This window comes from Melissococcus plutonius ATCC 35311 (genome assembly GCF_000270185.1).
In the GTDB taxonomy this organism is placed as follows: Bacteria; Bacillota; Bacilli; order Lactobacillales; family Enterococcaceae; genus Melissococcus; species Melissococcus plutonius.
In genome coordinates, this window is record NC_015516.1 from 929,386 (window position 1) to 1,044,728 (window position 115,343).

The window sequence follows — 115,343 nt, forward strand, 5'->3', positions numbered from 1 at the left end:
CTTAATTAAAGTTAACCAAATCGGTACTTTAACAGAAACTTTTGAAGCGATTGAAATGGCAAAAGAAGCTGGTTATACAGCAATTGTTTCTCATCGTTCTGGTGAAACAGAAGATTCAACAATTGCTGATATCGCTGTAGCAACAAATGCTGGCCAAATCAAAACGGGTTCCCTTTCACGTACCGACCGTATTGCAAAATACAATCAATTATTACGTATCGAAGACCAATTAGGCGAAGTTGCTGGATATAAAGGTTTGAAATCTTTCTATAACTTAAAAAATAAATAGTCACTGTTTAAATAAAGCTTAAAGGAACAGTTAATTGTTGATCAACTCTTCTGATACTCGGACGCAAAGTAGCAAGGAATAGCCTTGCTACTTTTTTTATTTAAAAAATTAAGAAGAAATTATAAATCTTAGCTATATTAAAAAGAAAAGTAGAGAAATAAAATTAAATTCCAATGATTTATTTTACTAATTTATTAAAGCCAGGAATGACTAAGGGAAATCAATATTTAACTAGTACTATCATTCAATTATTTATTATTACTCAAATAAACAATAAGTAAAAAATAGGTTTTTGATTTTTACTTTTCTATTTAAATGAAAGGAAATCTCTCTATTGTTATACATAAATGCTCTCTTTATTACTAGAATATGTAAATGAGACTAGAATAAAAAATGATACTACTTACAACCAATATAGAAAACGTTAAAATTTTTATATCCTGCATTGAATGTAGAGTATTTTTAGTAAAAATAAATTAATTATTGAAAGTAAACCAAGCATGGTTAGTTTGATTAAGCATAGAATAATTTTATAATTAGAATAATAATGAAAATATAATAATAAAAAATTCAATAAAACAATGAAATAAAAACAATAATAATTATCATTGCTAAAAATGAACAAATAAAAATTTATTCCTAGCTTATTCTTTGTAATTGTAATATAAAAATAAACAGTTTCCTTTTTTATTTTTGTTTATCTTAAGAATCCATTATAATTATTCTATAAAATCAATAGCTGATCTTTGTTAAAGAATAAAAGACCAGTTATTTGAGCCATTCATTACTATTTGAACCAAAATAGTTATGTTCATTATATTTATTGATTATTTATATATTAAAAATAAAAAATTTAATGTTGATCAATGATAACTAAATCTTCAGGAGAATTATTCAAGTCTTTAATAGTAATAACAATAATTTTGTTATTAGAAAATCTGCTATATTTTATAGCACAACTATATTGTTATTATTATCTGGTTCACTGAATCTTGTAAAAAAACCATTATAGATTGAAATAAGAAAATGGAGGATTATAGAATGAATGAAAAAACATTAATAAAAAATGATTACAAAAAATATTATGGAAAAATGATTGATGTTTATTATAGTAAAGATATTTGTAAACATGTAGGTAATTGTATTAAAGGAGATCCTAATATATTCACAGTGAACCGTCGACCCTGGATCATTCCTGATAATGCAATGCCTGATAAGGTAGAAAGAGTGGTGAATACATGTCCAACTGGAGCTTTAAAATTTATTAGGAGAGAAGATGAAAATAAAAATGAAAATTGAAGAAGAAAATTTACGTTTTGTACTATTAGATGGTGAAAAAGAAGCTGGAGAAATGTCGTGGTCAGAAGCAGGAGATGAATTGATGATCATCGACCATACTTTTGTTGATGATGCTTACAGGGGGAAAGGCTATGCTGAAGATTTAATTTATTGTGGCGTAAAAAAAGCTCGTGAGGAAAATAAGAAAATATTGCCACTTTGTCCTTTTGCTAGCAAGGAATTTCAAAATAAATCTCAGTATTCAGACGTATTGGCAAAAATGGATTAAATTCATACTGGCTCTTTGGCTGTGATTATGATTTTGATAAGAGAGCAAGTTGAGATTAAGTTATGGAGTACTCAATTTTAATTGGGTACTTTTTTTATAGTCCTGTATAGGGAATACTAAATGATACTCTGTTTCTGTTCAGTTTGATTAGAAGCATAATATAAGCCTAGAAAAAAACCGATAAATTGTAGGTTCCCGTATAAGAAATTGATTTCTTATTGAATTATTTTATTTTTATCATTATCCATCTAGATAAAATATCGATAAATTTTTTGCTATTAACTATTATGAATAGTTGATATTCATAAAATTTTAATCAAATAGAAGTCTCATTTGTATAATGTGAACAATTGATTTAAAATTCATTATTTACATACAAATAAATGCTAAAAAATTAGACTACTTGCTATTCATGGTTATTTTTCATATACTATTGATCTGGGTTGAATATGGGAAATATTTAATAAAAAGGGAAAAAATTATTCATGATCTGCTTTTCACTTTAATTTTTAAAACGAAAAATTAATGATAAAAATCAACGTAGGTTAGAATATTTAGATGGTTATATGGAAAAATAGAATCTTGAAAATCTCTCTATAGGAAAGAATATGAAGGACGTACATTCGATGAATTTTTTGTAAAATGATAAAAAATGGTTGGCTTACAAATATTTAATATGTACCTTTTGAGAAAGGTTTATTGATCGTTCATCTGTGAAATCAACACAAATAAGCTGATTTTTAACTATAGTTCTATGAGAATTCTTATCGTATACTTTAATAGTATTGAAAGCGTGAACAGTTAGTGAGTTTAAATGTTACCATAAGAAAGGAAAATGAATTATGAATTTAAAGAAAATTCGTCTTGCTGTTGGAATTCTAAGTATGAATCTGTTATTGATGTCTGGTTCAACAGTCGGCGCGGCAATTGCAGCAATTGCAAAATCTTTTCCCAAAGAATCAATTTCTAAGGTTCAAATGGTGAGTTCGATTTCTCAGTTGGGACAGTTAGTTGCAACTTTGTTGTTTACTTGGTTAACTCATAAATTAACTAGAAAGAATATTGGAATATTAGCTGTACTTATTGTAGCAGCTAGTGGCTTATTGCCAGCCTTTTATCATAGCAGTTTAAATATTATTTTAGCTTGTATGGTTACCCTAGGTTTTGGAGTAGGATTGATTAGTAATGTCAGCCCAGTTCTTTTACAAGAACATTTTGAAGGTGAAGATCGTGCAGCTGTCATGGGATGGGCGGTTGGTTTTAATACAATCGGTATGATAGGAATCACATTGATTGGTGGTATCCTAGGAAGTGTTCACTGGGAAAATCTATTCTTTGTATACGTCATTGCTTTGCTTGTATTTTTGGCTTTCTTTTTTATGGTACCTCAAGATGTTCGTATAAAAAATACGGATGAAGAGAATAAAGCATCTACCAGCTTTTTGCAAACAATCAAAGGATTAAGTAAATATGTTTATATTATGTTAGTTATTACTTTTATTACTTCGCTCGCTGTCATGATTTTCATGTCAAATCAATCGATATTATTGGCAAGTAAAGGATATGGAACAGCCTATACAGCATCTGTTACAGCTATTGGAAATATCGGTGGTATCTTGGCTGCTTTTGGTTTGAAATACATTCGAAAAATAACAAAAACGAATACAATGGCTTGGGGATTCATCGCTTTTGTTCTATCTTATGTATGCATTGTTTTCTTTGCAAATTTCCCTATGCACATTCTTGGTAATATGTTCTCAGGAATTGGGATTGTAATGGTAAATGCAACTATTCCGTTTGAATTATCTATTTTAGCTGATAAAAAAATAATTTCCGCTAGCTATTGCAATGAATACATTTATGTCCTCTGTGGCAGGTATGATTGCACCAATGATTTTAGCAGCCATTAACATTGCTCCAGGTTCATCTTCTTATATAGCAGGTATTATTCTTTGCCTAGCAACGGCAGTTCTATTATTTATCAGTCGACTAGGATCAAGAATTGAAAAGCAACATCAAGCAGCAATGGCTCAAACAGAATAGAAGAAAAGTTATCTACATAGACAATAAACATTCATACATAAAAAAATGGTTTACCTGAAATACATGTTTACATTTCAGGTAAATCTTTTTTTATGTATGTATAAAAGAATAAGATAACGTAGTTTCATATTCATTGGTTATTTTATATTTTCACTAAATAAAACTATAAAAGGATTGCTCGTCATCGATAATTGATAATCAATTTAAAATAGTTTGTTTTTTTGTGATAAACTGGTGGTAGAGTATCATGAAAATAAAAATTTTGCGAACAAGAATTTAGTGTTCAATTTTTGCAGCCATAATAGTTATATTTTGTAAAATATGTTTTAAAACGAACGAAACAGAAAATAAAAACTTTTAGGAAAAAACGAATTATTTTTTGATAAAAAGATAAGATAAATATCTTCATTTTTAAATTTAATGAAATGTTTTAGAGGAGAAAAGAATGAATTATATTATTGGAATAGATATTGGAACAACAAGTACTAAGGCTGTATTATATAACGAAAAAGGTAGGGTAATTGAATCCACGCATGTTGGTTATCCATTATATCAGGAAACAGAAGACATGGCAGAACAAGATGTGGAGGAAGTATTTGAAGCTGTAATTCACACGTTAAAACATATCATAAGACAATCTAAAATTGAAGTTTCAAAAATTTCTGGTGTTTCATTTTCTGCAGCAATGCATAGTCTTATTTTGGTAGATGAAAAGGTAAAACCATTGACTCGTTTAATTACTTGGGCTGACAATCGTGCAGCTAAATACAGTGAGCGGTTAAAAGAAAATAAACAAGGAAAAAAGTTATATGAAAAAACTGGAACACCCATTCATCCTATGACACCTCTTTCCAAATTGATCTGGTTACGTAATGAGGAAGCAGAGATTTTTAAACAAGCCAGTTATTTTATTGGTATTAAGGAATATATTTTTTATCGATTATTTGGTGAGCTGAAGATAGATCAATCGATTGCCTCAGCAACTGGGTTATATAATATTTTTACTCATACATGGGAACCAGAAGCTTTAAAGCTTGCTGGAATTACTGTTGATCAATTGTCTGAGATAGTGTCAACAAGCTATCAATTTTGCGACTTAAATCAATCCTATGCTGATATGATTGGTTTGCCTAAGGAAACTATTTTCATTATTGGTGCCAGCGATGGTGTTTTATCTAATTTAGGTGTTAATGCGATGGAAAAAGATGTTTTAGCTGTGACGATTGGAACAAGTGCAGCGGTTCGAACAGTGATAAAGGAACCAATTATTGATACTAAAAAACGATTATTCTGCTATGTTTTAGATGAGGAATATTATGTGTTAGGTGGTCCAGTCAATAATGGTGGTATTATATTAGAATGGATTCGTGATCAATTATTCACTTCAGAAAAAGAAACCGCAAAACAACTGGGCATTGACAGTTATGATTTATTGACACAAATTGCTGAAAGAATTCCTGCTGGATCTGATGGGTTACTATTTTTACCTTATCTAGGTGGTGAACGAGCACCTATTTGGGATGCTAATGCTCGAGGAACCTATTTTGGATTAAATCATTATCATACACGTGCACACATGTTACGTTCTGTGCTTGAAGGGATTATTTTTAATTTGTATCTAGTCTTAATAGCTTTAGAAGAAGTCATTCCATCAGTAAAATCAATACAGGCAACGGGTGGATTTGCTCGTTCGGAATTATGGTGTCAAATGCTTGCTGATATTTTTGAGAAAAAAGTAAATATTCCTAAAAGTTTTGAGAGTTCATGTCTAGGTGCAGCAATCTTAGGTCTAAGATCTTTGAAAATTATTGATGATTTAAAAGAGGTTGAAAAAATGATAGGTGTAACTCATGACTATTTACCCCAAAAAGATACATTTAATGCTTATCAATCTTTACTGCCTATTTTTATGCGATTAACTCACCAATTACAGGAAGAATATAGAGAAATTGCTGAATATCAAAGAAATAGTCGTAATGAATAGCTGATTTTTAAATTAATTTTTGAATTTAAGGGATGAGAAAAAATAATATTTGCCATTGATAAATTAAAGATTAGCTAATAGATCAGTATAAATGTATGAACGTAGAGGCGTAGGAATTTAGCTCCTACGCCTCAGTTGTTTTGTTAATCAATCTCAGGTTATTTTATCAAATGAATGAAACCCACCAAATAAAACGAATGAATTAAAGAGTTTGTTGATCATCAATAATAATTGCTTGTTAGCTGATTAATGACTTGTTTCATCAGATAAGATACCTATTCGTTAACGCTATCTAATCATAATAAGAGAAATGGATTGATTCAGTTATGTTTTGTAATTGAATTAGTATGGACCTTTTCTGTTTGAATTAATTTATCAATTGAAACAGTTTCAAGAGGTAATAAACGATTAAACTCATCATAAAAACTATGAAACAAATGAGAACAAGCATAATATTGTTGAATGACTTTCTTTTTATTCAATGTATCATCTGAAAAAGTGAAAAAATTATTTAGTAATTCTAAAGGTTCTTGCCAAGATTGTAATTGTTCTGAGTAATTTTTAATATTCAGAATTTCTTGATAAGGAACAGCTTTTAGATTTTGTGGCTCTTTTTTCATCTCTTACATTCCTTTCCTCATTATCTGTAAGCATCTTAAAATAGTTTAATGCAGTTCTATGTGTAAAATATATATTTCTTTATACATTTACTATAAAAACAGAAAAAATGAAAAACGAAATTGGTAGCGATAAGTCAGCCAATCTCGTTCAAATGCCTAATAATGAAGTCAAGGTTCTCCCATATACGAAATAATTGTGTTTTTCTAATTGAGGGACTAGAAATTTAGACAAAAATCTTGTACAATGAAGAAGCTAGTACTTCTGTGCTAGTAGGCAACTTGTATAGATAGTGACTGCTGACTATACAGGGCTTCGTAGTCTGGTTGGCGCCAAATTACGGAGTGCCTTTTTTTATTGTCTATCCATTTACAAAAAATACTTGTCAAGTAGGTGAGATAAACATGTAAATGGAATAGTTGGTACGTTTTTCATACTGCTGTGATTTTTATGGTAATTAATCCTCCTTTCAGTTTGTTAAAAAAACCAACAGTAGGATAGAAAAAAACGATATCTGGCATGATACCGATATCGTTAACAATAGGCTAATAAAAAGAGGATTCTGTTAACCTATTATCCTTTAAACGAAAAAATGAAGGAAAATTTCGTTAGAGAAATAGGATATTCTCAACTAGCACTATTGGCAACTTGTATTATCAGTGACTGCTGTTTATACAATTCCTAATTGTCCGATTGGCGTCGGACAAACAGGTGCCAATTTATTTTATTGTAAAAATAGTAAAGAAGAGCCAAACTTTACTATTTTATTTCTACTCTACCTCCCTAGTATAAACAAAAGCCTATTTATTCGCAATATAAAATTAAAAGAATTTTTTATTCGTTTAAAATAGATTTTTAGAACACGTTGTAATGATTCAAATCAATAACTATGTTTATCATTAATAAAAATTAAAATAAGTTTATAATTTATACGGATATTTAATAAGAAATAAGTGAAAAAATAAAAAGGCATCTTTGTAATTTATTGATTACATAGATGCCTTTAACTAAAATGGAAATAGCAGAGAAAATACATTAGGAAGTTTGTCACTCCTTGATGAGTTGTTTAAATTGGGCAATAGCTTGTTCAATCGTAGCACCAGTTGCTTTTTTATGTTGATTTTTTGGATCAATTGCCATAAAAACATTATTTTTAGTGTCCAGTGCAATTTTATATTGAACATTATTTTTTTTGTTATAAGTCATAGTTATTTACTCCTTTCTTTAAAGCATTGAAAGGCAACAATATAACGATATAAATAACGAAATTCCGTTTATAACTATACCATTAAAGGCAATCAAGAGCAAATACAACACATTTAATTAATAAAAAATTTAATTTTTACATGACATATTTCATAATATATCCTAAAAATAGAAATTATTTTTAAATTTTACTTTTACAAACAACTACGATGAATAAACAAATTTTAAAAAATCAATTGCTTTACCAATTATAAACAGTCATCTCTAAATTGATAAAATTTTTAATTAACATTTTTTTAGGTATCTTCCTATTGAAAGTGATATAGAAATTAGGTATAATAGTAACAAATAATCAAGTTAATCATTTTCATAATCGATAATTTACTTCATAGGGGAGTAATCGGCAGTTTAACACTGTGACAACATCACCATCACTGAAAGAAATTTCTGGTGTTGCCTTAAACGATGAGACTTATGGATGTACTGTTTAGGTGCATACATAGGTCTCTTTTTTTTCTTATTTATTTAATTATCGGTAAAATAAAGAAAAGGTTGGCAAGAGGGAGGAACAAGGAACATGAAGGATGGAATAAATCAGCAATCTGCATTTTACTCTATGTCTGAAGAGAAAGTATTTGAAAAAATGCAGACAAATTTAGCAGGATTAACGAGGCATGAAGCCAGTGAACGACTTGAAAATTATGGAAAAAACAATTTGAAAAAAAAGAAAAAATCATCTATTTTAATGAAATTTATTGAACAATTCAAAGATTTTATGATTCTTATTTTATTAGTAGCAGCTATTATCTCAGCTTTTCTTTCAAATGATATCATTGCTTCAATCATTATTGTATGTGTTGTAATTGTTAATGCTATTTTTGGTGTTATTCAAGAAGCGAAAGCTGAACAGGCAATTGAAGCGTTACAAGAAATGGCTACACCCAATGCCAATGTTCGTCGAGATGACCATATTATTACGATAAAAAGTGATGAATTGGTACCTGGAGACATCGTTTTATTAGAAGCAGGGGATGTTGTACCTGCTGACTTGCGCTTAATAGAAGTAGCTGGTCTAAAAATTGAAGAATCATCATTAACGGGTGAATCTGTGCCAGTAGAAAAAAATTCCGATACGATGATTGAAAATACAGAAACGATTAGCCTGTGGGATCGTCATAATATGGCTTATGCTAATAGTAATGTAACTTATGGAAGAGGAGTAGGTGTGGTTGTTGAAACAGGAATGAATACAGAAGTAGGAAAAATTGCTGGTATGTTAACAAATACTCAGGAAATAGAAACACCATTAAAACGCAATCTCAATCAACTTGGTAAGGTATTAACTGGGGCTATTTTAGTTATTGCTGTTTTAATGTTTGTGATTGGATTACTAAATGGTCGCTCATGGCTGGACATGCTATTGACTTCAATTTCTTTAGCGGTGGCAGCGATTCCAGAAGGACTCCCAGCAATAGTTACAGTTATTCTAGCTTTAGGTACACAAAAAATGGCAAAGAAAAATGCAATTGTACGTAAATTACCAGCTGTTGAAACGTTAGGAAGTACAAATATTATTTGTTCAGATAAAACAGGTACCTTAACGTTAAATCAAATGACGGTAGAACAGCTTTATACTTATAACAAACTACAACCTGCCAAAGAACCTATTTCATCGAATAGTATGCTTCTAACCATTATGATTTATAATAATGATACAAAAATTTCTCAGGAAGGAACTTTAATCGGTGATCCAACCGAGACAGCTTTAATCCAGTTTGGCATTGATCATCAGATTTTAATTGAAGAAAAATTAATAGAAGCACCAAGAATTGCTGAAATCCCCTTTGATTCTGAAAGAAAGCTGATGACCACCATTCATGAAACAAAAAATAAAGGCTATCTAGTGACAGTAAAAGGTGCTCCGGATGAATTACTAAAACGTTGTAAACAAACAGAAGAGAATGATCAATTTACCATTTTAGACCAAATAAAACAAGTAAATATCCTAGAAAGTAATAAAAAAATGGCAAAACAGGCATTACGTGTATTAGGAATGGCATATAAGTACGTAGAAACATTACCAACGGAACTTGTTTCAGAGTTAGTTGAGCAAGATTTAATTTTTGCAGGGTTAGTGGGTATGATTGATCCAGAACGCAAAGAAGCGGCTGAAGCAGTGGCCACAGCTAAAGCAGCTGGTATTCGGCCAATTATGATTACTGGTGATCATAAAGATACGGCTGAAGCTATTGCCATTCGTTTAGGAATCACACCAGATAATGATGAAAACCGGTCTGTGATTACAGGAAGTGAATTAGAAGCCTTACCCAATGAAGAATATGAAAAGAAAGTAGAGCAGTACTCCGTTTATGCCCGGGTTTCTCCAGAGCATAAAGTTAAAATAGTACGAGCTTGGCAAAAAAAGGAAAAAGTGGTTGCTATGACTGGTGATGGTGTAAATGATGCACCGGCATTAAAAACAGCTGATATTGGTATTGGTATGGGTATTACAGGAACCGAAGTTTCCAAAGGAGCTTCTGATATGATTTTAGCTGATGATAATTTTTCAACAATCATTTCAGCAATTAAAGAAGGTCGAAAAATTTTCGCAAATATTCAAAAAACCATTCAATATTTACTTTCTGCCAATTTGGGAGAAGTCCTTACTTTATTTATTGCTACTATGTTGAATTGGGATACGTTATTACCTATTCACTTATTGTGGATAAATTTAGTCACAGATACTTTTCCAGCAATTGCTTTAGGAGTTGAACCAGTGGAAGAAGGAATAATGCAACATGCACCACGTGGAAAGAAATCTAGCTTTTTTTCAAATGGTGTCTTTTCAAGCGTCCTTTATCAAGGGATTATTCAAAGTATACTTACTTTGTTCGTTTATCAAATCGCTATTTTATTACCAGCACATACGGCAGAGAATATGCCCAGCTTATCACACCATGCGTTATATCATTTGCAGCATGCTGATGCATTAACTATGACTTTTGCAACCTTGGGGTTAATTCAATTATTCCATGCCTTTAACGTAAAATCGATTCATCAATCCTTATTTAGTGTAGGTTTATTTAGAAAAAAAACGTTTAATTGGGCTATCTTAATTTCATTTTTATTATTAGGTACAACGATTGTGATTCCTGGGTTTAATGATTTATTTAGTGTAACACAGTTGGATCTATATCAGTGGGGAATTGTATTAAGTACCTCTTTCGCAATTATTCCAATTGTTGAAATAACAAAGTTTTTCCAACGAAAGTTAAAGAAATAAAAAATTATAATTTCTTTTTAATTTCTTATAGACAGAATTTAAGTTATAGTGTACTATAGGTATATACCAACAACAACCTTTTTATTTTTCAATTTACTCTGAATAGGGTAAATACTCCTTTTCCACCGGTAATTGATACCGGTGGTTTTTTTGTTTTATGATAAAATTTCTTTTTGACATAGCAGGTTATTTTAAATAAAAAACAAAATATAAAAAATGAAAAAAACGGCAAGAGTTATTTTCAATGAAAAGTAGTAATGACAATATTCAATTAAATATGTGATGGAAAAATAATAGATTATTGAACTACCTATTTTATTTGATAGTAATATTTTTATTTATATGATATAAAAAAGTAAGGAAAAATCAGCTAACTTGATCTAATTTTAATTAATGAACATACAATGAATTTATTTTTGTTCGTTTAGATTTTTTAAATATAAAATGCTCACTCAATTTTAAAATTTAAAATTGAATGAGCATTTGTCTCAAAGGAGATATAAATAATAGTTTATTTAAAATAGACACAGACGCACTCAGGAACATAGACATCTTTTTGAATCATTTTTAGTAATCCTGTTTGAGTATCTCGCTCGTAAAGTGTCAGATTGTCTGAATTTTGGTTAGCAGCTACAATAAATTTTTCAGATGGATCAAGATTGAAATCACGGGGGAAATCTCCCTCAGTGCTTATTAATTGTTTACGTTTTAATCTTTTACCTTCTTGTGAAGTTTCAAAGATGGCAATCGTATTATGTCCACGATTTGAAGCATATACATATTGACCATCTGAAGATATACGGATGGCTGCACCACTATTAAATCCATCAAAATTTTCAGGAATAGTGCTTACTTTTGTCAAACGTTGAAACTCGCCATTTGTTTTATCGTAACTTAAAACAGAAATAGAACTGTCTAGTTCACCAATCAGATATGCAATTTGCTGGTTTGGATGAAAAACAATATGACGAGGACCACATCCGGGTTCAGCTAAGTATTGAGCAACCTCGATTAATTTACCTGTTCGGTCAACATCATAAGTATATACTCGATCTGTACCTAAATCACAAACTACCAAGCGGTTATCAGGTGTTAGATTAGTATAATGAACATGTGGTTTATCTTGATTTTTATGTGGACCTGTGGTTTCTTTATGTACAACTCGATCAGTACTTTTTAGCTGTCCATTTGGTAAAATTTGAAATACATAAACAATTCCTTCATGATAACTGGCACTATAAATTAATTGTCTCTTTTCATCTACAGAAACATAGCAAGGTGGTGCACCAATTTCAGTTACCTTGTTTAAAAGGTCATACTGATCATCAATCGATTTATAGGCTGCTACGCCACCTTCTTCTCCAACAAGAGTAACCGTATAAAGTTCTCCCTTTTTATCTAGGGTCAGGTAGGTAGGACTACTTTCATTGATAATTAAAGAAGTACTTGCTAATGCCTTCTTTTCTGTATCTAAAACGGTTTGATAAATTCCTTTACTTTCACGCCTTGTATAAGTTCCCAATAATAATTGTTCTAGCATAATTTGCCTCCCTCTCTTTCTTTATTGCTATCCATTGTTTCATTTATTTTTCTATATAGTAGTATACCATAGCTTGTTTTTAATGAATAAAATTTTACACATAGAAAGTTCGCATTTTTAATTGATTTATGCTATTATAAAGGAAGGCTGTCGATGCAGTTATTTTCGTTTTAAAGGGGTGGCGTACATGTATGAGAACACAAATAATGGTGGAACAGTCAACTGCTCTTTTTGTGGCAAGACACAAGAAGAGGTAAAAAAAATTGTTGCCGGTCCAGGCGTCTATATTTGTAATGAATGCATAGATTTATGTAAAGAGATAATCAATGAAGAATTTTATGATGAAGCTGTGCGTGAATTGACAGATATTCCTAAACCCCAAGAAATCTTGGATGCTTTAAATGAATATGTTATTAGTCAGGACAGCGCAAAGAAAACTTTATCTGTGGCTGTATATAATCATTATAAACGAGTAAACCATATAGAAGAAGATAGTGCAGAAAATGTTGAATTACAAAAAAGTAATATTTGTTTAATTGGTCCTACCGGATCAGGAAAAACATTTTTAGCTCAAACACTTGCTAAAACACTGAATGTACCATTTGCTATCGCTGATGCAACTAGTTTAACAGAAGCTGGTTATGTTGGTGAAGATGTTGAAAATATTTTATTAAAATTATTACAAGCAGCTGATTTTAACGTTGAACGTGCAGAAAAGGGAATCATTTATATTGATGAAATTGATAAAATTGCTCGTAAAAGTGAAAATGTTTCGATTACTCGTGATGTTTCAGGTGAAGGTGTACAACAAGCCTTGCTTAAAATTTTAGAAGGAACTGTTGCTAGTGTTCCCCCTCAAGGTGGACGTAAACATCCCCATCAAGAATTCATTCAAATAGATACAACAAATATTTTGTTTATTGTTGGTGGTGCATTTGATGGCATCGATACAATTGTCAAGAATCGTTTGGGAGAAAAAACAATTGGTTTTGGCCAAAATAGTGTTGTCTTTAATGAAGAAAAAAGTGTCATGCAGCATATTATACCAGAAGATCTTTTAAAATTTGGTCTTATTCCTGAATTTATTGGTCGTTTACCTGTCATGGCTGCATTAGAAAAATTAACAACAGAAGATCTAGTTCGTATTTTAACTGTGCCGAAAAATGCATTAGTTAAACAATATCAAAAACTGTTGTCTTTAGATGATACAGAATTAGAATTTGAACCGGAAGCATTAAGGGTCATTGCGAATAAGGCCATTGAACGAAATACTGGTGCACGTGGATTACGTTCAATTATTGAAGATATCATGATGGATGTTATGTTTGAAATACCTTCAAATGAAACAATTAAAAAAGTGGTCATTACAAAAGCGGCAGCTGAAGCAACAGATAAACCTGTGATTAGTTACAATAAGAAAGATCAAAAAGCAGGTTAATAAATTAATAGATTTTTAATCATAAAAAGACTAGTTAGGTTTAGCTATCGTAATAGCTATTTAATCAGGAAGACACTTTGATTGGATACTATTATCCAACTTAGCTAGTTTTGATTTTTACAAATCTAGTAAGTGAGGAAGTCAAAATGAAAGTACATAATGCTGAAATTGTGATTAGTGCTGTATCTCCTCTTCAATATCCAGAAAGAGAATTGCCTGAAATTGCATTGGCTGGACGTTCAAATGTTGGGAAATCATCATTTATTAATACATTGATTAATCGTAAAAACTTAGCACGCACTTCTGGCAAACCTGGAAAAACACAAACATTAAATTTTTATTTAATTGAAGATTCACTTTACTTTGTTGATGTACCAGGATATGGATATGCGAAGGTTTCAAAAACAGAACGAGCAAAATGGGGAAAAATGATTGAAACTTATATCACTTCAAGAAATCAACTTGAGGCAGTAGTTTCATTGGTAGATTTTAGACATCCGCCAACAGTAGAAGACAAACAAATGTATGATTTTTTAAAATATTATGAAATTCCAGTAATTTTGGTGGCAACAAAAGTAGATAAGATTCCTTCCAGTAAATGGAATAAACATGAAAATATAATCAAAAAAACGTTAAATTTTGATTCTCAAGATAAATTTATTTTATTTTCATCGGTTACTAAAAAAGGTAAGGAAGAGGCCTGGCAAGCGATTGAAACCTTTCTTTAAACATTAAAATAGACTATCTAAATATAGAGTTAACAGTTAGATCATTAATTTTTATGATTCATTTTCTTTAATAAGATAGGCAGTTGTAAAGAAGACAAAATTTTAACATACAAAATTGAATCCTTCTATCCATTTTTATTGATATCATTGAAATGGATATTTTGAAAAATTGCTCAGTAGTTAAATAAGAGCAAATAAAAAAGACTGAGCCAGTTATTTTGTCTCAGTCTCTTTCTTTTCTTTTTGATTTTTCTTATTCTTTTCCTTCTCTTTTTCTGCTTTTGATTCTTCAGGTAAAACAGATAAAGAATCAAAAAGTTTCTCTAAACTATCTGAACGTTCAAATTTTAATCCCATAAATTATTTTCGCCTCCATTTTTTAACAAGTGTATCATGGAATAATTTTTTTGTATAGGCAGTGACCAAATTTTAAATTTGCTATATTAAATTGTGCATTGAAACAATCGTGTCACCCATTTATTTTTTAATCAGTTAAACATCAAATAATCAAGAGGGAGTTGCCATGAAAAAGTTATTAATTCATTTGATCCATTTTTATCAACGATATATCTCACCAGGAATTCCTCCTAGATGTCGTTATTATCCCACCTGTTCTCAATATATGATTGATGCAATTAATATTCATGGCTGGATTAAAGGAACAATTATGGGAGTTGCCAGAATTTTTTGTTGTCATCCATTTGTAAAAGGTGGGATTGATTATGTGCCAAAAAAATTTACTATTAGAAGAAATATTGATGAAGGAAGAAATGAATCGTATAATAAAAGTAAATGATGAAAAATTGTTTTGAATGGGGGAAATAGATATGGCAATTTTAGCATTTGATTTCGGTGGATCTTCAGTAAAATATGGACTATGGAATGGTAGAGAAATCTTAAATCAAGGAAAATTTGAAACACCTGATAATTGGGAAACCATGAAAGCAAAACTTTTCGAGGTTTTTGAACAACATTCAGAGGGAATAGAAGGAATTGCGTTTAGTGTACCTGGAATAGTGGAAAATAAAGAACGAAAGATATTAGGTATATCTGCTATTCCCTATATTCATCAAGTAAATTTCTTTGATGATTTGGAAACGCTTTTTAAATTGCCAATTAGTGTGGAAAATGATGCGAATTGTGCTGGAATTGCTGAGTTATCTAAAGGTGTAGCAGTTGGAAAAAGTGAAGTAGTATTTGTGGTTATTGGGACTGGTATTGGTGGAGCTGTTTTTCATAATGGACAACTATATAGAGGAGCTCATCATTATTGTGGTGAATTTGGGTTGAACTATCTTGATGGTGAAAAGACATTTAGTGAAATAGGAACGGTTGTAAATATGGTTCAACGATATTGCCAAAAAAAGGGATTAAGGGGACAAGCATTATCTGGTGAAGAAGTGTTTTTATTAGCAGAACAAGGGGATGTATTAGCCCAAGAAGAAGTAGAAAATTTTTATAACTATCTATCAAAGGGATTATGTTCTATTCAATTTACCTTAGATCCAGAACTTATCGTTCTAGGTGGAGGTGTCTCGATAAAAGAGGGATTAATAGAGGAGATTAATCAGCGCATTATGAAAAAAATGGGTCAGTCAAACTTAGACATCTTTATGCCAGAAATTGTAGCTTCAAAATTTGGAAATAATGCAAATTTGATTGGTGCTGTTTCAAATTTTTTAATGAAAGTTAATCGTGAATAATCAATAAGACTATCTGATAAGTTAAAACTCCTTGACCATTGAAATCATTCAATGATCAAGGAGTTTTTATAGTAACTTAATAAATTTATTAAGAAAAACCAAGAAAAAAATTTAGATGATTAATTGGTTTCGATTTTTTTTAAAGTAGAAAGAAATATTTCAATTTCTGATAGAGTTGTTTTTTTACCAAAAGAAATCCGAATAAAACGTTGTGCTTTTTCTGTTGTAAAGTTTAAAGCGATTAAAGCTGGATCGATCATCCCACCTGTGTGACAAGAAGAGCTCGTTGAGATATAAATTCCTTGTTCAGATAACTCTTCCATAATAGAATCACCAAATTTTTTTGGAGAAAATAAACCTATAATACCAAAATAAGTCGTATAGGTAGAAAAATTTTCCCAATTAGGTAATTTTTTAAAATAAATTGGTTTAGTTCATCTACCTGTCTAGCAAAGGCAGCTTGATGTTGTATTGCTTCATATGTTGCAGTAGTAAAACTTGCAATACTTGGTAGGTCAATTGTTCCTGCGCGGAATCCTTGTTCATGCACTGTTCCTTTAATAATAGGTGTAAAGGAAATTTCTGGATTTAAATATAATAAACCACAGCCTTTGGGTCCACCGATTTTATGAGAAGCACTACTCCAAGAAGTAACATTTTTTGGTAAAGGGAATTTTCCAAAACTTTGCACACAATCACAATGAAATAACCCACCTTTTTCACGAACATAAGAAGAAAGTTCCTCAATATTTTGAATAATGCCAGTAATAGAATTTATTTGTTGGACCACAACTAATCCCGTTCGTTCAGTCCATGAAGAAGCCAAACTTTTAATCGTTACTTGACCATTTTCTAGTGGAAGTATTGTTAGTTCAATCTCTGGCTGACTGGCAAAAAAGTTTAGAATGCTAGAATGTTCTAATGGACTAACTAGAACCTGTTTTTTATCAGCAGGTAAATAATTTAAACTAAGTTGTAAAGCTAAATGATTACTTTCTGTTCCGCCTGAAGTGAATAGCAAACTTGTAGCTGGTAAAGCCAATAGTTGACTTAGTTGCCCTCTGCAATAATCTAGCAAACTTTGTGCTTTTTGTCCGGCAATATGGCCGCTGTTTGCATTGCCAAAATACTCTGTTGCAGTCTCAATGTAGACCTTTTTTGCTTCATCGGTCATAGGAACGGTAGCTGCATAATCCAAATAGATCATATAGAAAAATCTCCTTTATGTGTCTTGCTATATATGGTAGAATAAACTGTAATTGGTGTCAAGACACATTGGATAGTGAGGGATCTCCTTTTATATGAATAAGGTCATTATTATTGGTTCGGGTTTAGCGGCCTGTCAGACAGCTAGATTATTACAAAATTCTGTGGATGTTAGTATCTACACTAAGGGAACACGAGATGAATGTAACTCCATGTTAGCACAGGGAGGAATTGCTACTGCATTGTCAAAAGAAGACACATGGCAATCACATTATCAGGATACATTGAATGCAGGTGTACAACATAACAATCAAACAGCTACAAAAATTCTAGTTAAAGAAGGAATCAAGGAAATAAATGAATTATTAGCAGAAGGTATGATTTTCGATCATGATTCACAGGGAAATTTGTGCTTTGGGTTAGAGGGTGCACATACTTTACCACGTATTTTGCATTGCCATGGCGACCAAACAGGAAAATACTTAACATCATTTGTACAAAAACAATTGAATCAAGTAGACTGGCAAGAAAATTGTATGGTTGTTGATCTTTTAACCGATCAATTTGGTTGTTATGGCATTCGTTATATAGATAAAAATAATCAATTAAATGAAGCACTTGCAGATTTTGTTGTGCTTGCAACAGGAGGAGTAGGTGGTTTATATCCACTTTCAAGCAATAACCATACTATTACAAGTGATGGGTTAGCAATGGCTACCCGTGCACAGGCAAAATTATCAGACATGGAATTTATTCAATTTCATCCAACTTTACTAACTAAAAATGGTAGATGTTATGGATTAGTTTCAGAAGCTGTGCGTGGGGCAGGTGCTATATTAGTGGATGAAAAAGGACATCATTTGTTAACTGATTATCCCTTAAAAGACTTGTCGCCTCGTGATATTGTTGCAAGAGAATTGACAAAGGCTTATGAAGAAGGACATCAAGTATATCTAGATATTTCGATGATTGATTCCTTTGAATTAAAATTTCCACAAATTACAAAAAATTTAATTCAACAAAATATTCCCTTTACAAAAACTAAAAAAATTCCTGTTAGACCAGGTGTTCATTTTATAATGGGTGGCGTTCAAACAAATTATTTTGGAGAAACTACTGTGAATCATCTTTATGCAGTTGGCGAAATAGCTTGTACAGGCGTTCATGGTGCGAATCGTTTAGCAAGCAATTCCTTATTAGAATGTTTGGTTTTTGGTCGACGTGTGGCTTCTCAAATTCTTATGGAAAAAGGCGTGATAGATAAGAATAAAAAAAGCAATCTCCAAACAGAAAGAATAAATGAATTTTCAATACCAGAAAGGCAAAAATTACAACAAGAGGCCTGGAAATGGATTGGAGTTGAGCGTACAAAGGTGGGTATGCAACATCTATTGAATTGGTTAGAACAATATAACTATCATGTTTTACCGAGGGATCTTACATGTGAACAAATAGAAACAGCAAATCTCTGCTTAACGGCTGAAATCATCACTAAAGCAGCATTAAATCGAACAATTAGTTTAGGTGCACATGCTAGAAAGGATTAAAAATTAGAAATGAATTATTTACAATTAAAAAAAGCATTGAGCGATTTTCTGAATGAGGATATTGGTCGAGGAGACCAAAGTGTTGCAACTATTTTTTCTCAAACAGATATTAGTGAAGGAGAATTTCTACTTAAAGAAGATGGTGTAATTTGTGGTTTATTTTTAGCTCCTATGATCTATCATTTATTAGGAGAAGAGGGAGCTGTTCATTTTGAAGTATTGGTTTCAGAGGGAAGCTTTCAAAAAAAGGAACGATTATTGCCCGAGTCTGTGGACCTACTCAAATTTTATTAACTGCTGAACGCTTAATTTTAAATTTATGGCAACGGATGGGTGGAATTGCTCAAGCAACGAGACAGGCAATAGAAACATTGGATGATAAAACAATTCGAATCTGTGATACTCGTAAAACAGCTCCTGGACTAAGACAATTTGACAAGTATGCAGTCAAACAGGGTGGAGGATTTAACCATCGAATGGGACTGGATGACTGTATTATGCTAAAAGACAATCATATTGCCTTTTCAGGCGGAATTACTAAAGCAATAGAGAAAGTACGTAAAAATTGTGAACATACTATAAAAATCGAAGTAGAAATTGAAACTCTGGATCAATTTAAAGAGGCAGTTGCTGCCCGGGCAGATATTATTATGCTTGATAATCGGACCCCTGAAGAAGTTTGTGAATATTTGAATTATAATCAAGGAATAATGACAGAGGTTTCTGGAGGTATTCAATTAGATAATTTAGCAGCTTATAGAGGATATGGTGCTGATTACCTTTCTTTAGGCTATTTAACCCATTCTGTGAAAGCTTTAGATATTAGTTTTAATAGTTTGGAAGGAAAAAAGTATGAATATTTTAAATACATTTAAGCAGCAACAAATCCCATCTAGTTATTTAGAAGAAAATGATGAAACATTAAAAAAATTAATTTTGTCAGCAAAAAAACAGCTAGGTGATCAACTGTTAATTCTTGCCCACCATTATCAAAAAGATGAGGTGGTTGATCTAGCAGACGAAATAGGAGATTCTTTACAACTCGCACAAATAGCCAATAAAAATCAGTCGGCTAAGTATATTGTTTTTTGTGGGGTTCATTTTATGGCTGAAACAGCAGATATGTTGACTCGAAAAAGTCAAAAAGTAATTTTGCCAGACTTAAATGCAGGTTGTTCAATGGCAGATATGGCCAACCCTTATCAATTACAGAGGGCCTGGGAAGCTTTACAACAGAAATATCCAGATGAAATTCTTCCCATTACTTATATTAATTCGAGTGCAGCAATTAAGGCTTTTGTTGGTAAAAATGGAGGTTTAATTGTTACTTCAAGTAATGCAGAAAAAATCATTAGCTGGGCTTTTACACAGAAAAAAAGAATTTTCTTTTTGCCAGATCAACACTTAGGTAGAAATACTGCTTTTCATATGGGCATTCCACTTTCAGACATGGCGCTTTGGGATCCAGTAACCAATCAACTAAAAGGCGATCTAAAAAGAGATATACAGGTTATTTTATGGAACGGTTGGTGTTCTGTTCATCAACAATTTACCTTGGAGCAAATCAATGCATTACGAGAAAAAGATTCAACAATCAAAATTGTTGTTCATCCAGAATGTTCACATGAAATTGTTGAGGCAGAAGATGCCTATGGGTCAACCAATAAAATTTTACAAATCGTTCAAAGTTCACCTGTTGATACTCATTGGGCTATTGGAACAGATAATAATTTAGTGAGTAGAATGAAAAAAGCATTACCACAAAAAATTTCTTTTCTTAATCCTAATTCATGTCCTTGTATGACAATGAATCGAATAAAATTACCAAATTTGGCTTGGTGTGTCAATGAATTAGCACAGAAGAAAGAAAATAATATTATTTGTGTTGATGAAGAAACAACGAATGCTTCTTTGGCCGCTTTAGATAAAATGTTTTCTTGTCATTAAATAGATATTTATGAAACATAATAATGAAATATTAAAATTGAAAATAGTAACTATTCATTATTTTAGATATATTTTTGTTGATTACTGTTTTTATAGCATGGTTAGCGTAGATGATTAAATCATTGTATCGACTTAGGTAAATGCGTCTTTTTTATACTAGAAAAATCTAGATATCTATAAATTCAAATATAGAACGAATAACAATAACACTAGCGTATAATTTTGTTGTTGAATCTATCTATTCATGCTATCATAATTTTTCGGAGGGAAGAATATGTCAAAAAAAATAAAGATATTGAAATTCGGATAGAAGAAGGAAAAATCATACGCAATAATCAACAATACCCAGTGAATAAATTGTTTATTGGAAAAAAAGAAATTGGGCAAACGGTTCAACTGACACCAAATAAAATAGCAGTAGAATTAGATGGAAAACAAGAATTAATGACAAAAACAATCAATGAAGCATTCGAATATATTATCCGTCAATGGAACCTTAATAATTAAAATTGCTAATTTTTAAATTTTATGCTTGCATTTTTTTGTAAAATTGTGTATATTAATTAAGTCAGGTTGTTAGTTAACTGATGGAGGAGTAGCGAAGTGGCTAAACGCGGTGGACTGTAAATCCATTCCTTTTGGTTCAGTGGTTCGAATCCACTCTCCTCCATTTAATTATGGGGTATAGCCAAGCGGTAAGGCAACGGACTTTGACTCCGTCATGCGTTGGTTCGAATCCAGCTACCCCAGTCTTTTCGAAAGTAATAGGATTACTATTTTAAAAAATAGTAATCCTATTTTTTATATTACATCCAACTATTTTTAAATTTTTGTTATATCTTTAACAATTGACAAATATATTACTAACCAGTTATGATAAAATGAAAAAAAAATAGAAAAAGAGGCGAAGAACAATGAGCTTAAAAGAAAAAATTACTGATACAACAGAAAGATTGTATGATTTAGCAAATAATGGCAGGTATCATGTAGAAGTAAATATGTTTCCAAGAAAAAAAGACACCAATAAGAAAATTGGAATTCATGCTGTTTCTACTAGAAATACTTCTCATAATAAAAAATGGCGCGCAAAGAATTAAATAAATAGTATCAAATAAAAATCAAAGATTGGCCCATTCGTTTAAAGAAGTTGCTTTTCATTCTATAAAGCTTTATTTTTTAAAATTCTTTAACTAGTATAGCCAATCTTTTTTTATTGTTCAATTTTAATACCTAGAACGGTTAAATGACTATTTGAAACTAGTTTAATAACTAGTTGTGCTAAATGATTCGCTGTCATATCTGTGTTACTAGTAATCCACCAATGCAGTGTACCAATAAAGATAGAAGTGATATATTCAATAATAAAATCAATAGGAACTTCGATATCATTTTCTGTAATTTTTAATTTAGCAAAAATATTGGAATACTTCTCAGAAAGAATTTTTGCTAGACGCTTACGTAGTAATTCATTTGTGTTGCTCTCCATAACAGTTAAAAAGAATTGTTTGTTTTCATAAATATCAATATAGCCACGTGTCAGTAGAGATTCTATGTATTTTATTCTAATACAATTATCTTGAACAAAATTATCTGAATCTAAAACAGAAATACACACATTAACAGCAAAATCAAAAACATATTCAAATAGATTTTGTTTATCTTTGAAATGAGCATAAAAAGTTGTTCTATTAATCATCGCTTCATTAGCAATGTCTTGAACAGTCACTGCATGATATCCTTTTTCATTAACCAATTTAAAAAATGCATCAATAATCATTTTTTGTGTTCGTCTAACACGCAAATCTTTTTTCTTTTCCAAGTGAATTTTCCTTCCCCATTAAACAACATAATTAAAAAAATTGTTGTTTATCTTACGAATTCAACAATTTTGCTTATTGCTTTTTGTTTATAATCTTTCTAAAATATACGTATGTATTATAGCAGACAACCTGTTTATTAATCAACAGATTGTTTGTTAAATGGGTTTTGAAGGGAGTTAGACTGGTGCTAAAAGTTGGAATAGATGTTGGTTCAACAACAGTCAAGATGGTCATTTTAAATGAAAAAAATACATTAATTTTTTCTAATTATGAACGTCATTATTCAGATATAAAAGAAGCAACAAAGAAAGTATTGCAACAAGGTATGACATACATTGGCAAAAAGGTTCCGATTAAAATAGCTATTACTGGTTCAGGTGGTATAGGTTTGGCAGATGTTTTACATATTCCTTTTGTTCAGGAAGTAATTGCTTGTACGAAAACAATTGAAGAATTAATTTCTGAGACTGACGTTGCCATCGAATTAGGTGGTGAGGATGCAAAAATTACCTTTTTTGATGGAGCTTTAGACCAACGAATGAATGGTAGTTGTGCCGGTGGAACGGGTGCGTTTATAGATCAAATGGCAACTTTATTAAAAACAGATGCTCATGGATTGAATGAACTGGCTAAAGATTATCAAACAATTTATCCAATTGCTTCAAGATGTGGTGTATTTGCTAAAACAGATGTACAGCCATTACTTAATGAAGGCGCTGAAAAAGCAGATATTGCTGCTAGTATTTTACAAGCAGTTGTGAATCAAACAATTACTGGTTTAGCATCTGGTAGAAAGATTCATGGCAAAATTGCCTTTCTTGGTGGACCACTATCTTTTATGTCCGAACTTAGAAAAAGATTTATAGAAACTTTAGCTATTCAGCCATATAATATAATTTTTCCCGATAATTCACAATTATTTGTGGCTATAGGTGCTGCTATGTATGCAGATGAAGAAGTTGAAGAAACATTTTTAGAAAAAATGATGGCTATTCTGATGCAGGATAATTTAACGCAATTAAAAGCTAGTGAAACCCTAGCTCCTTTATTTAACGATCAAGAAGAATTAGAGGCATTTAGAAAGCGACATAATCAAGCAATAATCAATCATAAATGTTTTTCTGATCATCATGTTGTAACATTTTTGGGGATTGATGCTGGTTCAACAACTATGAAAGTTACGCTCATTGATGAAGAAGGAAATCTTTTATTCACATTTTACGGAAACAATGATGGACAACCATTAGAAAAAGCAAGGACAGTATTGGAAGATCTATATAAACAGATGCCCCAGGATGTTTTTATTGGTAAGGCAGCTATTACTGGTTATGGAGAAGGATTAATCAAAAATGCATTAAAAGTTGATATTGGCGAAGTAGAAACTGTTGCTCATTATAAAGCAGCAGATTATTTTCAACCAGGCGTTGATTTTATTCTTGATATTGGTGGTCAGGATATGAAAGCCATGACGATTAAGAATGGTATCTTGTCTTCTATCCAGTTAAATGAAGCCTGTTCTTCAGGATGTGGTTCCTTTATAGAAACATTTGCCGAATCCTTAAATTATAATGTTAAAGATTTTGCATTGAAAGCTTTAACTTCTAAGGCACCTGCTGATCTTGGTTCACGTTGTACGGTCTTTATGAATTCTAAGGTCAAGCAAGTACAAAAAGAAGGAGCAAAAGTGGCCGACATTTCTGCCGGTCTTTCCTACTCAGTCATAAAAAATGCGATGTATAAAGTTATAAAGGTTAGGAATGCGAAAGATTTAGGAACAAAAATTGTTTGTCAGGGTGGAACATTTTACAATGAATCTGTGTTACGAGCTTTTGAATTAATTAGTGGTAGAGAAGTAATCAGACCACCTATTGCAGGTTTAATGGGTGCATATGGAGCTGCCTTGATTGCGCTTGAAGAATATGAATTGGGGGATGTAACAACCCTATTGCCACTTGATCAGTTGCAGGCTTTTAAAACTAAAAAGGAATTTACCCATTGTGGGCTTTGTGAAAATAATTGTTTATTAACTATGACTATTTTCTCTGATGGACGTCAATTTATTACAAGAAATCGATGTGAACGTGGTGCAAAAATCAAGATAAAAAAGACAGATCGTCGAATAAATTTAGTTGATTATAAATATCGTAAACTTTTTAACTATCATCCTCTAAAAGAACAGGAGGCTACTCGGGGAAAAATTGGGCTTCCACGTGCTTTAAATCTATTTGAAAATTATCCGTTATGGTTTACTTTTTTTACAGAATTGGGCTTTAGAGTAGAACTATCACAACGTTCTTCTAAGGAATTATATGAAAATGGAATAGAAACGATTCCAAGTGATACGATATGTTATCCGGCTAAAATTACTCATGGACATATTCAGGATCTAATTCATTCAGGAATAAATCGAATTTTTTATCCAGGTGTGATTTTTGAACGTGAAGAAGGAAAAACAGATAACCATTATAATTGTCCAATTGTTCAAAGTTATCCAGATGTCATTAAAAACAACATAGATGAAATTCGTTTTGGCCAGGTAGATTATTATGACCCATATATCAATTTAGGAAATGAAGAATCAGTTGTTAAGGTTTTGACAGAAACATTTAAAGATTTAGGAATCACTCAAGCTGAAATTGCTACAGCTTTACATCATGGTTATGAAGAATTAGAAAGTTTCAAAGCAGATATTCGTAAAAAAGGTGAAGATACACTATTAAAAATGAACCAAAATGGAGAAAAAGGTATTGTTCTTGCTGGTAGACCTTATCATTTAGATCCTGAAATTAATCATGGAATTGCTGAGATGATTATACAGGAAGGATTCCATGTTTTAACTGAAGATAGTATTGCTCATTTAGGTGACGTAGAGAAGTTGAGAGTAGTAAATCAATGGATTTACCATTCTCGTCTATATGCAGCAGCAAATGTAGTAGCAAAAATGAAAAATCTTGAACTTGTTCAACTAAACTCATTTGGATGTGGAATTGATGCTGTAACAACAGATCAAGTAGAAGAAATAATGGCAAAACAGGGTAAAATCTATACTGTTTTAAAGATTGATGAAGGTTCAAATTTAGGAGCAATTCGCATTCGATTACGTTCATTAAAAGCTTCTATCAAGGAACGCGAAAAATATCACATTGAACCAGTTATTGAAGAGAAAAATCAACCGAATAGAATTATTTTTACAAAAAAGATGAAGAATAATTACACACTACTTATGCCTATGTTGAGTCCAATTCATCAATCAGGATTGGTTGATTTGGCACTCAATGTATCCGGATATAATGTAATTTGTTTACCTGCTGAAAATAAAAATAGTGTTAATGTGGGGTTTCAATATGTTAATAATGATGCTTGTTATCCAGCAATCATCTCGATTGGTCAGATCATTGAGGCACTAAAAAGTGGCGATTATGATTTAAATTACATAGGTGTTATGATGACTCAAACAGGCGGCGGTTGTCGGGCAACAAATTATATTCCTTTACTTCGAAAAGCTTTAAATGATGCTGGTTTTTCACAAGTACCAATTATTTCTATTTCAATGGGAAATAAGGGTGTTGAAAAAAATGCTGGTTTTAAATTTACGCTTCCACTAATAAAACGGGTAGCTATTGCATTTTTATATGGGGACTTATTTGAACGAATGGTTTACCGAACACGACCTTATGAGGCAATTAAAGGATCTGTTGATGCATTGCATCAAACTTGGTTAAAAAAAGTTGAAAAAAACGTTCGGAACGGTTCATTAACACAATTTAATAGAAATGCACAAAACATTATTAATGACTTTGATAAAATTGAACTAAGGAATATTCAAAAACCACGTGTTGGTATTGTTGGTGAAATTCTTGTTAAATATTCACCAATTGCGAATAATAATATTGTTAGATTGCTAGAAAAAGAGGGAGCAGAAGTAATTGTTCCAGATATCATTGGTTTTATGAATTATTCTCTTTATAATCAAATATTTAAATACCAAAACCTAGGTATGACAAAAAAAAGTAAAAATATCGCTCAATTAATGCTTCGGATCATTCATTTAATTGAAAAACCAATGGATAAAGCATTACGAGCTTCTAAACGCTTTGAAGGAATTCATTCAATTAATGAATTGGAAGAAGATGCTAGTAAAATAGTATCGATTGGGAATCATACAGGTGAAGGCTGGTTTTTAACAGGTGAAATGATTGAATTGTTAAAGATGGATATTACCAATATTATTTGTTTGCAGCCATTTGGTTGTTTGCCAAATCATATCGTTGGTAAAGGAGTTCTGAAAGAATTGAAACGACAATATCCTAAAGCGAATGTTACTGCAATTGATTACGATCCAGGAACTTCAATAGTTAATCAGTTGAATCGAATTCGCTTAATGATGGCAACAGCAAATAAAATGATGAAGAAAAAAGAAACATCAGAAATATCAATGAAAGAATTAAATGCCAATACAAGTACTTATGAATTAGAAAATGAAATCAAGTAATAAATGAGATAAAAAATGCTAGAGAGTTTGAAAACTCTCTAGCATTTTTTTGATTGTTATATCATCTCTAATAAAAATAAAAAAATGCTTTTAGTGAAATGAAAATCATTAAAATTCATTCAAATGAATGGTAGTTCAAACGAATGATTGTTCAGCTAGCTATTTTGTCATCAAAAATAAATTGGAATAATGTAACTAGCAATTCATAAATTTTATTCGTTGCCTAGTTATTTTGTAATATTAATATAAAAGAAGAAATAATGTACCATTTGCTGTTGTTCTGTTGGTGTATACCAGTTATAATAAAAAGGAAAGATAAAAAGGGAGGTTATCAAATGTCTTTAAATGTACCAATTTATATTCAAATACATGATAAAATCAAGGAAGATATTGAAAAAGGTGTTTGGTCAATTGGAGATCGTCTTCCTTCGGAGCGAAAGCTAGCTCTATCATTTAACGTTAGTCGTATGACATTAAGACAGGCTATTCAAACGTTATCTGATGAAGGAATTTTAGAGAGAAAAATCGGATCAGGTACCTATATAGCTAGAAAAAAAGTGCAGGAAAAGATGACTGGCACAACAAGCTTTACAGACATTATGTTGGAACAGAACCGAATTCCATCCAGTAAAACCATTTCCTACTTTGTTACTAATCCCAGCTCTAGCGAGTTAGAAAAATTAAATTTAAATGAAGAGACCTCCATTTTAAGAATGGAACGAATTCGATATGCTGATGAAATTCCTATTTGTTTTGAGGTCGCTAGTATTCCTTATTTTTTGGTAGAAGGATACAGTAAATCAGAAATTACTCAATCATTGTATAAAACACTTGAAGAAAAAGGGAAAAATAAAATTGGGCATGCAAATCAAACGATTTCGGCCATGCTGGCATCTGAACAGATTGCTGATTATTTAGAAATTAAACGTGGTGAGGCTGTCTTACGACTCCGTCAGATCTCTTACTTTGAAAATGGCAAACCATTTGAATACGTAAGAACACAGTACGTAGGTAATCGATTTGAATTTTATTTAGAAAAATAACTAGTGACTAACCTGTATATTAAGAATTAATAGAAAGCAATCATTTGTTAATTTTCTTATAGCTATTTAACCAAAATGAAATAATCATCTATTATTTTAAGTATTGTTTAATAAAAAATAGTAAAATGAAAAATAGGTTTTTAAGAAAGAAAATTATTTTTCATTTTACTATTTTTATTTTAATAATTTAATTCTATTAATGAAAAATAAAATGATAGTTTTAACGGTTATAGAAGATAATTTTTTAACTAATGATGAACAGAATTTCAGAAACAGATAGAAAACAGAAAATGTAAATTACTTGTGATTGTTAACAAAATAGGCTAACAAATCAGCAATAGTAACTCGTTTTATCTTAATAATTGCTTGTTTTTTATTATGAATTAAGAAAGAATTAATGCGAGAAAACTAGAAATAATTTTGATTGTATAATCGATTGAATCAAAAAACTGACTCTTTTATAAAATTATCTATCTTAAAATAAGCTAATTTAATCGCAAACAAGGTAAATAACCAATGAATTTGAACAATTCTATTTAATTTTAAATGAATCATGGTACTTTTTTTGACTTTATTAATAGCTACATGGCGTTATTTTTCCATCCATCCACCATCAATAGGCAAAATTGAACCATGAATGTAATCAGCATGGTGACTGGCAAGAAATAAGGTTAGATCAGCTACCTCAGAAGGTTGTGCCCAACGTCCAGCTGGCGTTTCGTTTGCTACCCATTCGGCTATTTTTCCATCGCCAGCAAAATCTGCTGCGTTCATAGGTGTTTTAATTGCGCCAGGTGCAATACCATTCACACGTATACCTTTAGAACAATAATCATAATCAAGTTGTTTTGTATAACCGACAATTGCATGCTTTGAAGCTGTATAGGCAGCACCTCCACCACCTGCTAAAAAACCTGCTATAGAAGTCATATTAATAATGACACCATGATTATTTTTAAGCATACCTGGCAAAATAGCGTTTGTCGTTAGAAATACACCACCCAAATTGACGGCTAAAATATTTTTCCATTCTTTTTCTGTTACTTCTAATGTTGGTTTGTAAGCATCGAGTAACCCAGCAGTATTTAAAAGAATATCAATTGATCCGAGTTCTTGTTTTACCTGCATGACTGCTGCTAGAACATCAGCTTTTTTCGAAACATCTCCAACAGCATAACTGAATTGGCCTGGTTTATCACAGCATTTTTTAGCTGTTTCGATTAATCCAGCTTGATTTTTATCAAATCCAAAAACATATGCACCTTGTTGAATAAAAGCAGTTGCTTGTGCTTGCCCAATACCAGAAGCAGCTCCGGTAATAAAAACACCTTTTTTGTTAAATTCTTTAAAAATCACAAGATATTCTCCTTTGTTGAATAGATATAAAACATAAAGTTACAAAAATATCGAACAAAACAAAATCAAATTATTTAATTTAAACAAGTAAAGCAAGAATCAAGTTAGTCATTCACAAGTAACCAATCTTCGGCCAATACATCACACGGAGTTGGCGAAAACATACTATATCCTTCATCAGAAGTTTTGATTAGGAAATAAGGTGTACTGGGTAGAGGATTGCCGTAATGATTATAAAGTTCCTTTCTTAATTCAATAAATAATTCTGAACCATCCCATCCACTTCGAACTGCTTTTTTGCCTTTTTTTATTGCTGGTAATATTTCTTCAAAAGTCATAAAAATCACTCCTATTTTTTTATTAATGGAATTTCTCGATAAGAGCACCCATTTTGTTCAATTGTCAATTGACCATTCAAAAGTTCTGTAATTGCTTGGATAAAAATTTCTTTTTTATCTTCTTCAACTGAACAAATTAATTGAACATCTTCTTGATAACGTTTTTCTATTAAATAATAAGAAAGATGACTATCAAAGAAGGCTTGTACTTTGCCTAGTTGGGCATAATGAATCGTTAAAACAATGGTTTGTTGTAGTCTTCCTTCTACCAATCCGACCTCATCTAGTGTTTGGGTAACTGCTTGTGTGTATGCTCGAATTAATCCACCTGTGCCAAGTTTAATTCCGCCAAAATAACGGGTTACTACAGCAACAAGATTTTCTAGTTGATTTTTTCTTAATACCTCTAACATAGGCATCCCTGCTGTTCCGCTAGGTTCACCATCATCACTACTATGTTGCAGCATGCTTTTTTCCAAATTAATAATAAACGCATGACAATGATGATTCGCTTTATATTCTTCTTTTTTTCTTTGATCAATAAAATTTTTTGCTTCTTCTTCTGAGGAAACACTTTTTAATGAACAAATAAAACGTGACTTTTTAATCATCAGCTCACTTTCACCATCTTGTAAGATCGTAATATAATTTTTCTGCATCGCTGTATCCTTTCATTATCATCAAAATAACAATTCAAATCAAATTTAGTATAGAAAAAATAAGTAAAAAATGCAATTCTTAGTAGCAATAATTTTTATCATTATCCAATCAAAATATGATTTTTTTATATAATTAACACAAATAAAATATAAGATTTTTTATCTACCTGAAACTACATGAGTTAAAGTTAATTAAAATCTAAATAGTCAATTTTATAGAAAAAAAGCCAACTATTAATCAAAAAATTCGGCTATTCTGGATTTATTTTTAAAACCTAGCATTTATAATAAATTATTTTCTGCGTATATTTAATATGAGGTGAAAATAATGGAAGAATTATGGGGAAGGAAGGTGTTATTAACCGAACTTTCAAAAGAAGCTAATTTAGAAACAGCGATAGAATTACCTACAATGAAATCACTCAATGCTCTTTTCATTCAATGCTTACGTTGTGGAACAGTTCTAAAAAAGACAGAGACATATTTAACAGAAGGCTATTATTGTTTTGCATGTATTCAATTAGGAAGAGTAGATACCATGAAGAAATTTTACCACCTACCAGAACCAGAAAAACAAGTCAGAAATATCCAATTTATCTGGAAGGGAACACTGACAGCAGGACAACAAGAGGTATCCATCTACCTAAATGAAAACGTTAGAAGTAAGCAAGAGCAACTACTTTGGGCTGTGACAGGTGCAGGCAAGACAGAGATGTTATTTAATACGATCTACGATTGTTTAAAAAATGGCGAGCGAATAGGACTTGCTTCACCGCGTGTAGATGTCTGTATAGAACTATATCCAAGACTGCAAGCAGTATTTCCAAAAGAGCGGATTACCTTATTGCATGGCAAAATGGACGAACCTTATTACTATACTAAATTTGTTATTTGTACAACACATCAACTTTTACGTTTTTACCAAGCTTTTGATTTATTAATTATTGATGAAGTAGATGCTTTTCCATTTGTCAATAATGCCATGTTAGAATATGCTGTCAATCAAGCATTAAAACCAATGGGTAGCCTCGTTTATTTAACAGCAACACCTACAAAAACATTAATAAAAAAAATCCAACAAAGGCAGCTTGCTGTCAAAGTTTTACCGGCTAGATATCATCGTAGAAAGCTGCCAGTTCCACAATTAAAATGGTGGAATCACTGGCAGCAAAAGTTAGTTGAAGGAAAAGAATTCTTTAAAATTTGTCAACTTATTACCTCTTTATTACAAGAAAATAATGTATTAATTTTTTGTCCAACGATTCAATTGGTTCAATTATTTAAAAATCATTTAGTGAAACAATTCCCTGGTGTTTCTATTGAAAGTATCCATGCTAAAGATGAAAGGCGTTTAGAAAAAGTACAAAAAATGCGTAATCAACAAATACGTATATTGATTACTTCAACAATCTTAGAAAGAGGAGTAACATTTGATCAAGTTTCAGTGATTATTTTAGGGGCAAATCATAAAATATTTTCAACAGCTGCCTTGGTTCAAATTGCAGGTAGGGTTGATCGTAAAAATGTATATACAAGAGGAGAAGTTTGGTTTGTACATGATGGTAAAACAAGCGAAATGGTTCAGGCCATGAAACAAATTAAGCACATGAATAGTCAAGCTAAAAGGAGAAAACTAATAGATGAGATGTAATTATTGTCAACAGTTATTTACAGAATTACCTTCTTTAAAACTGCTTTTTTCTTTTCAAAGTATTTCAGAGCATTCCCTATGTCCTGTTTGTCTTTCCAGGTTCCATTATTTACCTAAGAAAAATGTTTGTTATGGTTGTCACCGAGTTACAAATCGTAGATATTGTAGTGATTGTTTAACATGGAAAAGTCTTTATCCTCAGTATAATTTTCATCATGAAGCATTATTTGTTTATAATAAAGCAATGCAGGAATGGTTTAAAGCTTATAAGTTTTCGGGTGATTATCGTTTACGATTTTGTTTTTCAACTATTCTAAAACATCATTTTAAATCAAAGAAGAGAAAAATGATTATTCCATTACCTGTTTCAAAACAACGGAAGAAGATACAAAGATTTAATCAGGTAGAAGGACTACTTTCTGCCGCTAACATTGATTATCATGCCTATTTAGCTAGAATATCTGAAGATAAACCTCAATCCAAGAAAAAGAAAGATGAGAGAATGAATCAGCCACAACCCTTTATTGTCATAGAAAAGAAACAAGAAATATTGAGAGGAAAAGAAGTCGTTTTGGTTGATGATATCTATACAACAGGACGAACCTTATTTCATGCAGCAGAAGTAATCCTAGAATGCAATCCTGCAAAATTGGAGACGTTTACTCTTGCTCGATAGGAAGAAAGAAAAATTTCCAATTTTGTTGGCAAAAAATAGATTTTTAGATATAATGGTAGTAAGAAGAGAGAATAAAAGAAAAAGGTTTCTAATTCTTTCTTTAGTAGTAGAGGAAAGGGTAAATGTTTATGTTTAGATATAATGTACGTGGTGAAAATATTGAAGTTACGGAAGCAATACGTAACTATATAGAAAAAAAAGTTGGCAAATTAGAAAGATATTTCAATGATTCGCCTGTAGCGACTGTACATGCAAACTTAAAAGTTTATACTGAAAAAACAGCAAAAGTAGAGGTGACAATCCCTCTTCCTTACTTGGTTCTACGTGCTGAAGAAACATCACCAGATTTATATGCAAGTATTGATTTGGTCGTGGATAAATTAGAAAGACAAATTCGTAAATTTAAAACAAGAATTAATAGAAAATCTAGAGAAACGGGGATCGACACTGCAAAGGCATCTGTATTTTTAAATGATGAAGGTACAGAAGATCCAACCGATCTTGATATTGTTCGTACAAAACGTTTATCATTAAAACCGATGGATAGTGAAGAAGCTGTTTTGCAGATGAACATGCTTGGACATAATTTCTTCATTTTTGAAGATTCGGAAACCAATGGTACAAGTATTGTTTATCGTCGTAAAGATGGTAAATATGGATTAATTGAGACAAATTAATGGTAGAATAAACAAATCTTATTATTAAAGAGGATGGAAAGTATTTTATAAAGTATATATCTTCTGAGGTAGTATTTTGTATTTATAGATAATTTTAGTAATCTGAAGTTATCTATAAATACAAAATACTACTTTAATTTATTCTTAGTTTTTTAATCAAATTAGATAAAAATAGTTTTTATTATACATTTTATTTTTTTATTATAAAAATAAGTAGAATATATAATAAAATTAGCACAAGCTGTTTTATTTATTAAAGACTAATGATAGAATAAAGAAGTGAATACAATTCTATAGAAAATAAAAAGGGTTGATTGAAAGGAACACATACTCAAATGGTAAATTTTTTAAAAAAAATGATTGAAAATGATAAAAAAGAATTGAAACGCTTATCTGGAATTGCGGATAAGGTGGAAAGCCATGCTTCAGAAATGGCCCAATTAACTGATGAACAGTTAACAAGTAAAACAGAAGAATTTAAAGAACGTTATCAAAAAGGTGAGACACTAGATGAACTTTTACCTGAAGCTTTTGCAGTTGTTCGAGAAGGAGCAAAGCGGGTTTTAGGCCTTTACCCTTACTATGTACAACTTTTAGGAGGCATTGTTCTTCATGATGGAAATATTCCAGAAATGAAAACAGGGGAAGGAAAGACTTTAACTGCAACAATGCCCGTTTATTTGAATGCTTTGACAGGTGAAGGTGTCCATGTTGTAACTGTTAATGAATATTTAGCAACACGGGATTCAAATGAAATGGGAGAACTCTATAACTTTTTAGGATTAAGTGTTGGCCTCAATATTAACTCTAAGTCTCCGGAAGAAAAACGAATCGCTTATCAATGTGATATTACATATAGTACAAATAATGAATTAGGATTTGACTATTTACGTGATAATATGGTTGTTTACAAAAGTGAGATGGTTCAACGGCCATTAAATTATGCTATTGTGGATGAAGTAGATTCAATTTTGATTGATGAAGCTAGAACACCATTGATTATTTCTGGTCAGGCAGAAAAATCAACAGCATTATATACACGAACAGATAATTTCGTTAAAAGATTAAAAAATGAAGATGATTATAAGATTGATATTCAATCTAAAACAATCGGCTTAACTGAAACAGGTATTGAAAAAGCAGAACAAACATTTGGATTGGAAAATCTTTATGATATTGAGAATACAGCTTTAACTCATCATATGGATCAAGCATTGCGCGCAAATTATATTATGATCCGGGATATTGATTATGTTGTTCAAGAAGGAAAAGTTTTAATTGTTGACCAGTTTACTGGACGTATTATGGACGGTCGTCGTTATTCTGATGGATTGCATCAAGCAATTGAAGCTAAAGAAGGCGTTGAAATTGAAGATGAAACAAAAACGATGGCAACCATTACCTTCCAAAATTATTTCCGAATGTATAAAAAATTAGCTGGGATGACTGGAACAGCTAAAACTGAAGAAGAAGAATTTCGTGAAATCTATAATATGCAAGTTATCCAAATTCCAACAAATAAACCAATTGTGCGTCAAGATAAATCTGACTTGCTTTATCCAACACTGAAAAGTAAATTCTTAGCTGTGGCAGAGGATATAGCAGATCGCTATCATAAAGGACAGCCTGTACTTGTAGGGACGGTTGCAGTAGAAACCTCTGAATTACTTTCTAACATGTTGAACCAAGCTAAAATTCCACATGAAGTGTTAAATGCTAAAAATCACTTTAAAGAAGCGGAAATTATTATGAATGCTGGACAAAAAGGTGCAGTAACGATTGCAACAAATATGGCTGGTCGCGGAACCGATATTAAATTGGGTCCTGAAGTTGTTGAATTAGGTGGATTAGCCGTTATTGGAACAGAACGTCACGAATCTCGCCGGATTGATAATCAGCTTCGTGGTCGTTCAGGACGTCAAGGAGATCCAGGTAGTACACAATTTTATCTTTCATTAGAAGATGATTTAATGAAGCGGTTTGGATCTGAAAGGATCAAGGCTTTCTTAGAAAGAATGAAGATTGAAGAAGAAGACGCGGTTATCCAAAGTAAAATGCTAACCAGACAAGTAGAATCAGCACAAAAACGTGTAGAAGGTAACAATTATGATACACGTAAGAATGTTTTACAATACGATGATGTTATGCGGGAACAACGTGAAGTTATCTATGCACAGCGTAAAAAAGTTATTATGGAAGAAGATAATTTAACCGAAGTATTAATGAGCATGGTAAAACGTACAATTGAAAGAATTGTAGATAGCCATACGCAGGCAGAAAAGGTCGATTGGAATTTCGATGGGATCATAGATTTTGCTGGTTCTGTCTTAGTTCATGAAGATTCTATTTCCATTCATGATATTGAAAATAAAACACAGGATGAAATCAAGGCTTATTTAATCCAACGTGCCCAAGAAGTATTTGATACAAAAGCAAGTCAACTGAATGGCACAGAACAAATGCTTGAATTTCAAAAAGTTGTTATTTTACGTGTTGTAGATACAAAATGGACAGATCACATTGATGCAATGGACCAATTACGTCAATCAGTTGGATTGCGTGCTTATGGACAAAATAACCCATTGGTTGAATATCAAACTGAAGGATATCGCATGTTTGAGGAAATGATTGGTGCAATTGAATATGATGTTACTAGATTATTTATGAAATCTGAAATTCGCCAAAACGTTCAAAGAGAACAGGTTGTACAGGGTGAAGCAAACAAGGTTGGAGAAGAAGATGAAGTACAAAGTAATACCAATGCTAAAAAACAACCAGTTCGAGTAAACAAAGTAGGACGTAATGATCCTTGCCCATGTGGCAGTGGTAAAAAATTTAAGAATTGCCATGGTAAAAATGCTTAATAAGACTTAATAAGATACAAAGACTATTAAGAATTTAACAATTTACAGATGCCTTCTTATTTTGATAAAAAGAAAATGGCGTGGGATTTACTTTTCTCACGCTTTTGTACATAACAACGAAGGGAGTTAATTATGGAAAATATAGAAATTCGTAATTTATTAGATGAAATTGATCAATCAATGAATAGCTTTAGGAGGTCTCTTTGACTTAGAAACATTAGAGATGAATATTGCAGAAGCAGAAAATCAAATGGCAGATGTAAACTTTTGGAATAATGCCAAGCAAGCACAACAAATTATTAATGAAACAAATAGAGAAAAAGAAAAATACCAGCAATTTAATCAATTGGCAGATGAATTAGAAGAATTAGAAATTATGTATGAATTGCAGCAAGTCGATTTTGATGAAGCAATCCAAACAGAACTGATACAACGGATTAAGCAGCTTGAAAAGCAATTAAAAACTTATGAATTGGCTTTGTTACTAAATGGTCCGTATGATAAAAACAATGCCATTGTTGAATTTCATCCAGGTGCAGGTGGTACAGAATCACAGGATTGGGGAAGTATGCTGCTTAGAATGTATATGCGTTGGGCAGAAAGTCGAAATTTTCAGATAGAAGTATTAGATTATCAAGCTGGCGATGAAGCTGGAATTAAGAGTGTTACTCTATTAATCAAAGGGTATAATGCCTATGGTTATTTGAAATCTGAAAAGGGTGTTCACCGTTTAGTTCGCATCTCACCATTTGATTCAGCCAAACGTAGACATACATCTTTTTGTTCTGTTGATATCATGCCGGAATTGGATGAAACAATTGAAATTGACATTAATCCAGATGATTTAAAAGTAGACACCTATCGTGCAAGTGGTGCAGGTGGGCAGCATATTAATAAAACAGAATCTGCTGTTAGAATTACCCATATACCAACGTCTACTGTGGTTTCAAGTCAGGCACAACGTTCCCAATTAAAAAATAGGGAACAAGCAATGAAGACACTTAAGTCAAAACTATATCAGTTAGAAATGGAAAAGAAAGCACAAGAGTCTGCTGAGCTTAGAGGCGAGCAACTAGAGATCGGCTGGGGCTCGCAAATTCGTTCTTATGTATTTCATCCTTATTCTATGGTAAAAGATCATCGGACAAATATGGAAACAGGTAATGTCCAAGCAGTGATGGACGGTGAAATTGATAATTTTATTGATGCTTATTTAAAATGGCAACTAGATGATTAATTTTTGCAAATGAAATAGAAACGTAAACTATTGAAAAAAGCCTGCAATATTTTCGTGTTATAATAAGTTGTATTTAAGAAAAAGGATGGAGAGAAATGTCATGATTGAAATGAAGGATGTAACAAAGAAATATTCAAATGGCACTACAGCCGTACGAAATATTTCTATAAAAATTGGCCAAGGCGAATTTGTTTATATTGTTGGTCCATCTGGTGCAGGAAAATCAACATTTATTAAATTACTATATCGTGAAGAAAAAGCATCTAAGGGCAATTTAATCGTTGCAGATCATGACTTAATTAAAATTAAAAATAGTGAAGTTCCCTATTTACGAAGAGAAATAGGTATTGTCTTTCAAGATTATAAATTACTGCCAAGAAAAACGGTGTATGAAAATGTTGCTTATGCCATGCAGGTTATTGGAAGAAAACAAAGAGAAATAAAGAAACGTGTCATGGAAGTTTTAGATCTAGTCGGTTTAAAACATAAAGTTCGAGTATTTCCAAGCGAACTTTCTGGCGGAGAGCAACAACGTGTTTCAATTGCACGAGCAATTGTCAATACACCTAAAGTGTTGATTGCAGATGAACCAACAGGAAATCTTGATCCAGAAAATTCCTGGGAAATTATGAAATTACTCGATCGTATTAATGCACAGGGAACAACTATTTTAATGGCTACACATAATAGTACAATTGTAAATACAATTCGTCATAGGGTAGTGGCGATTGAAAATGGTCGAATTATTCGTGATCAAGTGGAAGGAGAATACGGATACGATGATTAAAACCTTCTTTTCACATATTTTTGAAAGTATAAAAAGTTTAAAAAGAAATGGTTGGATGACAATTGCTTCAGCTAGTGCTGTAACAATTACGCTAATATTAGTTGGTATTTTTATGTCTATTATTTTTAATGCAACGAAACTAGCCAGAGATGTAGAAGGAAATGTTACGGTTTCGGTATTTATAGATATTGGTACTTCAAAACAAGACATACATAATTTAAAAACAAAATTAAGTAATCTTCCTAATGTTGAATCTATTTCTTATTCAAACAAAGATCAACAATTGAAGAGAATTCAAAAGCAAATGGGAAGTGCTTGGAATTTATTTGAGGGAGATAGTAATCCATTGTATGATGTGTATTGTATACAGGCCAAAGAGCCAACAGATACAAAGGGAATAGCCAAACAAGCAGAAAAAATGCCAAATGTTTTTAAAGCTAACTATGGCGGTGTATCTTCCGATAAAATTTTTAGAATAGCAGCAACGGTTAGAACATGGGGATTAGCTGCGGCCATATTATTATTATTTGTTGCGGTATTCTTAATTTCAAACACTATCCGTATCACAATTTTATCTCGTAAAAGAGAGATTCATATTATGCGATTGGTTGGTGCCAAAAATGGTTTTATTCGCTGGCCATTCTTTTTAGAAGGAGCTTGGATTGGATTATTTGGTGCCATTATACCTGTTGTTATTTTAACGATTGGTTATCAACAATTCTATAATATATTTAACCCACAACTTTTACGATCCAATTATTCACTATTAAAACCAGAAAACTTTGTAATGAAAATTGATGTATTGATGGTATTCATTGGTATGCTTATAGGTTCTTTAGGATCGGTCATCTCAATGAGAAGATTTTTGAAAATGTAGATAAAAATAGTAAGTAAAGAAAAAGCAGACAAATTTGTCTGCTTTTTCTTTACTTATACTTTAAACTTAGTTATCCTAAAAGATAATGGGATTATGAGGTGTAAAGTGAAATGAGTATCATAAATAATTTATTTTCTGTTATTTTTTTTATAAATATTTTATTATCTTTAATCATTGTTTTTCGAGAGAGAAAACAGACTGCACAAACATGGGCTTGGTTATTAGTTCTTTTATTTATACCAATCTTAGGTTTTGTTCTCTATATATTTTTAGGAAAGGGAATTTCTAAAGAACGAATTTTCGATATGAAAATGCAGGCAAAAATTGGGATGAATGCCGAAATTGAAAAAGAAAAGCAGACCCTTATCCAAGGCATGTTTCCACACCCAGCTACAGGATTAGCAGATTCTAAACAGTTGATTTATATGCTAACTGTGTTTGAAGGTGCATTATACACAACCGATAATGAAATTGAGCTTTATACAGATGGCTACGAAAAATTTGATGCACTTTTAGCTGATATTGATCGAGCAACAGATCATATTCATATGGAATATTATATTTATCGAAATGATCGATTGGGAAAAGAAGTACGTGAAGCATTAACTCGGGCAGCAAAACGGGGTGTTCGTGTTCGTCTTCTTCTGGACGCATGGGGTTCAACACATGTAAATATGCATTTTTTTGAAAAATTAAAAGCAGCAGGTGGAGAAATTTCTTTCTTTTTTCCTTTATTTGTTCCTTATTTAAATCCAAGAATTAATTATAGAAATCATCGAAAAATTGTAGTCATTGATGGTTATATCGGGTATACGGGAGGATTTAATGTTGGCATTGAATATCTTGGTGAAGTAGAAAAATTTGGCTATTGGCGTGACAATCATTTACGTATTCATGGATCAGCTGTATATAGTTTGCAGAATCGTTTTTTAATGGACTGGAATTCACAACATACAAAAGAAATTGGCTATGAAAAATCCCTATTTCCAAAAATTCATTCTAATGGGCAAAAAGCGGTTCAAATTGTTACCAGTGGACCTGATTCTGAACATGAACAAATTAAAATGACTTATTTGAAAATGATTTCATCTGCAAAGAAAGAAATTTTAATTCAGACTCCTTATTATATTCCAAATGCTTCGATTCATGAAGCCTTAAAGCTTGCTTTATTATCAGGTGTTAAAGTCCGTATGCAGATTCCTAATAAACCTGATCATTTACTTGTATATTGGGCGACTTATTCTTTCGCTGCTGAGTTGTTAGAATATGGCGCAATTATTGAAACCTATGAAAATGGATTTATTCATGCCAAAACGATGATTATTGATGGCGGAATAGTATCTGTTGGTTCGGCGAATATTGATGTTCGTTCGTTTAGGTTAGATTTTGAAGTAAATACGATTATTTATGATCAATTGTTCTCAGAGAAAGTTCGTCAAGCCTTCTTTGAAGATGTTAAGGTATCTGAGCTCTTAACGATTGAAAAATATCAGCAACGTGGCAAAATTATTAGGCTGAAAGAAGGATTGGCTCGACTAATTTCACCATTGTTATAAAAATATTTAGGATTGAATGAATGTAATTCTGTTTATGAAAATGAAAGGTAGTTTTTTCAGTTTGTTTTCATCTTTTTTAAATTTATCTTTATCTTTCCTTTTATCTTTAGTAAAATAAAGTTGTTCCATGAAAAATAAATACTAAAATAGATTGATTGAAAGAAAGTTGGAGGAATAGTAAATTCATGAAAAAAGGGTTGCTCTTGTTTTTTAGTTTAATCAGCATGGTTATGTTTTCTGGATGTACAAAATGGATTGATCGAGGCGATTCTATTACAGCGGTGGGTTCCTCAGCACTACAACCATTAGTTGAAACCGCAAGTGAAGAATACCAAGCACACCACCCAGGAAAGCTTATCAACGTTCAAGGTGGTGGCAGTGGCACAGGTCTTAGTCAAGTACAATCCAAGGCAGTTGAAATTGGTAATTCTGATTTATTTGCTGAAGAAAAGCAGGGAATTAAGGCTAATCAACTAAAAGATCATAAAGTAGCAGTTGTAGGTATTACGCCAATAGTGAATCGGCGTGTTGGTATTAAGAATATCTCTTTATCAAATTTAAAAAAATATTTTTAGGTGAAATTACCAATTGGAAAGAAATAGGAGGAAACGATCAGACGATTGTTATCATAAATAGGGCAACTGGTAGTGGCACACGAGCTACCTTTGAAAAATGGGTATTAAATGGCAAAACAGCTATTAGTGCTCAAGAACAAGATTCAAGTGGTATGGTAAGTTCAATTGTTGCAGATACGCCAGGTGCAATTAGTTATACGGCTTTTTCCTATGTAACAAAAAATGTTCAAACATTAAATATTGATGGAGTTAAACCAACGGATAGTAATGTCATGATAAATAAATGGACTATCTGGTCATATGAGCATATGTACACCTACGGAGAACCTAAAAAATTAACAAGGAATTTCATTCAATTTATTTTATCCGATGATGTTCAAAATAAATTGGTCAAACAACTTGGTTATATCTCTATTTCGAAAATGAAGGTTGAAAGAGATTGGCAAGGTAATTTAATAACTATGTCTAAGTAATAATAATTATAATTAAAATAAAAAATTTATTTATATAGAGATTTAATGGGCTTTCTTATCATAATAAACAATATCCAAGGTGTTTGAGGAGGAATTTTCTTGGAAGATATCCAAAAGAAATTATTGACAAAGTCAAAACGAGCAAAGATGGAAACACGGGGTAAGTTTTTAAGTTTTTTATGTATTGCTCTAATTGTCGTAGTAGTATTGTCTATTTTTTATTTTGTTGCAAGTAAAGGGCTAGCTACTTTTTTTAAGGATAAAGTGAATGTATTTGATTTTTTATTTGGTACAGATTGGAATCCAGGTGCAAAGGTTAATGGCAAACCATTGGTAGGCGCATTACCAATGATTGTGGGTTCGTTTATTGTTACATTATTATCTGCACTGTTTGCTACACCCTTTGCAATTGGCGCAGCTGTATTTATGACGGAAATTTCTCCTAAACGAGGTGCAAAAATTTTACAACCAGTCATTGAATTATTAGTGGGAATTCCCTCTGTTGTTTATGGATTTATTGGATTATCTGTTGTTGTTCCCTTGGTAAGATCTGTTTTTGGGGGAACTGGATTTGGTATCTTGGCAGGAACTTTTGTTTTGTTTGTTATGATTTTGCCAACGGTCACAACTATGACGGTGGATGCTTTAAAGTCGGTACCTCGTCATTATAGAGAGGCGTCTTTAGCACTTGGTGCAACGAGATGGCAAACAATTTATAAAATTGTTTTACGCGCAGCAATTCCAGGGGTATTGACTGCGATTATTTTTGGTATGGCTCGTGCATTTGGTGAAGCTTTAGCTATTCAAATGGTTATTGGGAATGCTGCCGATATGCCAACCAGTTTAACTGTACCTGCTTCAACACTGACAAGTATCTTAACAATGGGAATTGGAAATACGATTATGGGCACATTAAGCAATAATGTACTATGGTCATTAGCGCTTATTTTATTATTAATGTCACTTGTTTTTAATATTATTATTCGTATTATTGGCAAAAAGGGGTCATTGAGATAATGAATGCAAAAAAAATGGATAAATTGGCAACAGGTATCTTATATAGTGTTGCTGGTATTATTATATTAATTTTATCAGCATTATTGTTATATATATTGGTTCGAGGCTTGCCACATGTTTCTTGGCATTTTTTGACTAGACATTCTAAAGCTTACCAATCTGGTGGTGGTATCGGAATTCAATTATTTAATTCTCTTTATTTATTGATTATTACTATGCTGATTAGTTTTCCAATTTCTTTGGGTGCTGGTATCTATCTTTCTGAATATGCTGAAAAAAATTGGTTAACAGATATTGTTCGTTCATCGATTGAAATATTAAGTTCATTGCCATCTGTTGTTGTTGGGTTGTTCGGTTTTTTGATTTTTGTTATTCAAATTGGTTATGGATTTTCTATCATCTCTGGTGCATTAGCCTTAACTTTTTTTAATCTTCCTTTACTAACACGAAACGTAGAAGAATCATTAAAAGCCGTGCACTATACTCAGCGCGAAGCAGGTCTGTCACTGGGATTATCAAAATGGGAGACAGTAATTAGGGTTGTCGTTCCGGAAGCCTTGCCAGGAATTATTACAGGCGTTATTTTAAGTTCTGGCCGTATCTTTGGTGAAGCTGCTGCACTGATTTATACGGCTGGTCAAAGCGCACCACCCTTGGATTTTAGTAATTGGAATCCTTTAAGTGTGTCTAGTCCAATCAGTATTTTTCGTCAGGCAGAAACGTTGGCTGTTCATATTTGGAAGGTTAATACAGAAGGAACCATGCCTGATAGCGTACAAGTTTCTGCAGGTGCTTCTGCTGTTTTAATCTTAGTTGTCCTGTTATTTAATCTTGGTGCTCGCTTCATTGGTAACAAATTATATAAAAAGATTACATCTGCCTAAGTTAGGGGAATTAATATGAAAGAATATAATTGGAACGACCGATATATTATGGAATTTAATACTGAACAGGTTCCTATCGCTACATATACAGAAGATTTACATGTTTGGTATGGAGATAACGAGGCAATCAAGGGAGTAGACTTACAATTTGAAAAAAACAAAATTACTGCATTAATCGGTCCATCTGGTTGTGGAAAATCGACTTATCTTCGTTCAATTAATCGTATGAATGATGGTATTGCAAATACTAAAGTAACTGGCAAAATTATGTATGAGGGGATAAATCTAAACAGTAAAAAAGTTGATGTTTATGAAATGCGAAAATATATTGGCATGGTATTTCAACAGCCAAATCCATTCAGTAAATCAATTTATGAAAATATTACTTTTGCTTTAAAAAGACATGGAGAAAAAGATAAACGAAAATTGGATGAAATTGTTGAAACAAGTCTAAAGCAGGCAGCTTTATGGGATCAAGTAAAAGATAAGTTAAATAAAAGTGCATTAGCACTTTCAGGTGGGCAACAGCAGCGTCTTTGTATTGCCAGATCCATTGCTATGCAACCAGATATATTGTTATTAGATGAACCAGCTAGCGCTTTAGATCCAATTTCAACAGGGATAGTTGAAGAAACATTGGTAAATTTAAAAAAGATTATACGATTATTATAGTTACACATAACATGCAACAAGCTGCTCGTATTAGTGATTATACTGCTTTTTTCTATTTAGGTAAGGTCATTGAATACAATCAAACAAGAAGAATTTTTACACGACCAAAGATCCAAGCAACTGAAGATTATGTTTCTGGACATTTCGGTTAGGAGGAGTAGAATGACAACAGAAATCATCTCATCACAAGATTTACATCTATATTATAGTAATAAAGAAGCATTAAAAGGAATCACTCTTTCTGTTCAACAAGGCGAAATTACTGCAATGATTGGGCCATCTGGCTGTGGAAAATCGACATACTTACGTTGTCTTAACCGTATGAATGATTTAATTCCTGATGTGACAATAACAGGGAGTGTCATGTACAAAGGAAAAGATATTTATGGACCAAAGACAGATACCGTGGATTTAAGAAAAGAAATTGGTATGGTGTTTCAACAACCCAATCCCTTTCCATTTTCTATTTATGAAAACATTATTTATGGCTTACGTTTAAAAGGTGAAAAAAAGAAACAAGTACTTGATGAAGCTGTAGAAAATAGTTTAAAAGCTGCAAATATTTGGGAAGATGTCAAAGACAAATTGCATGATAATGCGTTATCTCTTTCTGGTGGACAGCAACAAAGAATATGTATTGCTAGAGTTTTAGCTGTTGCTCCAGATATTATTTTATTAGATGAACCAACAAGTGCTTTAGATCCTATTTCGACTGGAAAAATCGAAAGTATGTTATTGACATTAAAGGATAAATATACCATGATTATGGTTACGCATAATCTATCACAAGCTTCACGTATTTCTGATAAGACGGCTTTCTTTTTACAAGGAGAATTAATAGAATTCAATAACACAAAGAAAATTTTCTTAAATCCTAAAAAACAAGAAACAGAAGATTATATCTCTGGTAAATTTGGTTAATTAGAGGGGGAAGAGTCGATGTTACGTACACAGTTTGAAGAAGAATTGTTAAGTTTGCATAATCAATTTTACGAAATGGGTACAACGGTGGGAAGTGCTGTCCATAAGTCTGTTCGTGCCTACATTAATCATGATAAACAGCTTGCTCAAGAAGTGATTGAGAATGATATTAATATTAACAATATGGAAGTAAAACTTGAAAAGAAGAGTTTTGAAATGATTGCTTTACAACAACCTGTTACAACAGATCTGCGTATGATTATTACTGTAATGAAAGCCAGTTCAGATTTAGAGCGAATGGGCGATCATGCAGTTTCTATTGCAAAATCTACGATTCGTTTAAAAGGTGAAACGCGTATTTTAGAAATTGAACAAGAAATTTCTGATATGTCCGATTATGTAAAAAAAATGGTAGATAATGTCTTAATTGCCTATGTAAAAACAGATGAGAAAGACGCTCGCTTGATTGCTAGTATGGATGAACAAGTAAACGAATATTTTAATAATGTATACAATCATTCCATTGAAAGTATGCAAGAAAATCCTGAAACAGTTATAAGTGGAACAGATTATCTGCATGTAGCCACCTATTTAGAAAGAATTGGCGATTATGTTACCAATATCTGTGAATGGATTGTCTATTTAGTTACTGGGAAAATTACTGAATTAAGTACAAATCATACTATTTAATCCTATAATTTTTATTAAAGATGGCATTATTATATCTATTTGTAGAGAGTTTTTCTTTTTTCAATGTTTATGTTATAATATATTTATAAATATACATTTAACTAACAAGTCAAAAATTATAAAAGCTACTTTTATAATTTTTGACTTGTTAGTTTTAACATAATGAAGTATATTTACAGAGAACAAACAAATATCTATGCATCATTGTTTTATTAATTAGAACTATATTTATATTTTTTAATAAAAAACTATACGAACTTTGTTTAAAAATTAATTTTTAAATAATAAATACATAATCATAAAAAATAAATCCTTATTCTGAATAAAAAAGAAATAGAATATACTTACTTTAGATTAATGGTTAAGTGGGAGATGAGAATATATGGAAAAGAAATTAACAAAGTCATCAAATAATATTGTTTTAACAGGGACTCTAGCGGGAATTGCTGAATGGATAGGAATCGACCCATTCATTTTACGAGTTATTTATGTAATAATTAGTTTCCTATTTGTAGGTTTCTCGATTATATTATATATCTTATTAGCAATTTTGATTCCTAAAAAATCATATATGAATCGAGATCAGCATACTTATTATGGTCAAAATTATTCGACCAATAAAAGACAAAGAAAACAAGCTGAGAAGATTGATGAAAAGGATGGGGGAGATTGTTAGTGACAAATTATTTCCAACGGTTGATTGTTAATACATTGACTTTTATATCCATGTCGGTTATCTTTCCAAATTTACTATATGTGAGAACATTCGGAATAGCAATCGTTGCTGCATTCGTTTTATCCATATTAAATATGTTGGTTAAGCCAATCTTGACTTTGCTATCTTTACCGCTTACTTTATTAACATTTGGTCTGTTTAGTTTTGTGGTGAATGCTGCTATATTAAAATTGACATCATTTTTTGTTGGTGAATTTAACTTTCAATTTTCAACTTTTTGGGGTGCGATTGTAACTTCTATTGTTCTCTCTATTGTTAATGCTATTGTTAGTGAACATAATTTAAATCGTTATTAATCTAAAATAGGTCAAATTGCTGTCATTCAAAAAGATTTTAATAGTTAAAGAGATATAAAGTATTAAAATACAATATTTGCCTACTATGAGAATAGATACTGATGAATATTACATGATAAATAAAGATAAATCGTTCATAAATAGCAATAAAAAATGACATGTTGATAGCAACATGCCATTTTTTATTGCTATTTATTCGTTTATTTTGTACATGACTTGGTGAAGAGTTGAAATTCGTTTATTTCTATTTATTTCATACAGGTGTCCTACTTTTATGACAATTAAATAATAACTAGCAACTTTTTTCATGAAATGATAAAATAAGACAGAGAGCGGAAAGGATTGAATGTTAATATGAAAGAAGTTGTAAAGATTTATGAACTAGTCAACAAGCTTTCATTAGAAGTTGTCTATGGAAACAAAGAAAGTTTGAATAGGGAAATTACAACTAGTGACATTTCACGACCTGGATTAGAATTAACGGGTTATTTTAATTATTATTCTCATGATCGTTTACAATTATTTGGTAGTAAGGAAATTACATTTGCTGAGCGAATGATTCCAGAAGAACGTTTACTAGTGATGCGTCGTTTATGTGAAGAAGACACGCCTGCTTTTATTATCTCTAGAGGATTAACTGTTCCTAAGGAAATGATTCAAGCAGCTAAAGAAAAAGAAATAACGATTCTACGTTCACCAATCTCAACTTCAAGACTTTCTGGTGCAATTTCTAACTATTTAGATGGTCGTTTAGCAGTAAGAACCAGTGTACATGGCGTTTTAGTCGATGTTTATGGGTTAGGTGTACTCATTCAGGGAGATAGCGGCATTGGTAAAAGTGAAACTGCATTAGAATTAATTAAACGAGGCCATCGTTTAATTGCAGATGATCGGGTCGATGTTTACCAAAAAGATGAATTGACTATTATTGGTGAACCACCAAAAATTTTACAACATTTAATTGAAATCAGAGGTGTTGGAATTATTGATGTAATGAATCTTTTTGGCGCAAGTGCTGTTCGTGGATCAATGCAAATTCAATTAGTAATGAATTTAGAAAGTTGGGAAAAAGATAAAAAATATGATCGTTTAGGAACAGATGATGAAGTAGTAGAAATCGCTAAAGTGAATGTTCCACAAATAAAAATTCCTGTGAAAACTGGCCGTAATGTGGCAATCATTATCGAAGTAGCTGCAATGAATTTTCGTGCGAAAACAATTGGATATGATGCAACAAAAGTTTTTGAAGATAGATTGACAAAACTAATTGAAGAAAACTCAACCTTATAGAAAAGAAAGGAGTTTGTTCAATGATTTTACAATTAAATCCTGTGGCTTTTCGTTTATTTGGTATTTCTATTTACTGGTATGCAGTGATCATTGTTTCAGGAATTTTTATTGGGGTCTGGTTAAGTAGTAGGGAAGCGGTTCGTGTCGGTTTAAAATCGGATGATGTTATTGATTTTATGCTTTGGGGACTTCCAAGTGCCATTATTGGTGCTAGACTTTATTACGTTGCTTTTAAGTGGCAGGATTACATAAACAATCCACTTGAAATATTTCTAACAAGAAATGGTGGATTAGCGATCTATGGAGGATTAATTGGTGGTGGAATTGCTTTATTAATTTTTACTTATCAGCGATTTATTTCTCCATGGACATTTTTAGATATTGCTGCACCAAGTGTTTTGCTAGCACAAGCGATTGGACGTTGGGGAAATTTTATGAACCATGAAGCCTATGGACCGAAAACAACTCATGCTTTTTTAAGTAATCTTCATTTACCTAATTTTATCATCACGAATATGAAAATGGATGGTTTCTACCGTCAACCAACTTTCTTATATGAATCATGCTGGAGTTTGTTAGGTTTTTGTCTACTCATCTTACTAAGGAGAAAAAAACATTTTTTTAAGCAGGGAGAAGTCTTTTTAAGTTATATTGGGTGGTATGCATTTGGTCGCTTTTTCATTGAGGGGATGCGAACAGATAGCCTTTACCTATTTAATAATATAAGAATCTCACAAGTTTTATCGTTTATTATATTTATTAGTGTGCTCATCATCATTTACGTACGGAGAAAGACAAAAAACTTAAATGATTATGAAAGAATACAAAATAATATTGTGTGAATTGAATTATTTTTTTGTTAAAAATAGAAGATATGATAAAATAAGAAAGACTATTTTTACTTTTACATAGCGAAAGGGAGTTTTTTATTGATAAAACAAAAAATTGCCGTATTAGGACCTGGTTCATGGGGAAGCGCACTTGCCCAGGTATTAGCGGAAAATGATCAGGAAGTTTGGCTTTGGGGAAATAACAAAGAACAAATAGAAGAAATTAACTTATCTCATACGAATAAACATTATTTATCAGATATCGTACTCCCCACTTCAATAAAAGGTACGGTTTCTTTAAAAGAATGCATAGATGGTGCAGACGTGATTTTATTTGTATTACCCACAAATGCTATTCGTACTGTTGCTAGACAAGTAGCTGAATTATGTAAAAATCAACCTCTAATTATTCATGCCAGTAAGGGATTGGAACAAGATTCCCACAAACGTATTTCAGAAATACTGGCAGAAGAAATTCATGAAGAAAAACGCAAAGGAATTGTTGCTTTATCTGGACCAAGTCATGCAGAAGAAGTAGCTGTACATGATATTACAACAATTACAGCTGCAAGTATTAATGAGAAAAATGCTGAGTATGTGCAAAGATTATTTATGAATAATTATTTTCGTGTTTATACAAATAATGATATAGTAGGTGTTGAGACAGGAGCAGCTCTAAAAAATATTATTGCTTTAGGAGCTGGTGCTATTTATGGACTTGGATTTGGCGATAATGCTAAAGCAGCTATTATGACACGTGGTTTAGCTGAAATTAGTCGTTTAGGTGTGGCTATGGGTGCTAATCCACTTACCTTCATTGGATTGAGCGGTGTTGGTGATTTGATTGTTACTTGTACAAGTGTTTATTCGAGAAATTGGCGAGCTGGGAATTTGCTAGGAAAAGGACATGAATTAAAAGAAGTTTTAGACAATATGGGTATGGTCATTGAGGGAGTAACAACGACCAAGGCAGCGTATGAGCTTTCTAATACATTAAATATAGAAATGCCCATTACGCATGCTATCTATAATGTTCTTTATAACAATGCAGATGTGAAAAAGGCCGCTGAAGAAATTATGTTAAGAAATGGAAAAACTGAAAATGAATTTACCTTATAAGGAGGATATAAATAAATGAAAGTAAGAAAAGCCGTTATTCCAGCAGCAGGATTAGGTACCCGTTTTTTACCTGCAACCAAAGCAATCGCTAAGGAAATGTTACCAATTGTTGACAAACCAACGATTCAATTTATTGTTGAGGAAGCTTTAGCTTCAGGAATTGAAGATATCTTAATTGTAACTGGAAAAGCTAAACGACCAATTGAAGATCATTTCGATGCAAATTTTGAGTTAGAAAGTAATTTACGACAAAAAAATAAAACAGACCTATTAAAATTGGTGGAAGAAACGACAGATGTAAACTTACATTTTATTCGTCAATCTCATCCTATGGGACTAGGACATGCTGTACTTCAGGCAAAGGCTTTTGTTGGAAATGAGCCATTTATTGTTATGCTTGGTGATGACATCATGAAAGATAAGATACCATTATCAAAACAACTAATGAATGATTATGAAAATACACACGCATCAACAATTGCTGTTATGAAAGTTCCCCATATGGAAACTTCAAAATATGGAATTATTGATCCTGAGCAGGAAATTGCTAAGGGATTATATAATGTTCATAATTTTGTTGAAAAACCAAAACCTGAAAACGCACCTAGTGATTTAGCAATTATTGGTCGTTATTTACTGACGCCTGAAATATTTGAAATTTTAGAAACACAAAAACCCGGAGCTGGAAATGAAATTCAGTTAACTGATGCCATTGATACATTGAACAGAACGCAACGTGTATTTGCCAGAGAGTTTGTGGGTAAACGATTTGATGTTGGTGATAAATTTGGCTTTTTAAAAACAAGTATTGAATATGGCCTTGTTCATCCAGAAGTAAAAGATAACTTGCGTCAATTTATTATCGATACAGGAATTCAATTATCCAAAGAAGACAAAACAAAAAAGACAGATAACAAATCATAAAATTAAAAACAACTCTGAAAAATAAGATATCAATACAGAAATAAATTTATAATATTTCTGTTTTGATATCTTATTTTAATTTAAAAGAAATATGAATTATAAAAAATTGCTAATACAATTTCAATAAAATCAGGAAAAATAGTTCAGCTACCTTTCACTAGTTATCTTACTAAAAAATAGTAGATAATAAAAAATGAGCATAATATTTACAAAATCAAATAAAAAATTAAATTCTAACAAAATAACGATTGATATTTTATTTTTTATAAACGATAGTAAAATTTATTATTTTGAGTTGTTAAAAAAAAGCAGTTGATGTTATCCTAAAAGTATCAATTATCAGCAGAAGGGAGCAAATAGATGACAGTTGGTGAAATGGCTGCTTTAATAGCTGCACTTGCATTTGTAGTCTTGGTAATATTTCTAGTAATTATTTTATTAAAAGTTTATAAAATTATGGACCAAGCATCACAGACAGTTGAAGAAACAAATAAAACAATTGAAGTTATTACAAAAGATATAACAGCTCTTACCTATCAAGTTGAAGGTATGCTTGCTAAAAGTAATGAATTATTGAATGATATTAATCAAAAGATGGTAAAAATTGATCCCTTATTTACTGCCGTTGCTGATTTAAGTGAGAGTGTTTCTGAGTTGAATTACTCAGGCAAGAACTTCTTTAGACGGGTAGGTTCAGTGGGGAGTTTTACGACAAAAGCTGGCTTTATGACAAAAATGGGTAAAGCAGCCTATCGTGTATTGAAACCTAAAAATAAATAATTGGAGGAGTTAGTATGGCAAAAAAAATAGGTTTTTCCTAGGCGCATTTATTGGTGGAACGGCAGCAGCCATGACTGCTTTATTGTTTGCACCTAAATCTGGCAAAGAATTAAGAAAAGATCTAGCAGAACAGACAGATGATTTGAAAGATATAGCAATGAATTATGCAAATTCTGCAATGGAGAAGACTTCTGAATTTACAGAAAAAACAAAATGCCAAACAAACGATTTTAATGATCAAATGAGAGAAGCAATCAAACCAACAGTTTATCGAGCTGATGATGAAGATGAATTAGAAGATCAATTTAATCAATTTAAAGAAAAAACAGATGAATTATCTAATCATTTTAAAGAGGCAACAAAAAGTGTTGATCATCATGCAGAACAACTTAAAAATAAAGCAAAAGATACTTCTGATGATATTTATATTGATGTAAAAGATTCTGCTGAAAAAGCAAAGAAATTTGTTTCAGAAGGAGCAAAGGAAGCAAGACAAACAATAAAAGACGTTTCAAAAGAAATGTTTGAAACAGAAAATAAGGATTAATCTTAGCATAGCAAATATTAAATACCATGAATTGTTTAATAAAAAACCATTCTCTTGTTGAAGAATAAAATAGATTCAGCAAGAGAATGGTTTTTTAGAATTCTAATCAAATATCAATAGTTCTTTTGGTGTTTTTGTAAATAATTCACAACCTGTTTTTGTTACATGAAGACAATCTTCAATCCGTACCCCTATATTTTCTGGAATATACACACCGGGTTCAATTGAGAAACACATACCTTCTTCTATAACTAGATCGTTTCCTGTAATAATCGAAGGATACTCATGAACGATTGATCCAATACCATGACCAAGGCGATGGTTGAAATATTCACCATATCCAGCTTCAGTAATAACATTACGGGCAATACTGTCCAGTTCACTTGCAGTAATCCCTGGTTTAACTGCTTCGATAGCTTTAAGTTGCGCAGTTAAGACTAACTGATAGATTTCTTTTTGGAAATCATTCGTCTCTTTAAAGCTGACAGTTCTTGATACATCACTACAATAACCATCCCAGATAACTCCTAAATCAAAAAGAACGAGCTGGTGGGGAGCAACAAGTGTATTCCCAGGTGTACCATGTGGATTTGCTGCATTTTTTCCAGTTAAAACCAATGTATCGAAACTCATAGATAAAACACCTTGACGTTTTAATTGGTATTCGATTTCTGCTACAATCTCTTGTTCAGAAGCCCCATCTTGAATAGCATTGAAACCAATCAACAAAGCTTTATCTGCCCAATCACCAGCAGCCATTAATCGGTCAATCTCATTCTGTGTTTTTATTAATTGTAGCTTTTCGATAACAGGTGTGGCATTTTTTGTTAGATTAGCTGAAGGTAAATAATTTTTTAACTGATCAAATCTATCTACAGAAAGGACATCTTTTTCAAAGGCAATTGTTGGAGCTGAATTCCTTTTTTGTAGCAGTTGAGCAATTTTTTCCCAAGGATTTTCACTGTCTAAATAGCCATAAACAGGTGCATTCCATGAACTATTTTTTGCTTCTTCAACTTCTAAAGCAGGAGTAAATAAAAAGGATTCTTCTTCATTAACAGCTAAAAATAAAGCAAGTACACGTTCATGTGGATCACTTTCATATCCGGAAAAATAAGCAACGTGCCTAGGTTCACAGACATAAGTAAAGTCAATTTGTTCACTAATCATCCATTTTCTTAAATCATCCATTTTTGTTTGATTCACATTATCCGACCTTCTTTCCAAATTCTAACTATTATCATACCATGAATAGAAATAAAATGTTGATAGAAATATAAAATAAAATTTCATGAAAATAATATAAAACGGTTGCAAAATAACAAAGAATTTGTTATTCTTAAGAAGAAATGTAAATAACGTTTTCTGAAAATAATTTTAAGATTTAGGAGAATAGTATGGAAAAGCAAACAATCACTATTTATGATGTTGCACGTGAAGCAAATGTTTCTATGGCAACTGTTTCTCGTGTAGTAAATGGTAATCCTAATGTAAAACCAGCTACACGTAAAAAAGTTCTCGAAGTTATTGATCGATTAGATTATAGACCCAATGCAGTTGCACGTGGCTTGGCAAGCAAAAAAACAACAACCATTGGCGTCATTATTCCTGATGTCAGTAATGTCTTTTTTTCTTCACTTGCAAGAGGAATAGATGATGTTGCAACAATGTACAAATATAACATCATCTTGGCTAATTCAGATGGGAATGATCAAAAAGAAGTAAACGTATTAAATAATCTATTAGCAAAGCAAGTAGATGGCATTATTTTTATGGGACATCATATTACAGATGATATTCGTGGTGAATTTTCTCGTTCTAAAACGCCAGTTGTTTTGGCTGGTTCAGTTGATCCTGATAATCAGGTTGGCAGTGTAAATATTGACTATGAAGCAGCTACAAAAGATGCTGTTAATTTATTGGCTAAGAATGGTCATAAAAAAATAGCATTCATTAGTGGTGCATTAATCGATCCAATTAATGGCCAGAATCGCATACGAGGATATAAAGAAGCTTTAGCTGAAAATAATCTAACTTATAATGAAGGATTGGTTTTTGAAGCAAAATACAAATTTAAAGAAGGTATTAATTTAACAGATCGTATTCAAAATAGTCAAGCTACAGCAGCTTATATCACAGATGACGAACTAGCAGTTGGCTTACTTGATGGTTTATTAGATAAGGGAATAAAGGTACCTGAAGAATTTGAGATTATCACAAGTAACAACTCATTATTAACGGAAGTGACACGTCCACGTTTGACAAGTATTTCACAACCTTTATACGATATTGGTGCCGTTGCTATGCGTCTTTTAACTAAATTAATGAATAAAGAAGAAGTAGAAGAAAAAAGGATCATTCTACCTTATAGTATTGATAGAAAAGAGTCAACGAACTAATTCAATATTCCATTAAATTCAATAATTGGTAGTTTTCTAAATGGGAACTGACCGACTATTGAATTTAATTTTGTCTATAAATAAATCAAAAACGCAATAAAATTGATGATACAATCAATTTTATTGCGTTTTTTTCTCCATAAAAGATTAAAGCTTTTTATGATTACTTATTTCATATGTTTATTCCAATAACCTTTGTAGTTATCATCTGTTCCACCATAACCAAATTTATATTGACTATTTGGTATGCTTTTTTTAGTATAGTATGAATCTTTGGTAGGACCCTGAATAGTATAGTTTTTACCTTTATAGGTGAATTTTCCTGGTTTTTCACCAGTTAAGTCAGAAACCTTGGCTTTTATAACGTCTTTTGTTAAGGTAAAACGTTTTTTGGTGTCGAATAAGTTAGGATTGGCATTATAGATAGCATTAACTAAATTTGCTACATAAACACCTGTATTATTACCGCTATTTGGAGACAGTGGTGTATTATCATCATGGCCGGTCCATGTTCCTAATGTAAAGGTTGGTGATGAAATGATTAACCAAGCATCTCTATAATCATTAGTTGTTCCAGTCTTTCCTGTCCAATCAATTTTATCTAAATCGCTATTTAAGCTAGTAATGGCTGGTTTAAATGGTGTAGTAATCTTAGAATCTATGACAGAACGCAATAAATCATTCATAATTGAAGCTGTTGCAGGTGAGTATACTTGCATTGATGTATCATGATGTTCATAGACAGGATGACCATTTCTATCTAAAATTTTATCAATTAGATAGGCTTCTTGATATTTTCCACCATTTGCTAATGTTTGAAAGCCATTGGTTTGTGTTACCACATTAGTTTCAACGGTTCCAAGCGGAGCAGATTCATATCCCCATTTTTCATCTTCAGGATAATTCATCTTACTTAAATAATGATCATAGGCAAACTGATTATTGTTCATTTCTTTTTTCATTGCTTCATTTAAGTTATAGACCGGAATATTATAGGAATAATTTAAAGCCGTTCGGACAGTATCAAAAGTGTTTGTTCCCTTATTCCCAGCATTTTCTAAAGGTTTCCCATCTTTATAGGTAATAGGATAATTGGCTAAGCGGCTTTCACTACCAATCAAGCCTTGGTCAATGGCTGGAGCATAAACGGATAACGGTTTGATTGTTGAACCAATCTGTCTTTTGGAATTAAATGCATGATTATTTTGATTAACTGAGTAGTCACGACCAGCAACAAAACCATAGATTTTTCCAGTCGTATTATCCATTAAAACATTTCCTGTTTCAACTGGAGTCATACTTATATCAAGAGAACTACCATAGGCAAATACAGCATTTTGCATGGCATTATGAATCGTTGGATCGATCGTTGATTGAATGGTATATCCCTGAGTCTCAATTTCTTTATAAGCTTGTTCCTCATATTGATTTTTAGTTACTGTATCTAAATCATTTATTTTTAATTTGTTTTTCTCAAGATTTTTTTGCATGATTAATTTTGTTGCTTCATCTAAAACCGTATAATAGAGAAATCCACGTTTTTCTGTTGTTGATTGTTCTGTATGTAAAAAATCTTTTCTAAGATCATATTTTTTTGCTGAAAGATATTCTTTTTTTGTAATAAATTTTTCTTTATACATGTTAAATAATACAAAATCTTTACGCTTAATGCCTAAAGTTAGATTATTTTTTAATTGTCCTGTATTTGTATAAGGAGTATAGGTAATAGGGCTTTGTGGTAGTCCAGCAATAAAAGCTGCTTGTGGTAAAGATAGATGATCAGCGCTTTTACCAAATAATCCCTGGGCAGCCTCTTCAATCCCAGCGATATTATCCCCTCGATTGTTACGGCCAAATGGAGAAACATTTAAATAAGTAGTGAGTATTTCATCTTTAGAAAGGTATTTTTCAACCTGGGTAGCTAATAAAATTTCGTTTGCTTTACGTTTGAATGTTGTTTCGTTTGATAAAATTTGTTGTTTTACCAATTGCTGTGTTAGTGTTGAACCACCTGAAGAACTTCCAGATGTACTTTCTGATATGAGAGCACGTATAACAGCTTTTGGTACGACCCCTTTATGTTTATAAAAGTATTTATCTTCAGTAGAAATAACAGCTTTTTTGATTAAGGGTGAAATTTGATTACTTTTTACTTTTGTTCTAACGATATCAGATTGGATCATAGCAATCGTTGAACCATCTGAATAATTCATACGTGACACTTCAGAAACATTATTGAGTTCTTTCCTTATTTCTGTCTTTGTAGGCAAGTGTGTATCTTTTACCAAATAGGCAAAGTAACCAACGCCAATTCCCATGCCAAGTGCACTTCCCAAGATAATCAGAATTACTGCGAAGACAAATAGGGAATGAAGTACACGAATAAAAACATGGAAAATAAAAGAACCTTCATTTTCATTTGTTTTTTTATGAAAATGTTGAGGTCGTGGTGTCTGATTTTTCAAATGATTCACTCCAATACAAGATAGGAAATTCAATATGATATGATACATTATAACAAAAATTACATTAAATAGATAGATCGCATATAGGGTTTAGTCGATAAGTTAGGCTGTTTCAGATAGCGATCAGTTGATCAAAGGCCAATATAAAAAGAATTGAATTTTAATTCGTTATCCGTTACGCTTGAAAAAATGATAGGGAAAAGTGGTGAAGATAATGCTACTTGGTTCACATGTAAGTATGAAAGGAAAAAAGATGCTTTTAGGATCGGCTGAGGAAGCGGCTAGTTATGGAGCGACAACTTTAATGATTTATACTGGTTCACCTCAAAATACGAAAAGGAAACCTATAGAGGAAATGAACATTGCCGCTGGAAAAAACTATATGAAAAAACATCAAATAAAACAGCTAGTTGTCCACGCTCCTTATATAATTAATTTGGGAAATACATTTAATATGAAAAATTTTGCTTTTGCTATTGAATTTTTATATCAAGAAATCAAACGAGCAGAAGCCTTGGGAGCCAAACAAATAACGTTTCATCCTGGTGCCCATGTTGGTGCAGGATCAAAATGGGGTATCAAGCAAATTATTAAGGGATTAAATGAAGTACTTTGGAAAGATCAACTACCACAAATTTCTTTAGAAGCGATGGCTGGTAAGGGTAGTGAAATTGGTAAAACATTTGATGAACTAGCAGTAATTATGGATGGTGTTTCTTTGAATGAAAAATTATCTGTCACTTTTGATACTTGTCATGTGTATGATGTATGTTATGATATCAAAAATGATTTTGAAGGTGTTTTGGTGGAATTTGATAAAATAATTGGATTAGAACGTTTGAAAGTAGTTCATATAAATGATTCAAAAAATCCAATTAATTCACATAAAGATCGGCATGCAAACATAGGATTTGGTACAATTGGGTTCTCTGCCTTAAATAAAATTGTCCATCATGAAATATTTTCTACATTGCCAAAAATCCTTGAAACGCCTTATGTAAATGTAGGCTCAGATAAAAAAATAAGTAAATCTCCTTATAAATTTAAATTAGCCATGTTGAAGACGCAGGTCTTTGACCCAAATTTGCTTATTAAAATTCAAACACAATAAAGGTGAATGAAAAAAAGAGAATTAGTATATTTGCTATTACTTATTTACTCAATTATTTGTGATTATTAAATTAATTCTTCATTTAGAAGTTAGTCATTTGTTAAGAAAGGCAGTAATTTTGTGAATAAGTTTTCACATTTATTTTATTATGTGGTAATGTTCATTAATAAAGAATGATAAATAGCTTAAATGTTGTCTATTATTTTAGTAATGTAATAAAATAACTTTCTTTTTTTCTTTCTTTCTAGTAAAATAATAATTGAGAGCAAATGTTCAGGAAAGGTGAGATTTTTATATGCCATTTGCAATTGGAATTATTGTTGCGCTTATTGCTTTCTTGGCAGGAGGAGTTGGGGGCTTTTTTCTTGCCCGTAAATATATGAAAGATTATTTCAAAAAGAATCCTCCTGTGAATGAAGATATGTTGCGAATGATGATGGTATCAATGGGACAAAAACCTTCAGAGAAAAAAATTCGACAAATGATGCAGCAAATGAAAAACCAATCAGGAAAAGAAGAAAAAAAATAATTTTCTTCCTTTTTAATGATTTAGAGCAAATGAGCTTTTAAAGCTCATTTTTTATTTTTTAATTGAAATAATTTTATTTATGAATCATTCATTTAGATAGAATACAGCTAGTAATGACAATGATCAGAAAATGACTGAAAAATAGTAAGAATAAGCAGAACAGTAGACAATTATGAAGATAAAAGGTAAAGTAATTGTAATTGAAGAATGTTTTGGAGGAACAATAAATGTATGATGTAATTATAATTGGTGCCGGACCAGCAGGAATGACAACTGCATTATATGCAGCTCGTTCAAATCTATCTGTTTTAGTTATTGAAAGAGGCGCTCCTGGTGGGCAGATGAATAATACAGCAGAGGTTGAAAATTACCCTGGATTCAGCTCAATTATGGGGCCAGAATTAGCTTATAAAATGTATGAAAATTTAGAAAAATTTGGTACTAAAAATGCTTATGGAATTGTCACGGCTATTAAAGATCATAAAGAGTATAAGGAAGTTGTTTGTGAAGATCAAACTTATAAAGGAAAAACGGTTGTAATTGCTACAGGTTGTATTCATCGGAAATTAGGAGTTAAAGGTGAAGAAGATTATGCGGGTCGTGGTGTATCCTATTGTGCAGTTTGTGATGGCGCTTTTTTCAAAAATAAGCATTTAATGGTAATCGGAGGCGGTGATTCGGCAGTGGAAGAAGCAATTTATTTAACACAATTTGCTTCAAAGGTGACGATTGTTCATCGTCGTGATGAATTAAGAGCACAAAAGATTATTCAAGATCGTGCTTTTGCTAATGATAAGATTGCTTTTGAATGGAATAGCGTTTTAGAAGAGATTACCGGGAATAACATGAAGGTAACTGGTGCACGATTGAGGAATGTCGAAACCGAAACAGTCAATGAACATGAAGTAGATGGTGTGTTTATTTATGTTGGTTTAGATCCATTAACAGATCCTTTTAAGGAAATTGGCTTGACAAATGAAGAAGGTTGGATTGTAACAGATGAAGAGATGCGAACAACAATTTCTGGTGTTTATGCCGTTGGTGATGTTCGTTATAAACAATTAAGGCAAATTACAACAGCTGTTGGTGATGGAAGTATCGCTGGAAAACAGGTGTATAACTATATTAAAGAACTTCCAGATACCGAAATTTCTTAATAGAAGTTATCTATTTGTATTTTTAATGCGTAATTGAGCTAGCAATTGATTAAATATTCCCTTATTTTTAAATTTTTAATAATAATTAAAAATAGACATAGGAAAGATTCCTATGTCTATTTTTTGTTGAAGAAACAGTGAAATAGCTAGCAATAAGTAATAGGTATTTTTTTTGACAGGTATATCTGGATGAACTATGATGATTTAAAAGGCATAGCTAACTATCAATTCAGAAGATAGAAATAAATAAGCAGATTTATTCGTTAATTTATATAATATGGAAGACCAAATAAAAAAGATTAAATACTAAATCAATCACTATCTACTTGAATAATTTATAATGATTTGCCAGTCTGTAGTTTATCTTGCTTTTTCAATAAAACTGCTCAATGAATTCAAATATTTAGGGCATAAATAAAAAATAGCATACAGTCTTTTTTCAATAAAACAAAGAATAAGGGGAAAGTCATGAGCAATAAACAATCAAATAAAACAAGTCAAAATACAAAAAAAGATGAAGAATTAAGAAAATTAGTTGGGCTATCAGAAAGAGAGTTGATGATGGAATTTAGGACATCGCAAAAGGGACTATCAAATGCCGATGCTGCTAAACGATTGCATGAAAATGGTCCGAATGTAGTTTCTGCACAAAAACCAACGCCAGCAATTATTATGTTTTTAAAATCATTCGAAGATCCATTTGTTTATGTATTAGTCTTATTAATGATAATTTCTGCCCTAACACGAGATTTTGAAGCTGTAATTGTCATGGCTGTGATGATTTTAGCGAGTGTTATGATTTCTTTTATTCAAGAATACCGTTCACAAATAGCCAGTCAAAATTTAAAAGAATTGATTGAAAATACGGCTGCTGTTACACGTGAAGGTCAAACAAAAGAAATTCCTATGGATGAAATTGTTCCAGGAGATATTGTTACATTGGCTACAGGAGATATGATTCCAGCAGATGCTGTTTTAATTTGGACAAAAGATTTATTTGTTAACCAATCTTCATTAACTGGTGAATCTATGCCGGTTGAAAAATTTGTAGATGCGGGTATTGATAAATCTAAAAAGGATATTTCTGCTTTAGATATGAAAGATCTTGTTTTTATGGGAACAGATATTTTAAGCGGCCAAGGAAAAGCAATTATTCTTAAAACAGGTGAGAATACTTTTTTTGGTGATATTGCAAAAAATGCAACGGTAAATCGTGGAAAGACAGCTTTTGATCAAGGTTTGACAAAGGTTAGTAAATTTTTATTGAGGATGGTCGCTATTCTTTTTCCAATTGTTTTTTTAATCAATGGAATCACAAAAGGACAATGGACAGATGCTTTCTTCTTTGCAATTGCTGTTGCAGTCGGACTTACACCTGAAATGTTGCCAGTAATTGTGACAAGCAATCTAGCAAAGGGAGCACTTAATCTATCTAAACATAAAGTAATTGTTAAAGAACTTTCTTCTATTCAAAATCTAGGAGGAATGGATGTTTTATGCACCGACAAAACTGGAACAATTACAGAGGATAGGGTCGTCCTTGTACAACATTTAAATCCCTTTGGAGAAACAGATGATGAAGTTCTAGATATTACCTATTTGAATTCTTATTACCAAACGGGTTGGAAAAATTTAATGGATATTGCTGTAATTAATTTTTATAAAGAAAAAAACGAAAAATTCCATTTAAAAAAATAACGAAATTAGACGAAATTCCTTTTGATTTTTCTCGGCGTCGGTTGACAGTTGTTATTAATGCGGATGATCATCAATTAATGATTACAAAGGGTGCTGTAGAAGAAATGAAAGATATATGTACACATGCAAAAATTAATGGCAAGATTGAAGTATTAACACCGGATTTACAACAAAAAATGCATACGATAAATGTCAGAATGAATGAACAAGGGATGCGTGTGTTAGCTGTGGCTGTAAAAAAGGATGTACATAGTGATCCTACCTATTCAACGAATGATGAAAAAGGTATGACGCTAATCGGATTTATGGGTTTTTTAGATCCTGCCAAAAAATCAGCCACTACTGCAATTAGATCTTTGCAAGAACATGGGATTAATGTCAAGGTATTAACCGGAGATAATGATATTGTTGCTAAAAAGGTATGTAAAGATGTTGGGATTGAAGTTGCTCATGTCCTATTAGGCACACAGATTGAACAAATGACAGATCAGCAATTAAAAACTGAGGTAGAACAAACCAATTTATTTGCAAAATTAAATCCCATGCAAAAATCAAAAATTATTGCAACTTTACAAGAAAATCATCATACGGTTGGATTCATGGGTGATGGCATTAACGATGCACCTGCATTAAGAAAAGCAGATGTGGGCATTTCTGTCGATACTGCTGCTGATATTACAAAAGATGCAAGTTCAATTATTTTATTAGAAAAAAGTTTAGATGTTTTAGCAGATGGGGTATCAAGAGGACGAGAAGTCTTTAGTAATATGATGAAGTATATAAAAATTACCATTAGTTCAAACTTTGGAAATGTTTTTTCTATTTTGGTAGCAAGTGCTTTTTTACCATTTTTACCAATGATGTCTCTTCAATTATTAATTCAAAATTTGATTTATGATATGGCACAATTATCCATTCCTTGGGATCATGTAGATAAAAATGAATTGATGCATCCTGTTCGTTGGAATACGAAGGAATTAGCTCAATTTACCATATGTATTGGTCCAGTTAGTAGTATTTTTGATATCATTACTTATCTTGTCATGTGGTTTGTTTTTCATGCAAATTCGGTTGCTACACAACATTTATTTCAAACAGGTTGGTTTGTTGTTGGCTTAACCAGTCAGGTACTTGTTGTCCATATATTGCGAACCAAAAAAATTCCATTTATTCAAAGTTTTGCTTCATGGCAGGTAACATTAACAAGTTTTTTAGCTATTTTGTTAGGATTATTGATTGTTTTAACACCGATTAGAAAGGCAATCGGCTTTGTGAAACTTCCTGCAAACTATTGGCTTTGGCTTATCATCATTGTGGGTGCTTATTTAATTACAGTTGAACTAGCCAAACGATTTTATATTCATTTAACTAAAAAATGGATTTAGTAATACAAAATAAAGAATTTTCTGAATTTTTTATGATAGAATTAGGTTTTAGGAAAAAAAGTGACATTAATTTATTTATTTAATTTTAACTAGGCATGATTAATCAACGCTGTTATATAATTTTATTTCTGTATATTAATACAGAGATAAGTTCATGAATTGAAAAAATAAAAGTGTGAAATAATTTTAAATTGTGAAAAAATCACTAATATTTCATATTAAAAGTTGATATATATAAAAAAATTTAATAAAAATAGAAATTTTTTGCTTGCTCTTTTTGATAATTAGTGCTATTTTGTAATTATAATCAATAAAGAAATTGATACAGTTTAAATTGCTGTTTCAATCTTTTTAATTTAAAATCAACTAACGCTGTAATAGAGAGGATTGTGTAAAAATGGCACGAAAAAAGGCTCCTATTAATTTTGAATTATTAATGAAAGAAATAAATGGAGAATTTCCAACGTTCCAGGTACTCGATAAAAATGGGAAAATAACAAATAAAGATTTAATGCCTGATCTATCAGACGAGCAATTAATAGAATTAATGACTCGAATGGTATGGGCAAGAGTACTTGATCAACGATCAACTGCCCTAAATCGACAAGGACGTTTGGGATTCTACGCACCAACAGCTGGACAGGAAGCTAGTCAATTAGCTAGTCAGTTTGCAATGGAAAAAGAAGATTATTTGCTGCCAGGTTACCGTGATGTTCCACAGTTAGTCCAACATGGATTACCATTAAAAGAAGCTTTCTTATGGTCACGTGGTCATATGGCAGGTAACTTATATGCAGATGATTTGTATGCATTACCACCACAAATTATTATTGGCGCACAATACATACAGGCAGCTGGTATTGCCTTAGGAATGAAAAAGCGGAATAAGAAAAATGTGGTCTTTTCATATACAGGTGATGGTGGATCATCACAGGGTGATTTTTATGAAGCGATTAATTTTACAGGTGCCTATCATGCAAATGGTGTATTTATTATTCAAAATAATGGATTTGCTATTTCAACGCCACGTTCATTACAATCCGCTGCACAAACTTTAGCACAAAAGGCAGTAGCAGCAGGAATTCCCGGTATCCAGGTAGATGGTATGGATCCTTTAGCTGTTTATGCAGTTGCTAAAGAAGCACGTGATTGGGCAAGTGCTGGCAATGGACCAGTATTAATTGAAACATTAACTTATCGTTACGGACCACATACCTTATCAGGAGATGATCCAACGCGTTATCGCTCAAAAGAATTAGATAGCGAATGGCAAGAAAAAGACCCACTAATTCGTTTCCGTAATTATTTGACTGAAAAGAACCTTTGGTCAGAAGAAAAAGAAGAGAAAGTCATCGAACAAACAAAAGAAGAAATTAAACAAGCAATTAGCGAAGCTGATAAAATTCCTAAGCAAAAAGTTTCTGATTTCTTGAAAAATATGTTTGAAGATCAACCACAAACAATTCAAGAACAAATTGCATTTTATGAAGCAAAGGAGTCGAAATAACCATGGCACAAAAAACAATGATTCAAGCAATTACGGATGCCTTAGCACTAGAACTTGAAAAAGATGAAAATGTGTTAGTTTTTGGTGAAGATGTTGGTGCAAACGGTGGCGTATTTAGAGCAACCGAAGGCTTACAAAAAAAATATGGTGAAGACAGAGTATTCAATACACCTTTGGCTGAATCTGGTATTGGTGGTTTGGCATTTGGACTTTCTTTAGAAGGATATCGACCAGTACCTGAAATTCAATTCTTTGGTTTTGTTTTCGAAGTAATGGATGAAATTGTGGGGCAAATGGCAAGAACTCGTTATCGTATGGGAGGAACACGTCACATGCCAATCACCATTCGCGCACCTTTTGGTGGTGGTGTACATACACCAGAACTTCATTCAGATAATCTAGAAGGATTAATCGCTCAATCACCGGGTATACGGGTTGTTATTCCATCAAATCCGTATGATGCTAAAGGATTATTGATCGCTTCTATTCGAAATAACGATCCAGTTGTCTTCTTGGAGCATATGAAACTTTATCGTTCTTTCCGTGAAGAAGTTCCTGATGAAGCTTATGAAGTTGCATTGGACAAAGCTGCTGTTGTACAAGAAGGAACAGATATAACCATCATTACTTACGGCGCTATGGTTCGAGAAGCTATAAAAGCAGCAAGCGATCTAGCAAAGGCAAATATCTCTGTGGAAATTATCGATTTACGGACGGTAGCTCCCTTAGATATTGAAACAATTATCCAATCAGTGAAAAAAACGGGACGTGTTGTAGTCGTTCAAGAAGCTCAAAAGCAAGCTGGTATTGGTGCAATGGTAGTTTCTGAAATTTCTGAGCGTGCGATTTTATCTTTAGAAGCACCCATTGGACGTGTATCTGCGCCAGATACGATCTTCCCATTTGGCCAAGCTGAAAATATTTGGTTACCAAATGCTAGCGATATTGAAGCGAAAGTCAAGGAAATCGCAGAATTTTAATTGAATAAAGAGGGGAAGAAAAAAATGACTTATCAATTTAAATTACCAGATATTGGAGAAGGAATTTCAGAAGGCGAAATTGCAAAATGGTTTGTCAAACCGGGCGATATTATTAAAGAAGATGATACTTTACTAGAAATTCAAAATGATAAATCCGTAGAAGAGATACCATCACCTGTTACTGGAACCGTCAAAACGATCTTGGTTTCTGAAGGATCGGTGGCAAATGTTGGCGATGTTCTAGTAGAAATTGATGCACCGGGTCATAATGCTACTAATGTTTCATCATCAAATTCAACACAATCGGAAAAACAGGATGTTAATAGTAACTCGGTTAAAAATACGGAAGAAAAATCAGTTCAATCTAAAACAACTTCCTTATCAACAAATGATTCAACTAAACAAGTATTAGCTATGCCCTCTGTTCGCCAGTATGCACGTGAAAAAGAGGTAGATATTAAGCAAGTTTCACCAACTGGAAAAGGTGGACGGGTCACTAAAGCTGATATTGATACTTTTATTTCAGGCGGTGGACAGGAAAATACAGCAACTTCACAAGAAATAACAACACAACTGGAAACAAATCAAGCAGAAGAAAGTACAAATCAGTCAGCTACATCAATGATAGCTACTGAAATGGCTCAATCTGAAACTCGTGAAAAAATGACACCTACTAGAAAAGCGATTGCCAAGGCAATGGTTCATAGTAAACAAACAGCTCCTCACGTTACATTACACGATGAAGTTGAAGTATCAAAACTTTGGGAACATCGTAAGAAATTTAAAACCATTGCTTCTGAATATGGAACAAAATTAACTTTCTTGCCCTATGTTGTTAAAGCACTAACAGCTACTGTACAAAAATTCCCTGTATTAAATGCTTCAATTGATGATGCTACCCAGGAAATTGTCTATAAAAACTATTATAATATTGGTATTGCAACTGACACAGAAAATGGATTGTATGTACCAAATATAAAAAATGCGAATACAAAAAGCATGTTTGCAATTGCTGCTGAAATTAATGAAAAAGCAGAAGCGGCACAACAAGGAAAATTAACTGCTCAGGATATGAAAGCAGGATCAATTACGATTAGTAATATTGGTTCTGTAGGTGGTGGTTGGTTTACACCGGTCATCAATTATCCAGAAGTTGCTATTTTGGGTGTTGGTACAATTACCCAACAACCAATTGTAAATACAGAAGGTGAACTTGCCGTAGGTCGTGTATTGAAACTCTCCTTAAGCTTTGATCATCGAATTGTTGATGGAGCAACAGCACAAAAGGCAATGAACAATATTAAACGCTTATTGGCTGATCCAGAATTATTATTAATGGAAGGGTGATTACTGATGGTTGTAGGAGATTTTGCTATAGAATTAGACACGATTGTGATTGGAGCAGGTCCTGGTGGCTATGTTGCTGCTATTCGTGCAGCTGAAATGGGACAAAAAGTAGCCATTATTGAAAGAGAGTATATTGGTGGTGTCTGCTTAAATGTTGGATGTATTCCTTCAAAAGCATTAATTGCTGCTGGACATCATTACCGAGAATCATTGGATTCCACTTTGTTTGGTGTATCAAGTAAAGAGGTGACGCTTGATTTTGAAAAAACACAAGAGTGGAAACAAAAAGAAGTCGTCAATAAATTAACAGGTGGTGTAGGCTTCCTGTTAAAAAAACATCAAGTTGAAATTCTTGAGGGAGAAGCTTTCTTTGTAGATGATCATACCTTACGAGTCATTCATCTAGATTCAGCCCAAACTTATTCCTTTAATAATGCGATTATTGCAACGGGTTCTCGTCCAATTGAAATTCCTGGCTTTAAGTTTGGTGGTCGTGTGTTAGATTCAACTGGTGGTTTAGGATTAAAAGAAGTGCCTAAGAAGTTTGTTATTATTGGCGGAGGTGTTATTGGTGCTGAATTGGGTGGTGCATACGCTAACCTAGGTGCTGATGTAACAATCTTAGAAGGAACATCTTCTATCTTACCAACATTTGAAAAAGATATGGTTGGATTAGTTTTAAATGAATTTAAGCAAAAAGGTATGACAATTGTAACTTCTGCAATGGCAAAAGAAGCAGTTGATAATGGAGATAGCGTGACGGTTCGTTATGAAGTAGATGGTAAGGAACAAAGTATCACAGCAGATTATGTGATGGTTACTGTTGGACGTCGTCCAAATACAGGTGATCTTGGTCTTGAACAAGCGGGTGTTGAAGTTGGTGAACGTGGACTTATCCATGTTGACGAACAAGGTAGAACCAATATTCCAAGTATTTATGCGATTGGCGATATTGTACCTGGTGCTGCCTTAGCTCATAAAGCAAGTTATGAAGCAAAGATTGCTGCTGAGGCAATTTCAGGTAAAAAAGTGGCGGTTGATTACAAAGCAATGCCATCAGTTGCATTTACAGATCCAGAGTTAGCGACTGTGGGTATGACAATTACAGAAGCAAAAGAGGCTGGATTGGAAGCAACTGCCTATAAATTTCCATTCTCAGGAAATGGCCGTGCTTTATCATTGGGACAACCAGAAGGATTTATTCGATTAGTAACAACCAATGAAGAAAAAACAATTATTGGTGCACAAATTGGTGGCGTCGGTGCTAGTGATATGATTTCTGAACTAACTCTTGCTGTTGAATCTGGTATGAATGCTGAGGATATTGCTTTAACCATTCATCCACATCCATCTCTAGGTGAGATTACAATGGATGTTTCAGAATTAGCATTAGGACTTCCAATTCATATTTAATAAAATAAATAAAAAGAGTAGATTGTTCGGTTTAAAATTAGCCTATTAGATTAGGTGATACATCTTTTTAATAGAATATCCAATGAACAATTTACTCTTTTTTGATTTTAGCTAATTCGTTTATTTAAATTTAAAGATTATACAAAAAATAAAACCAATCATAATGATTGGTTTTATTTTTAGCTAACTATCATTTTCTTTTAGTTCTTTGTTTTTTCGTTTTTGCCGAATATAATTTTTTTTTAACCCAGGAATCGTTTTTACTTTTAAAACATCTAAGAAAAAAGTAAAAATGGGAATGCCGACAATAAGACCCCAAATGCCAAAAATATGTTCGCTAACTAATAAGATGACAAAAGTATAAAAAATTGGCAATTCGGTTTTGCTAGACATAAATTTAGGATTTAAAATATAAGATTCTAGAATATGTACAACAATAACTACAAACAATACATAAATGACATCATTAGTTCCGCCTTGTGTGTAGGCAATAAAGCTTAAAGGAATACATGAGACAATAACACCGGCAACAGGAATTAAACTAAGGATAAAAATCATAATGATTAGACCAGGCAATTGATGAAATCCAATCACAGCTAAGGCAATTGTTGTGATCACGGTGTTTACAATGGCAATAAAAAATTGCGCTTCAACAACTACACCAAAGGTATTAACAAATTTATTTGCAAAATAATAGATATCTCCAAAGAACCAACTAAGATCACTTTTTAAAAAAAGTTTGGAAAATGCTGCCATTTGATCTTTTTCAATCATAAAGAAAAAACTCAGGATAAAGGATAAAATAAAAGATATTCCTAGAGAACTAACATTTTTAATATAATGAAGAAGAATGGTTGCACCATTTTGGACTTGAGACATCAAATTATTTTTTTCCAGATAGGAATTCGCAAGGTTAAAAATTTGGTTTGTATTATTATCTGAATTATGATAAAAATAAAGAACTGAATTGTACATTTGAACACTTTGATGAACAGCAATTGGAACATATTTTGTAATCGCTAAATAAATTAAAAAAACGACTAATGCGTATAAAGTCAGAACGAGAATAACAGAAGGTATTTTTAAATACTTTTGAATAAATGTCACGCAACGCATCGCTAAAAAGGTAAAAATGAAAGTTAATAGAATAGCTGTTATAATGGATCTAGCTAAAAATAAAAGTAATATAATTATGAGCAAAACAGTTAAACGCCTTAACCGTCTATTTTGAATAAATTTATCATATAAATTCATTGATTACTCCTTTGTATGCAATTTATATTTTATAATACGAAGAATACTACAAATTTTCCTAGTTGACTATAAAAATTAAAAAAAACAATAAAAATTTAACTATCCTTTTACGAAATAAATAACATATTGTTTTAAGTTATCTTTGTTCATTATCTTAATATAGGTAATATAAACATTATATAGATTCCTGATGTAAGATAGATAAAAATATTATTAAAATGGAAGCTGAAGGAGACATTATTAATAAATTATAGGTATTTTTAATCAAAAAAGGATTTAATTGATTAAGCTAATGAAAATTATAATTATTAAATAGTTTTATATAAGGTAAAGAATAAGTTGATGGGTATGTAGTATTAATTTGGTGAATAATATATGAATGAGAAATTTTCAGGAAAATAACTTCTCATTACAAACGATTAAACAAATCATTAGAGTATCGAAGAAAGGAAAATAGTTATATTTTTTACTAATAAGAATTATTATTAAATTTTTTTGGTAAACAAGATTCATCATTTATCATAATAAAAAATTTAAATTAGCATGTAATTCATTTAAAGTAAAAAGTAGTTCGATGTTAAAATCTCTTTAAATGATTCGTATTTATAATTATAGAATAGCTTTACTCTGATTATTTTAATCATTTAAAAATGATAAGCTAAATTTTTTAATCAAATTATACTTATTTTTTTGAAAAAGCATAGATATTACTAGTCAAAATAATTAAAGTGTGTTATAGTAAGAGAGTAGTTTTTTGTTCGGTAATATGTGTAGCTGTTTCAAATAAACATCTTCCACATTTTTCACCTTTCAAGTAATTGCAAACAATAATTGATGTGTCTTGAACACACAAGGAGGATATTTATTATGGAAACAGGTACAGTTAAATGGTTTAACTCAGACAAAGGCTTTGGATTTATCACTGCAGAAAATGGAAACGACGTATTCGTTCATTTTTCAGCTATTCAAGGAGACGGATTCAAAACTTTAGAAGAAGGTCATACAGTAACATTTGATATTGAAGAAGGTCAACGTGGCCCTCAAGCAACAAATGTTGTAAAAGCTTAATTTAATTGATAGACTTTTCAAGAGATCAGGCAATTTGCTTGATCTCTTTTTAGATTTCAAAAGTTTCCTAGACTAAAGTATATAACAACAAAATAATTTTTAAACATAAAAAAGAGATAAGAACTAGATTTATCTAGTTCTTATCTCTTTTTTACTAACTGTTGATTCAACTTTAAAGAGGTATGATTGATCAATTGTCTCCTTTGTTAATTTATTATCATATCTTGGTTAATTTAATAACGTAAAACAGCGATTAAGGATTTTTCATCAGGTGTAATACTTTGATCTAAAATATATACCTTTCCATCCATCTCTATGACAGAATAGACTAAATCGTTAAAAAGTTTGTTCCGATCAAATTCTTCTGACGTCATTTTGGTTGTTGTTGCTACTAAATTGGCCGTTGAAATGAAGAAATAGGCTACTTTTCCTTCCTTAATAGCTGGTACAATTTCTTCCAACTGATCAAGGTATTTTTTATCTAACAATTTATTATATTGTTCTAATTTTAATCTTTCAAGTGTTTGATTAAGTGTTTTGACAGATTCTTTTATCTCTGCCATAGTTGCTTGTGCCGGTGAAGCTGTAATCGAAGCACTTTGATCTAAATAAGAATTTTTAGCGATTTTGATAAATTGTACTTGATTCTCTTTTAATGCAAAAAGACGTATGGGTAATTTTTCTAATGTTTTTAAGGAGTTTTGTAAAAAGGTATCTACTGCTTGATAGTAATTTTGCCAATCAATTTCTACCTCTTGATCTTTTGTATTGACACTATGATAAGAAACACCCTCTTTGGAGCTATTATTATATCCTGGTCCTCCATGAGTAGAATAATTTACTTCCCCACCTGTCAGCTGATCACCAAGCGCAACATTTACATTAACTGGCGCATCGTCTGGTAATAAAATAGGAGTTACATTTTGATTTTCTACATGATAAAGAGCCATAGAGTCTCGATTTAATGCCAATAAATAGTATTCATGATTAAATTGAATGTTTTTAATAATTCCTAGTAAATAAGGCTTACTATCTACATAATATTGTTCTTGAACATGAATGACTTGTCGTTGAATAAAGCTATTGTTTTGTGTGAAGATAATCGTTACACTTGCTGTAGGATCTCTCCAAAATGAGCCATCCATAATTAATTCATCTATTTGTTCTTGAAAGGGTGCCCATTCTAATTTAGGGTATTTTTTTTCAAAACGTTCTTTTGCTGCTTTAGCAAAATTTTTAAAAGTAATGATATCTTGAGTAATGTCTTGGTGTGCGACAAGCGTATTCAGAGAAAAAGATACAAATGGTCCTTTCACTGTATTAGAAAATAAGTCGTTTAAGACATCTTGTTCTTTTGTTTTCATAAGCAAGTCCCTCCTTGAAATTAGTGTAGCATACAGAAATGGTTGTTTAAAATAATATGGCTTTTCTATCTGAGTAATCTAAAGATATATCAATATTCTTTGTGCATTTTTATTTTTGTGTTGTTTAGTCAAAAGGTGCATTGATTATTAGATATTAATTTAGTCATCTACTTATTATTGAATAAACAATAAAATATAGCTATTAATTTTTGCTAATCTTTGCAACAAATACATAATCCTAATTTTTTATTTACCTAATTATTAAAATAATAAAAAATAATTGATAGAAAACTGTACTAAAATAAAGGTTAATCTGTTATACTTTTAATTGAAAGCTGTTTTGAAAATATTTGATAACAAATTGTATATTATTCTATTGATCGATAAGATTAAAGAATAATGTAAACATCAAATATTTATCGTTTGACTAATTATAAACATGATTAGCAAAAATTAATTGATTGTAGGTCTTTCGTGACAAAAATAGTTGTTTTGCCTGAAATAAAAATGACCCTTTTACTTACTTCTTTGGAATCACGTAAGATAATCAGAAATTATGATGGATAATAATAGGTAATATGGAAAATTGCTATAAAATGAACTACAAGTAATTTTGTTTAATGAATAGATTTATAAAAATGAATGGTGCTTTGTATTAGATCAAAAAGCTACATCAAGTGATAAATTTGATGAATAGAACAGAAAACCTTAATTTGTTATAGAAGATTTGAAATAGGTAGTGAATACGAATGATTTAATAAGCAGAACTACTTTATAAAGATTAAAAATAGATTGCGAGGAAAAATCATGGCAACCAAACATTCTCAAATATTAAAATATATTGAAAATCTACCAATTAGTGAACGTATATCTGTTCGTAGTATTGCTAAAAATCTTGGTGTTAGTGAAGGAACGGCTTACAGAGCAATTAAGGATGCAGAAAATATTGGATTAGTTTCAACAATTCAACGGGTAGGGACCATCCGAATTGAACGAAAGTTGAAAAAACATATTGAACGATTAACTTTTGGTGAAGTAGTAAAAATTATTGAAGGTGATGTGCTTGGTGGTACAGCTGGATTGAATAAGGTATTAGACAAATTTGTCATTGGTGCAATGACTGAAAAAGCGATGGCACGCTATATTACACCAGGTTCCCTAATGATTGTTGGAAATAGACAGGAAATACAAAAATTTGCTTTACGAAATTATGCAGCTGTCTTGATTACAGGTGGTTTTGATACTTCAAAAGAAATTGAGGAACTTGCAGATCAATTAGAAATTCCAGTTTTACGAACAAGCTATGATACTTTTACTGTTGCTACCATTATCAACCGTGCTTTAAGTGATCAATTGATTAAAAAAGATATTTTATTAGTTAGCGATATTTATACACCCTTAGAAAAAACAAATTATCTTTATACTGGTAGCTCGGTGAATGATTATCAAGAGTTATCTGAGCGAACACAACATTCTCGTTTCCCAATTGTTAATAAAAGTCAACGAGTCATTGGGATTGTTACTCCAAAGGACATTATTGGAAAACCTACAACAACCATGCTTGATAAAATTATGACAAAAAATCCAATTACAGCTAAAAATGCGATGAGTGTAGCAAGTGTAGGACACCAAATGATCTGGGACGGATTGGAAGTCATGCCGGTTGTTGAAGATGATTTTTCCTTGGTAGGACTGGTATCTCGTCAGGATGTTATGAAAGCGATGCAGCTTGTTCAAAGACAACCACAATTAACCGATACAATTTCTGATCAAATTGCAGCTGAAATTAGTTCGGTTGATGAAAAAAATCATAAAGCTATCTCAAATCATTTTCGTTTAACTGTAACTCCACAAATGGTTAATAGTGTAGGCACAATTTCTTTTGGTGTACTGGGTGAAATTATCATTAATGTTATCCAACGAATGATGCTAACAAATCAAAAACGAAATATTATGGTTGAGCAAATGAATCTGCATTATCTAAGATTAATTCAAATTGAAAGTGAATTAGATATTTATCCACAAATTTTAGAAATTGGCCGACGGTCAGCAAAATTAGATGTTAATGTATATTGGGAAAATGTTATTGTGGCAAAAGCTATTGTTATTTGTCAGGTAATGGAACGTACCTAGGAGGAAGTAGAAGAAATGGATATCTTAAAAGCAATTATCGAAGAAATAGAAAAATATCCACGTATTATTATTCATCGTCACTTAAGACCTGATCCAGATGCAATTGGATCACAGGTTGGATTAGCAGAAATAATTCGAGAAAGTTTTCCGAATAAACAGGTTTATCAAGTAGGAGAAGAGGTAGATGATTTAAAATTTCTAGCATCCATGGAAAAAATTGAGGATACTATTTATGAAAATGCGCTAGTTATTGTCACGGACACAGCAAATACTGCTCTTATTAGCGACAAACGATTTTTAAATGGAAAAAAAATGATTAAAATTGATCATCATCCAAATGATGATCCATATGGAGATATTGTTTGGGTAAACACAAAAGCCAGTAGTTGCTGTGAAATGATTACTGATTTATTTCTTCGCCATCAGGATAAATTAAAAATAAATAATCAGGCAGCTCGTTTACTATATGCGGGAATTGTTGGCGATACAGGTCGGTTTCTTTATCCAGCAACAACATCACATACGCTAGAAGTTGCGGCTATGCTGATGACATATAACTTTAATGCTTCTGATTTGAATCGTCAACTAAATCAAATGTCCTTACAAATTGCCAAACTTGCTGGTTATGTGTATCAAAATATCCAAATAGATCAATCAGGTGCTGGTAAAGTGATTTTATCAAAAGAATTACTAAAACAATATGGATTAGTGGATTCAAATACTGCAGCTATTGTGCCACTGCCGGGTACCATTGAAGAAATAATGGCTTGGAGTATCTTTGTTGAACAACCAGGTGGGAATTATCGGGTTCGTTTACGTTCAAAAGGGCCAGTCATTAACGAATTAGCTAAGAATCATCGTGGAGGCGGCCATCCATTAGCGAGCAGTGCCAATGCAAAAGATGAAAATGAAATAAACGAAATTTATGAAGAACTTCAGAAATTATGTAAAAATTTTTCTCCTAGTTAATTGCTATAATAAATGATGCATTTGTTCTTTTGTGGAAAAAACCAAGTAGTTTTATCCACAAAAGAGCAATGAACTGATTATATGGTATACAAATTGGCGATATTATTAACGGATTATTTATTATTTTTTACTACGTATTTCTATAATGTTTCACAGTTATGAAACATTATAGAAATACATTTTAGTGATTAAAAAGGATATAGATTCAATAATTTTAGTGACTGGTTAGGAATGTTATTTTAGAAAATTAATGGCTCGTTCTATAAAATAGCTATTTATCAAAAATTGAACAATATAGATTTATTTTGATAGACTTTTTATTAAAAACTTATTTGGCCGTAATTTATCTAAAGTAGACCTGGTTTAAAAATTACTTATTATTTTTTGATCGTTTTGCACGATAAACAATCAGTTGTCTAATTCCTCTATATAAGTTAATGATTGTTAAACAGGCACCTAAAATGAAGGGAATCCATAACAATCTCAGATCATAATGAATCGGATGAGTAGAAACGGCTGCCGCCTGTAATACTTGAAAGCTAAAAATAGTCAGGAAAACAGAAATTAACAATAAAGCAAAAAGTAAATAATGAATATGATTTTTCCTATAAATATAAATGAATAATAAATAGAGTAGAATTAAAAAAATGCATACACCTATTACAAAATATGGATTTAACACTATCAACATCCTCTCCTCTTATTTATCATACTGCAAATTGATTGCCGTGCAAAATATAAACAGACAGGTGAAAAAAGTAAATTAATGAAACGAATTAAACATCAGCTAATTCAATGAATAGGTGAGACGATTTTCATAGTCATAATTGTAAAAAAAGCATTCTATTGATAGCAATTTAAATACTTATTCACAGCAGAATGCCATAATCAATCATTTTCGCTATCATTTCTCATGAGGACAAGGTAAAACAACTATTTTTATGATATAATTCAAAAAGATTTGTTTAGAAATATAAGAAAAGAGGTGTTAGAAATGTCTTCATTTAAGCAATTTCAATTTAAACCATTTCTAATGGAAGCTTTAAAAGAAAAGGGATTTCAGCAACCAACGCAAGTACAAGAAAAATTAATACAAATGATTCAAAAGGGGAAAAATGTCATTGGTCAATCGCAAACTGGCAGTGGCAAAACACATACATTTTTATTGCCCTTACTAAATAAAATTGATCCAACTATTGATGAAGTACAAGTGATTATTACAACACCAAGCCGTGAATTAGCAAATCAGATTTATCAAGCAGCAATTCAGGCGGCTAAGTTTAGTTCACCAGAAATACATATATCAAATTTTATTGGTGGCACAGATAAGCAACGTCAGTTAATAAAGCTTAAGAATCAACAACCGCAACTTGTAGTTGGAACGCCAGGTCGAATATTAGATATGATTAATGAACAAGCATTGAAAGTTCATACAGCCTTTGCTTTTGTCATTGATGAAGCAGATATGACGCTTGACATGGGCTTTTTGGAGGATGTAGATCAAATTGCTAGTCGATTACCAAAAAATTTACAAATGTTGGTATTCTCAGCAACAATTCCAGAAAAATTACGACCATTTTTAAAAAAATACTTAGAAAATCCTGTCATTGAAGAAATAAAATCAGAAACAGTGATCGCTTCAACCATTGATAATTGGCTTTTTTCAACAAAAGGCAAAGATGTTAATCAATTGGTCTACCAATTATTAACGATTGGCCATCCTTATTTAGCAATTATTTTTGCAAATACAAAACAACGAGTAGATGAAATTACAACTTATTTAAAAGAACATGGATTAAGAGTAGCCAAAATACATGGCGATATTTCACCTAGAGAACGAAAACGGGTCATGCGACAAGTACAGAATTTAGAATATCAATATGTCGTTGCCACAGATTTAGCAGCGCGAGGAATTGATATTGAAGGAGTCTCAGAAGTAATTAATACAGAAATACCTAAAGACTTGGACTTTTTTATTCATCGTGTCGGCCGAACAGGTAGAAACGGATTAAAAGGGACTGCTATTACACTTTATTCGCCTGCTGATGAACAGCAAATCACAGAAATTGAAAAATTAGGAATTACCTTTCAACCAAAAGAAATTAAAAATGGCGAAATCATAGCAACCTATGATCGTAATCGTCGTCTAAAACGAGAAAAAACGCAAGATGAATTAGATCCAATACTGATTGGTTTGGTTAAAAAGAAACAGAAAAAAATTAAACCCGGTTATAAGAAAAAAATCGAACGAGCAATTACAGATAGTAATAAACAAAAACGAAAGGTCGAACGTCGTCAAGCAAATCGAACAGCAAAAAAGGCAAAGAAAAGATCTTCAAATTAATAGAAACAAGTTTATTATAAGTTATTACTATTTTTGCTTTGAATAAGTAAAAGAGAAAATGAATTTTAATATAGAATGATTGACTTTATTTAAAATCTTTTCTATAATCGTATAGATAACTAAAGGATATGAATCATTTTTAATGAATTTGACAGAAAGTTTTTCATAAGTGAGAGAAAAACAATTCAAAAAATTTTTTGCTCCCTTTAGAAATTTGATAGAAATGTCAACGTTTCTCTACGTTATAGAGTTTAAGAGGTAATGAGCACATCATTGCAATCAGGGTGGTACCGCGATTATTCGTCCCTGGCTGCAATGGTGTTTTTATTTTTTTATTGATTGTAAGAAGTAAAATCATTTATGAAATAAATTTTTTAAAGGTGGGAACGAACAATGAAACAATTATCCAGTAGTCAAATTCGTCAAATGTTTCTTGACTTTTTTAAGTCAAAAGGACATTCAATAGAACCAAGTGCTTCACTTATTCCAGTCAATGATCCAACACTTCTTTGGATTAACTCTGGTGTTGCAACTTTAAAAAAATATTTTGATGGTTCGATTGTTCCAGAGAACCCAAGAATCACAAATGCTCAAAAGTCTATTCGAACAAATGATATTGAGAATGTTGGAAAAACAGCTCGGCATCATACTATGTTTGAAATGTTAGGGAATTTTTCAATTGGTGATTATTTTAAAGAAGAAGCGATTCATTGGGCATGGGAATTTTTAACTTCACCAAAATGGATGGCTTTTGATCCTCAAAAACTATATGTTACGGTTTATCCAAAAGATCAGGAAACAAAACGAATCTGGCATGAAGAAATGAAGTTACCTCTTGATCATATTATTGAATTGGAAGATAATTTTTGGGATATTGGTTCAGGACCAAGCGGCCCTGATACAGAAATTTTTTATGATAGAGGAGCTGAATTCCTAGATATTCCAGAAAATGATCCAGAGAATTTTCCAGGTGGTGAAAATGAACGTTATTTAGAAATTTGGAATCTTGTTTTTTCTGAATTCAATCATACAGCTGAAGACACCTTTGAACCCTTACCACATAAAAACATTGATACAGGTATGGGATTAGAAAGAATGGTTTCAATTGTTCAAGAAGCACCAACTAATTTTGAAACAGATTTATTTTTACCCATTATTCATGAAATTGAAAAATTGAGTGGAAAAGCAAAATATGGAGAAAATCCACAAATAGACATCTCATTCAAAGTAATTGCAGACCATATTCGTGCATTATCGTTTGCGATTGGTGATGGTGCATTACCTTCAAATGAGGGAAGTGGTTATGTTTTACGTCGTTTATTACGTAGAGCTGTTATGCATGGAAAAAAATTAGGAATCGATCAAGCCTTCTTGTATCAACTTGTTTCTATTGTTGGTGAAATTATGGTTAGTTATTATCCAGAAATTTTAAGACAAAAAACTTTTATTGAAAAAGTAATTCGCACTGAAGAAGAACGCTTTAATGAAACGATCAACGATGGCTTGGGTATCTTAAATGACTTGATGGAGCAAGTTAAATTAACTAAGTCCAATACTTTAGATGGTAAGAGTATTTTCAAATTATATGATACGTATGGATTTCCTGTAGAACTGACAGAAGAAATTGCAACTGATGCTGGTTTAACAGTTGATCATATGGGATTTGAAGAAGAAATGAAAGTCCAACGTGAACGAGCAAGAAAAGCACGGAATAATGAAACATCAATGAATGTTCAGTCTGCTGTTCTAACAGATATCAAGGTCAAAAGCACGTTTGTTGGCTATGAAGTTTTAGATAATGCAAGTGAATTATTGGTTCTTTTACAAAATAAAAAAATGGTAGATACAGTAGAAAAGGGGATGGCTGAGCTTATTTTTGCTGAAACGCCTTTCTATGCTGAAATGGGCGGCCAGGTTGCTGATCATGGGATTATTGAAGATGGTGAAGGAAATCAAGTGGCTTATGTCATTGATGTTCAAAAAGCACCAAATGGTCAAACGTTGCATAAAGTAGAAGTCACACAACCAATGATCGAAGGAAATATTTATCAACTACATGTAGATAAACAAATGAGAACTTATATTATGAAAAATCATACAGCTACTCATTTGCTACATCGAGCTTTAAAAGATGTTTTAGGTGAACATGCTACTCAGGCAGGTTCATTAGTTGATGCAGACCATTTGCGTTTTGATTTTACTCACTTTGGACAGGTGACAGAAGAAGAATTGCGCCAAATGGAAAAGATTGTCAATGAAAAGATTTGGGCAGCTATGCCAGTGAATACAGTGGAAACAGATATCAATACGGCAAAAAGTATGGGAGCTATGGCTTTATTTGGCGAAAAATATGGTCATGAGGTACGGGTAGTGACCATTTCTGATTATTCACTAGAGCTATGTGGCGGTACACATGTTTCCAATACAGAAGATATTGGCATTTTTAAAATTGTCTCTGAATCAGGGATTGGTGCAGGCACTCGTCGAATTGATGCTGTAACGAGTAAGGAAGCTTATCGGTTATTATCTGAAGAAGAAGATCAATTAAAAGAAGTTGCAAAACTTGTTAAATCTTCACAATTGAAGGAAACAGTAATAAAAGTAGAACAACAACAACAACTACTACGCGAATTACAAAAAGAAAATGATAAATTGGCTAGTAGACTAGCAAGTCAAGAAGGCGATGCAGCTTTTAAAGAAATTCATGAGAGTCATGGAGTTTCCTATATTACTGCACAGGTAAAAGTAAAAGATACAACTCAATTAAGACAGCTAGCTGATCAATGGAAACAAAAACAATTATCTGATTTATTAGTATTGGTCACAACTCAGGCAGATAAAGTAAATCTATTGGTTGCAATGTCAGAAGAACTAAATCAAAAAGGACTAAAAGCGGGGGATCTAATCAAAGCTATTGCACCAAAAGTTGGTGGCAGTGGCGGTGGTCGACCAAATATGGCACAAGCAGGTGGTAAAAATCCAGCTGGAATTCCAGAAGCATTCTCCGAAGTAGAACATTGGTTAACTGAAAATGCTTAAAGCCAAGGAATAGATAAAGTTATAGTCATAATTATTTATAGGTAATGTTAATTAGACATCTTTTTGCGGTTATACATTGTGCAAAAAAGATGTCTTTATTGATAAAATAATTGATTTGTAATTTAATCTAAATAAAATTTACGATAAAAAATATTTTTTAGTTACAAATAAAGTGAATAATATAAATGAATAAAAAGAACAGCTGAACAAGGAATATTTAAACATTTATCAAGTATAATGAAGTGAATAGGATAAAAAGGGAGAGAAAATTTTTGGATATTTATTTAAAAAAAGCTATTTTACATATTATCGATCGGGATGCGGGTTCACCTATTTATTCAAAAAAAGAGTTAGATTTGACAACAGAATATATTCGTACTTACCTAATAAATAAAATCAATAAATTATCCACTGCCCAAACAAAAACTGGTGTTTTAACAAGGTCAAGTTTTTTTATGGAACAACTACAAACAATAAATACAGACTTTATTAGCCAAACACAGGCATTAGTTGAACATTGGTATCAAGTCTATTCACAAAGTGAAGAGGCACCAAGTGCTGATTTGCTTTTCATTTTATATGAAGTAGATACGATTAAGCATTTGGCTATGCTCAAATTAAATTATAAAGAGAGTTATACCCATTTTGTGGATTGTGAAGAAGAAAGTATCTATAATAAATTAATTATAAATCGAGCAATTTTACCAACTAAATCACAAAAACCAGATGAGGGAATTACCATTAATTTAAGTACGTTAACCTATGAGCTACTAGAAAAACGTTATCTATTTTCAGGAGAAAAAATTTGGTATTTCTCTGAAAAAGTTATTGAAACACAACCAGCACCTTCCATTGATGAAAATATAAAAGAAATAAAAAAAGCAGTCAAATATATAGGGAAAAAATTTGATGAAGATGAATTTGAATTAATGGCAACCGTTAAAGAAGCAGTATATGAGTGTATTGAGGAAACTGGAACTATTAACAATGAACATATTGCTGAGCAGGTTTTTAAAGAAAATATTTCTGCTAAAATGGCTTATAAAGACGAAATGAATGAATCAAACTTTGTTGATGAAACACCTTCAATCCAAAAAGTTAGAGAGATTTCTGAGAAAAAATTTGGTAAGCAAAAATTAAAAATGAATAATGGAATTGAATTGATTGTACCCATAGATGTTTATCGAAATCAAGAATTTGTTGAAATTGTTAATAATCCCGATGGTACGCTATCAGTTTTATTAAAAAATATCGAAAAAATTAGCAATCAATTGTAAATAATAAAACAGATAATTTTGCTATTCATTGTTTAATTCATTGAACAAATGATGAACTGTAACTTATTTTAAATTTCGCCCCTTTTAGACTAGTGTATTGATAGGTAATATTAAATAATTGTTGATAAACAATAATAAATCGAATTTTTTATCTAAAGCAAGCTTCATGAATTTTTCAATAATCATTTATACATTTTTTATAAAAGCATGATACAATAGAAAAAAGAATGGAGGAATGACAATGTTCCCTTTTTATGCTTTTTTTGATCCAACATATATCTTAGTAATTATTGGTTTATTCATTTCGATGGCTGCATCTGCTTATGTCAATAGTACCTTTAAAAAATATGATCGAATAACGAGTCGTAATCATGTTACTGGTACACAGGCAGCTCAATTTATTCTACAAAAAGAAAATATTAAGGATGTTGGCATCCAACAAATTGCAGGAAATTTAACAGATAATTATAATTCTGGAAATAAAATACTTAGCTTATCAGAAGCTACTGCTCAGGCAACTTCAGTTGCTGCTATTGGTGTCGCTGCCCATGAATGTGGACATGCGGTTCAGGATCATACTAATTATATACCATTAAGAGTTCGTTCAACAATTGTTCCGCTAGCTAATATTGGTTCTACCGCTGCCTTTCCAATTATTTTGATTGGTGTTTTAATTGGCTGGAATCAAACATTAATTAATATTGGTATCTTTGCTTTTTCTCTAGCTCTATTGTTCCAATTAGTTACATTACCTGTTGAGATTAATGCTTCACGTCGTGCATTAAAAATTCTATCTGAGGGAGAATTGTTAACCAAAGAAGAGATGCCAATGGCTCGCAAAGTTCTATTTGCGGCAGCACTTACCTACGTAGCAGCAGCTTTGGCTACCTTTTTACAATTAGCTAGACTTATTCTATTGTTTGGTGGCAATAATAGAAGAGATTAATCACTAGAAACAGCGTTCTACTACTTTTCTTTTTATTATTTGTGCTATGATAAAAATAGATAAATAATAAAGGAGTGAAAGAGATGAAATTAACGACAAAGGTTATTTTAGGTATATGTACTATTGCTGTTACTGGTGTGGCTGCGGCAACAATTGCAACAGGAAAAATGTCAAAAGAACTTTCACATATGTCGAATCGTTCCAAAGTTAAAAAATTTGTTGGTGATATGTTTGGTAAAAATGAACAAATGTTTTCAATTATTGATAGTTTAACAGATGATGAAATTTCTGTATTAGCAAAAATTTTAGCAAAAGTAGAAAATAAAAAAGAAAAATCTTCAAACTATGGTAAAAAAATGAAAGAGGATACTGATAATATGATGAATCGGTTTTTTAAATTTATTGAAGAAATGATGCCTAATTAATACCATAGAGAATACTATAAAATAGTTGATGACATTAAAGGAATTTAAAAGTTAGTAATATTGATTTTTAAATTTCTTTAATGTCATTATTTTTTTTGCATAAAAAATTAGATAACTTATTGTTTCTCTAGAATTAAATAACATAAAACAAGATCATCCATTTTTTTGAGAGATAATCCAGTTTGTTCATAAAATTTATCAAGACGATAGTGAAGGGTATTACGATGCATAAAAAGTTCTTTGGCTGTGGAACTGATATTGCCTTGATGATGCCATAAAGCGAAAATAATTTTTTGAATATCTGAATTATTTGCAATTTGTTGTTTTAACCTTTGGATGGTTGGACTGTCTTTTAAACGATCTTTTATAAAATAACGTAAAGCTATTTCCGTGAATGTACATATTTGTTTTGCTTGATTGCTAGTAATTTCTTCTTTGAAAAAATTGTTGTTCTTCTTTAAATAATAAAGGAAAATTCATGGTAGTTGGGAAAAAACTTCCAACAAATACGAGAGTTTTTAAGTTAAAGTCCATATCTAATGTTAGAAAAATATCTTCTAATTCTTTTAAGGAATAATGATTTTTCTTAAAAGGTTCAATAATAAGACCATCTGTTTCGTTTAAAAAAAATAAGTCAGTTACAGTGGGAAACATGGTTCGGATAGCTATTTCCCATTCAGATTTTTGTAAATGATCTGTTTTTTCTAAATGAAATTGCAATATTCTGAATACGCCTTCATCTTTTGAAAGTGGAAGATGACGAAATAGATAATTATACCAGTTATGACGTAATTGTAGATTAGCAGGATTTTCCTGAAGAAAGAAAGTTTCCAAAAGCTTTTGTTCTTCTGTCGTTAATTGTGCTTTTTCAATGATAAAATAACCGTCATCAATAGGTAAAGAAAGATAAGTAGTAGTAGTTGCTTGCTTTTTTGAAAGTATCCCATTTGGATAAAGCTTTAATAATTTGGTAACAAACATAGACATACCTCCCAATTTTATTGTAACATGAAACTAATTACACGGTTTAACTTTAATGAATGAAAGGTAAAATTTATGGAAATATTGACAACATCAGAGAAAAAATTTTTTATGAATGAGGCGTTAACTGAAGCAAAAAAAGCAGAAAAACTGGGAGAAGTTCCAATTGGTGCTGTCGTTGTATATCAAAAACAAATTATTGCACGTGGCTATAATTTAAGAGAAAAAATACAAAAAGCCACAGCTCATGCAGAAATTCTAGCAATTAATGAAGCTTGTACCTTTCTTAATAGTTGGCGTTTAGAAGAAACGAGATTATTTGTGACATTAGAACCTTGTTCAATGTGTAGTGGTGCGATGCTGTTAGCAAGAATTCCTGAAGTTTATTATGGAGCAAAAGATCCAAAAGGTGGAGCAGCAGGAACTTTGATAAACTTGTTAGCCGATAGTCGTTTTAATCATGTAGCAAAAACAGAATCAGGTGTTTTGGAAGAACCTTGCAGTCAGATTTTAACCAATTTTTTTAAGCAATTAAGAAAAAAAAGAAAAAATAGTCAAAAAGGCTAGCCAAATATCAAAAATTAAGGTATACTATTCTTTGCCGAGAGGCTAGGACAATGGCGGACTTGTGAATTGTGTCAGATCTGGAAGGAAGCAGCACTAAGCAGGTGTCGCCATGTGTCTGATTAATTTAGTAATTGATTTCAAAGGCTCTTAAGCCTTTTTTATTTTGTTTAATAAGTAAAAGAGGCAGAAATGAAACAAAAAATAGATTTGTTTTATAACTTGAGTTCATCAATAAAATCTAGTCTCATTTTATTTTTAAAGCGCTGCTAGTATTTTTATATAATTCTTTTAAGAATAAGATTATGTTCATTCAACAAATCCTAAATTAATCATTTAAAAAATTTCAATCGAAACATGGATACTATCTTATTTTAATCTACCCATCCTTTTTAGGATGAATAGATTAAAATAATTTGAATAAATTATATCAAAAACCATTTTCACAAAATTGTTTTCTACTATATTCAATTATCGTGATAAAATTAGAAATATGATTCTTTTTTACAAAATATTTTAATGCAGATCATCTGAACCATTTTATGGGTATTTATGGTTGGGTTACACCGTTGACTAATAATTTATTGTTAATTTCATATTTTGCAAATCCAAGCTGCACTTCGCCAGATGTTTTCATTGTTGTAGTACGTACGTAATGCTTCTTCAGACATTCCTTCATAAGCTACTTTATAGGCGGCTGGGCTCATTCCATATTTATTAACAAAGTCTGTTAAAGTAGTACATCCTTTATAACTTTCACTATTTTGTTGGTATTATTGGCATTTGCCTGTGCATTTTGAGCTCGTTGTTTTGTTTGTTCTTGTTCAGTCTGAGATGGTTCAGCTTGCTGCTTTGCTTCTACCTGCGCAGCTTTAGCTTGGGTTTCTGCATGCTGTTTTACATTATTCAAAGAAACATTTACAACATTCAATCTTCTTTGTAAGTCTAGATTGCCACCGGTATTGCATTTAAAGTAGATGTAGCCTTATTTACTGTGACGGGTGATATCCGTTGGGGTTGTTTCTGCTTGTTTCATAGCTGCATCGGCATCTTTTACTTTTTGAGTGATTTGAGTTTGTCTAGCTGTTTTTTTTGCTTCATAAGCTTCTTTATCTTTTTTAGTCTGCCTATCTTTTTTCTCTCTTTCTTTATCACTATTTTTTGAAGTGTTTAATTTAGTTTCTTGTCTAGTTGAAGAAGTAGAAGTATCTGCTTCTTCTCATTATTACATCCAGTTAGCAATACGCAAATTGCTGTTCCAATTAAGATATACCATGTTGTTTTTTTACTTTTCATTCCTCCTAAATTATGCCAAAATAATTTTGCTTTTGATATATTTTAAAAAATTGAGAAAACCGCTATCTATGCCACTAACTATAGATAGTGGTTTTTTATGTTGTTAAACATTAATCAATTTACAGAATAGATATTTCTAATAATTTATCTTTATAAATCAGGGTTAGAGAAGGCACTATTATGCAATCATCATAGATCTAAAGATTTTAATGAATGTTTCATTCTCAATTATTATAATATAGATAAATCTAGCCAGTAAATTAGTTATTTTTAAAAAATGTTATTTATGATGGTTTAAAGACAGAGTTCATTGAATTTTTGTTAACTTTGACTGCATAAATAGTATTCAATCGTAGATTATATTTAGAAAATTAGGTTGTTGTTTCTCTTTTACTTTTGTTTAAAAATTCATCTGTTTCAGCAAAACTATTTTCTACTAATTAAAAGAATAGGTTGATCATCCTTATTATTATACATGCTAAAATCTTATAAGTTTATACTTTATTTAAATGATGTTTAGATATTCTAGGTCGTAAGTTTTTGCTATTTTAAAGTGAAGAACAATTTTTATTTTATTTTTTATAGCGACCATGACCGATTTAGAATTTCCTGTTTGATCAATGCGGCATCAATAATAATTATAGTTATCCTAATAACAAAAATTGAAAATGCTATTAAGATGAATACATTTAAAAACCATATAAGAATAAAAATTTCTTGATTAACTCTGATAATAGGTTATCAGTTATCCATTTTGGAGTGTGTTTATTTTAATACAAACCTAAATGGTTCAAATGACTATTACAAGGGATAGAGAAAACAGGAAATTTGTTGAATGAAAGTATTGCTTATTCGTTGCTTTTTTTAAAAAGAATAGGTTATTGTTTAAATGTAATAATAATTACATTAAATTTATTAAGGAGGGCAAAATGAAAAAATTTTGGATTTATTGTGCAATGTTACTTGGTATGATAGTAGGAATGGGAATGTTCGCTGGTAATTATGAAGTGTCTGCACATGGCTATGTGATTGATCCAATTAGTCGGGTAAAAAATTCAAAGGCCAATGGCTTTGGTTGGTCAGGGGGCGAGATTAGTGCACCTGATATTATAACTTGTCCCTATTGTATTGAAGCGCCAACACGTTTGTTGGATAGTGGTCAATTAAATGGTAAACTTGCTTCAGCTGGATTACCAGGATTCAAATTATTAGATGTGCAAACAGCAGATCGTTGTGTAAAAACAAATATTCATACAGGTGAAAGGGATTTTAAATGGCATTTAACACAAGTTCATAAGACAAATCGCTTTAGATATTATATGACTAAACAAGGATGGAATCCTAATAAGCCATTGACTTTGGAAGATATGGATGTCATTGGTGTAGATGGCTATCCGATTGGTCAAAATGTACCTATAACACAAGGTTATTATCCAAGCAATAATCCTGTTCATAAAATCACTGTTCCAAAAGATAGAAGTGGCTATCATGTTATTTATTCAGTATGGGATATTAACGATACACCTAATTCTTTCTATCAAGCCATTGATGTAAATGTTATTGAGTAATATTTTCTTGTTTTGAAGGTTGTATGATGATATCATTTCAAAATAAATAAAAAGATTAAAGCAGATTTGCTTTAATCTTTTTATTTTAATCGACAAATGGAAAAATTTACTCAGACTATTAGAGAGAAAGGAAATTTTATTTTTTTCTAAGCTATTTATAGCAGTATCAAAAACTAATTTCAAACAATTAGATAATTTGTCTGTTTTTTAATAAGAATTAGAAAAATAGCAATAAAATCTTTTCATTTAGAAATCCTATCAAAAAATTAATTAAAAATGAGTCATTTTGTTTAGCTCCCTTGTTAAAATCTAAAAAATTGAGAAATTCATCAAAATTTTTATTAGTATTTAAATAATTTGGTTCTAACTCACTTTATTTTAGCTTATTAAGGAAAGTGAATACCTATGGATTAATAATTGTCTAAAAAGTCTATTCGCTAAGAAGATTTGCATATTATTCCCAATTTTTCCTTTTTCTTACTATAATGATGAAAAAGACATATAAAAGACAGAACTGAGGCGAGAGGTGTCTATATGGAAAGCAAAAAAATATGGTGGAAAGAAACAGTTGGTTATCAAATTTATCCTGCAAGTTTTTTAGATACAAACAATGATGGTATCGGTGATTTGAATGGTATTCGAAAAAAATTGGGTTATTTAAAAGATTTAGGCATTGGTTTCATCTGGATTACTCCCATTTATGAATCACCAAATGTGGATAATGGTTATGATATCAGTGATTATCAAAAGATTTTAGAGACATTTGGCACAATGGAAGAATTTGATGATTTATTAAATGAAGCACATGAATATGGAATTAAAATTATTATGGATTTAGTATTAAATCATACTTCTGAACAACATCCGTGGTTTGTTGAATCTAGAAAATCAGAAGAAAATGATTACCGTAACTATTATATCTGGGATCATGGAAAAGTAGATGGGCCACCCAATGATTGGCAATCTATTTTTGGTGGTTCTGCTTGGCAGTATGATGAAGAAACAAATCAGTATTATTTACATGTTTTTTCAAAGGAACAACCAGATTTAAATTGGGCAAATGAAAAAGTACAACAAGAATTATTTAAAATGATTCATTGGTGGTTAGATAAGGGGATTGATGGCTTTCGTTTAGATGCCATTTCGCATATTAAAAAAGCACCTGTTGAGACAAATTTTACTGAAAATCCATTAGCAGCCTTTACCAATGTTTCTGGTATTGAAGCGTATTTGAAAGCATTAAGTAAAGTAATTAAAAAAGATGATATTTTGTCTGTAGGAGAAGCAAACGGAGTTAGTGCTGAAGAAGCAACAAAATGGGTCGGACCCAAAGGCTATTTTAATATGCTTTTTGAATTTGAACATCTTTCTTTATGGGATAAAAAAGGCAAAGAAATGCTTGACATCATAAAATTAAAAAAAGCACTAACACGTTGGCAAGAGGCATTGAATGGCAAAGGATGGAATGCTTTATACATGGAAAATCATGATATTCCTCGTTCTGTCTCAACCTTTGGAAATGATGAAATGGTATTTTGTAAAACATCTGCTAAAGCCCTAGCTACTATGTACTTTTTGTTGCAGGGAACACCATTTATTTATCAAGGACAAGAATTGGGTATGACGAATATGCCATTTGAGTCGATTGAAGAATTTGATGCAGTAGATACTAAAAATTTTTATCATGAAATGATTCAAACAGGCATTGATGAAAAGATGGCATTATCTATTGTTAGACAAACAGCACGTGATAACTCTAGAACACCAGTTCAATGGACAGATGAAGAATATGCCGGCTTCTCTGATACACGTCCTTGGATAGGTGTTAATCCGAATAAATATTTTATCAATGCAAAAGAGGAGGAAGAAGAAGCAGATTCGGTATTAAATTATTATAAACAGCTTATTAAATTCCGACAAAAAAATAATACATTAATTTATGGCGCTTACCAAGTTCATTATATTGATCATAAACAACTTTATATCTATGAACGTTTCTTAGACGATGAACGTTTTGCTATAATTGTAAATTTGACAGGTGAATTTGTTTCAGTTGATATGCCTAAAGGAATTAAAATTGAAGATTGGCATTTAGCTTTAAGTAATTTAGGTGATGAACCTATTAAACAACATGCAATTTTTACACCTTATGAAGCAAGAGTATATTGTAATAAAAATCATAAAAAGTAATGAAGATTGATATTTTATAAAAAAAGCAATTTTTAATTGCTTTTTTTTTTATAGATAGCCTAACTTTAAATATATAAATTCATTGGAAATTGGAGAAAGATAAAATGAAAGAATTTAAAAAACCGAACAAGCTGGATAATGTCAGTTATGATGTACGAGGTCCCGTTTTGGAAGAAGCTGACCGAATGGCAGAAGAAGGTATCCAAATTTTAAAATTAAACACTGGTAATCCGGCGGCGTTTGGCTTTGATGCTCCTAATGAAATTGTTCAGGATACCATTTCAAACGTTCGGCAATCTGAAGGATATTCAGATTCAAAGGGTATTTTTTCAGCTCGTAAGGCGATTGAACAATATTGTCAGTTAAAAAAATTCCCAAACGTTACTATCAATGATATCTATACTGGTAATGGTGTTAGTGAGTTGATTACAATGTGTATGCAGGGATTGCTAAATAATCAGGATGAAGTACTTGTCCCAATGCCTGATTATCCACTTTGGACAGCAGCCGTTTCTTTATCAGGTGGAACACCTATTCATTACATATGTGACGAACAATCAGAATGGTATCCAGATATTCAAGATATAAAATCAAAGATCACTTCTAATACAAAGGCAATTGTCATAATTAATCCAAACAATCCAACAGGTGCTCTCTACTCAAAAGAGTTATTAGAAGAAATTGTTGAAGTTGCTCGTCAAAATAATTTGATCATTTTTTCTGATGAAATCTATGATCGATTAGTCATGGATCAACTGACACATATTCCAATTGCTACATTAGCACCTGATTTATTTGTAGTTACCTTAAATGGTTTATCAAAATCTCATCGTGTAGCTGGATTTCGTTGTGGATGGATGGTATTAAGCGGCAATAAAAAATATGTTCAAGACTACATTGAAGGTCTAAACATGTTGGCTTCCATGCGTCTTTGTTCTAATGTGTTGTCACAACAAATTATTCAGACAGCACTTGGTGGTTATCAAAGTATTGATGAATTACTATTACCTGGTGGTAGAATCTATGAACAACGTGAATACATCTATAAGGCAATCAATGATATTCCTAGATTATCAGCTGTAAAACCCAAAGCTGCTTTTTATATATTCCCTAAAATTGATACGAAGCGTTTTTCAATTTATGATGATGAAAAATTTGTTTTAGATTTTCTCCATAAACATCATATTTTACTTGTTCATGGTGGTGGATTTAATTTAGCAACACCTGATCATTTTAGGATTGTCTATTTACCGAAAATGGAAGATTTAAAATCGACTGCTAGCAAAATGGAAGAATTTTTATCCACATATCAGCAAAAATAAAAAGGTCGGATGATCATCTCATCTGATCTTTTTATTAATAAAATTAAATGATAAAACTATTAGAAATATATTATATGGCAATTAGATAGATTGCTATTTACTTTTTACTTATTTATTATTAATTTTTTATTTTTAGAATGCATTGCTAATGAAATGATAAAGCAAAAAGATAATATAAAATTGATTTTAAATAACTATCTGTAAATGATTAAACATTTAAATAAACAAATTAAAATAATCACAAATAAATTGCTTAAAAAATTCACCTTTACTAAATGAATAGTATTTCAATGTGTTACATGATAATGAAATAAATTCATAAAATGGCTCGTTCATTCTGCAAAAATACAAGATTTTTTACTAACAATTATTCGATTGGTATATTTTTCCTCCATATCCGGGCTTGGATTATTGACTACCACCAAGTACGAATTTTCATATTCTTTTTCAATATAACCGTTATAGTCTGTTTTTTCCCATGTAAAATTAACCTTTTTATCCTTTGTCATAAAAAAACACTCCTTACTTAAATTAAAAATATTTAACTAAATGGGTAATAAGTGAATAAATCTGCTTGCAGTATATTATATGATAAAGTAGAATAAATGCGTAATGTGCATTGGCACATTTATATTTATTTTATAGGAAATCTAGATATTTGTCGAATGATTTCCCTTGCAAAAATATATAAATGGATTCGAGGTAAAAAATGGATTCTTTTGGTTCAATAATAAAAAAAATCAGAAAACAACAACATTTAACTCAAAAAATGTTATCTGAAGATATTTGTTCTCAAGGTGTTTTAAGTCGAATCGAGAATGGCGAAGAATTACCAAATATTATGGTTATGCAACGTCTATGTCAACGACTCGGTGTAACAATGGATCAAATCATGAGTTCAAAATCTCTAGATTTTTACCTTGTACCTCAGGTTTTTGAGCAGATAGCTATTTTTTTCAGGCATAAGTGTTATCAACAATTAATAAATTATATGGAAGAAAGCGAGCTTGTTCATTATATTTATTTAGATACAGATTGGCAATGGTATTATTATTATTTAGGAAATTGTGAATATTTTTTAACAAATAATTACGTACAGGCAATTGATTATTTGAAAAAGAGCCTTTCTTATACGTATCATGTACATAAAATCCATGTTTCTGATGCTGAGCTTCAGGTAATTAGCTGTCTAGGAAATATTTATAGTCATTCTGGAAATCAAGAGTTAGCAAAACACTATTTTGACCTTAGTATACAATATTTTAATAAGTGGCCAAATGAACGAATTGACACAGATTTAACACTTATTTTTTATCATTATGCTACATTTCTGGTTAGGAATAATCAAGATTATGAACAGGCTAATCGCTATATTGATCAAGGGATTGATTGGGCATTAAAAAAAAGTAGCTATTATTTCCTCGGTGAGTTGTTACTTTTAAAAAGTAAAGTAATGCAAGAATTTCAGTTGGAAGAACAGACACACTATTATCAAACTTTGGCAGAACAGATATGTCATATGGAAACACTTATGAGTCAACCATTATAGAACATAGGTAGTTTAAAAGGTCTACACCATTCTTGACTTTTCTCATTTTTAAGTGTACGTTTAAATAGAAAATTAAAGAAAGAAGGACAATCAAGATGAAAAAATTTATCTTTGCAGAAAAATTCTTTTTAAAAAATGATATAAAAGGACCTGGCTATCTGGAAATAACAGATGGGTTGTTTGGTGATTTTTTTAAGGATATACCTACTAATGAAAAAGTAGAAGTTATTAGAGAAGAAGGGAAATGGATTTCTCCTGGTCTTGTTGATACACATATTCACGGTTACTTAAACCATGATGTAATGGATGGTGATGCAGAAGGATTAAAGATAATTTCTGAAGGATTACTCTCTTGTGGGGTTACTTCTTTCTTACCGACTACTTTAACTTCAACAAAAGAGACTTTAAAGCAGGTGTCTAAAACAATTTATGAGACCTATCGAGAAGTTGCTGGTGCAAAAATTCAAGGTATTTATTTTGAAGGCCCTTTTTTTACAGAAGAACATAAAGGTGCACAGAATCCAGAATACTTTTCTAATCCAGATATTGATGTTTTTCATGAATGGCAGGAAGCCGCTGGTGGTTTAATAAAAAAAATTGCGATTGCACCAGAACGTCAAAATATTGAGCCTTTCGTTAGAGCTTTGACTGATGAAGGTGTTATTGTCGCCTTAGGACACAGCAATGCAACTTTTGAACAAGCAAAATCAGCAGTTGATGCTGGAGCTAGCGTATTTGTTCATACATTTAATGGAATGAGTGATTTAAATCACCGAGAACCTGGAATGGTTGGTGCAGCTTTATCATTGAAACATATATTTGCGGAACTTATTTGTGATGGTCATCATGTTCATCCAAATGCAGCAGATATTTTGATGCAAAAAATTGGATATGATCATGTTGCTCTAATTACAGATTGCATGATGGCAGGTGGCATGCCAAATGGACAATATAATTTAGGGGAATTTCCTGTTACCGTTGAAGATGGAACAGTTCGTTTAGAATCTGGTAATCTAGCAGGCAGTATTTTAAAATTAAAAGAAGCAATTAAAAATGTCGTAGATTGGGAAATCGCTACACCAAAAGATGCCATCATGATGGCTAGTTTAATTCCAGCTATAAGTTGTAACATTGATGATAAATGCGGTGTGATTGCCAAGGGACGTGAAGCAGACTTTATTGTAATCGATCCGACGATGGAACTTGTCGCAACTTATCTTGATGGTGTAGAACGTTATAGAGAGAATCATGAATAGGATTATAACTTTCTAATTTGATAACTGTTTTAAATAATAGACATAGAAATTTTTATTTCTATGTCTATTATTTTTAATAAATTTTATCAACAGAAACATTTAAAACTATAGACAAAATAAAAGAATAGAAAAAATTAACTGAAGTAAAATATTTAATACTATAGTTAATGGTTAAATTGTTGTTTATGCATGAATTCTGTTACCCGTTATTGTTGATTATTCATTATTAAAATAAAAATACCAACAATAGTTGTTACTTTTCCCAATTTTTGACTTATGCTAAGATTAATAATTAAGAGAGGGAGGAAGCAAATGGCCTATATTGAAGTGAAAAATGAATATAAATATTATAAATTAGGAGATACAACAATTACTGCAAATAATGGCATCACCTTTTTAATTGAAAAAGGTGAAGTAGCTGTTATCTTTGGTCCAAGTGGTGCTGGGAAATCGACTATTTTAAATATACTAGGTGGTATGGATTCATGTGATGATGGACAAATTATTATAGATGGTATAGATATAAGCCAATTCAGTGAAAAACAATTAACGACCTATCGAAGAAAAGATATTGGCTTTGTTTTTCAATTCTATAATTTAGTACCCAATTTAACGGCAGAAGAAAATGTTGAATTGGCATCTGAAATTGTAGAAAATGCCTTAAATCCAGCGAACGTATTAAAATCTGTTGGATTAGAAAAACGATTGAACAATTTTCCAGCTCAATTATCTGGTGGTGAACAACAACGTGTCACCATTGCACGTGCATTGGCTAAAAGACCTAAATTATTACTTTGTGATGAACCGACGGGGGCATTAGATGGACAAACTGGCAAGCAAATTTTAACAATTTTACAAGAAACAGCTCAAAAAACAGAAACAACTGTTTTGATTATTACACATAATGCAGCCATTGCTGCAATGGCTAATCGTGTCATTCGAATTAGTGACGCAAAGGTGCAAGAAATAACAATCAACCAGAATCCAGTACCGGTTTCTACAATAGAGTGGTAGGTGGGCATATTATGCAAAAAAAAGCTTTATTAAAAACTAGTTTTAGAGAAATTTTTCAATACAAAACCCGTTTTTTATCCATCATGGGTATTATTTTTCTTGGTGTAATGGTTTTTGTTGGATTAAAAGCCACAGGACCTAATATGATTCAAACAGCAAATAATTATTATCAAAAATACAAATTGCCAGATGTATCACTTGTTTCAACATTAGGTTTTTCTCAAAAAGAAATTAACCAAATTCAAAAAGAAAATGAGGTAGCTCGTCTTTATCCGAGATATACTAAGGATATGACCATTGCAAACAAAAACCTTGTAATCAAGTTTATTAGTTATGATTTAAGTAAACCGTCTACACTTTCAACCTATAAAATAACTGCTGGTAGGCTACCTAAAAAAAGTAGCGAGATTGCATTAGATGAAGCGGCTAAAAAGCAAAAAAAATATAAACTTGGTGATATACTAACACTATCAGATGAAGATAATAGAGAGCATGTGTTAAAAAAAACGAAATATAAAGTTGTTGGGTTTGTTCAATCACCTACCTATATTGAGAATATGGCACGTGGAAATACAACTATAGGAAAGGGGGCTTTAGACTTTTTTGCTGTTATCCCAAAAAATGATATGAATTTATCTGCCTATACAGAAGTATTAATCGACTTAAAAGGACTAAAAAACAAAAATACTTACAGCAATGATTATAAAAAGCATCTAGATAAAGAAATAAAACAATTGAAACAGGAACTTAGGTATCAGCCTGAACAAAGAGCAAATGAACTGTATAAAACAGCACAAAGTAATATTGACAAAGCGGAAAAATCAATTAAAAAAACTCAGGAAAAATTAATCAATGGTGAAAATTCTCTTAATGAATATAAACAGCAATTGATTAGGCAGCAACAACAACTTACAGCTATTCAAAATGGACAAACAACAATTCCAAGCATGCTTGATCCAACGCAATTAATAGAAATGCAGCAAGCACTTATAACTAAACAGGAAGCCTATAAAAAGCAAGTAGTAACATTTAATCAAGAAAAAATACAAACACAACAACGTATAGTGCAAGCACAGAAACAAGTTGAACAAGCTAGAAAGAAAGCTGAGAGAATAAAACCAGCAACCTATTATTACTTTACACGTGAAGATAATCCCGGATTTACTGAATATAAAGATAATGCAAACCGAATGGCTTCCTTATCTACTATTTTTCCATTATTTTTCTTTTTAATCGCCATTCTTGTGAGTTTAACAACAATGACAAGAATGGTAGAAGAAAAAAGAATTGAGGTAGGCAGTTTAAAAGCATTAGGCTATCATAATGGTGAAATTGCTTTTAAATTTTTATTTTATGCAACAACAGCAAGCTTGGTGGGTGCAATTTTAGGATTAATCATTGGTTATTATTTATTTCCAACCATTATTTTTAATGCTTACGGGCAGTTATATAATCTTTCTGGTTTTGTTACTCCATGGTATTTATCCTATAGCTTGGTTGCACTTTTACTAGCTGTTTTATGTACTGCAGGAGCTGCTCTAGTTGTTTTAAGAATTGATTTATTTAGTCCACCGGCAGCATTGCTTTTACCAAAAGCACCAAAGGCTGGTAAAAGAATTTTATTAGAAAAATGGTCTTTTTTATGGCGTAAATTAAGCTTTATGGAAAAAGTCACTGCCCGTAATCTATTTCGTTATAAATTACGTATGTGGATGACTATTTTAGGAATCGCAGGTTGTATGTCATTAATTGTCACTGGGTTTGGATTGAAAGATTCCATTTCCGATATTGCTCAAATTCAATTCAACAAACTTTTGCATTATCAAGCTGTAATTACCTATAAAGAAAACTTATCAAATAAAGAAATGAATCGTAATCAATCTCTTTTAAACAAATCGGTAGGAATTAAGAAGACATTATCGCTTGTTTCAGAAAATCTTAAAACAGTTAGCCATGTCAACCATCAACAAGATGTAACACTTTATGTACCTGAAGAAATCAATGATCTTAAACCATTTGTATTATTTAACAATCGAAAAACGGGTAAAAAATACCAGCTACCTAAAGATGGTGTAATTATTGATGAAAAATTAGCAAATTTATTTCATTATCAGGTAGGAGATCAATTGTTATTAAAAAATGAAACGAATGACAGAGAATACAAAATGACAATTAAGCACATTGTTGAAAATTATACAGGGCATTTTGTTTATATGGCACCGAAATATTATGAAAAAGTATTTAATCAAAAACCAAAATATAATACTGCATTTCTTTTATTCAATCACTCACCGACTGAGAAAGTGAGAAATACATTTGGTAATCGAACGTTGAAACAATCCAATGTATTAGATGTTACGTTTCTATCCTCAACAAGTGATGCATTAAATGACACCATTCATAGTTTAAATATTGTTGTTTGGGTATTAATCGTTGTTTCAGGATTACTTGCCTTTATTGTGCTTTACAATTTGACAAATATTAATATTTCAGAACGAATCCGAGAATTATCAACAATTAAGGTATTAGGCTTTTATGATAACGAAATAACGATGTATGTCTATAGAGAAAATATTATTTTAACAGTAATCGGAATTCTTTTGGGATGTTTTTTAGGGAAAATTCTTCACGGCTATGTATTGAGTACAGTAGAAATAGATATTTTAATGTTTTCTCCATTCATTCATTGGCAAAGTTATCTCTATTTGGCATGTATCACACTTTTCTTTGCTTTCATGGTAATGGTTATTATGTATAAAAAATTAAAGAAAATTGATATGATCGCAGCATTGAAATCAAATGATGCCTAGTAGAATACTTTCTCATTATTTTTGTAGAAAATTATTGTAAATGATTCAATTGCTCAAATTTCTGATAGCTTGTTCATCATTTTAGTAAAATAAGTGTGTTAGGTAGGATACCTAGTACACTTATTTTAAAAGCTCGATTAATTTCTTCCTAAAAACAATTATTTTTAATTTTGTAAAAGAATAGAAATAGATTTCAGATATTTGCATAAAATGTTATAATTTTATTTTGCTATTTCATGGTAAACATAATGTTTTACTTATTATAAAAATTTAGTAAATGCTATTATTTTAAAAAATGATTAAAAGTTCTGCTAATTCAATATAATTAACCTATTTTGTTTATCAGAAATAGATAGTATATAAAACATGACTATCTATTTCTCTAATTTTATTCATTATTTTTCCCAATTTGTTTATAATTAAGAATAGAAAATTTCACATATTTTCATTCCTTTTATTCAATGCTATAATGAAAAAATGGAGGAAGAAAGAATGAATGAATCTCATCTATCTAAACGTCTAGCTAGCGTTGCTGAATTTGTGCCAAAAAATAGCCGCCTAGCAGATATTGGCTCAGATCATGCCTATTTACCAGTAGCACTTATGCTTAAACGTCAAATTTCTTATGCAGTTGCTGGAGAAGTTGTTTATGGACCGTGTCAGTCTGCCCGAAATCAGGTAGCTAGACAAAATTTAACAGATCGGATTATTGTACGCTTGGCAGATGGGTTAGCAGCTATCCACTCAGATGATAATATTGATGTGATTACCATTTGTGGCATGGGAGGAGCATTAATTTGTGATATCTTAGAAAATGGCAAGAAAGAAAAACAATTAACTGGACAGGAGAAATTAATTTTACAACCAAATATTGGTGAAAAAAATGTTCGTCATTGGTTGCAGTGTGCACAATATAAAATAATAAATGAAGCAATTTTAGAAGAGAATAGTAAAGTTTATGAAATAATTGTTGCTGAAAAGACAGATAAATGCACAAATTTTTCAGAAAAAGAATTATTTTTTGGTCCAGAATTATTAAAAGAAAAAAATTCAAGTTTCAAAAAGAAATGGCAAAAAGAGTGGCAGTTAAAGAAAGGTATTTACGAGCAACTTCAAAGAGCAACAACCCAACAAAAAGAAAAAATTGAACAGATTGAACAAGAAATAAGGCTGATTGAGGAGGTCTTACAAAATGATTGATGGCCAATTATTTATTAAAAAATTTGAAGAATATTGTCCAAAATGGTTGGCTGAATCAGGTGACCCGATTGGTCTGCAAATAGGAACACTCAATAAACCGCTTCAAACCATCATGACCACGTTAGATATACGTCCTGCCGTTGTAAAAGAAGCCATTGATAAAAAAGTGGATCTACTTATTACAAAGCATTCACCAATGTTTCGGTCGATAAAAAATCTATGTACAAATAATTGGCAAAACAAGATGTATGAAGATCTGTTGAAACATGATATTACTGTTTATACGGCTCATACCAATATGGATATTATTGAAGATGGATTAAACGATTGGTTTTGTGAGCAATTAAACATTGTAAAAACTCACTATTTAACACCAACCCATACAGTTTCTTATAAAAAATTAGCAGTTTATGTGCCCAAAGAATCAGCTGATGCACTTAGGGAAGCATTGGGAAATGTTGGAGCTGGTGAGCAAGGAAATTATACACACACAAGTTATTCAATGGATGGAGTCGGACGCTTTACACCAACCATTAATGCAAATCCAATGGTTGGAAAAATTGGACAAGAAGTCAGTATGACAGAAGAAAAAATTGAGGTTATTTTTCCAGAACTCATTCAAGATCAATTAATTGCTGCTATGAAAGCTGTACATCCTTATGAAGAACCAGCCTATGATATTTTTTTAATTGAAAACTTAAAAAAAGAATATGGGTTAGGACGAATTGGTTATTTAAAAAAACCAGTGACATTAGAAACATTTACACAGCAAGTAAAACATACTTTCCAATTAGATGGCTTACGTTTAATTACAACAAATGATCAACAATTAATAAAAAAGGTAGCTATTTGTGGTGGCAGTGGTGAAAAGTTTTATCAAGATGCCATTCGTAATAAGGCAGATGTATATATCACAGGTGATGTCTATTATCATACAGCTCAGGATATGCAAGACAGTGGTTTATCCGTCATTGATCCAGGACATTATATAGAACAATTATGTAAATCAAAGTTAGTTGACTTATTTAATCATTGGAAACAACAAAATCATTGGTCGGTAACCTTTATTCAATCCGAAACATCAACCAATCCATTTCAATTTAGATAGGAGAATGAAAATGTACGAAAATTTACTGCCTCGCTTTTTGCGCTATGTAAAAATTGAAACAAGATCAAATGAACAAAGTGAAACAACACCTTCTACTCAGTCTCAAGTAGATTTCGCTCAATTACTAAAAATAGAATTAGAAGAACTTGGCTTAGATGATGTTATCTATAACGAAGCGAATGGGTATGTTATAGCAACTTTACCAGGTAACTGTCCAGATAAAGAAGTTCGTACACTTGGGTTTATTGCTCACATGGATACGGCAGACTTCAATGCTGAACAGGTGAAGCCACAAATTATTGAAAATTATGATGGTGAATCTACAATAAATTTAGACAAAAAAGGAAAATACACACTAAATACTTCGGATTTTCCAAATTTACGCAATTATACTGGAGAAACTTTGATTACTACAGATGGAACAACATTATTAGGTTCAGATGATAAGTCTGGCATTGCAGAGATTATGACAGCAATGGAATTTTTGTTAAATCACCCACAAATTAAACATGGAACAATTCGGATTGCTTTTGGGCCGGATGAGGAAATTGGACGGGGAGCTGATAAGTTTGATGTGAAGCAATTTAATGTCGATTTTGCTTATACGGTTGATGGGGGTCCTCTTGGTGAACTGCAATATGAAACCTTTAATGCTGCTCAGGCTGAAATTACGATTGAGGGAAAAAATGTTCACCCGGGAACAGCGAAAAATACGATGATTAATGCTTTACAGTTAGCTGTTGATTTTCATAATCAATTGCCTGCTAATGAAGTACCTGAAAAGACAGAAGGCTATGAAGGATTTTATCATTTAGCTTCTTTAGAGGGGACACCTGATAGCGCAAAGATGACCTATATTATTCGTGATCATCATGCTGAAAAATTTAACGATCGTAAAAAAATGATTACGACCATACAAAAAAATATGAATTCAAAGTTAGATGCTGAACGTATTCATGTTCATTTATTTGACCAATACTATAATATGCGTAGTATTATTGAAAAAGATTTATCTATTGTTGAATTAGCAAAAAAAGCTATGCTAGCGTTAAATATCAAACCGATTATTGAACCAGTACGGGGAGGAACAGATGGTTCAAAGATTTCCTTTCTTGGTACACCTACGCCTAATATTTTTGCCGGTGGTGAAAATATGCATGGACGATATGAATTTGTTTCTTTGCAATCTATGGAAAAAGCAACAGGTGTCATTATTAAAATTGCTGAATTAAATAGTAAAAGTGAACAATGAAGGGAATAAACAACAATTAAATATCGAACAATGAATTGTATTTATACATGGGATTTTACTTCATTTGTTTTAAGATTTTTTAAGTAAGCTATAAATATTTAGAATAAATATGAAAAATACTTTATTTTTAATTTGATTCTGATAAAATTAATAATTTACTGATAGTATCATTGATAGAATTATACAAGAGGAGAAACTATGAAAAAAAATTTACCATTGAAGATATTAATGAATAGTGTCTTATTAATTTTAATTATTGGGTTGATTTTTTATACCATGGATAGTTCTCTTACCACCATTTTTACGCAATTGTTAAAAACAAGCTGGTTGGTTATATTAGCAATCATTCTTTTGGGGTTTATTTACCAGTGGATTGAAGGTCACTCAATCAAAGCTATTGCTAAATATTTTCAACCAAAATTTTCAAAAGTTGATGGCTTCTTTACTTCGTGCCAGATTGCTTTTTATCGTGTTATTTCGTTTGGAACAGCTACCTTTGTATCTGAAGTCTATTTTTATAAAAAACAAGGAATTGCCATATCTAAGGGAATCGGTATTTCAGCAATGCATCTGATTATGTATAAATCTGCCATTATTTTTTGGGCAATAGTTGGGTTCATTTTTAAATTTTCTTCATTGCACCAACAAATGCCAAAAATGATACCATTCCTTATTTTTGGAATAATCATCACCGGATTGATTGTTTTAAGTCTGCTTTTGTTGTCAAGTAGTTTAAATGTACAAATTTTCTTTGTCTATTGGACCAATAAATGGATAAAACATCCGAAATTACGAAGTTGGGTGGACAATTGCAATTTACAAATTTATTCTTTACGTGAAACAGTTCAGACAATAACAAAAAATCGATCTGCTTTTTTACCAATTTTCGGTTGGAATATTATAAAGTTGCTATTTTGGTACATGATTCCCTATGTCTTTTTAGTAATAGATCATCCAAAAATTGATTTCTTTTTAGTCCTTTTTTTAACCAATTTAGCTATTATTCTATCTGGCATTATTCCAACACCTGCTGGCATTGGCTCTTTTGAATTTATTTATTTATTACTATTTACACCGCTTGTTGGTGAAGTGGATGCCATTGCTTCTGTATTAATTTATCGATTTGGAAGTTTCGTTTTTCCATTTTTAATTGGTATGTTTTATACGATAAATCAAAAATACAAAGAACTAAAAATAGATATTTTGAATAATAAAAAAAACAAAGAATATAAACTGAAATAGATAAATTTATTTAGCTTTTTTATTTTTATCCATTGTTTTTGGATAAACTATGCTATAATCATGATGTACTAGGGGAGTCTTTTGACTGAGATATTCTACGGAATGGACCCTTTGAACCTGTGAGTTGAGACTCGCGTAGGGAAGTCGTCTGATGAGAAAATTATTGACACTTCAACTGCTGTGAGTTGGAGTGTTTTTTTCTTTGATGCTTTTTCCCTAAATTTTTTAAGGGAGGAAATGAATGACATTTACAACAGAAGCAAGAGCGAAAGCTGAAACGATTTGGCTTGAGTGTCAGCATCATCCATTTATTAAGAAATTACAAAATGGCAGCTTAGAAATGGATATCTTTCGTTATTATTTAATTCAGGATTATCATTATTTAATTGTTTTTAATGAAATACTTTTACATGCTGCTGAATTAACGAATGAAGCTGCTAACAAAAAATTATTCTTAGACAATGCAGAAGGTTTAAAAAATACAGAAATTGCCTTTAGAAAAAATTTTTTCAAAGAATCAATGATTACAGAAAATGAAGTGAAGCAAGTACCAATAGCACCAGCAACCTATCATTATATTACCCATTTATCATCGTAGTCCATTCAGGTCAACTAAAAAGAGTAGTTGCAGCACTATTACCTTGTTATTGGTTATATAGAGAAATAGGAATAGAACTCAAACAAACAAAAATAGCCAATCCTTTCTATCAGTGTTTTATTGACACTTATACTAGTGAAGAATATAACAAATGTGTCAATCGCCAAATAATAATAACAGATGGATTGGCAGAAAAGGCAACAACTTTGGAATATGAGCAAATGCTAACCGATTTTTTAATTAGTAGTTATGAAGAACGGGCATTTTGGGAAATGGCCTATAAAAAAGAAAGTTGGAAATGAATGATGAATCAATTTAAACAAATAGAAGAAGTAAGAAACTTAGAACCGCTCGTTCACAATATAACAAATATTGTTGTTGCAAATGATTCGGCAAATGGATTACTTGCTGTTGGTGCTTCACCTTTTATGTCAAGTACAATAGCAGAAATGGAAGAAGTTGCAACAATAGCGGATTCAGAAGTGATGAATATGGGTACTTTAAATGATGAACAAATTCAAGCAATGATTGTTGCAAGCCAAACAGCAATGAGCATGAATAAACCGATTGTTTTAGATCCTGTTGGTGTCGGTGCAACGACCTATCGAAAAAAGGCAGCTATTCGTTTATTAAACGCCTTTCAACCAACATTGATTCGCGGGAATGCAGGTGAAATTGCTGCCTTAGCTAATGAAGAATGGCAGGCAAAAGGTGTTTATGCTGGTCAAGGTTCAGTGGATATCGTAACAATGGCAATAAAAGTAGCGAAAACCTATAAAAGCTTTGTAGCTGTTAGTGGAAAAACTGATGTTGTTACAGATGGAACAACAACCTATTTGATTCATAATGGAACGGATTATTTTACTAAGATGACAGGCGCAGGCTGTTTACTCTCTTGTCTATGCGGGGCATACCTTGCAAAAAGGGTACAACCAAATATAGAAGATGTTGTAACTGCTTGTACAATGTACGCTGTAGCAGGTGAGCTAACTCAAACAAAATTATCTGCTCCCTCTGTCGGATCATTCAGAACATTGCTGTTAGATCAGTTGTCTATTATTGATAGTCAGGTTGTTCAAAAGCATGCTAGAATTGAGGAAATAAAATGAAAGGGAAACTTATTGCACAAGCCTTAACGATTGCTGGGTTTGATGGTGGTGGTGGAGCTGGGATGCAAGCAGATTTGAAAGTATTTCAAGAACGTCAGGTCTTTGGTACTTCTGTTTTAACAGCATTGCCTATTCAAAACACAAAGGGTGTTAGTAATATCTTTCCGATTCCCTTGCAAGCAATAGAAGAACAATTAGCAAGCATTCAAGATGATTTTATAATTTCTGCTGTTAAAACAGGAATGTTATTCACAACAGAAATCGTTCAGTTGGTAGCTGATGTGATAAAAAAAGCAAACATGGGACCATTGGTTGTTGATCCAGTGATGGTTGCTAAAAGTGGTCAACCGTTATTAAAAGAAAGTGCAATACAAGCACTAATTCAGGAATTATTGCCATCCGCATTTATTATCACACCCAACATACCAGAAGCTGAAATCATCACAAAAAAACAAATTAAAACAAAAGATGAAATGATTGAAGCTGGAAAAAGAATTCAAGCGTTAGGAGTACCAAATGTTATTATTAAAGGTGGCCATCATAATAGCGAACGAACTGTTTCTTCAGATCTCGTTTTATTTGCTGATAGAGAAATTCAATGGTTAACAACACCAAGAATTTCTACAAAAAATACGCATGGCACTGGTTGTACCTTCTCGGCTTGTATTACATCAGAATTGGCAAAAAGGCAAGAATTATCAAAAGCCATTCAAACTTCTAAAGCTTTTATCCAAGCGGCAATTGAAGATGGTATTATTGTGGGAAGCGGACATGGGCCAACAAATCATTGGGCATATAGAAATGTAGAGAAGAGGTAAGAAGAGATGCTTACTAGTCAACAATTAAAAAAAGCCTTACAAATTTATTTTATTGCTGGTACTCAAGATACCAATGGTTCTTCTTTACAATTATTAAATGTTCTTGATAAAGCTTTAACAGCTGGCATCACTTGTTTTCAGTATCGAGAAAAAGGAGCCAATAGTTTAAAAAAAAGCCTAGAAAGAAAAAGGATGGCACGTGCTTGTCAAAGATTATGTCGAAAACATCAGGTTCCCTTTATTATTAATGATGATATTGAACTAGCTTTGGAAATTGATGCAGACGGCATTCATGTTGGGCAAAATGATGAAGCGATTAGTAAAGTTATTCAAAAAAATCCAAATAAAATTATCGGATTGTCTTGCCACAATGTGACTGAAATTACATATGCAAATACATTCAAAGAAATTTCCTATTATGGAATTGGACCAATTTTTCCGACATCGTCTAAATTAGATGCCGATAAACCATTAGGGTTGGATCAACTTAAAACAATGGTAGCAGTTGCGAAAAAACCAACTGTGGCTATTGGTGGCATTTCTATTAAAAATGCTGTAGATATATGGCAAAGCAATGCAGACGGTTTAGCGATTATTTCAGCAATCACGCAAGCAGAAAATCTAGAAGAAACAATTGAACTACTTAAGTTTAACTAAGTATAGAGGTATAGTAAAACTGCCAGTCAACCTTTATAGGTGCCTGGTAGTTTTTTACTCTATTTTTATAATAAATTACAGTTATTAAAAAATAACAAATAATTTGTTTCACTTTAATTGTTAATTTTTAAATTTTGATTTATACTTGTAGTAAGAAACGTTATGTAATCGTTTTCAATTTATAAAAAAGTAAATGAAAGTTATAATTTTTACGATAAATGAAACAAACAGTAAGTAAAATTATCAAAATAACTAAATGATTTCATTTACCTAATTGACAAATAAAATTAGAAAATTTATAATAAATAACAAGGAGTGAGACATGATATTGATTAAGGGTGTTATGGAAATGGGTTATTCTTTGATTATCTGCATTTTATGTAAGAAAATAAGTGAATGTAATTATATTAAAATGAGAAGGCTTTCTTTCTAAAAAAATTGATGATTGCTTTACTGCGTATAAAACACTAACAATCCTCAATTCTTACCTATTTAAACAGACTTAAAAATAGAAGGTTTAAATAAATCAATAAATTAATCTCTATTTAGTTAATGAACAAAAATATTCATAGAAAAATGAATATAATAAGAAGATTTAACAGAGTTCATTCTACTGAGCTTCAAATTTTTTACATAGCTAATTACTAGTTTTTATAATAGAGGGAGGAAAATAAAATGAAATTAGTCAAATCACCAACCACAACAAATATTAATATGGAAAGATTGTTTCCAAATCTTTCGAAATTTATTTTTAATCAAAAGTCAATCAAGTATTATAAACTATATACCTTGGATCGTACGCAAATTATTTTAGCAGATATCCATGACAAGGTTGTTGTTATTATGATTAACAACAAGAAAAAAATTACAGAAGCAGAAATTGATTTAATTATTCAACAACTCATTAAAACAGAAAAAAGCAATGTAGAGATCAATCGAGATTTTAAGAAAGAATTAATTGAAAGGGGAGCTAATTTTACAGAACCGCTTAAAGACGTTATTTTATTAAAAAAAATATGGGTAGGTAGAGACAAGGAAAGCATCATGTTACCATTTGTCATTTAGTAGTATTGAAAATAAAAATAAATTTATAGATATTTTATAGGTATATAGGAAGAAACTTCTTTATTGACATATGAATATATTTTCATGTATAATAACATATGAATAAATGATCAGATGTTCATATAAAAATTGGAGGCTAATCTAACGATGCGAAAAATATATAGATTAGAAGGTTTAGATTGTGCAAATTGTGCAATGAAAATTGAAAATGCTATTCAAAAAGTACAAGGAATCAATCATGCTTCAGTCGATTTTCTGTCCACGAAACTTACTATAGAGACTGAAAATATGCAGGCATCACAAATAGAAGCAGATACAAAAAAAGTAATTCAACGAATAGAGCCAACTGTAAAATTGATTCCTTTTAGTAAATAGAAGATACAACTAAGAAAAACCATACTTTTAGTCCATTCATTCGTATTATACTTACAGCAATTTTTTTTCATTATCTTATCTTATTCTCCTTTTGTTCTAAATAAAGAAATTAATTTTTTATGTTATTTCACTCTCTATTTATTCATTGGTAGTAATGTAATAAAAAAAGCAGTTATCAATTGTTTTCATGGTGAAATTTTTGATGAAAATTTTTTAATGCTTGTGGCAACGTTTGGCGCTTTTTTTATTAAGGAATACCCGGAAGCCATTGCCGTAATGCTTTTTTATCAGATAGGCGAATGGGTTCAACAACTAGCTGTTAATCATTCAAAAGAATCAATTGAATCATTAATGAATTTAAGACCAGATAAAGCAAATTTGATAGCAAAAAATGATATTCGAGTGGTTTCACCAGAAACGATTAAAATAAAGGATAAAATCCTTGTTAAACCAGGAGAAAAGGTACCATTAGATGGAAAAGTTATTTCAGGTGAAGGATTAGTGGATACTTCTGCATTGACAGGTGAATCTGTTCCTAGGACGCTGAAACCAGGTGCAGAAATTTTAAGTGGTTTTATTAATAAAAATAGTGCCCTAACCATCGAAGTAACAAAAGGATTCAACGATTCAACTGCTAGTAAATTGTTAGAATTAATGGAAGAAGCTAGTGATAAAAAGGCTAATACAGAAAATTTTATTACTAAATTTGCTCATTATTATACGCCGATTGTCGTTTTTTCTGCAGTATTACTTGCAGTCGTTCCACCTATTTTATTAACAAATGCCAATTTTTATGTATGGCTTTCTAGAGCTTTAACATTTCTAGTTATTTCATGTCCATGCGCATTGGTTATTTCAGTTCCGTTGAGTTTTTTTGGTGGAATTGGCGGCGCTAGTAAACTTGGTATTCTAATCAAGGGAAGTAATTATTTAGAAATATTGGCAAAGACAGATACAATTGTATTCGATAAAACAGGGACGCTAACAGAGGGAGTCTTTGAAGTTCAAAAAATTGAAAGTACTTGTTTACCAAAAGAGGAATTATTAAGATTGGCAGTGATTGCAGAACAAAATTCCATTCATCCTATTGCTTTATCTCTTAAGAAAAGTTACCCTAATAAAGTACCAACTGCAAGCGAAATAGAAGAATTATCAGGATATGGCATTAAAGCAAAAATAGAAGGAAAACTGATTTATATTGGGAATGAACAACTTATGAAACAACAAAAAATTGCCTTACCAACTATTAGTGAATTAAGAACCGTACTATTTATGGCAATTGATGGGCAGTATGCTGGTTATTTTGTTATTTCAGATCGATTGAAAAAAAATGTAAAAGAAACGATCCAATCACTTCGCACTTTAGGTATTCAAAATATAATGATGTTAACTGGAGATAATCAAAAAATTGCACAGAAAACTGCTCAAACGTTACAACTTGATAAAGTATATGCAGAATTGCTTCCTAAAGATAAAGTTGATTGCATAGAACAATTCATGAAAAAGAAACCAGCAGAAAAAAAGGTGGCTTTTGTTGGCGATGGTATGAATGATGCACCTGTTTTAGCACGTGCCGATATAGGCATTGCGATGGGTGGATTAGGCAGTGATGCAGCAATAGAAGCTGCTGATATGGTTATTATGAATGATGAACCGGGTAAAATAATTCCTGCGATTCAGCTAGCTCGTAGAACTTTAAAAATAGCAAAACAAAATATTGCGTTTGCTATTGGTATTAAGCTCTTAGTGCTTCTATTAAGCACTATTGGTTTAACTTCAATGAGTACTGCAATTTTTGCTGATGTTGGGGTAACGATTTTAGCTGTATTGAATGCAATGTGATGCTTACAAATAAATAAACTAGTAAGAAATGAAGATAAATAACCCTTAAATGGGTGATTTTATAACACAAGTTAGATGAATTTAAATCGATTAAAAGACAAAGAATAAAATTCTTTGTCTTTTAATTGATTTAATGTTCTAATAGATAGTTTCAATGACTAAATTAATCTTCTATTTATAATCTTTAACTCTTATTCATCTATTTTTTAGTACTATGAAGTTAATGTTTTGTTTTTATTACTTTGAATAAATGCAGCCAAAAAGAAAAGGAAGCTTTCAATTTTTTACTAGGTAGCATATAATGAAGAAGAATCTTATCTGCAGTTTTGATATGACTTGTTTCATATCAAGATATTTTTGATTAAATAGTTAAAAAGTAGGAGGTATTTGGTATGGCAACAAAGGAGAAGAACAGATACAAAGCTTTGATTGCTGATAATACATACACAATTATTGGAAAAGAAACGAAGCAACACATGGATTGTGTAATAAAGTTAGTCAATGAACAATTAATTGAAATCAAGCATATGTCTTCACAAATAAATGATGAACAAGCATCGATCTTATTAGCAATTAATGCTGTTTCTGATCAATTAAAAAAACAAGAAAAAATTATAGAATTAGAACAACAGATCGTTGAATTGAAGCAACGAACAATTAAATTTGCTGAAATGGAAAATCGAATTAAACGCATGGAAGCCATTGAAGATGAGGCAAGAGAGATGCTTAAGAAAAATGGACAAGAAGACATTGAAATACATAATTATGTAGAAGCACAACAAATTCTTAATGAAAATCGTAAAAAACAAATACAAAATAAAACCATAACTGAATCCTAAATAGAAGAATCAAAGAAAGGATTAATAAAGCATGTTCACACTTTTTATTCTATTAATATTGATTGTAAGCTTTTATACTGGACGTAAGCGTGGCCTGCTTTTGCAAATTCTATATACCGTTGGTTACTTGGTTTCATTTTTGATAGCTAGAACGTATTATAAAGAACTTGCAAATAAACTAGAACTTTATATTCCTTATCCATCAATTACACCAAATACGCAACTGGTTTTTTATAATCAAAAAATGTCTTTTGGATTAGATAAAGCATTTTATGCAGCTGTCGCATTTTTAATTTTATTTTTTCTTGGTCGATTGGTTCTAAGATTTTTGGCAGTCTTCCTTCATGCTTTTACTTCTTTGCCTGTTTTACATGGTTTGAATGGTTTATTAGGTGGATTGGTAAATTGTGTTGTTGTTTATCTGATTTTATGCCTTGTTTTAACAACTTTATCATTTCTTCCCATTAATTTTATTCAGCATCTGTTTGAAAATAGTGGACTTGCTCGTATAATGGTAGAACAGACACCTATCTTTTCTAAACAGATCTTTCATTTATGGATGTGAGCATAGGAGAATAAATTGATTTTGCTATTGATAAAATCTTTAATTTTTACGTATCTTTTTAGTAATGACTTCTTATAACCTTTGTCAATTAAAAAAGTTAATTTATTAGTAAGATAAGCTTTTGAAAGTAGGTGAATGAATGAATACTCGTATTTTATCTATATTAGAATTTGAAGCAATTAAACAACAATTATCAACCTATGTAATTACAGAACAAGGAATGAACAAGGTAGAAAAATTATTGCCAAGTAGTAATAAAGAACAAATCCAGCTTTGGTTAAACGAGACAAAAGACGGATTAAAGATCCAACAACTATGTAATGGTATTCCGATTCCTAAGTTGGTAGATATCCACTCTCATATGAAAAGACTGCAAATTGGTGCTAATCTAAATGGTTTAGAGTTAAGCCAGATCGGTCGTATTTTAACGACGACATCAGAAGTTTATCATTTTTTTGATGAGTTAAGAGAAAATGAGATTGAGTTTTACAACTTATACACTTGGATTGATCAATTGGTTATCTTATCTTCACTAACAAGACAAATTAAAGTGGCAATTACTGAAGATGGTGCAGTAACCGATGAAGCTTCACCAGAATTAAAAAATATCCGTCAAATGATTCATAAAAATGAACGAGCGGTTCGAGAAAAGCTGGAAGAATTAATTCGTGGAAAAAATGCACGTTACTTAAGTGATTCAATTATTACAATGCGAAATGAACGTTATGTCATTCCAGTAAAACAGGAGCATAAAAATACTTTTGGTGGTGTCGTTCATGATCAGAGTGCATCTGGTCAGACATTATTCATTGAACCAAAACAAATCGTAGAATTAAATAATCATTTAAGGCAATTGCAAATTGCGGAAAGAACAGAAATCAATCGTATTTTAGCAGAACTTTCTGCTGAATTGGCTCCTTATTATAAAGAAATCTTACGAAACGCTGAAATTATTGGAACCCTTGATTTTATTAATGCTAAGGCAGATTTTGGGAAAAATTTAAAAGCAATTGTTCCTAAGATTAATGAAAAAAATCATATATTTTTAAAACAAGCACGTCATCCACTTTTGGATCATGACAAAGCCGTATCTAATGATATTACAATCGGTGAAGATTACCAAACAATAGTAATTACCGGCCCTAATACAGGTGGGAAAACGATTACACTTAAAACAATTGGCCTACTACAATTAATGGGACAATCAGGATTACCTATACCGGTAAATGATAACAGCCAAATAGGTATCTTTAAGGAAATCTTTGCAGATATTGGTGATGAACAATCCATTGAACAAAATTTAAGTACCTTTTCTTCTCATATGACAAATATTGTTTCAATTATAGAAAAAGTGGATAAAAATAGTTTAGTTTTACTTGATGAATTGGGAGCGGGGACTGATCCACAAGAGGGAGCAGCGCTAGCCATCTCAATTTTGGATGCGTTAAATACCAAACAGGCATATACAATAGCTACAACACATTATCCAGAACTTAAAATATACGGTTACAATCGTTCAGGTACGATTAATGCGAGCATGGAATTTAACATTGATACTTTAAGTCCAACTTATCGTTTGTTAATAGGTGTGCCTGGGAGAAGTAATGCTTTTGATATATCAAAGCGCTTAGGATTAAACACCAAGATTATCGATGAAGCTAGACAAATTATGAATGGAGATAGCCAGGAACTAAATGAAATGATTGCCGATTTGGAAAATCGTAGAAAAATGGCTGAGACGGAATATAAGGAAGCACGCTATTTTTTAAATGAGGCAGAGCAATTACAAACTGAATTAAAGGAAGTTTACCGTTATTTACACCAAGAACGAGAAAATGAAATGGAAAAAGCCAATAAACAAGCAAATTCAATAGTAAAAAAAGCGCAAGAAGAAGCAGATGCGATTATTAAAGAAATACGAAAAATGCAACTTAATACAAATCAGCAAACAACAATTAAAGAGCATCAATTAATTGATGCTAAGATAAAGCTATCAAACTTGCAGCAGACAGAAGAACACCTTGAAAAAAATAAAGTTTTAAAAAAAGCAAAAGCAAAAAAACAACTAAATGCTGGTGATGAAGTTATTGTTGAAACCTATGGACAACATGGAACGCTTTTGAAGAAATTAGATAAAGAACATTGGCAAGTTCAATTAGGTATTTTAAAAATGCCAGTTGCTGAGGAAGACCTAACTATAGTTACCGCGGTGAATGAACAAGAACAACGACCAATGCCAACACTTCGTTCGTCTAAAGAGAGCCATGTACCTAGTCAATTAGACGTAAGAGGCAAACGTTATGAAGAAGCTATGGTAGAGGTAGACCAGTATCTAGATTCAGCAATTTTAGCTGGTTATTCACAAGTGACTATTGTACATGGTAAGGGAACAGGTGCTTTAAGAGAGGGAATTACAAATGATTTAAAAAATCATCGTAGTGTTGCTAGTTTTGCTTTTGCGCCTGCAAACCAAGGTGGCAATGGAGCAACAATTGTTAAATTCAAATAATCATTTATTATATTGTATTTCTAATTGTATGTTTATTGTTTTGATAATCGTTGAAATTAAAAGCATAAAATTAGAGAATCGATCATATGAAATGATATAATCATTTTAAATAGGGCTGAGTAGGAGGAAATAATCATGGCAGAAACAATGGCAGTGACAGATCGAGAATTTGAAACAGCAACAAACAGTGGATTGGTTTTAATTGATTTTTGGGCAACTTGGTGTGGTCCTTGCCGGATGCAGGGCCCAATCCTAGATCAACTAGCAGCTGAATATGATGAGAGTGAATTAAAAGTAATGAAGATGGATGTAGATGAAAACACTGAAATACCAGCAACTTTAGGTGTACTAAGTATTCCTACCCTTCTATTAAAAAAAGATGGTGAAATAGTAGAAAAATTAATTGGTGTTCATACAAAGGAACAATTAAAAGCAGTTATTGATCAATATCTATAGAGGTTAAGGAAAGCTGAGCATTGGATTTTTTCAGCAAATTCTGATTAACTTAATTGGACATAAAAATCAAGAAAGAGCAGAATATATCCTGTGGCTTTCTTGATTTTTAATTTTTTAAACTAAAAGATAAAAATAATAACATTTGACAAAAATGTTATAATAAAAGTGTATTTAAAAAAGAGGAGAAGGATATCATGAACGAACGAATTAAAAACAAATTAGCTTTGCTTCCAGATCAACCCGGTTGCTATTTGATGAAAGATAAAACAGGTGAAGTGATTTATGTAGGAAAAGCTAAAATTTTGAAAAATCGTGTTCGTTCTTATTTTAGAGGTAGTCATGATACGAAAACTGAACGATTAGTCAGTGAAATTGATGATTTTGAATATATTGTTACTGAATCAAATATTGAGGCATTACTTTTAGAGATAAATCTAATTCATAAAAATGATCCGAAATATAACATCATGTTAAAAGATGATAAAAGCTATCCTTTTATCAAAATTACCCATGAAAAATATCCTAGATTATTAATTACACGAAAAGTAGCAAAGGATCAAGGGCTTTACTTCGGTCCTTATCCAGATGTAGGAGCGGCCAATGAAACAAAGAAATTACTTGACCGATTATATCCATTAAGAAAATGTAGCTTACATCAAAAACAACCTTGTTTATACTACCACTTAGGGCAATGTCTCTGTCCAAGTGTTTTCCATGTAGATCCGAAAGTTTATACAGATATGGTTGGTGAAATCAAACAATTTTTAAATGGTGGTTATACGAAAATACAACAACAATTAGAAACAAACATGAAAACAGCAGCAGAAGCAATGGAATTTGAAAGAGCAGCAGAATATCGAGACCAAATTAAAGCGATCGAAACCGTGATGACACGTCAAAAAATTACAAATACGGATCTAATCGATCGAGATGTCTTTGGTTATGCGGTTGATAAGGGTTGGATGTGTGTTCAGGTATTTTTTGTTCGTCAAGGAAAACTCATTGAAAGAGACGTTTCGCTATTTCCATTTTATAATGATAAAGAAGATGATTTTTTAACATTTGTTGGTCAATTTTATCAAAAAGATGAGCACTTTATTCCGAAAGAAATTTTGATTCCTGATGCTATTGATAAAAAAAGCATGGAAGTAATGCTGTCTACAAAAATTATTCAACCTCAACGTGGAGAAAAGAAAAAATTGGTTAAATTAGCAACTAAGAATGCTGTTGTTGCCTTAAAAGAAAAATTTAATTTAGTGATGCATAAACAAGAACGAACAACTGGGGCAATTGAAAAACTAGCAGAAGCTATGCATATTTCTCTGCCTCGGCGGATTGAATCTTTCGATAATTCAAATATTATGGGAAGTGATCCGGTATCAGCGATGGTTGTCTTTGTTGATGGTAAACCTAAAAAAGACGAATATCGAAAATATAAAATTAAAACAGTTAAGGGAGCAGA

At 31.5% G+C, this 115,343-nt stretch carries 97 protein-coding genes, 2 tRNA genes, 1 other RNA gene, 7 pseudogenes and 1 riboswitch (2 of these 108 only partly in view); of the genes and pseudogenes, 87 read left to right on the forward strand and 20 right to left on the reverse strand.

The window, feature by feature from the left end; genetic code table 11:
• From eno to gntK, 6 genes are all read left to right on the forward strand, one after another.
• Positions 1-289, forward strand: partial view of a phosphopyruvate hydratase gene (gene eno, locus MPTP_RS03940; RefSeq protein ID WP_013773781.1) — the final stretch only. The gene continues 1,010 nt to the left of window position 1, outside the view; 289 of the gene's 1,299 nt are visible here — the last part of the coding sequence; the start codon falls outside the window, past its left edge; its stop codon occupies positions 287-289.
• A gap of 1,041 nt (positions 290-1,330) precedes the next feature.
• Positions 1,331-1,588 carry a (4Fe-4S)-binding protein gene (locus MPTP_RS03945; RefSeq protein WP_013773782.1) on the forward strand — a complete coding sequence of 86 codons (258 nt, stop codon included), beginning with the start codon at positions 1,331-1,333 and terminating at the stop codon, positions 1,586-1,588.
• On the forward strand, positions 1,578-1,856 hold the full coding sequence (locus tag MPTP_RS03950; protein ID WP_041363534.1) for a GNAT family N-acetyltransferase: 279 nt from the start codon (positions 1,578-1,580) through the stop codon (positions 1,854-1,856). Before MPTP_RS03945 ends, MPTP_RS03950 begins: the two co-directional genes overlap by 11 nt.
• Positions 1,857-2,698: 842 nt before the next feature.
• A complete protein-coding gene (locus tag MPTP_RS03955; RefSeq protein WP_013773784.1) occupies positions 2,699-3,766 on the forward strand; it encodes an MFS transporter in 1,068 nt (355 codons plus the stop codon).
• A complete protein-coding gene (locus MPTP_RS09940) occupies positions 3,735-3,899 on the forward strand; it encodes a hypothetical protein (protein WP_231849664.1) in 165 nt (54 codons plus the stop codon). The genes MPTP_RS03955 and MPTP_RS09940 overlap by 32 nt, the downstream gene beginning before the upstream one ends.
• A gap of 445 nt (positions 3,900-4,344) precedes the next feature.
• Positions 4,345-5,883 carry a gluconokinase gene (gntK, locus tag MPTP_RS03960; RefSeq protein ID WP_013773786.1) on the forward strand — a complete coding sequence of 513 codons (1,539 nt, stop codon included), beginning with the start codon at positions 4,345-4,347 and terminating at the stop codon, positions 5,881-5,883.
• Between the two features lie 320 nt (positions 5,884-6,203).
• Here gntK and MPTP_RS03965 read toward each other — a convergent pair whose 3' ends face one another.
• Positions 6,204-6,503, reverse strand: coding sequence for a hypothetical protein (locus tag MPTP_RS03965; RefSeq protein WP_013773787.1), 300 nt, complete (start codon positions 6,501-6,503; stop codon positions 6,204-6,206).
• Between the two features lie 657 nt (positions 6,504-7,160).
• Here MPTP_RS03965 and MPTP_RS09945 point away from each other — a divergent pair.
• The gene (locus MPTP_RS09945; RefSeq protein WP_013773788.1) at positions 7,161-7,352 is read left to right on the forward strand and encodes a hypothetical protein; all 192 of its coding nucleotides are present in this window, start codon (positions 7,161-7,163) and stop codon (positions 7,350-7,352) included.
• 196 nt (positions 7,353-7,548) lie between these two features.
• Here MPTP_RS09945 and MPTP_RS09700 read toward each other — a convergent pair whose 3' ends face one another.
• Positions 7,549-7,707 carry a hypothetical protein gene (locus MPTP_RS09700; protein WP_013773789.1) on the reverse strand — a complete coding sequence of 53 codons (159 nt, stop codon included), beginning with the start codon at positions 7,705-7,707 and terminating at the stop codon, positions 7,549-7,551.
• 577 nt (positions 7,708-8,284) lie between these two features.
• Here MPTP_RS09700 and MPTP_RS03970 point away from each other — a divergent pair.
• Entirely contained in the window at positions 8,285-10,990 is a 2,706-nt protein-coding gene (locus MPTP_RS03970; protein ID WP_013773790.1) for a cation-translocating P-type ATPase, read from the forward strand.
• A 511-nt stretch (positions 10,991-11,501) separates the two neighbouring features.
• On the opposite strand, the gene MPTP_RS03975 is transcribed toward MPTP_RS03970, so the two are convergent.
• The gene (locus MPTP_RS03975) at positions 11,502-12,530 is read right to left on the reverse strand and encodes a lactonase family protein (RefSeq protein ID WP_013773791.1); all 1,029 of its coding nucleotides are present in this window, start codon (positions 12,528-12,530) and stop codon (positions 11,502-11,504) included.
• A 187-nt stretch (positions 12,531-12,717) separates the two neighbouring features.
• On the opposite strand from MPTP_RS03975, the gene clpX reads away from it, so the two are divergent.
• Positions 12,718-13,968 (forward strand): ATP-dependent Clp protease ATP-binding subunit ClpX, encoded by a 1,251-nt coding sequence (gene clpX / locus MPTP_RS03980; RefSeq protein ID WP_013773792.1) that lies wholly within the window; start codon positions 12,718-12,720, stop codon positions 13,966-13,968.
• A gap of 146 nt (positions 13,969-14,114) precedes the next feature.
• A complete protein-coding gene (yihA, locus tag MPTP_RS03985) occupies positions 14,115-14,696 on the forward strand; it encodes a ribosome biogenesis GTP-binding protein YihA/YsxC (RefSeq protein WP_013773793.1) in 582 nt (193 codons plus the stop codon).
• Between the two features lie 213 nt (positions 14,697-14,909).
• Here yihA and MPTP_RS09705 read toward each other — a convergent pair whose 3' ends face one another.
• Entirely contained in the window at positions 14,910-15,053 is a 144-nt protein-coding gene (locus MPTP_RS09705) for an SPJ_0845 family protein (protein WP_013773794.1), read from the reverse strand.
• A gap of 166 nt (positions 15,054-15,219) precedes the next feature.
• Between MPTP_RS09705 and yidD the strand changes: the two genes are divergently transcribed.
• Both yidD and MPTP_RS03995 read left to right on the forward strand, forming a co-directional pair.
• On the forward strand, positions 15,220-15,492 hold the full coding sequence (gene yidD / locus MPTP_RS03990) for a membrane protein insertion efficiency factor YidD (RefSeq protein WP_013773795.1): 273 nt from the start codon (positions 15,220-15,222) through the stop codon (positions 15,490-15,492).
• A 31-nt stretch (positions 15,493-15,523) separates the two neighbouring features.
• Positions 15,524-16,399, forward strand: coding sequence for an ROK family protein (locus MPTP_RS03995; RefSeq protein WP_013773796.1), 876 nt, complete (start codon positions 15,524-15,526; stop codon positions 16,397-16,399).
• A 119-nt stretch (positions 16,400-16,518) separates the two neighbouring features.
• Here MPTP_RS03995 and MPTP_RS09405 read toward each other — a convergent pair whose 3' ends face one another.
• Both MPTP_RS09405 and MPTP_RS04000 read right to left on the reverse strand, forming a co-directional pair.
• On the reverse strand, positions 16,519-16,722 hold the full coding sequence (locus MPTP_RS09405) for a hypothetical protein (protein WP_013773797.1): 204 nt from the start codon (positions 16,720-16,722) through the stop codon (positions 16,519-16,521).
• A gap of 35 nt (positions 16,723-16,757) precedes the next feature.
• Positions 16,758-17,606, reverse strand: a complete 849-nt coding sequence (locus MPTP_RS04000; RefSeq protein WP_013773798.1) for an aminotransferase class V-fold PLP-dependent enzyme — start codon at positions 17,604-17,606, stop codon at positions 16,758-16,760.
• Positions 17,607-17,700: 94 nt separating this feature from the next.
• Between MPTP_RS04000 and nadB the strand changes: the two genes are divergently transcribed.
• The 8 genes from nadB to MPTP_RS04035 all read left to right on the forward strand — a co-directional run bounded on the left by nadB (position 17,701) and on the right by MPTP_RS04035 (position 22,196).
• On the forward strand, positions 17,701-19,152 hold the full coding sequence (gene nadB / locus MPTP_RS04005) for an L-aspartate oxidase (RefSeq protein WP_080580428.1): 1,452 nt from the start codon (positions 17,701-17,703) through the stop codon (positions 19,150-19,152).
• Positions 19,153-19,161: 9 nt separating this feature from the next.
• Positions 19,162-19,446, forward strand: coding sequence for a beta/alpha barrel domain-containing protein (locus MPTP_RS10430; protein WP_013773800.1), 285 nt, complete (start codon positions 19,162-19,164; stop codon positions 19,444-19,446).
• Positions 19,437-20,027: a carboxylating nicotinate-nucleotide diphosphorylase gene (nadC, locus tag MPTP_RS04010; RefSeq protein ID WP_231849673.1), complete on the forward strand. Its 591-nt coding sequence runs from the start codon at positions 19,437-19,439 to the stop codon at positions 20,025-20,027. Before MPTP_RS10430 ends, nadC begins: the two co-directional genes overlap by 10 nt.
• Positions 20,005-21,099: a quinolinate synthase NadA gene (nadA, locus tag MPTP_RS04015; protein WP_013773802.1), complete on the forward strand. Its 1,095-nt coding sequence runs from the start codon at positions 20,005-20,007 to the stop codon at positions 21,097-21,099. The genes nadC and nadA overlap by 23 nt, the downstream gene beginning before the upstream one ends.
• Positions 21,100-21,327: 228 nt before the next feature.
• Positions 21,328-21,606: a DUF2969 domain-containing protein gene (locus MPTP_RS04020; RefSeq protein ID WP_013773803.1), complete on the forward strand. Its 279-nt coding sequence runs from the start codon at positions 21,328-21,330 to the stop codon at positions 21,604-21,606.
• A gap of 82 nt (positions 21,607-21,688) precedes the next feature.
• Positions 21,689-21,769 (forward strand) — tRNA-Tyr (locus tag MPTP_RS04025).
• A gap of 8 nt (positions 21,770-21,777) precedes the next feature.
• Positions 21,778-21,849 (forward strand) — tRNA-Gln (locus tag MPTP_RS04030).
• A 164-nt stretch (positions 21,850-22,013) separates the two neighbouring features.
• Entirely contained in the window at positions 22,014-22,196 is a 183-nt protein-coding gene (locus tag MPTP_RS04035; protein ID WP_013773804.1) for a hypothetical protein, read from the forward strand.
• A gap of 113 nt (positions 22,197-22,309) precedes the next feature.
• Here MPTP_RS04035 and MPTP_RS04040 read toward each other — a convergent pair whose 3' ends face one another.
• A complete protein-coding gene (locus tag MPTP_RS04040) occupies positions 22,310-22,876 on the reverse strand; it encodes a TetR/AcrR family transcriptional regulator (RefSeq protein ID WP_172956385.1) in 567 nt (188 codons plus the stop codon).
• A 224-nt stretch (positions 22,877-23,100) separates the two neighbouring features.
• On the opposite strand from MPTP_RS04040, the gene MPTP_RS04045 reads away from it, so the two are divergent.
• Positions 23,101-27,411: an acyl-CoA dehydratase activase-related protein gene (locus MPTP_RS04045; RefSeq protein WP_080580439.1), complete on the forward strand. Its 4,311-nt coding sequence runs from the start codon at positions 23,101-23,103 to the stop codon at positions 27,409-27,411.
• Positions 27,412-27,746: 335 nt separating this feature from the next.
• On the forward strand, positions 27,747-28,454 hold the full coding sequence (locus MPTP_RS04050; RefSeq protein ID WP_013773807.1) for a GntR family transcriptional regulator: 708 nt from the start codon (positions 27,747-27,749) through the stop codon (positions 28,452-28,454).
• 591 nt (positions 28,455-29,045) lie between these two features.
• On the opposite strand, the gene MPTP_RS04055 is transcribed toward MPTP_RS04050, so the two are convergent.
• The 3 genes from MPTP_RS04055 to MPTP_RS04065 form a co-directional block, all read right to left on the reverse strand.
• Positions 29,046-29,810, reverse strand: coding sequence for a 3-oxoacyl-ACP reductase (locus MPTP_RS04055; protein ID WP_013773809.1), 765 nt, complete (start codon positions 29,808-29,810; stop codon positions 29,046-29,048).
• Positions 29,811-29,914: 104 nt separating this feature from the next.
• On the reverse strand, positions 29,915-30,148 hold the full coding sequence (locus MPTP_RS04060; RefSeq protein WP_013773810.1) for a DUF2829 domain-containing protein: 234 nt from the start codon (positions 30,146-30,148) through the stop codon (positions 29,915-29,917).
• Between the two features lie 11 nt (positions 30,149-30,159).
• Entirely contained in the window at positions 30,160-30,807 is a 648-nt protein-coding gene (locus MPTP_RS04065) for a YigZ family protein (protein ID WP_013773811.1), read from the reverse strand.
• Positions 30,808-31,135: 328 nt separating this feature from the next.
• On the opposite strand from MPTP_RS04065, the gene MPTP_RS04070 reads away from it, so the two are divergent.
• The 22 genes and pseudogenes from MPTP_RS04070 to MPTP_RS04175 all read left to right on the forward strand — a co-directional run.
• Positions 31,136-32,458, forward strand: coding sequence for a DEAD/DEAH box helicase (locus MPTP_RS04070; protein ID WP_013773812.1), 1,323 nt, complete (start codon positions 31,136-31,138; stop codon positions 32,456-32,458).
• Positions 32,448-33,134: a ComF family protein gene (locus tag MPTP_RS04075; protein WP_013773813.1), complete on the forward strand. Its 687-nt coding sequence runs from the start codon at positions 32,448-32,450 to the stop codon at positions 33,132-33,134. Before MPTP_RS04070 ends, MPTP_RS04075 begins: the two co-directional genes overlap by 11 nt.
• 128 nt (positions 33,135-33,262) lie before the next feature.
• Entirely contained in the window at positions 33,263-33,811 is a 549-nt protein-coding gene (hpf, locus tag MPTP_RS04080; RefSeq protein WP_041363540.1) for a ribosome hibernation-promoting factor, HPF/YfiA family, read from the forward strand.
• A gap of 335 nt (positions 33,812-34,146) precedes the next feature.
• Positions 34,147-36,675, forward strand: coding sequence for a preprotein translocase subunit SecA (gene secA, locus MPTP_RS04085; protein WP_013773815.1), 2,529 nt, complete (start codon positions 34,147-34,149; stop codon positions 36,673-36,675).
• A 132-nt stretch (positions 36,676-36,807) separates the two neighbouring features.
• Positions 36,808-37,912 (forward strand): peptide chain release factor 2 gene (gene prfB, locus MPTP_RS04090; RefSeq protein ID WP_099046185.1). Its coding sequence is split into 2 segments (ribosomal slippage): positions 36,808-36,879 and positions 36,881-37,912, totalling 1,104 coding nucleotides; the frame shifts between segments, so codons are not numbered across the junction.
• A 100-nt stretch (positions 37,913-38,012) separates the two neighbouring features.
• Positions 38,013-38,699 (forward strand): cell division ATP-binding protein FtsE, encoded by a 687-nt coding sequence (ftsE, locus tag MPTP_RS04095; protein WP_013773817.1) that lies wholly within the window; start codon positions 38,013-38,015, stop codon positions 38,697-38,699.
• Positions 38,692-39,576, forward strand: coding sequence for a permease-like cell division protein FtsX (ftsX, locus tag MPTP_RS04100; protein ID WP_013773818.1), 885 nt, complete (start codon positions 38,692-38,694; stop codon positions 39,574-39,576). The genes ftsE and ftsX overlap by 8 nt, the downstream gene beginning before the upstream one ends.
• Positions 39,577-39,686: 110 nt before the next feature.
• Positions 39,687-41,132 (forward strand): cardiolipin synthase, encoded by a 1,446-nt coding sequence (gene cls, locus MPTP_RS04105; RefSeq protein WP_013773819.1) that lies wholly within the window; start codon positions 39,687-39,689, stop codon positions 41,130-41,132.
• Positions 41,133-41,317: 185 nt separating this feature from the next.
• Positions 41,318-42,180 (forward strand): annotated as a pseudogene (locus MPTP_RS04110) (phosphate ABC transporter substrate-binding protein PstS).
• Between the two features lie 99 nt (positions 42,181-42,279).
• Positions 42,280-43,197, forward strand: a complete 918-nt coding sequence (gene pstC, locus MPTP_RS04115; RefSeq protein WP_013773820.1) for a phosphate ABC transporter permease subunit PstC — start codon at positions 42,280-42,282, stop codon at positions 43,195-43,197.
• Positions 43,197-44,081 carry a phosphate ABC transporter permease PstA gene (gene pstA / locus MPTP_RS04120; RefSeq protein ID WP_013773821.1) on the forward strand — a complete coding sequence of 295 codons (885 nt, stop codon included), beginning with the start codon at positions 43,197-43,199 and terminating at the stop codon, positions 44,079-44,081. The genes pstC and pstA overlap by 1 nt, the downstream gene beginning before the upstream one ends.
• 15 nt (positions 44,082-44,096) lie before the next feature.
• Positions 44,097-44,905: pseudogene (gene pstB / locus MPTP_RS04125) on the forward strand (phosphate ABC transporter ATP-binding protein PstB).
• A 10-nt stretch (positions 44,906-44,915) separates the two neighbouring features.
• Positions 44,916-45,674 (forward strand): phosphate ABC transporter ATP-binding protein PstB, encoded by a 759-nt coding sequence (gene pstB / locus MPTP_RS04130; RefSeq protein WP_013773824.1) that lies wholly within the window; start codon positions 44,916-44,918, stop codon positions 45,672-45,674.
• Positions 45,675-45,692: 18 nt separating this feature from the next.
• Positions 45,693-46,364 carry a phosphate signaling complex protein PhoU gene (phoU, locus tag MPTP_RS04135; protein WP_013773825.1) on the forward strand — a complete coding sequence of 224 codons (672 nt, stop codon included), beginning with the start codon at positions 45,693-45,695 and terminating at the stop codon, positions 46,362-46,364.
• A gap of 382 nt (positions 46,365-46,746) precedes the next feature.
• Positions 46,747-47,040, forward strand: a complete 294-nt coding sequence (locus tag MPTP_RS04140) for a PspC domain-containing protein (RefSeq protein ID WP_013773826.1) — start codon at positions 46,747-46,749, stop codon at positions 47,038-47,040.
• Positions 47,040-47,396: a phage holin family protein gene (locus MPTP_RS04145; RefSeq protein WP_013773827.1), complete on the forward strand. Its 357-nt coding sequence runs from the start codon at positions 47,040-47,042 to the stop codon at positions 47,394-47,396. Before MPTP_RS04140 ends, MPTP_RS04145 begins: the two co-directional genes overlap by 1 nt.
• 354 nt (positions 47,397-47,750) lie before the next feature.
• The gene (gene hprK / locus MPTP_RS04150) at positions 47,751-48,686 is read left to right on the forward strand and encodes an HPr(Ser) kinase/phosphatase (protein WP_013773828.1); all 936 of its coding nucleotides are present in this window, start codon (positions 47,751-47,753) and stop codon (positions 48,684-48,686) included.
• A 20-nt stretch (positions 48,687-48,706) separates the two neighbouring features.
• Positions 48,707-49,528, forward strand: coding sequence for a prolipoprotein diacylglyceryl transferase (gene lgt / locus MPTP_RS04155; protein WP_013773829.1), 822 nt, complete (start codon positions 48,707-48,709; stop codon positions 49,526-49,528).
• Between the two features lie 90 nt (positions 49,529-49,618).
• Entirely contained in the window at positions 49,619-50,635 is a 1,017-nt protein-coding gene (locus MPTP_RS04160) for an NAD(P)H-dependent glycerol-3-phosphate dehydrogenase (RefSeq protein WP_099046197.1), read from the forward strand.
• A 15-nt stretch (positions 50,636-50,650) separates the two neighbouring features.
• A complete protein-coding gene (gene galU, locus MPTP_RS04165) occupies positions 50,651-51,559 on the forward strand; it encodes a UTP--glucose-1-phosphate uridylyltransferase GalU (RefSeq protein WP_013773831.1) in 909 nt (302 codons plus the stop codon).
• Between the two features lie 360 nt (positions 51,560-51,919).
• Entirely contained in the window at positions 51,920-52,339 is a 420-nt protein-coding gene (locus tag MPTP_RS04170) for a DUF948 domain-containing protein (RefSeq protein ID WP_013773832.1), read from the forward strand.
• A gap of 46 nt (positions 52,340-52,385) precedes the next feature.
• A pseudogene (locus MPTP_RS04175) lies at positions 52,386-52,886 on the forward strand (YtxH domain-containing protein); the annotation flags it as partial.
• 102 nt (positions 52,887-52,988) lie between these two features.
• Here MPTP_RS04175 and MPTP_RS04180 read toward each other — a convergent pair.
• Complete coding sequence (locus MPTP_RS04180) at positions 52,989-54,092, reverse strand: aminopeptidase P family protein (RefSeq protein ID WP_013773834.1); 1,104 nt, start codon at positions 54,090-54,092, stop codon at positions 52,989-52,991.
• A 191-nt stretch (positions 54,093-54,283) separates the two neighbouring features.
• On the opposite strand from MPTP_RS04180, the gene ccpA reads away from it, so the two are divergent.
• The gene (ccpA, locus tag MPTP_RS04185) at positions 54,284-55,285 is read left to right on the forward strand and encodes a catabolite control protein A (RefSeq protein WP_013773835.1); all 1,002 of its coding nucleotides are present in this window, start codon (positions 54,284-54,286) and stop codon (positions 55,283-55,285) included.
• A 167-nt stretch (positions 55,286-55,452) separates the two neighbouring features.
• Here ccpA and MPTP_RS04190 read toward each other — a convergent pair whose 3' ends face one another.
• Entirely contained in the window at positions 55,453-57,798 is a 2,346-nt protein-coding gene (locus tag MPTP_RS04190) for a transglycosylase domain-containing protein (RefSeq protein ID WP_048589775.1), read from the reverse strand.
• Between the two features lie 166 nt (positions 57,799-57,964).
• Between MPTP_RS04190 and MPTP_RS04195 the strand changes: the two genes are divergently transcribed.
• From MPTP_RS04195 to lpdA, 9 genes and pseudogenes are all read left to right on the forward strand, one after another.
• Complete coding sequence (locus tag MPTP_RS04195) at positions 57,965-58,861, forward strand: deoxyribonuclease IV (RefSeq protein ID WP_013773837.1); 897 nt, start codon at positions 57,965-57,967, stop codon at positions 58,859-58,861.
• 295 nt (positions 58,862-59,156) lie between these two features.
• A complete protein-coding gene (locus tag MPTP_RS04200) occupies positions 59,157-59,390 on the forward strand; it encodes a YneF family protein (protein WP_013773838.1) in 234 nt (77 codons plus the stop codon).
• A gap of 227 nt (positions 59,391-59,617) precedes the next feature.
• Positions 59,618-60,547 (forward strand): thioredoxin-disulfide reductase, encoded by a 930-nt coding sequence (gene trxB, locus MPTP_RS04205; RefSeq protein WP_013773839.1) that lies wholly within the window; start codon positions 59,618-59,620, stop codon positions 60,545-60,547.
• A 468-nt stretch (positions 60,548-61,015) separates the two neighbouring features.
• A pseudogene (mgtA, locus tag MPTP_RS04210) lies at positions 61,016-63,630 on the forward strand (magnesium-translocating P-type ATPase).
• Positions 63,631-64,027: 397 nt separating this feature from the next.
• Positions 64,028-65,137: a pyruvate dehydrogenase (acetyl-transferring) E1 component subunit alpha gene (gene pdhA / locus MPTP_RS04215; RefSeq protein WP_013773842.1), complete on the forward strand. Its 1,110-nt coding sequence runs from the start codon at positions 64,028-64,030 to the stop codon at positions 65,135-65,137.
• Positions 65,138-65,139: 2 nt separating this feature from the next.
• Positions 65,140-66,117, forward strand: a complete 978-nt coding sequence (locus tag MPTP_RS04220; protein ID WP_013773843.1) for an alpha-ketoacid dehydrogenase subunit beta — start codon at positions 65,140-65,142, stop codon at positions 66,115-66,117.
• 24 nt (positions 66,118-66,141) lie between these two features.
• Positions 66,142-66,651: pseudogene (locus tag MPTP_RS10355) on the forward strand (biotin/lipoyl-containing protein); the annotation flags it as partial.
• A gap of 120 nt (positions 66,652-66,771) precedes the next feature.
• Positions 66,772-67,464 (forward strand): annotated as a pseudogene (locus tag MPTP_RS10360) (2-oxo acid dehydrogenase subunit E2); the annotation flags it as partial.
• A gap of 6 nt (positions 67,465-67,470) precedes the next feature.
• Positions 67,471-68,877, forward strand: a complete 1,407-nt coding sequence (gene lpdA / locus MPTP_RS04230) for a dihydrolipoyl dehydrogenase (protein ID WP_013773845.1) — start codon at positions 67,471-67,473, stop codon at positions 68,875-68,877.
• Positions 68,878-69,060: 183 nt separating this feature from the next.
• Here the strand turns inward: lpdA and MPTP_RS04235 are convergent, their stop codons facing one another.
• Entirely contained in the window at positions 69,061-70,131 is a 1,071-nt protein-coding gene (locus tag MPTP_RS04235; RefSeq protein WP_013773846.1) for an AI-2E family transporter, read from the reverse strand.
• Between the two features lie 867 nt (positions 70,132-70,998).
• Between MPTP_RS04235 and MPTP_RS04240 the strand changes: the two genes are divergently transcribed.
• Positions 70,999-71,199, forward strand: a complete 201-nt coding sequence (locus MPTP_RS04240; RefSeq protein WP_013773847.1) for a cold-shock protein — start codon at positions 70,999-71,001, stop codon at positions 71,197-71,199.
• A gap of 233 nt (positions 71,200-71,432) precedes the next feature.
• On the opposite strand, the gene MPTP_RS04245 is transcribed toward MPTP_RS04240, so the two are convergent.
• On the reverse strand, positions 71,433-72,563 hold the full coding sequence (locus tag MPTP_RS04245) for a baeRF6 domain-containing protein (RefSeq protein ID WP_013773848.1): 1,131 nt from the start codon (positions 72,561-72,563) through the stop codon (positions 71,433-71,435).
• A gap of 807 nt (positions 72,564-73,370) precedes the next feature.
• Here MPTP_RS04245 and MPTP_RS04250 point away from each other — a divergent pair.
• Positions 73,371-74,696 (forward strand): DRTGG domain-containing protein, encoded by a 1,326-nt coding sequence (locus tag MPTP_RS04250; protein WP_013773849.1) that lies wholly within the window; start codon positions 73,371-73,373, stop codon positions 74,694-74,696.
• Between the two features lie 15 nt (positions 74,697-74,711).
• Positions 74,712-75,665, forward strand: coding sequence for a DHH family phosphoesterase (locus tag MPTP_RS04255; protein WP_013773850.1), 954 nt, complete (start codon positions 74,712-74,714; stop codon positions 75,663-75,665).
• A 370-nt stretch (positions 75,666-76,035) separates the two neighbouring features.
• Here the strand turns inward: MPTP_RS04255 and MPTP_RS04260 are convergent, their stop codons facing one another.
• On the reverse strand, positions 76,036-76,356 hold the full coding sequence (locus tag MPTP_RS04260; RefSeq protein WP_048589779.1) for a hypothetical protein: 321 nt from the start codon (positions 76,354-76,356) through the stop codon (positions 76,036-76,038).
• 303 nt (positions 76,357-76,659) lie between these two features.
• On the opposite strand from MPTP_RS04260, the gene MPTP_RS04265 reads away from it, so the two are divergent.
• From MPTP_RS04265 to MPTP_RS04285, 5 genes are all read left to right on the forward strand, one after another.
• Positions 76,660-78,009, forward strand: coding sequence for a DEAD/DEAH box helicase (locus MPTP_RS04265; RefSeq protein WP_013773852.1), 1,350 nt, complete (start codon positions 76,660-76,662; stop codon positions 78,007-78,009).
• A 393-nt stretch (positions 78,010-78,402) separates the two neighbouring features.
• Positions 78,403-81,048 carry an alanine--tRNA ligase gene (alaS, locus tag MPTP_RS04270; RefSeq protein ID WP_013773853.1) on the forward strand — a complete coding sequence of 882 codons (2,646 nt, stop codon included), beginning with the start codon at positions 78,403-78,405 and terminating at the stop codon, positions 81,046-81,048.
• 272 nt (positions 81,049-81,320) lie between these two features.
• Positions 81,321-82,325, forward strand: a complete 1,005-nt coding sequence (locus MPTP_RS04275; RefSeq protein WP_013773854.1) for a nucleoid-associated protein — start codon at positions 81,321-81,323, stop codon at positions 82,323-82,325.
• 241 nt (positions 82,326-82,566) lie between these two features.
• Complete coding sequence (locus tag MPTP_RS04280) at positions 82,567-83,271, forward strand: zinc metallopeptidase (protein WP_013773855.1); 705 nt, start codon at positions 82,567-82,569, stop codon at positions 83,269-83,271.
• Between the two features lie 83 nt (positions 83,272-83,354).
• Positions 83,355-83,696, forward strand: a complete 342-nt coding sequence (locus MPTP_RS04285; protein ID WP_013773856.1) for a hypothetical protein — start codon at positions 83,355-83,357, stop codon at positions 83,694-83,696.
• A 116-nt stretch (positions 83,697-83,812) separates the two neighbouring features.
• Here the strand turns inward: MPTP_RS04285 and MPTP_RS10365 are convergent, their stop codons facing one another.
• Positions 83,813-84,172 carry a helix-turn-helix domain-containing protein gene (locus MPTP_RS10365; RefSeq protein WP_414738831.1) on the reverse strand — a complete coding sequence of 120 codons (360 nt, stop codon included), beginning with the start codon at positions 84,170-84,172 and terminating at the stop codon, positions 83,813-83,815.
• Positions 84,117-84,677: a hypothetical protein gene (locus MPTP_RS09960; RefSeq protein WP_013773858.1), complete on the reverse strand. Its 561-nt coding sequence runs from the start codon at positions 84,675-84,677 to the stop codon at positions 84,117-84,119. The genes MPTP_RS10365 and MPTP_RS09960 overlap by 56 nt, the downstream gene beginning before the upstream one ends.
• Before the next feature lie 75 nt (positions 84,678-84,752).
• Here MPTP_RS09960 and tadA point away from each other — a divergent pair, with 75 nt between their 5' ends.
• Positions 84,753-85,244 carry a tRNA adenosine(34) deaminase TadA gene (tadA, locus tag MPTP_RS04295; RefSeq protein WP_013773859.1) on the forward strand — a complete coding sequence of 164 codons (492 nt, stop codon included), beginning with the start codon at positions 84,753-84,755 and terminating at the stop codon, positions 85,242-85,244.
• Positions 85,245-85,278: 34 nt separating this feature from the next.
• An RNA gene (gene ffs, locus MPTP_RS09255) (signal recognition particle sRNA small type) lies at positions 85,279-85,377 on the forward strand.
• A gap of 594 nt (positions 85,378-85,971) precedes the next feature.
• On the opposite strand, the gene MPTP_RS04300 is transcribed toward ffs, so the two are convergent.
• Together MPTP_RS04300 and MPTP_RS10215 are read right to left on the reverse strand one after the other, a co-directional pair.
• Entirely contained in the window at positions 85,972-86,172 is a 201-nt protein-coding gene (locus tag MPTP_RS04300) for a hypothetical protein (RefSeq protein ID WP_013773861.1), read from the reverse strand.
• A gap of 239 nt (positions 86,173-86,411) precedes the next feature.
• Positions 86,412-86,537, reverse strand: a complete 126-nt coding sequence (locus MPTP_RS10215) for a hypothetical protein (protein ID WP_260325759.1) — start codon at positions 86,535-86,537, stop codon at positions 86,412-86,414.
• Between the two features lie 929 nt (positions 86,538-87,466).
• Here MPTP_RS10215 and MPTP_RS04305 point away from each other — a divergent pair.
• From MPTP_RS04305 to MPTP_RS04315, 3 genes are all read left to right on the forward strand, one after another.
• On the forward strand, positions 87,467-88,105 hold the full coding sequence (locus tag MPTP_RS04305; protein WP_013773862.1) for a lytic polysaccharide monooxygenase auxiliary activity family 9 protein: 639 nt from the start codon (positions 87,467-87,469) through the stop codon (positions 88,103-88,105).
• A 534-nt stretch (positions 88,106-88,639) separates the two neighbouring features.
• Positions 88,640-90,295 (forward strand): glycoside hydrolase family 13 protein, encoded by a 1,656-nt coding sequence (locus MPTP_RS04310; protein ID WP_013773863.1) that lies wholly within the window; start codon positions 88,640-88,642, stop codon positions 90,293-90,295.
• Between the two features lie 104 nt (positions 90,296-90,399).
• Entirely contained in the window at positions 90,400-91,617 is a 1,218-nt protein-coding gene (locus MPTP_RS04315; RefSeq protein ID WP_013773864.1) for a pyridoxal phosphate-dependent aminotransferase, read from the forward strand.
• A 332-nt stretch (positions 91,618-91,949) separates the two neighbouring features.
• On the opposite strand, the gene MPTP_RS09710 is transcribed toward MPTP_RS04315, so the two are convergent.
• The gene (locus MPTP_RS09710; RefSeq protein WP_013773865.1) at positions 91,950-92,126 is read right to left on the reverse strand and encodes a hypothetical protein; all 177 of its coding nucleotides are present in this window, start codon (positions 92,124-92,126) and stop codon (positions 91,950-91,952) included.
• Positions 92,127-92,326: 200 nt separating this feature from the next.
• On the opposite strand from MPTP_RS09710, the gene MPTP_RS04320 reads away from it, so the two are divergent.
• The 20 genes and pseudogenes from MPTP_RS04320 to uvrC form a co-directional block, all read left to right on the forward strand.
• A complete protein-coding gene (locus MPTP_RS04320) occupies positions 92,327-93,166 on the forward strand; it encodes a helix-turn-helix domain-containing protein (RefSeq protein WP_013773866.1) in 840 nt (279 codons plus the stop codon).
• 95 nt (positions 93,167-93,261) lie between these two features.
• Positions 93,262-94,422, forward strand: a complete 1,161-nt coding sequence (gene nagA / locus MPTP_RS04325; protein WP_013773867.1) for an N-acetylglucosamine-6-phosphate deacetylase — start codon at positions 93,262-93,264, stop codon at positions 94,420-94,422.
• A gap of 312 nt (positions 94,423-94,734) precedes the next feature.
• Positions 94,735-95,436 carry an ABC transporter ATP-binding protein gene (locus tag MPTP_RS04330; protein WP_013773868.1) on the forward strand — a complete coding sequence of 234 codons (702 nt, stop codon included), beginning with the start codon at positions 94,735-94,737 and terminating at the stop codon, positions 95,434-95,436.
• Between the two features lie 11 nt (positions 95,437-95,447).
• Positions 95,448-98,246 carry an FtsX-like permease family protein gene (locus tag MPTP_RS04335; protein WP_013773869.1) on the forward strand — a complete coding sequence of 933 codons (2,799 nt, stop codon included), beginning with the start codon at positions 95,448-95,450 and terminating at the stop codon, positions 98,244-98,246.
• Between the two features lie 492 nt (positions 98,247-98,738).
• Positions 98,739-99,446: a tRNA (adenine(22)-N(1))-methyltransferase gene (locus MPTP_RS04340; RefSeq protein ID WP_013773870.1), complete on the forward strand. Its 708-nt coding sequence runs from the start codon at positions 98,739-98,741 to the stop codon at positions 99,444-99,446.
• Complete coding sequence (locus MPTP_RS04345; protein WP_013773871.1) at positions 99,439-100,554, forward strand: Nif3-like dinuclear metal center hexameric protein; 1,116 nt, start codon at positions 99,439-99,441, stop codon at positions 100,552-100,554. Before MPTP_RS04340 ends, MPTP_RS04345 begins: the two co-directional genes overlap by 8 nt.
• 10 nt (positions 100,555-100,564) lie before the next feature.
• Positions 100,565-101,806, forward strand: a complete 1,242-nt coding sequence (gene pepT / locus MPTP_RS04350; RefSeq protein ID WP_013773872.1) for a peptidase T — start codon at positions 100,565-100,567, stop codon at positions 101,804-101,806.
• 198 nt (positions 101,807-102,004) lie between these two features.
• The gene (locus MPTP_RS04355; RefSeq protein WP_013773873.1) at positions 102,005-103,048 is read left to right on the forward strand and encodes a lysylphosphatidylglycerol synthase transmembrane domain-containing protein; all 1,044 of its coding nucleotides are present in this window, start codon (positions 102,005-102,007) and stop codon (positions 103,046-103,048) included.
• A 60-nt stretch (positions 103,049-103,108) separates the two neighbouring features.
• Positions 103,109-103,207: riboswitch (TPP riboswitch) on the forward strand.
• A gap of 82 nt (positions 103,208-103,289) precedes the next feature.
• Positions 103,290-103,646: a thiaminase II/PqqC family protein gene (locus MPTP_RS10220; protein ID WP_013773874.1), complete on the forward strand. Its 357-nt coding sequence runs from the start codon at positions 103,290-103,292 to the stop codon at positions 103,644-103,646.
• Positions 103,640-103,948, forward strand: coding sequence for a thiaminase II/PqqC family protein (locus MPTP_RS10225; protein WP_268746630.1), 309 nt, complete (start codon positions 103,640-103,642; stop codon positions 103,946-103,948). Before MPTP_RS10220 ends, MPTP_RS10225 begins: the two co-directional genes overlap by 7 nt.
• Before the next feature lie 3 nt (positions 103,949-103,951).
• Positions 103,952-104,755, forward strand: coding sequence for a hydroxyethylthiazole kinase (gene thiM / locus MPTP_RS04365; RefSeq protein ID WP_231849622.1), 804 nt, complete (start codon positions 103,952-103,954; stop codon positions 104,753-104,755).
• Complete coding sequence (gene thiD, locus MPTP_RS04370; RefSeq protein ID WP_013773877.1) at positions 104,752-105,573, forward strand: bifunctional hydroxymethylpyrimidine kinase/phosphomethylpyrimidine kinase; 822 nt, start codon at positions 104,752-104,754, stop codon at positions 105,571-105,573. The genes thiM and thiD overlap by 4 nt, the downstream gene beginning before the upstream one ends.
• A gap of 6 nt (positions 105,574-105,579) precedes the next feature.
• Complete coding sequence (thiE, locus tag MPTP_RS04375) at positions 105,580-106,230, forward strand: thiamine phosphate synthase (protein ID WP_013773878.1); 651 nt, start codon at positions 105,580-105,582, stop codon at positions 106,228-106,230.
• Positions 106,231-106,905: 675 nt separating this feature from the next.
• Complete coding sequence (locus tag MPTP_RS04380; RefSeq protein WP_013773879.1) at positions 106,906-107,295, forward strand: DUF1827 family protein; 390 nt, start codon at positions 106,906-106,908, stop codon at positions 107,293-107,295.
• 147 nt (positions 107,296-107,442) lie between these two features.
• Positions 107,443-109,512 (forward strand): annotated as a pseudogene (locus MPTP_RS04385) (heavy metal translocating P-type ATPase).
• A 392-nt stretch (positions 109,513-109,904) separates the two neighbouring features.
• Complete coding sequence (locus MPTP_RS04390) at positions 109,905-110,351, forward strand: cell division protein ZapA (protein WP_013773882.1); 447 nt, start codon at positions 109,905-109,907, stop codon at positions 110,349-110,351.
• A 31-nt stretch (positions 110,352-110,382) separates the two neighbouring features.
• Positions 110,383-110,916, forward strand: coding sequence for a CvpA family protein (locus MPTP_RS04395; protein ID WP_013773883.1), 534 nt, complete (start codon positions 110,383-110,385; stop codon positions 110,914-110,916).
• Positions 110,917-111,055: 139 nt separating this feature from the next.
• Positions 111,056-113,425: an endonuclease MutS2 gene (locus MPTP_RS04400; protein ID WP_013773884.1), complete on the forward strand. Its 2,370-nt coding sequence runs from the start codon at positions 111,056-111,058 to the stop codon at positions 113,423-113,425.
• Positions 113,426-113,560: 135 nt separating this feature from the next.
• Entirely contained in the window at positions 113,561-113,881 is a 321-nt protein-coding gene (gene trxA / locus MPTP_RS04405) for a thioredoxin (RefSeq protein WP_013773885.1), read from the forward strand.
• Positions 113,882-114,075: 194 nt separating this feature from the next.
• A protein-coding gene (gene uvrC / locus MPTP_RS04410; protein WP_013773886.1) for an excinuclease ABC subunit UvrC crosses the window boundary here: on the forward strand, positions 114,076-115,343 show its 5' portion. 520 nt of this gene lie beyond the right edge of the window; the window shows 1,268 of its 1,788 coding nt (coding positions 1-1,268); its start codon is at positions 114,076-114,078; its stop codon lies off the right edge, out of view.

Bases quoted from the DNA above. Each gene is read 5' to 3' on its own strand.
- MPTP_RS03945 (WP_013773782.1), top strand. From the start codon at position 1,331: ATGAATGAAAAAACATTAATAAAAAATGATTACAAAAAATATTATGGA.
- MPTP_RS03950 (WP_041363534.1), top strand. From the start codon at position 1,578: ATGAAAATTGAAGAAGAAAATTTACGTTTTGTACTATTAGATGGTGAA.
- MPTP_RS03955 (WP_013773784.1), top strand. From the start codon at position 2,699: ATGAATTTAAAGAAAATTCGTCTTGCTGTTGGAATTCTAAGTATGAAT.
- MPTP_RS09940 (WP_231849664.1), top strand. From the start codon at position 3,735: ATGATTGCACCAATGATTTTAGCAGCCATTAACATTGCTCCAGGTTCA.
- gntK (WP_013773786.1), top strand. From the start codon at position 4,345: ATGAATTATATTATTGGAATAGATATTGGAACAACAAGTACTAAGGCT.
- MPTP_RS03965 (WP_013773787.1), bottom strand. From the start codon at position 6,503: ATGAAAAAAGAGCCACAAAATCTAAAAGCTGTTCCTTATCAAGAAATT.
- MPTP_RS09700 (WP_013773789.1), bottom strand. From the start codon at position 7,707: ATGACTTATAACAAAAAAAATAATGTTCAATATAAAATTGCACTGGAC.
- MPTP_RS03970 (WP_013773790.1), top strand. From the start codon at position 8,285: ATGAAGGATGGAATAAATCAGCAATCTGCATTTTACTCTATGTCTGAA.
- MPTP_RS03975 (WP_013773791.1), bottom strand. From the start codon at position 12,530: ATGCTAGAACAATTATTATTGGGAACTTATACAAGGCGTGAAAGTAAA.
- clpX (WP_013773792.1), top strand. From the start codon at position 12,718: ATGTATGAGAACACAAATAATGGTGGAACAGTCAACTGCTCTTTTTGT.
- yihA (WP_013773793.1), top strand. From the start codon at position 14,115: ATGAAAGTACATAATGCTGAAATTGTGATTAGTGCTGTATCTCCTCTT.
- MPTP_RS09705 (WP_013773794.1), bottom strand. From the start codon at position 15,053: ATGGGATTAAAATTTGAACGTTCAGATAGTTTAGAGAAACTTTTTGAT.
- yidD (WP_013773795.1), top strand. From the start codon at position 15,220: ATGAAAAAGTTATTAATTCATTTGATCCATTTTTATCAACGATATATC.
- MPTP_RS03995 (WP_013773796.1), top strand. From the start codon at position 15,524: ATGGCAATTTTAGCATTTGATTTCGGTGGATCTTCAGTAAAATATGGA.
- MPTP_RS09405 (WP_013773797.1), bottom strand. From the start codon at position 16,722: ATGGAAGAGTTATCTGAACAAGGAATTTATATCTCAACGAGCTCTTCT.
- MPTP_RS04000 (WP_013773798.1), bottom strand. From the start codon at position 17,606: ATGATCTATTTGGATTATGCAGCTACCGTTCCTATGACCGATGAAGCA.
- nadB (WP_080580428.1), top strand. From the start codon at position 17,701: ATGAATAAGGTCATTATTATTGGTTCGGGTTTAGCGGCCTGTCAGACA.
- MPTP_RS10430 (WP_013773800.1), top strand. From the start codon at position 19,162: ATGAATTATTTACAATTAAAAAAAGCATTGAGCGATTTTCTGAATGAG.
- nadA (WP_013773802.1), top strand. From the start codon at position 20,005: ATGAATATTTTAAATACATTTAAGCAGCAACAAATCCCATCTAGTTAT.
- MPTP_RS04035 (WP_013773804.1), top strand. From the start codon at position 22,014: ATGAGCTTAAAAGAAAAAATTACTGATACAACAGAAAGATTGTATGAT.
- MPTP_RS04040 (WP_172956385.1), bottom strand. From the start codon at position 22,876: ATGATTATTGATGCATTTTTTAAATTGGTTAATGAAAAAGGATATCAT.
- MPTP_RS04050 (WP_013773807.1), top strand. From the start codon at position 27,747: ATGTCTTTAAATGTACCAATTTATATTCAAATACATGATAAAATCAAG.
- MPTP_RS04060 (WP_013773810.1), bottom strand. From the start codon at position 30,148: ATGACTTTTGAAGAAATATTACCAGCAATAAAAAAAGGCAAAAAAGCA.
- MPTP_RS04065 (WP_013773811.1), bottom strand. From the start codon at position 30,807: ATGCAGAAAAATTATATTACGATCTTACAAGATGGTGAAAGTGAGCTG.
- MPTP_RS04070 (WP_013773812.1), top strand. From the start codon at position 31,136: ATGGAAGAATTATGGGGAAGGAAGGTGTTATTAACCGAACTTTCAAAA.
- MPTP_RS04075 (WP_013773813.1), top strand. From the start codon at position 32,448: ATGAGATGTAATTATTGTCAACAGTTATTTACAGAATTACCTTCTTTA.
- hpf (WP_041363540.1), top strand. From the start codon at position 33,263: ATGTTTAGATATAATGTACGTGGTGAAAATATTGAAGTTACGGAAGCA.
- secA (WP_013773815.1), top strand. From the start codon at position 34,147: ATGGTAAATTTTTTAAAAAAAATGATTGAAAATGATAAAAAAGAATTG.
- ftsE (WP_013773817.1), top strand. From the start codon at position 38,013: ATGATTGAAATGAAGGATGTAACAAAGAAATATTCAAATGGCACTACA.
- ftsX (WP_013773818.1), top strand. From the start codon at position 38,692: ATGATTAAAACCTTCTTTTCACATATTTTTGAAAGTATAAAAAGTTTA.
- cls (WP_013773819.1), top strand. From the start codon at position 39,687: ATGAGTATCATAAATAATTTATTTTCTGTTATTTTTTTTATAAATATT.
- pstA (WP_013773821.1), top strand. From the start codon at position 43,197: ATGAATGCAAAAAAAATGGATAAATTGGCAACAGGTATCTTATATAGT.
- pstB (WP_013773824.1), top strand. From the start codon at position 44,916: ATGACAACAGAAATCATCTCATCACAAGATTTACATCTATATTATAGT.
- phoU (WP_013773825.1), top strand. From the start codon at position 45,693: ATGTTACGTACACAGTTTGAAGAAGAATTGTTAAGTTTGCATAATCAA.
- MPTP_RS04140 (WP_013773826.1), top strand. From the start codon at position 46,747: ATGGAAAAGAAATTAACAAAGTCATCAAATAATATTGTTTTAACAGGG.
- hprK (WP_013773828.1), top strand. From the start codon at position 47,751: ATGAAAGAAGTTGTAAAGATTTATGAACTAGTCAACAAGCTTTCATTA.
- lgt (WP_013773829.1), top strand. From the start codon at position 48,707: ATGATTTTACAATTAAATCCTGTGGCTTTTCGTTTATTTGGTATTTCT.
- galU (WP_013773831.1), top strand. From the start codon at position 50,651: ATGAAAGTAAGAAAAGCCGTTATTCCAGCAGCAGGATTAGGTACCCGT.
- MPTP_RS04170 (WP_013773832.1), top strand. From the start codon at position 51,920: ATGACAGTTGGTGAAATGGCTGCTTTAATAGCTGCACTTGCATTTGTA.
- ccpA (WP_013773835.1), top strand. From the start codon at position 54,284: ATGGAAAAGCAAACAATCACTATTTATGATGTTGCACGTGAAGCAAAT.
- MPTP_RS04190 (WP_048589775.1), bottom strand. From the start codon at position 57,798: ATGTATCATATCATATTGAATTTCCTATCTTGTATTGGAGTGAATCAT.
- MPTP_RS04195 (WP_013773837.1), top strand. From the start codon at position 57,965: ATGCTACTTGGTTCACATGTAAGTATGAAAGGAAAAAAGATGCTTTTA.
- MPTP_RS04200 (WP_013773838.1), top strand. From the start codon at position 59,157: ATGCCATTTGCAATTGGAATTATTGTTGCGCTTATTGCTTTCTTGGCA.
- trxB (WP_013773839.1), top strand. From the start codon at position 59,618: ATGTATGATGTAATTATAATTGGTGCCGGACCAGCAGGAATGACAACT.
- pdhA (WP_013773842.1), top strand. From the start codon at position 64,028: ATGGCACGAAAAAAGGCTCCTATTAATTTTGAATTATTAATGAAAGAA.
- MPTP_RS04220 (WP_013773843.1), top strand. From the start codon at position 65,140: ATGGCACAAAAAACAATGATTCAAGCAATTACGGATGCCTTAGCACTA.
- lpdA (WP_013773845.1), top strand. From the start codon at position 67,471: ATGGTTGTAGGAGATTTTGCTATAGAATTAGACACGATTGTGATTGGA.
- MPTP_RS04235 (WP_013773846.1), bottom strand. From the start codon at position 70,131: ATGAATTTATATGATAAATTTATTCAAAATAGACGGTTAAGGCGTTTA.
- MPTP_RS04240 (WP_013773847.1), top strand. From the start codon at position 70,999: ATGGAAACAGGTACAGTTAAATGGTTTAACTCAGACAAAGGCTTTGGA.
- MPTP_RS04245 (WP_013773848.1), bottom strand. From the start codon at position 72,563: ATGAAAACAAAAGAACAAGATGTCTTAAACGACTTATTTTCTAATACA.
- MPTP_RS04250 (WP_013773849.1), top strand. From the start codon at position 73,371: ATGGCAACCAAACATTCTCAAATATTAAAATATATTGAAAATCTACCA.
- MPTP_RS04255 (WP_013773850.1), top strand. From the start codon at position 74,712: ATGGATATCTTAAAAGCAATTATCGAAGAAATAGAAAAATATCCACGT.
- MPTP_RS04260 (WP_048589779.1), bottom strand. From the start codon at position 76,356: ATGTTGATAGTGTTAAATCCATATTTTGTAATAGGTGTATGCATTTTT.
- MPTP_RS04265 (WP_013773852.1), top strand. From the start codon at position 76,660: ATGTCTTCATTTAAGCAATTTCAATTTAAACCATTTCTAATGGAAGCT.
- alaS (WP_013773853.1), top strand. From the start codon at position 78,403: ATGAAACAATTATCCAGTAGTCAAATTCGTCAAATGTTTCTTGACTTT.
- MPTP_RS04280 (WP_013773855.1), top strand. From the start codon at position 82,567: ATGTTCCCTTTTTATGCTTTTTTTGATCCAACATATATCTTAGTAATT.
- MPTP_RS04285 (WP_013773856.1), top strand. From the start codon at position 83,355: ATGAAATTAACGACAAAGGTTATTTTAGGTATATGTACTATTGCTGTT.
- MPTP_RS09960 (WP_013773858.1), bottom strand. From the start codon at position 84,677: ATGTTTGTTACCAAATTATTAAAGCTTTATCCAAATGGGATACTTTCA.
- tadA (WP_013773859.1), top strand. From the start codon at position 84,753: ATGGAAATATTGACAACATCAGAGAAAAAATTTTTTATGAATGAGGCG.
- MPTP_RS10215 (WP_260325759.1), bottom strand. From the start codon at position 86,537: ATGAAAAGTAAAAAAACAACATGGTATATCTTAATTGGAACAGCAATT.
- MPTP_RS04305 (WP_013773862.1), top strand. From the start codon at position 87,467: ATGAAAAAATTTTGGATTTATTGTGCAATGTTACTTGGTATGATAGTA.
- MPTP_RS04310 (WP_013773863.1), top strand. From the start codon at position 88,640: ATGGAAAGCAAAAAAATATGGTGGAAAGAAACAGTTGGTTATCAAATT.
- MPTP_RS04315 (WP_013773864.1), top strand. From the start codon at position 90,400: ATGAAAGAATTTAAAAAACCGAACAAGCTGGATAATGTCAGTTATGAT.
- MPTP_RS09710 (WP_013773865.1), bottom strand. From the start codon at position 92,126: ATGACAAAGGATAAAAAGGTTAATTTTACATGGGAAAAAACAGACTAT.
- MPTP_RS04320 (WP_013773866.1), top strand. From the start codon at position 92,327: ATGGATTCTTTTGGTTCAATAATAAAAAAAATCAGAAAACAACAACAT.
- nagA (WP_013773867.1), top strand. From the start codon at position 93,262: ATGAAAAAATTTATCTTTGCAGAAAAATTCTTTTTAAAAAATGATATA.
- MPTP_RS04330 (WP_013773868.1), top strand. From the start codon at position 94,735: ATGGCCTATATTGAAGTGAAAAATGAATATAAATATTATAAATTAGGA.
- MPTP_RS04335 (WP_013773869.1), top strand. From the start codon at position 95,448: ATGCAAAAAAAAGCTTTATTAAAAACTAGTTTTAGAGAAATTTTTCAA.
- MPTP_RS04340 (WP_013773870.1), top strand. From the start codon at position 98,739: ATGAATGAATCTCATCTATCTAAACGTCTAGCTAGCGTTGCTGAATTT.
- MPTP_RS04345 (WP_013773871.1), top strand. From the start codon at position 99,439: ATGATTGATGGCCAATTATTTATTAAAAAATTTGAAGAATATTGTCCA.
- pepT (WP_013773872.1), top strand. From the start codon at position 100,565: ATGTACGAAAATTTACTGCCTCGCTTTTTGCGCTATGTAAAAATTGAA.
- MPTP_RS04355 (WP_013773873.1), top strand. From the start codon at position 102,005: ATGAAAAAAAATTTACCATTGAAGATATTAATGAATAGTGTCTTATTA.
- MPTP_RS10220 (WP_013773874.1), top strand. From the start codon at position 103,290: ATGACATTTACAACAGAAGCAAGAGCGAAAGCTGAAACGATTTGGCTT.
- thiM (WP_231849622.1), top strand. From the start codon at position 103,952: ATGAATCAATTTAAACAAATAGAAGAAGTAAGAAACTTAGAACCGCTC.
- thiD (WP_013773877.1), top strand. From the start codon at position 104,752: ATGAAAGGGAAACTTATTGCACAAGCCTTAACGATTGCTGGGTTTGAT.
- thiE (WP_013773878.1), top strand. From the start codon at position 105,580: ATGCTTACTAGTCAACAATTAAAAAAAGCCTTACAAATTTATTTTATT.
- MPTP_RS04380 (WP_013773879.1), top strand. From the start codon at position 106,906: ATGAAATTAGTCAAATCACCAACCACAACAAATATTAATATGGAAAGA.
- MPTP_RS04390 (WP_013773882.1), top strand. From the start codon at position 109,905: ATGGCAACAAAGGAGAAGAACAGATACAAAGCTTTGATTGCTGATAAT.
- MPTP_RS04395 (WP_013773883.1), top strand. From the start codon at position 110,383: ATGTTCACACTTTTTATTCTATTAATATTGATTGTAAGCTTTTATACT.
- MPTP_RS04400 (WP_013773884.1), top strand. From the start codon at position 111,056: ATGAATACTCGTATTTTATCTATATTAGAATTTGAAGCAATTAAACAA.
- trxA (WP_013773885.1), top strand. From the start codon at position 113,561: ATGGCAGAAACAATGGCAGTGACAGATCGAGAATTTGAAACAGCAACA.